Origin of the sequence: Citrobacter sp. ANG330 (assembly GCF_047467925.1) — a bacterium.
Lineage (GTDB): Bacteria > Pseudomonadota > Gammaproteobacteria > Enterobacterales > Enterobacteriaceae > Citrobacter_A > Citrobacter_A amalonaticus_G.
Map to the genome: position 1 here is coordinate 1028667 of NZ_JASJUI010000001.1, position 115343 is coordinate 1144009.

Genomic DNA, 115343 nt, shown 5'->3' on the forward strand with positions numbered 1-115343 from the left:
CGGTGCCAGTAATCCACTAAAAAAGAAAAGAATGCCAAACCCGGCGACCAGAATAACCAGCAAGGCAATCGCCTCGGGGTCGCTAAAGCGACGGCGATACCATTGCATCAACATTTCGAGCATAAAACCTTCCCTGAACCTCAATAGCGGGATTGCGATCCCGAATTGTATCGAAATGTCACAAAAAAGACTTCGCTTTTTATTGCTGATTCAGGAAACTGAAAAGTCATTTGTGCAGGGTATTCATCGACCATTTTCGCCGTTACACTGCCAGTATCGGCTGAACGGAACGATACAGCCCGGCATCGGTCAAATGACTATCTCAAAGAAAACAGGACAGAGGTTATGTTCAGGCAGTTTAAGAAGAACCTGGTTGCTACCCTCATTGCCGCGCTGACCCTGAGTCAGGTGGCTCCCGCGTTCGCAGACTCCGCGGACAGCTTGCCGGATATGGGAACCTCGGCGGCAAGTACGCTCTCCATCGGGCAAGAGATGCAGATGGGCGATTATTATGTACGTCAGTTGCGCGGCAGCGCGCCGCTGATTAACGATCCGCTGCTGGTTCAGTACATAAATGGGTTGGGTATGCGTCTGGTTTCTCACGCCGATTCGGTCAAGACGCCCTTTCATTTCTTTTTGATTAATAACGATGAAATTAACGCCTTTGCCTTTTTTGGCGGTAACGTCGTGCTGCACTCTGCCCTGTTTCGCTATTCTGACAACGAAAGCCAGCTTGCCTCAGTCATGGCGCATGAAATCTCACACGTCACCCAACGTCACCTGGCGCGCGCAATGGAAGATCAGAAACGCAGCGCACCGCTGACCTGGGTCGGCGCATTAGGGTCTATTTTGTTAGCGATGGCCAGCCCACAAGCCGGGATGGCCGCACTTACCGGGACGCTGGCGGGTACCCGTCAGGGGATGATCAGCTTTACCCAGCAGAACGAACAGGAAGCTGACCGTATCGGTATTCAGGTCTTACAACGTTCAGGATTCGATCCGCAGGCGATGCCGACCTTCCTGGAAAAACTGCTCGACCAGGCGCGTTACTCCTCGCGTCCACCGGAAATTTTGCTGACCCACCCCCTGCCGGAAAGCCGTCTTTCAGACACCCGCAACCGCGCAAACCAGATGCGTCCGGTGGTGGTGCAATCCTCTGAAGATTTCTATCTGGCGAAAGCGCGAACGCTGGGGATGTATAACTCCGGGCGCAATCAGTTGACCAGCGACATGCTGGACGAGTGGGCAAAAGGTAATGTCCGACAGCAGCGCGCAGCGCAGTATGGTCGTGCGTTACAGGCGATGGAAGCCAGTAAATACGACGAGGCTCGCAAAGCGCTGCAACCGCTGCTGTCCGCAGAGCCCAATAACGCCTGGTATCTGGATCTGGCCACCGATATCGACCTCGGACAAAAGAAAACCACTGACGCGATTGCCCGACTGAAAAAGGCACGTGATTTGCGGGTCAACCCGGTCCTGCAACTCAACCTTGCAAACGCCCTGCTCCAGGGAGGACAGCCACAAGAAGCGGCGACCATCCTTAACCGTTATACCTTTAATAACAAAGACGACGCCAACGGCTGGGATCTGCTGGCGCAGGCGGAAGCCGCGCTGAATAATCGGGATCAGGAGCTGGCCGCACGTGCGGAAGGGTATGCGCTGGCAGGCCGCCTCGATCAAGCCATCTCGTTACTGAGCAGCGCCAGTTCGCAGGTCAAACTGGGTAGCCAACAGCAGGCGCGTTACGATGCGCGCATCGACCAGTTGCGCCAGTTGCAGGAACGCTTTAAGCCGTACACGAAAATGTAAAAAGGATTCACCATGACAAAGGCCGTAAAAATCTACCATAACCCGCGCTGCTCCAAGAGCCGCGAAACGCTGAACCTGCTGCAATCCCACGGTGTGGAGCCAGAAGTGGTGCTTTACCTGGAAACGCCCGCAGATGCCGCCACGCTGCGTCAGCTGTTGAAGATGCTGGGCATGGAAAGCGCCCGGGAACTGATGCGCCGAAAAGAAGATCTCTACGTGTCGCTCAACCTGGCTGACAGCAGTCTGAGTGAAGATCAACTGATTCAGGCGATGGTGGAAAACCCGAAACTGATGGAACGTCCGATTGTGGTGGCGAACGGTCAGGCGCGCATTGGCCGTCCACCGGAACAGGTGCTGGACATCATCGGCTAATCACCCCGCCGCAGGGTTTCAAGAAATGCCTGCGGCGTCATCTCTCCCAGCTTCTTCTGCGCTTTTCCCGTGTTGTAACTTTCGCCGATCTCGCTGAGCAGACGGCTGGCGGAATCGCCCTTCATCCGGGGAATTATCAATACCAGCGGAACCGCCACCTGAAGCGCACTGTGCAGGTGACGGTTTTGTTTGTGCGAAATACCGCGTGCCTTCAACATTTGATCCACACCGACAAGGAGAGCGTCAGAAAAGTAAGTCTCAACAGATTGGATATCAGCAGGACAGGCCGCAAGTAACGCTTCCAGCCACTGGCTGACCAGTTGTGCTGAGATCCCGGCGTACAAACGGGCAAAACACCAGCCGCTCAACGGCTCTCGCGCCCAGAGCAAGTGATGCTCGCCGCCATCATCCATATGCAATGAAAGCGGCAGATGGTGCGCTTCCAGCAAATAAGGGACATGCCCGGCCTTCAACGCCTTTTTCCCCTGTAACGGTGCCCCGTGACGCTGTGCTATTACCGGTTTGAGATAGCGATTCAGCGTGGCGCGTGATACGCGAATACCCAACCCTTCATTCACCAACGACAGAAGTTCATCTAAGGGCGCACCGGTCACATCACGCAGTCCGTTGACTAACGCAATCTGCTCTTGTCTCATCGCTTTGTGTATCACTTTTGGCGTCGTTTGCCGGTCTGAGATCTGATCACGATGACGCCAGCGCCTGACGGTGGTGACGGAAATCCCTAACTCCGCGGCCAGCTCCCGGTCGCTTTTGTCAGACTGCTGTAAATAACGGCGAATGCGCGGTGTGGTGGTGGCATTGGCATGCAATTTAATTTCCATCGCCAGATTCCTTTTCCGAAAGAATAACTAATCATATGAGATTTATATTCATTCTGCGAACACATTGTGACCCGATTCACCTTTCGGCGACTGTGCTTCACTGATAATCCACTGGCATAACACAACTCCCCTCATCCGATCTTGTACGGAGTTCACAATGAACAATGTTCTGGGATTTCTTGAAGCAAAACTGATGCCCCTGGCCGCCAGGACGGCACAGCAACGTCATCTTGGCGCTATCCGTGGCGCCTATGTTTCTTTCATGCCATTTATTATCGTCGGCTCCATTCTGCTGGTGATCTCATCCTTTCCCAATCAGACCTACCAGCAGTTCATGTCTGGTGCCTTCGGCGAAAGCTGGAGCAGCATTATTGAGATTCCGTTTAACGCCGTGTTCTCAACGATGTCGCTATTTATCAGCTTCCTTGTCGCTTATCGTCTGGCGGAGCATTACGGCGAAGACCGAATCTCCTGCGGCATTCTGGCGCTGGTGAGTTTTTTAATCCTCACGCCATTTATTAAAGTCGCGGAAGACGGTGGCATCACGGTGATGCCCGTCGAGTGGATCGGCAGTAAAGGGCTGTTCGTGGCGATGATGGGATCGCTGCTGTGGACGGAGCTGTTCTGCTGGCTGAAACGCAAAAATCTGGTGATCAAAATGCCGGATGGCGTCCCTCCCGCCGTTCAGGAATCGTTTGCCGCGCTGATCCCCGCCCTGCTGGTCATGATCCTCGTGCTGATGATTCGTATCCTGTTTGAAAATACCCATTATCAGACTATCCACCGCTTTATCTATGAAGTGGTCGCCACGCCGGTTCGCCACTATGGCACCTCTTATTTTGGCGCGCTGATGACGGTCTTCAGCATCACGATTTTATGGTCCGTGGGCATTAACTCCGGGTCGATGATCAATGGCATTATCCGGCCGCTGTGGATGGAAAATCAGACTGATAACATCGCCGCTATTCAGGCAGGTGTCACCCCGCCGCATATCATTACGGAACAATTCTTTGACATGATCTGGATGGGCGGCGCAGGCGCAACCCTGTCGCTGGTCATTGCGATGCTGATTTTCGCACGCAGTAAAAACATGCGAGAAGTGGCGCGGCTTGGCGCCGGGGCATCCATTTTCAATATCAACGAGCCGATCCTCTTCGGCCTCCCTGTCATCATGAACCCCATCATGTTGATCCCGTTCAATCTGGTCCCGCTGGTGCTGGTGACCGTACAGTACGTCGCAATGAAAATAGGCGCGGTTGCCGTGACAACCGGGGTATTCATTCCGTGGACGCTGCCGCCAGTCATCAGTGGTTTTATCGTCACCGCACACCTTAGCGGCAGCGTTATGCAAATCATTAACTTACTGATTGGTGCAATGCTCTATCTGCCCTTTATGCGCATCGTCGATAAACAGTATCGCGCTGCAGAGCTCGCCTCACTGGCGCAAAACGAGAACACACCCATAAAACAGGAGTAAGACATGTGGGGAATTATTGCCACCTGGCGAATGGCGCTTGAAGGTGTGACCGAGTCCGCGTCCACGCTGGCGGCAGGGCAATCAGCGGCTGGAGCCGTCGTAGATGCCGTTGCCGCTGTTGAAGACTTTCCTTTGTACAAGTCCGTCGGCTACGGGGGCCTGCCAACGGAGAATGGCGAAGTGGAACTGGATGCCGCGTTCATGGATGGCGACACGCTGGCGTTCGGCGCGGTGGGTAATCTCGTGGATATCGCCAATCCGGTACGTGTGGCGCAGGCCCTGAGCCGCCAGCGTTATAACAGTCTGCTGGTCGGCCAGGGCGCTCGCGAGTGGGCGCTAAGCCAGGGATTTGCTGAAAAAAACATGCTTACCGATCGCGCCCTGCAACACTATCGCAAGCGCTGCCGGGAGACGTTGGATAAAGGGTTAAGTCCTTACGACGGGCACGACACGGTCGGCATCATCGGCCTCGATACGCAGGGTTCGATGAGCGTGGCGACCTCCACTAGCGGTCTGTTTATGAAGAAACGCGGTCGTCTGGGGGATTCCCCGATTATTGGTTCCGGCTTTTACTGCGACAGTAAAATCGGCGCAGCCACCGCCACCGGGGTGGGTGAAGATTTGATGAAAGGCTGCACCAGCTACGAAATCGTTCGCCGCATGGCGCAGGGTATGACGCCGCAACAAGCTGCCGACGCAGTGGTGTTTGAGCTTGAAGATACGTTGATGTCCCGTTTTGGTCGGGTGGGCGATCTGTCCGTCGTCTGCATGAATAACCGGGGAGAATTCGGCGCGGCGACAAATATCAAAACGTTCACGTTTACCGTTGCTACGGCTCGCCATCCACTCACTGTCTATCTCGCTGAACGCCAACATGAGAAGACCCATTATCAGCCGGTCGATGAGGCATGGATGCAGGCCTACGCTGCACGCATTCGTGCGCCAATAGAGGAAGCATAATGATTACCTGTCAGCTGATTCATTCCCTTTCAGGTGCGCATCCTGATGCACACCTGATTGCCCCTACCACCAGCCCTCAGTTGCCGGACACCGCGCTGATACAGGAAATGCGCGCAACGGACACGGTGGCGGATACCCGCTTTGGCTGCGCCCCGTTTAAACGTATCACTCTCCTTCCGTCCGCGTTGTGGCAGGACAGCCTGACCGACAGTCTGGTGAATACGCTGCGTCCGCTGTTCGCCACGCCGGTCAGTTCTCATGTCGTTATTGATGTCAGTGAAATTCACCCGACGGTGCTGCTTCAGGTGCTGCGTTTTCTGTTCAATCAGGCGCACCGCCTTGATGACCTGCAACTGAAAACCACGGATAGTGTAACGGTGCGTCTTTCGCACATCGACGTGCTGTGTTTACCGGAACAGCAGGAAACACTGGAGGGGGTTATTCGCCAGCAGCGGGCTATCGCCAACGGCATGATTGCCGCCCGCCGTCTTGCCGATATCCCGTCCGATCGCTGTACGCCACAGTTTATCGCCGAACAAGCACATGCGCTGTGTGCGCCCTTCTCCGCGCTGCGCTGCGAAGTGCTCAATGAACAGCAGATTGTTGAACAGGGCCTTGGTTTGTTGCACGCGGTCGGTAAAGGAGCGACATGCCCGCCGCGACTGGTCGCTATTCATTATGATGGCGTGCCCGAAGGACCTGTCCGCTGTTATGTCGGTAAAGGAATCACCTTCGATACGGGCGGACTCTGGCTGAAAGAAGGCGCAGGTATGTACACCATGAAATACGACATGTGCGGCGCGGCTAACGTATTGGGCCTGCTGCTTACCGCGGCCGAGTTAGCATTACCGGTACGCATTATGGGGGTGCTGGCGCTGGCGGAAAACGCCATCGGGCCAAACGCGATGCAACCGGGCAACGTGGCGCATGCCTGCAATGGCCTGACGGTTGAGATCAACAATACTGACGCAGAAGGGAGACTGGTATTGGCTGACGCCATTGCCTGGGCCAGTCAGCGTCATCCGCAGGCGCATTACCTCATTGATCTGGCAACCCTGACCGGCGCGGTGGTGAAGGCACTAGGATATGAACTGAGCGGGCTGATGACCCAGGATAACGCGCTGCGTGCGGCGTTAACCGTTGCCGGTGAACAGAGCGGTGATGAAGTCTGGTCGCTGCCGCTGGACGCACGACTGAAAAAACAGACTGAAAGCGCGATTGCCGATCTCTGCAATACCCCGACGAACAATGCCGCGATCAGCGCTTCGGCGGCCTGGCTGTTGCATCATTTCTGTCCGCCGACGATCCCCTGGGCGCATCTGGATATCAGCGGTACGGCGTTATGGCGCGAAGCAGGAAGAAGCGTGGCGTCGGGCAGACCGATCCCATTGCTGGTGCAGCATCTGCTTAACGATCTGGCAGTTGAGGAGTCACCCGCTAAGTAAATGCGTTTGTTTGGATAATCAGGCCGGATAAGGCGAAATCGCCATCCGGCATCCGCACCGTTCTGTCTGATGACGCTACGCTTATCAGACCTACTGCGATACATAACCTTGTATTTTGGCTAGAGCTTCAGAATCTCTTTCACGAACGGAATGGTTAATTTGCGCTGCGCGGAGATGGAGGCGTGATCGAGTTGATCGAGCGTCATAAACAGCGTGCGCATTTCCCGGTCGAGCCGTTTCAGCAGGAAGCGTCCTACGTCTTCCGGCAGCTCAAATCCACGCAGGCGCGCACGCAGTTGCAGGGCCTGCAGCTTATCTTCATCTGATAACGGCTGCAGCTTGTAGATTTGTCCCCAGTCAAGCCGAGAAGCCAGATCGGGCAGCCCCAGCTTTAACTGGCGCGGAGGACGATCGCCGGTGATCAGTAACCGCGTTTTTCCGGACTCCAGAATGCGATTGTAGAGATCAAAAATCGCCATCTCCCACTCTTCATCACCCGCGACACATTCGATATTGTCGATACAGACTAACGACAGGTGTTCCATCCCGTCGAGCACTTCCGGGACGAACCAGGTGCGCTTATCCAGCGGCACATAGCCCACGGCATCGCCACGCTGCGACAATTCAGCACAGGCGGCATGCAGCAAATGGCTGCGGCCCGCGCCTTCACGCGACCAGAGATAAATGTATCCGCTATGCTCCTGGCGCAGCACGTTTTGCAGTGCGGCCAGTAAAGAGGCGTTATCTCCCGGCCAGAAACTTGCAAAGGTTTCGTCGTCAGGCAGATAGAGTGGCAAAGAGAGCTGTGCCGGTGTGTTCAGAGAGACCTCAACCCAGATTTCATTAAAATCGTGATGAGTTTACCACAGAATTCCGTCGCGTTAGAACCGGGCAGCATCACTGCCCGGATCCCATTTTACTGCTTCGGTGTATCCGCATCTTCCGCATCCAGCACCACTTCTTCCGGACGCAGGACAGAAATCAGCTTGAAGATCAGGCTCAGCGCGATCCCAACGATCGTCGCCAGCGCCATTCCTTTCAGCTCCGCCGCGCCAATGTGCACTTTCGCACCGCTGACGCCGATGATCAGAATGACAGAGGTCAGGATCAGGTTCTGCGCTTTGTTGTAATCCACTTTCGATTCAATCAGCACGCGAATACCGGATGCCCCGATCACCCCGTACAGCAGCAATGACACCCCACCCATCACCGGCAGCGGAATGATCTGGATCGCCGCCGCCAGTTTACCAACGCAGGACAGCAGAATCGCGAAAATCGCCGCGCCGCCAATTACCCAGGTACTGTAAACACGGGTAATGGCCATGACGCCGATGTTCTCACCGTAGGTGGTGTTCGGCGTGGAACCAAAGAAGCCGGAAATCACCGTCGACAAGCCGTTGGCAAACATCGAGCGATGCAGGCCCGGGTCGCGAACCAGATCTTTTTTGACGATGTTCGCCGTCACCACCAGGTGACCGACGTGTTCGGCGATCACCACCAGCGCGGCAGGCAGGATGGTCAGAATGGCGAACCACTCAAAACGCGGGGTATAGAAAGTCGGCAGCGCAAACCAGTGTGCTTCGGCAATCGGTGTGGTATCGACCACGCCCATCGCAAACGACAGCGCATAACCCGCCAGTACCCCAATCAGGATCGGGATAATCGCAAGGAAGCCGCGGAACAGCACCGAGCCAAACACGGTCACCGCCAGCGTCACCATCGAGATAATGATGGTCTTCGAATCCGCAGATTGCCCTTCCGCAGGCAGCAGTCCGGCCATACCGGCGGCAACCCCTGCCAGTTCCAGACCGATAACGGCAACGATTGCGCCCATTGCCGCCGGAGGGAACATCACGTCCAGCCAGCCTGTACCGGCTTTCTTGACAATGAAAGAAACCAGGCAGAACAGCACGCCGCACATGATAAAGCCGCCCAGCGCTACTTCGTATCCCAGCGGCAGCAGCAGCAGAACCGGGGAGATAAACGCGAAGCTTGAACCTAAATAGGCAGGGATTTTTCCTTTACAGATAAAGAGATACAGCAAGGTCCCGATCCCGTTGAACAACAAAACGGTAGCCGGGTTGATATGAAACAGCACTGGCACCAGCACGGTTGCGCCAAACATGGCGAACAGATGCTGCAAACTAAGCGGGATTGTCTGTAAAAGCGGCGGTCTTTCACTCACCCCGATAGCACGGCGCGTCATAGTGTTTTCCTCTGAGTGTGTTTGTTATGAGTCGTTGAGTTGTTTTATTCAAAAAAAAGCCGACTCTTAAGTCGGCTATTGATTAGCGATTCACTTACTTAGTACCAAAAATCTTATCGCCGGCATCGCCCAGCCCCGGAATAATGTATCCGTGCTCGTTCAGGCCCTGGTCGATCGACGCGGTGTAGAGTTCCACATCCGGATGCGCTTTTTCCAGCGCGGCGATGCCTTCTGGCGCCGCCACCAGCACCAGCACTTTGATGCTGCTGCAGCCCGCTTTTTTCAGCAGATCGATGGTGGCGATAACGGAGCCCCCGGTCGCCAGCATCGGGTCGACGATAAGCGCCATGCGCTCGTCAATATTGGATACCAGCTTCTGGAAATAGGGGACCGGCTCCAGCGTCTCTTCGTTACGGTACATACCGACCACGCTGATACGTGCGCTGGGGACGTTTTCCAGCACGCCTTCCATCATGCCCAGACCGGCACGCAGGATAGGTACGACGGTAATTTTTTTGCCTTTGATTTGATCCACTTCGACCGGACCATTCCAGCCTTCAATGGTTACTTTTTCGGTTTCCAGGCCTGCAGTCGCTTCGTAGGTCAGCAGACTGCCTACTTCCGAGGCGAGTTCACGAAAGCGTTTGGTGCTGATATCGTTCTCACGCATCAGACCCAGCTTGTGTTTGACGAGTGGGTGTTTGACTTCCACGATCTTCATACTCTTCTCCTTTCCTCAGACGAGTGGCAACCACAAAAAAAATCGCCGGATTATACCGCTTTTCCTCTCTGGCGCAATATAACGTATGCATGACCTGGATCAAGCAAAGTGGTATACGTTTGGGTGATGAGTATAAAACACGCCCCGCATTCTGTGCGGGGCGTCGTACCAAGTGGCTGAAATCAGAGGGATTCACCGTTGCTTTTTATCACCTGCTGATACCAGGCGAATGATTTCTTACGGCTGCGAGCCAGTGTCCCACTGCCATCATTATTTTTATCAACGTAGATAAACCCGTAACGCTTTTTCATCTCTCCCGTTCCCGCAGAGACCAGATCGATACATCCCCACGGGGTATACCCCATCAGATCCACGCCATCCTCTTCCACTGCTTTTTTCATTTCGCGCAGATGGGCGGCCATATACTCAATACGATAGCTGTCGTCTACGGTGCCATCCGGTTGCTGAATATCAATCGCACCAAACCCATTCTCAACAATAAACAACGGCAACTGGTAGTGATCCCAGAACCAGTTCAGCGAATAGCGCAACCCTACCGGATCAATCTGCCACCCCCAGTCCGATTTCTGTACGTAGGGATTGGAGACCAGACTTTTGCTCTCGTCGTAATCGAGCTGCGGGTTATCGTCCGTCGCTTTGGTGACAAACGACATGTAGTAGCTGAAACCAATGTAATCGACGCAACCTTCGGAGAGGGCAACACGGTCTTCTTCCGTGATATCGAGGTCAAACTCGCGGCGCGCAAAATAATTGAGAATATGCTGCGGATATTTCCCCCGCACATGCACGTCGGTAAACCAGTAGCGACGGTGCATCGCATTCATCGCCATCATCATATCGTTTGGCGCACAGGTCAGTGGGTAGATGGGACACATAGCGATCATGCAGCCGATCTGCAATGCCGGGTTAATCTCTCGTGCCGCCTTTACCGCCAGCGCACTGGCAACCAGTTCATAATGCGCCGCCTGGTACATCACCGGTTCACGATCTTCACCTGGCTGATACTTCAGGCCGGAGTTTGTGAACGGCGCGAAATCCTCATGGTAATTGGCCTGGTTGTTGATCTCATTGAAGGTCATCCAGTACTTCACTTTGCCCTGATAGCGAGTAAAAACGACTTTTGCAAAGCGGACAAAAAAGTCGATCAGCTTGCGGTTGCGCCAGCCGCCATATTCTGTCACCAGGTGGTAGGGCATTTCGAAGTGCGACAGCGTAATAACAGGTTCAATTCCATACTTCAGGCATTCATCAAACAGATCGTCGTAAAATTGCAGCCCCGCCTCGTTTGGCTGCGTTTCATCCCCGAGTGGGAAAATGCGCGTCCAGGCAATGGACGTCCGGAAGCATTTAAAGCCCATTTCCGCAAAAAGCTTAATGTCCTCTTTGTAGCGGTGATAGAAATCGATCGCCTCGTGGTTAGGGTAGTTTTTGCCGGGCAGCACGCCATCGGTAATTTCTCGCGCCACGCCGTGAGCGCCCGCTGTCATCACGTCGGCAACGCTGATCCCTTTTCCGCCTTCCTGCCAGCCGCCCTCCAGCTGATGAGCGGCGACCGCCCCGCCCCACATGAAATTCGCGTTAAATCCAGACATAGTTTCCCTCGTTGATTTGTTATGACAAAACAGAAACCGGTTTCAGTATGATACTGAGCAATCCCGGCAATGCTTTCAAGGGTGAAACTGAATCCGGTTTCATTTTCGTGGTTCAGGTCATAAAAACGCCGCTCCGCGAAGAAAACGCAGGAAATTTCAACAGATAAAAACGGATGCATCGCAAACTCGCAAACGTTTGCTTTCCCTGTTAGAATTGCGCCGAATTTTACTTTTACCGTAAGAAAACGTGGGGAACCAGGCAGTGACCGATAAAACCTCTCTTAGCTACAAAGATGCCGGTGTTGATATTGACGCGGGTAATGCTCTGGTGGATCGAATCAAAGGCGTAGTGAAGAAAACTCGCCGCCCGGAAGTGATGGGTGGTCTGGGTGGCTTCGGTGCGCTGTGCGCATTGCCGCAAAAATATCGTGAACCCGTGCTGGTTTCCGGTACTGATGGCGTCGGGACAAAACTGCGTCTGGCGATGGATCTGAAACGTCACGATACCATCGGCATTGATCTCGTGGCGATGTGCGTTAACGACCTGGTGGTTCAGGGCGCTGAGCCGCTGTTTTTCCTCGACTATTACGCGACGGGCAAACTGGATGTGGATACCGCAGCCAGCGTCATTCAGGGTATCGCCGAAGGCTGCCTGCAATCCGGTTGCGCGTTGGTCGGCGGGGAAACCGCTGAAATGCCGGGGATGTACCACGGTGAAGATTATGACGTCGCCGGTTTCTGCGTCGGCGTGGTCGAAAAATCAGAAATTATCGACGGTTCCAAAGTCGCCGATGGCGATGTGCTGATTGCACTGGGTTCCAGCGGTCCGCACTCCAACGGCTACTCACTGGTACGTAAAATTGTCGAAGTCAGCGGTTGTGATCCGCAAACAACGGATCTGGAAGGCAAATCGCTGGCCGATCACCTGCTGGCGCCGACCCGTATCTACGTGAAATCGATTCTGGAACTGATCGAGAAGGTTGATGTGCACGCTATCGCGCACCTGACCGGCGGCGGCTTCTGGGAAAACATTCCGCGCGTGCTGCCGGACAACACGCAGGCGGTGATCGATGAATCCTCCTGGCAGTGGCCAGCCGTTTTCAATTGGCTGCAGAGCGCTGGTAACGTCAGCCAGCATGAAATGTATCGTACCTTTAACTGCGGCGTCGGCATGGTCATTGCCCTGCCGGCGGCAGAAGTAGACAACGCCCTTGCCCTGTTGAAGGCAAAAGGTGAAGAAGCCTGGAAGCTCGGCGTCATCAAGGCTTCCGATTCCGCGCAACGCGTGGTTATTGAATAATGAATATTGTGGTGCTTATTTCCGGTAACGGAAGCAATTTGCAGGCGATTATTGATGCCTGCAAAGAGAAGAAAATCAACGGCACCCTGCGGGCAGTATTCAGCAACAAGGCCGACGCGTTCGGCCTTGAGCGAGCCAGAAAAGCGGCAATCCCGGCCCATACGCTGACGGCGGACCAGTTTTCCAGCCGTGAAGCATTTGACCGCGAGCTGATCCTTGAGATCGACGCTTATGCGCCTGACGTAGTGGTGCTGGCTGGTTTTATGCGCATTCTGAGCCCGGCGTTCGTCGCGCACTACAACGGCCGGCTGCTGAATATTCACCCTTCCCTGTTGCCCAAATATCCCGGTTTGCACACCCACCGCCAGGCGCTGGAAAATGGCGATGAGGAACACGGCACCTCGGTCCACTTTGTCACCGACGAACTCGACGGTGGGCCGGTCATTTTACAGGCCAAAGTGCCGGTCTTTGACGGCGACGATGAAGATGAGATCACCGCGCGCGTTCAGGCGCAGGAGCACGCTATTTATCCACTGGTCGTCAGTTGGTTTGTCGACGGTCGGTTGAAAATGCGCGATAACGCAGCCTGGCTGGACGGTGTTCAACTGCCGCCGCAGGGTTATGCTGCCGACGAATAAAACCATGCCGGATAGTGGACATCATCCCTTATCCGGCCTGCTGTTCTCTTCTGACCTCCAGTCCCCCTTCCTCTTTGCGATCAGACGGTTTATTGTCATACTTTTCTGGCACAGTTGGACATCTGAGCGCAATGCTCGCCATAATAATCAGGCAGTGTCCCGTGAATAAAACGGAGTATATGTATTAATGGGTCAGGAAAAGCTTTATATCGAGAAAGAGCTGAGCTGGTTAGCGTTCAACGAACGTGTGCTCCAGGAAGCGGCTGATAAATCAAACCCGCTGATTGAGCGGATGCGTTTCTTAGGCATCTATTCCAATAACCTGGATGAATTCTACAAAGTTCGCTTCGCAGAGCTCAAACGTCGCATCATCATCAGCGAAGAACAGGGTTCAAATTCACATTCTCGCCACCTGTTAGGCAAAATCCAGTCCCGCGTGCTGAAAGCGGACCAGGAATTCGATGGTCTGTATAACGAACTGCTGCTGGAGATGGCGCGAAATCAGATCTTCCTGATTAACGAGCGTCAGCTGTCGGTCAACCAGCAAAGCTGGCTGCGCCACTACTTCAAACAATATCTGCGCCAGCACATTACCCCGATTTTAATTAACCGCGAAACGGATCTGGTACAGTTCCTGAAGGATGATTACACCTATCTGGCGGTTGAAATTATTCGCGGCGACACCATTCGCTATGCGCTGCTGGAAATCCCCTCTGACAAGGTTCCTCGCTTTGTGAATCTGCCGCCAGAAGCGCCGCGTCGTCGCAAGCCAATGATCCTGCTGGATAACATTCTGCGCTATTGCCTGGACGACATCTTTAAGGGTTTCTTTGATTACGACACGCTGAACGCCTATTCGATGAAGATGACCCGTGACGCCGAGTACGATCTGGTGCACGAGATGGAATCCAGCCTGATGGAGCTGATGTCCTCCAGCCTGAAACAGCGACTGACCGCCGAACCGGTGCGCTTTGTCTATCAGCGCGACATGCCTAATGCGCTGGTCGAAGTGCTGCGCGAGAAGCTGACCATCTCGCGTTATGACTCTATTGTCCCCGGCGGGCGTTATCACAACTTCAAAGATTTCATTAACTTCCCCAATGTTGGCAAAGCCAATCTGGTGAATAAACCGCTTCCGCGCCTGCGCCATATCTGGTTCGATAAAGAGAAGTTCCGTAACGGATTCGATGCCATTCGCGAGCGCGATGTGCTTCTCTACTACCCATACCACACTTTTGAGCACGTCCTGGAACTGCTGCGTCAGGCGTCGTTTGACCCCAGCGTGCTGGCAATCAAAATCAACATTTACCGCGTCGCAAAAGACTCTCGCATTATCGACGCCATGATCCACGCCGCCCATAACAGTAAAAAAGTGACCGTGGTGGTGGAATTACAGGCGCGTTTTGACGAAGAGGCGAATATCCACTGGGCGAAACGCCTGACGGAAGCTGGCGTGCATGTGATCTTCTCCGCACCGGGCTTAAAAATTCACGCCAAACTGTTCCTGATTTCGCGTAAAGAAGGCGACGAAGTGGTGCGTTACGCGCATATCGGCACCGGTAACTTCAACGAAAAAACCGCCCGCCTGTATACTGACTATTCGCTGTTGACCGCCGACGCGCGGATCACCAACGAAGTCCGCCGGGTGTTCAATTTTATCGAAAACCCGTATCGCCCGGTGACCTTTGACTATCTGTTGGTATCCCCGCAAAACTCGCGTCGTCTGCTGTATGAAATGATCGATCGTGAAATCGCTAACGCCCAGCAGGGGCAGCCCTCCGGCATCACATTGAAGCTGAATAATCTGGTAGATAAAGGTCTGGTCGACCGTCTGTACGCCGCCTCAAGTTCCGGCGTGCCGGTTAACCTGCTGATACGCGGCATGTGCTCACTGATACCGAATCTCGAAGGAATCAGCGATAATATCCGCGTCATCAGTATCGTGGATCGCTATCTTGAGCACGACCGGGTCTATATTTTTGAAAATGGCGGCGATAAGCAGGTCTACCTCTCTTCTGCGGACTGGATGACGCGCAATATCGATTATCGCATTGAGGTGGCAACGCCACTCCTCGATCCGCGCCTGAAACAACGCGTACTGGATATTATTGACATCCTGTTCAGCGACACGGTAAAAGCCCGCTACATCGATAAAGAACTGAGTAATCGCTACGTGCCGCGTGGAAACCGCCGCAAGGTGCAGTCACAACTGGCGATTTACGACTATATCAAATCACTCGAGCAACCTGACTAACGCTATGCCAATACATGATAAGTCCCCACGACCGCAGGAGTTTGCGGCGGTCGATCTCGGTTCAAACAGTTTTCATATGGTGATTGCCCGTGTGGTGGATGGCGCCATGCAGATTATCGGCCGCCTGAAACAGCGCGTACATCTGGCGGACGGTCTCGGCGAAGACAATATGCTGAGTGAAGAAGCGATGGAGCGCGGATTAAGCTGCCTGTCGCTGTTCGCTGAACGTCTTCAGGGGTTCGCCCCCTCCAGCGTATGTATTGTGGGTACGCATACGCTTCGCCAGGCGCAAAACGCCACCGATTTTCTCAAACGCGCGGAGAAGGTGATCCCCTATCCGATCGAGATCATTTCCGGTAATGAAGAAGCGCGCCTGATTTTTATGGGCGTTGAGCATACCCAGCCAGAAAAAGGCCGCAAGCTGGTGATCGACATTGGCGGCGGTTCGACGGAACTGGTCATTGGCGAAAACTTCGAACCGAAGCTGGTTGAAAGCCGCCGTATGGGTTGCGTCAGCTTTGCGCAGATCTATTTCCCCGGCGGCGTCATCAGCAAAGAAAATTTCCAGCGCGCCAGAATGGCGGCTGCGCAGAAGCTTGAGACCCTGACCTGGCAATTCCGCATTCAGGGCTGGAACGTCGCGTTGGGGGCCTCTGGCACCATCAAAGCGGCGCACGAAGTGCTCTTAGAAATGGGCGAAAAAGACGGTTTCATTACACCTGAGCGCCTGGAGCGACTGGTTGCCGAACTGCTGCAACACCGCAGTTTCGAGTCGTTAAGCCTGCCGGGGTTGTCTGAAGAGCGAAAAGCCGTTTTTGTTCCTGGTCTGGCGATTTTATGCGGTGTCTTTGATGCACTGGCGATCCGCGAGCTTCGTCTTTCCGATGGCGCGCTGCGCGAAGGCGTGCTGTACGAAATGGAAGGCCGCTTCCGCCATCAGGATGTCCGCAGCCGCACCGCCAGTAGTCTGGCGAATCAGTACAATATCGACAGCGAACAGGCGCGACGCGTGCTGGAAACCACCATGCAGATGTATGAGCAATGGCAGTCGCAGCAGCCTAAACTGGCGCATCCGCAGTTAGAAGCGCTGCTGAAATGGGCAGCGATGCTGCACGAGGTTGGACTGAACATCAACCACAGCGGTCTGCATCGTCACTCGGCGTATATTTTGCAAAACAGCGACCTGCCAGGCTTTAATCAGGAGCAGCAAACCATGATGGCGACGCTGGTTCGCTATCATCGTAAGGCAGTGAAGCTGGACGATCTCCCGCGCTTTACGCTGTTTAAGAAGAAGCAGTTCCTGCCCCTCATTCAGCTGTTGCGTCTTGGCGTGCTGCTGAATAACCAGCGCCAGGCGACGACCACGCCGCCTACGCTGACGCTCATCACCGACGAGAACCACTGGACCCTGCGTTTCCCGCATGACTGGTTCAGCCAGAACGCGCTGGTTTTGCTCGATCTGGAAAAAGAGCAGCAGTACTGGGAAGCCGTGACCGGTTGGCGTCTGAAAATTGAAGAAGAATGTTCACCGGAAGTTGCTGCGTGAAACACACTCAGGTGCCAGTGACTGGCACCTGCGCTTTCAGCGCCTCACTTAACGGCTTCGGCAAACCGATTAAATATCCCTGCATATAGTCAATTCCCAGCGAGATTGCCGCACGGCGAATCTCCTCGCTTTCGACGAATTCAGCCACTACCTGCATCTTCTTCATACGTGCCAGATGGCAAATTGAGGCCACTATCTGATAGTCAAGGCTATTCGAAACGATATTGCGAATAAAACTGCCGTCAATCTTCAGAATATCGGCGTTCACGTTTTTCAGCCTTGCATAGCTGGCGTACCCCGTGCCAAAGTCATCAATGGCGATTTGGCAGCCTAACTGTTGCAGGTTCTGCAGTGTTATTTCCGCCTGCCCGGCATTCATCAGCGCCTGGCTTTCTGTCACTTCAAAAATCAATTGCCAGGCTTCTATCTGATATTTGCTTAGCAGTTTGCTGACGTCCTGCGCAAACTTAGCCCGGCAGACAGAAGAGGCCGACAGATTAAGTGCAAAGCGACGGGCAGGCATCAGCTCACGATTCTCAGCCATAAAACGTAATGTGTGTTCGATAACCCAAAGATCGATTCGGGAGGAGAGACCAAACTCGTGCGCGACGGGCAGGAAGGATTCAGGATTGATCATGCCACCGTCATCATCCAACAATCGCAGTAAAATCTCATGGTAAACATCACCGCGAAGCCCTTCAATTGGCTGCGCCATAAGACAAAATCGGTCATGCTCCAGCGCATGCTGTAGACGGTTCATCATCGCGACTTTGTCTCTCAGGTTACGTTGCATATTCACGGCACCACGACGCTCCAGATTCTCCGGCGTGTTGGTCATGATGGACAACTCAGCAATCGTGCTCAACTCCCCCAGCAATAAGTAGATGTGGTTGACTGGAGAACGCACATAACAATAACTCATCCCCACCTGCGGGATGAACGTCATGCCATCCCAGACAAACCGGAACGTCTTGATATGCTCATCAAGCTCTTCAATGCGTTGCTGATGCGACTCCGTATTTAAGCGCAGTAGCAGGTCAGGCCCGGACATTTGATAAACATGTTCATCAGGCCCCAGTTTTTCAGCAATCCAGTGTGAGAGTTGCTGTTTGTACTGAATACGCAGCATGATTCCGTAATTTTTGACGAGAAACTCGAGTTCGGGAACGCGCAGAAAGCACAGTGCTGACCAGGGCGTACTTCTCAGCGCACGGTTGAGTGCGCGAAGATTGGGAAGATGCACCACCGGGTCAAGCAACGCAAGACGACGGGCGCGCCCGCTCACAATCCGCTGTCGCGTTGCCAGCACCGCCATGTAATTCACAATAAAAGAAAAAACCAGAAAACTGGAAGACGTAATCGCCAGCTGCACATCGTAGCCCGAATAATAAGGCGTATAGCTTCTGTAATTATGAATCGCAATAATTAAAACCGGAGCCCACAGCAGTGAAATGAATCGATAACCGTAACGCATTGCCCCCCATAACATCACCGGGAGTAATAACGACATCGTATAGTTTGTGCTGAATATTGAGCTATTTTCATTTAATGGCATACAAAGCAAAGACATTAATGCGGACAATACCAGCAGCCAAATAATGACCTCCTTTCGCGAGGCCTTGGTATCAAACTGTAACGTTAATTGTGAATAATAACCGCGCAAATGCAGTGGGTTACGAATAACGCGAATAATAAAGTAGAAGAGCGGTACACCAATCAGATTCCCCACCAGAATGCCCTGGTAGTTGATTAATGCATTGATGTTAAACGGTGTTCCCCCCATTAAGCTCAGCTTACTTTCATACATTCCCACAAAGGCCGCAAACTGGAACAACACCAGAAAGAGCGTCGCAGGACAAAAAACCTGCCAGAAAATTCGCGGGAAGACCAGTTGCGCGTCCCCATGCGAGATGTTATTACGCCGGGGCGTAAAGACACGATAACCGGCCCAACTGAGCACGATAGCAATCAGAAAATGGGCAATAACAGGCAACGTTTCCACCAGACCTACCTGGGGATATTTGCGAATAAAAACCGCCAGAACAATACCAGGCAATGCCGCCCAACCGAAAAACAACATCAGGCTCATCATGAGCGATAGCGGTAAATAGAACAGGATGACGTCCCCTGTGGCCACATGCGCATAGGTATTCGTATGGCTCACAAGCGGTAAAAACAGGGAAGGCAAAATCAGAGGCAGTCCCCACCACTTATCTCTGATTGCAATATAAGTTTTATTCAGTCGCATAGACGCTCAGCGGAACCCCTGGATCCTGAAGGGGTTGTATCAGACAGGCATCCCACCTGACGTCAAAATTAAGATGAAAAATTCACCATACATGTCGCACCGATTTTAGTTGTCAACGAGAAGGGAATTTTGACGTATATCAAATAATTCCATCCCCATTAATCAATTATTACTTTTATTTCACTGCGTTATCATTTTCACATTGTTAATGCAAATAATGTAATTAATTTCCATAACATCAAAATATGAATCCACTGACGCATTTTTACAAAATCAATAATTGACCCGTCCGGCGCAGTGTGCCTTAATGTACTTATCGCCCTTCCGGGCATCCCTTAAGGAACCTTTTGTGAGTCAGGCAACCAGTATGCGAAAACGACATCGATTTAACAGTCGCATGACCCGTATCGTACTGCTTATCAGCTTTATCCTCTTTTTTGGACGCTTCGTCTACTCTTCTATCGGTGCCTGGCATCATCATCAGGACAAAAAAGACGCGCAACAGTCCACCCTCTCTGTCGAAACGCCTGCTCAACGCTGACTCAAGGTTTCATGCTGAAAACAGAATGCCAGATGAGTATGTAACTCTTTCCTGTGGATGCCGGCAACGCCCCGGTATCCAGTCATTAATGAAACTAATTTATTCTCGATTATATGCCAGACAGATAAAACAACCTTGATATATACTTTAAATACATATAATCAAAAAAAGACACTTATTTGCCACTACAATAATTGACTCATACAGATATCACATGAAATTCAAAAAATTATAAATATTAAGTAGGTTTACTTTTCCCACAGCGAGATTTAACATCTATTCCGCCCACATAAAATCTGATTAACAAGGAATAGTAATGAAATTTAAAAAAAGTATTCTGCCGCTGATGGTTTTGTCTTCTCTTATTCTTGCAGGATGTCAGTCTAATGCTGATGAACATGCCGCTGATGTTTATCAAACGGATCAATTAAACGCTAAACAAGAGACAAAAACCGTTAATATAATTTCGATATTACCCGCCAAAGTGGCCGTCGATAACACTCAAAATAAACAGGCTGCTCAAGCGTTTGGCGCTGTAATTGGGGCCGTTGCAGGTGGGATTGCGGGTCATAATGTTGGCTCTGGCAGTACACTCAACACTACCGCAGGTGCAGTCGGTGGCGGTGCAGCCGGCGCTGCTGCAGGTTCTTTGGTGAAGGATAAAACATTAGTAGAAGGGGTCTCTTTAACTTATAAGGAAGGAACCAAAGTTTATACATCGACTCAGGTTGGAAAATCTTGTCAGTTTACTACGGGTCTGGCTGTCGTTATTTCCACCAGCTATAACGAAACGCGAATTCAACCCAACGCAAAGTGCCCTGAGAAAAGTTAATAATAAAGAGGCTGAATGAAAAAGATAATTCTATTTATTTTTCTGTCGGTCCTTAGCAGTACCACTTATTCCTCCTCTTTACAAGATCAGCTCTCTGCCGTAGCGCAAGCTGAGCAACAAGGTATTAATGAGGAGAAAAAACAGCATGATGAGTGGGTTGCGGAGCGCGATAAGGAAATCCAGCAAGAAAAGCAACGTCGTGCCAATGCCGCCGCAGCGGCTAACAGAAAATCTGCGGCGGCAGCTGCCGAGCGAAGGGCACGACAAGAAAAAATTGATGCAGAAGCCGTAAAAGATAAGAAAAGAGACCAAAGCTATGAAGATGAACTTCGCAGTTTAGAAATTCAAAAACAGAAACTGGCGTTGGCCAAAGAAGAAGCCCGAGTAAAAAGAGAAAACGAATATATCGATCAGGAACTTAAGCAAAAGGCTGCGCAAACAGATGTGGTTCAATCTGAAGCTGATGCGAATCGTAATGTTTCCGAAGGTGGACGCGATCTGTTGAAAAGTGAAGGTAAAGCCCGGGAAAATGAGACGGATGGCTGGTTTAAATAACGCTTACTCACTCTCAGTCTAAACAGAAATCCGTAATCCCGTCGATTACGGATTTCTTTTACTACGACTTCTCCCGATCCCAACGCTCTCAGGACATTTTTTCTCTGCGACTCATGGATCTGTTAGCGCTAAGAACTATCCTCCCTGGACGTGGATACATCACGGACACTGGCATCACCGTGAGGACAGAAACTGTCTACCGGAGCGTGGTCACTCCACTGGCTGGTGACGCCGGCTGTGAATTCACCCTTTCCGGTCATTGAGCATTTCCGCGCTGTTTTGCAGCCAACCGCGAGCTAAGTGTCCAATGCTTCTGCGCAAGTTGCGCGCCCGTTTTCTATGAATAAGAATCTGCGCCCGCAAAAGGGCCTTTAAGGGTGAGGGAGGAAACTGCGCCATGACGGTTAACAGAACATTTTGTCTTCTGTACTGATAATTCTCTCAGATACCATCCAGAATGAAATCCAGAGCACCTTTTACAGTCTGGCGATACACACTGCCATCACAAAACTCAGCGCCGAGGGCTTTTAACGGGATGCTCGCCAGTTCATGCGTCATTAAGGCGTACTGCTTACCATCAATCAGTTCCAGTACGGGATTTAATCGCGCCGGACGTACCTCAGGATTTGGATAACGCTCTACAGGTAACAGTGGAATCACAATGCGCATATTCAATGCGCCAATGATATCGCTCGTCACATCTATGAGTAGCGGGTACAACGTGCTTCTTCCGGGGTTGCGATAAATGGTGAATTGCATGATTCAGAACGTCCTGTAGTCATCACTGAAGTACCCATGCTCATCATGGAAACGGTTAAGCGCTTCCAGTCCTTCCCGATTTTCTTCTTTCCAGCGAGTGGCTGCGTGCTTTTTCAGTTCGGAATCAAGGGCTGCGGCCAGAGTCTGGCTCATATTCACCCCAGCAGCACGTGCGGCGGCGATCAAATCGCGTTCCAGTGTGACGGTGACACTCTGAGTAGTACGTTGTTTCATGTCAGGACCTCTCTTTGCTTTCCTGTACGTTCAGCTTACACGTATTTTTAAGCATGGTCATATACTAAAAAATACTGTTAACGGTTCATAAAGGCCCACATCACCACATAACGAACATTTTTGTTTTTTATCAATGCATTATGAATAAAACACTGCTTGACCAAGGCATCCACAGTGCTATTTTTACGGCAACTGCCGCAGTCCTGGGAGTGCACCCGAAACAGCCATGACCTTAGAAGACTGTGCCTGGCTGCTATGTCAGGTTGGTCAAGCCATTAACCCCGCAAGCCGGACACTACGGCGGGAGCGTCTCTGACACAGTCCGGTCGTTGTTGCTGCCATAACCTGTGCCAGCAAGAGGCAGGTTGGTACCGCGTATTTAGACGGGGCGTATCTCTGCGCCAGTAAACAGGTTGCCTGAAACGGCGGCGCGTCACTTTGGAGACGAAGCAAAACAAAGTGACGCCGACGCACATCGCTGAGCCAGCCGCCGTCTCATCAGGCTTATTGTTGTATTTACCCTCTGACGCCATCATTTCTGCGTCAAAAAGATAACAAGGAGGAATGAACAGTACCGGAGGCGGATCACGACGATCCGGAGGCATCCCTGCTGAGGCAGGCGGCCTGCACACCGTGCAGCACCGTGCCCCACCATACCTCAACTCTCGCCTTCCGGCGCACCGGTATTGTTCAGCATGGCGCAACTTTTGCTCCCCCATGCATTCCCCACGCGCCGGAAAATATAGCTACCGCCTCAGGCGGAGGTGTCTGCATGTCGCGACTGGCACAGGATATGAAAAAACTGGCGCAGAATATTCAGGTAACCCGTACCAGCCAGCTCAACGCCAGACACATCGCGGGATACATTCATGAACGACTGGCGCAGGGTATTTCTCTGCGAACGCTACAGAATGAGATGGCGATGGTGCGTTCCATTCTGGCTGAAGCCGGACGCATGCAGCTTACTCAGTCCGAATTAATCAGCAACCAGTCGCTCGGTATCAGTGGTGCCAGCCGTGACGGGACGCACCGGGCCATTCCGGATGCGTTTTACCAGCAGGTAGTGGATCGGGTCCGGCAAACCGACGCAGGCCTCGCGGTCAGCCTGCAACTGGCGCGGGTGATGGGCCTGCGTGGACAGGAAGCGGTACAGTGCTGCCAGTCGCTGAAAACCTGGGATCAAACAGCTAGAAAAAGGGGCTGAACGTCTGTCGGTGATCTTTGGCACCAAAAGCGGACGACCGCGCATGACGCGACCCGGTATTACGAGGAACAGGGACTGAGCCGTATTTTGGCTACCTCAGCTTAAATTTAGGCGTTGATGAAACAGAACGCGCAAACATTTCCACATGCACGATGTCTGTTTCAACAGTAGTTCTCGGAGACAGAATTAACTAATAAACCGACAACTGGCGAATTGTTTCTCGTCTTCCATTGATGCTGTAATCGTAGCGAAACGAGACTGTGCCTGACATCTGCACTGCAACATACAAACCATCCCGGTCAGTAACTTTATAAAGTTTGTCCTTTGGCTTGAGGTTTTTCAGTTTGATATCAGTCAGCATAAAATCACCATTTTGGCATCATTTTTACAACGATATCAGACAGAGAGAAGAATACACCTCTAAGGCGATACCGTGAGAAATACCGCTAAAAGGTGTGAACTGGAGTGAGGAAGCATGAATGCACATAAATAAAAACCCCCTGTAAAAACAGAGGGTTAAATTCACTTTTACCTGTTCATGAAAACTCAGAAAGGGTTATCGGCTTATTCCCACTCGATAGTCGCTGGCGGTTTACCGCTGATGTCATAGACGACGCGGGAAATGCCATTCACTTCGTTGATGATACGGTTGGACACGCGGCCTAAGAAATCATATGGCAGGTGCGCCCAGTGTGCGGTCATAAAGTCGATGGTTTCGACTGCACGCAGAGACACTACCCAGTCGTATTTACGGCCATCGCCCATCACGCCAACAGAGCGAACCGGCAGGAACACAGTGAACGCCTGACTCACTTTGTTGTACAGGTCGGCTTTGTGCAGTTCTTCAATGAAGATAGCGTCCGCACGACGCAGCAGGTCGCAGTACTCTTTCTTCACTTCACCCAGCACACGTACGCCCAGACCTGGGCCCGGGAACGGATGACGATAGAGCATGTCGTACGGCAATCCCAGTTCCAGACCAATTTTACGTACTTCATCTTTGAACAGCTCTTTTAGCGGCTCAACCAGACCCATCTTCATCTCTTTAGGCAGACCACCTACGTTATGGTGAGATTTGATGACGTGCGCTTTGCCGGTCGCAGAGGCGGCAGATTCAATCACGTCAGGATAGATGGTGCCCTGCGCCAGCCATTTCACATCTTCCAGCTTCAGCGCTTCTTCGTCGAAGACTTCAACAAAGACGCGGCCAATAATCTTACGTTTCGCTTCCGGATCGTTCTCGCCTTTCAGCGCGGTCAGGAAACGTTCTTCAGCCGGAACGTGAACAATGTTCAGACCAAAATGATCACCGAACATATCCATTACCTGCCCGGCTTCATTCAGGCGCAGCAGGCCGTTATCAACGAAGACACAGGTCAGATTTTTGCCGATCGCACGGTGCAACAGCATCGCGGTAACAGAAGAATCTACGCCACCGGAAAGGCCGAGGATCACTTTGTCATCGCCAACCTGCTGACGGATACGCTCAACGGCGTCGTCGATGATTTTTGCCGGCGTCCACAGCGCTTCACACTGGCAGATATCGCGGACAAAACGCTCCAGCATGCGCATCCCCTGACGGGTATGAGTCACTTCCGGGTGGAACTGAACGCCGTAGAAGCGTTTTTCTTCGTTCGCCATAATGGCAAACGGGCAGCTTTCGGTGCTGGCAACGGTGACGAAGTCGGACGGGATTGCCGTCACTTTATCGCCGTGGCTCATCCACACATCCAGCAGCGGTTTGCCGTCAGCGGTCAGGGAGTCTTCGATACCACGAACCAGCGCGCTGTCGGTCACGACTTCAACCTGCGCGTAGCCGAATTCACGCTCTGTCGATCCTTCAACATGGCCGCCCAACTGCATCGCCATCGTTTGCATGCCGTAGCACACGCCGAACACCGGAACGCCGGCTTCGAAAACGTATTGCGGTGCACGCGGACTGTTTTCTTCCGTGGTACTTTCCGGGCCGCCGGAAAGAATGATACCGCTAGGATTAAACTCGCGAATCTGTGCTTCAGTTACATCCCATGCCCACAGTTCACAGTAAACCCCCAGTTCACGTACGCGACGTGCAACCAGCTGTGTGTACTGCGATCCGAAATCAAGGATAAGAATGCGATGCTTGTGAATATTGTCTGTCATTGACGCTAATTCCGAGGCAAGTGAAACCAAAAAAGCGCCCGGCAGGAGCCGGGCGCGGAAACTGATCAGGAGCCCATACGGTAGTTCGGGGACTCTTTGGTGATGGTCACGTCGTGAACGTGGCTTTCCTGAATACCCGCACCACTGATACGTACGAATTCCGCTTTAGTACGCAATTCGTCGATAGTACCACAGCCGGTCAGCCCCATACAGGAGCGCAGGCCGCCCATCTGCTGGTGGATAATCTCTTTCAGGCGACCTTTATAAGCAACGCGGCCTTCGATACCTTCCGGCACCAGTTTGTCGGCTGCGTTATCGCTCTGGAAGTAACGGTCAGAAGAGCCTTTGGACATCGCGCCCAGAGAGCCCATGCCACGATAAGATTTGTAAGAACGGCCTTGGTAGAGTTCGATTTCACCCGGGGATTCTTCGGTCCCCGCCAGCATAGACCCCACCATCACCGCGCTTGCGCCCGCTGCAATGGCTTTGGCGATATCGCCAGAGAAACGGATACCGCCGTCAGCAATAACCGGAATACCCATCCCTTCCAGCGCTTCAACCGCGTCAGACACCGCAGTGATCTGCGGAACGCCCACGCCGGTCACGATACGGGTCGTACAAATGGAGCCAGGACCGATACCCACTTTCACTGCGCTCACGCCCGCTTCCGCCAGAGCACGCGCACCCGCGCCGGTCGCCACGTTACCGCCAATAATTTGCAGATCCGGGTATTTTGCGCGGGTTTCACGAATGCGCTGTAAAACGCCTTCTGAATGGCCGTGAGAGGAGTCGATCAGCAGCACGTCAACACCCGCCGCAACCAGCGCATCAACACGCTCTTCATTGCCAGCGCCTGCACCTACTGCCGCGCCAACACGCAGACGGCCATGTTCATCTTTACAGGAGTTCGGCTTACGTTCGGCTTTCTGGAAATCTTTCACGGTGATCATGCCGAGCAGGTGGAAATTGTTATCCACGACCAGCGCTTTCTCAACGCGTTTTTCGTGCATTTTCGCCAGCACGACATCACGGGCTTCGCCTTCACGCACAGTAACCAGACGCTCTTTCGGCGTCATGTATACGCTGACCGGTTGGCTCAGATCGGTGACGAAACGGACGTCACGACCGGTAATGATCCCCACCAGTTCATTGTCTTCGGTCACGACCGGGTAGCCCGCAAAACCATTGCGTTCAGTCAGCTCTTTCACTTCACGCAGGGTTGTCGTCGGCAGAACGGTCTGCGGGTCGGTGACCACGCCAGATTCATGTTTTTTCACGCGGCGAACTTCTTCCGCCTGACGCTCAATCGACATGTTTTTATGGATAAAACCGATGCCGCCTTCCTGTGCCAGTGCAATCGCGAGGCGCGCTTCAGTCACGGTGTCCATTGCTGCGGAGAGCATAGGAATGTTCAGACGAATGGTTTTCGTCAACTGCGTGCTGAGGTCGGCAGTATTCGGCAGAACGGTGGAGTGAGCGGGAACGAGGAGGACGTCGTCAAACGTCAAAGCTTCTTTAGCAATACGTAGCATGGGCAATATCTCTAACCTGGGGGTGGATAAATATTGCCGTGGCATTATACAGAGCGTAATCGGTTGCATCCACACTTTTTTGCATAAAATGCTTGCGCTCCTGCTCAGGCGGGTTACTATCGATTGAATAACCTGCTGATTTAAAATTTGATCCCGCTCACATGTTATCCTCTCAGTCCTCTGCAATTTTTACCGTTAGCCGCCTGAATCAGACGGTTCGTCTGCTGTTGGAACAGGAGATGGGACAGGTCTGGATAAGCGGTGAGATTTCCAACTTTTCGCAGCCATCATCCGGGCACTGGTATTTCACGCTGAAAGATGACACGGCGCAGGTTCGCTGTGCGATGTTTCGTAACAGTAACCGTCGGGTCACCTTTCGCCCACAGCATGGACAGCAGGTGCTGGTTCGCGCCAATATCACCTTATATGAGCCGCGCGGCGACTATCAGATTATCGTCGAAAGCATGCAGCCTGCCGGCGAAGGGCTTCTCCAGCAAAAGTATGAACAATTAAAAGCTAAACTGCAGGCTGAAGGGCTTTTTGATCAGCAGCACAAGCAACCGCTCCCCTCTCCCGCGCACTGTGTGGGGGTGATCACCTCGAAAACCGGGGCCGCGCTACACGATATTCTCCATGTACTGAAACGCCGCGACCCTTCTTTGCCGGTTATTATCTATCCGACCGCCGTCCAGGGCGACGACGCGCCGGGACAGATTGTTCGCGCAATCGAACTGGCGAATGCGCGCCAGGAGTGTGACGTCCTGATTGTCGGGCGTGGCGGCGGCTCGCTGGAAGATTTATGGAGTTTTAACGACGAGCGCGTCGCACGGGCCATTTTTGCCAGTGCAATTCCAGTGGTGAGCGCCGTCGGCCATGAAACCGACGTGACTATCGCCGATTTTATCGCCGACCTGCGTGCGCCAACGCCTTCTGCCGCGGCTGAAATGGTCAGCCGCAATCAGCAGGAGCTGTTACGGCAGATCCTGTCCGCTCAGCAGCGTCTTGGCATGGCGATGGACTATTTTCTGGCAAACCGCAGCCGCCGGTTCACCCAGATTTTTCATCGTCTGCAACAGCAACATCCGCAACTGCGTCTCGCTCGTCAGCAAACGGCGCTGGAAAGATTACATCAGCGGATGAACAGCGCGATAGATAGCCAGCTTAAGCGCACCAGTTTGCGGCAGTCTCGCCTGATCCAGCGCCTGAACCAGCAAAGCCCTCAGCCGCGTATCCATCGGGCACAAACCCGCATTCAGCAACTGGAATATCGTCTGGCGGAAAATGTGCGTTCACGCCTGAGTGCGACCCGTGAGCGCTTCGGGAACGCGGTTACCCATCTGGAAGCGGTCAGCCCGCTCTCCACTCTGGCGCGCGGTTACAGCGTCTCCACCGCCAGTGATGGCAAAGTATTGAAAAAAGTGAAACAGGTGAAAGCGGGGGATGTGATGACCACCCGTCTGGAAGACGGCTGGGTGGAAAGTGAAGTCAAAGGCATAACGCCGGTGAAAAAACGTACGCGTAAAAAAGCCTGACATCAGGCTAACGTTCGCCTTCAGGTGAAATGAACAGCAGTGCCCCCGACAGCCCAGAAAAAACAACCAGCGCCCCTGCCGCGCCAATCGCGCCATAGAGCTGACCAAATGCCACTGAACCAACCATTTGCCCAACGGCCAGCATCAGGAAAGCCAGACTGACGCCCGCCGCCGGAGAAGGCTCCGCCAGCGCGGCGCCCCGCACCAACAGCACACCGGATAAAATGACATATCCCGCTCCGCTTAACGCCGCGACCGGAAACAGCCACCAGGCGAAACCGTGACTTAGCGCCAGGGCAGCGAGCGAAGCCGCCATAAAAACCAGCGAGCAACAGTAAACCCCTCGCATGCCGATACGCTTTGCCGCATTTCCGGTAAATATGGCGGCAATTCCTGCGCCACCGCTGACCAGCCACAGCATATGGGTGATCGCACTGTCCAGCCCGGTATGGCGCTGCAGCAATTCGGGACCAAAACTCCACCATGCCGCACTGGCGACACCGCTAACAAAGGCTATCACCAGCAGGCGAAACATCCCCGATTTCATAAGGACAACGCGCCAGCGCGTCGGATCCCGGGATTGTTCCGCACGTTCCCCAGGCAATGTACGCAGTGCTGCAAACAGGCAGAGTAGCGCCATGATCGCAAAGACGATGCATGCCAGGCGCCAGTTGCCCGGCATAACCCGTAACACCAGAACCGACAGGATGATCCCCCCACTCGTTCCGGCGTTGATAATGGTATTTACCTGGGTTTGCCGTTCCGCAGAGATTCGCTGACTCACCGCTGCGGCAAGAGACGGTGAGGCCAGCCCGGAGCTAAGCCCAGCGATAAAAAGACCTGTCGCCAGAATCAGGGGGGAATGCGCCAACGCCAGGATGACTAATCCACTTGCTGCGGTGATCCCAGCCAGCACGGCCGGAAGCCGTGGACCAAAGCGCTCCGTCAGAAAGGAGGCCAAAAAAACGGATAAGCAGTAGGCAACATAGCTACAGGCCGCAATGATCCCGGCAACTTCTGGCGTGAAGGGAATCGCCTGACGGATATCAGGCAGCATGATTCCCCATGAAAATCGCGCCATTCCATAAGTCACAGCAATCAGTGAGAAACCCGTTATCCCCAGCGCGACATGTTTATTCATTGTTCCCCTCACGTTATGCGTCGTTAAAACGTAAACCCTGATAGTCAGTTGCGCCACTTTCAGCCGCGCTGATTTATCCGACTTTCCTGCAGGTTTGCTTCTATGATTTACACTTAACATGCTTATTTTTTCGGCATTGCCAGACTCAGGAGAACCTTATGCCCCATGCTTACAGTGTGATCCCGCCTTATATCCTGCGACGCATTATTGAAAGCGGTTCGGCGATGCAGCAACAGTGCGCACGCCAGACGCTGACTCACGTACAAACCCTGATGGCGCACATGCCCGGAAAACCCGCGGCGCCGCATGTGAATCAACCCGGTCAACTTGAACGTGATATCTACGATGCTAAAAACAGGCAGGAATTACCTGGCACGCAGGTGCGCTATGAAGGCCATCCCTCAAACGGGGATGTTGCAGTGGACGAAGCCTATGATTACCTCGGTGTCACGCATGACTTTTTCTGGAAAAACTGGCGCCGTGACTCGCTGGATAACAAAGGCTTAATTCTCACCGGGACCGTGCATTACGGGCATGAATACCAGAATGCGTTCTGGAACGGTCAGCAGATGGTCTTTGGCGACGGCGATGGTGAGATATTTAATCGATTTACGATTGCCATTGATGTCGTTGCTCATGAACTGGCACACGGGATTACCGAATCAGAAGCAGGGTTGATTTACTTTGAACAGGCCGGTGCGCTCAACGAATCGGTTTCCGATGTATTTGGCGCGTTGGTTAAACAGTATCATCTTAAACAAACCGCCGATCGGGCTGACTGGCTTATCGGGGAAGGATTGCTGGCAGACGGCATTAATGGAAAGGGATTGCGCTCCATGTCAGCGCCGGGCACAGCCTATGATGACCCGTTGCTCGGTAAAGACCCACAACCTGCGCATATGCGGGACTTCATTAAGACACGCGAAGACAATGGCGGTGTTCATCTTAACTCTGGCATCCCGAACCGGGCGTTTTATCTGGCAGCCACCGCGCTCGGCGGTTACGCATGGGAAAAAGCGGGTTATGCCTGGTATGATACGGTCTGCGATCGACAACTGGCGCAGGATGCAGACTTCATTGATTTTGCCCGCTTAACCGTTTATCACGGCGAAAAGCGCAGCGGCGCGGAAACCGCGAAGGCGATAGAAGCGGCCTGGAAAGCCACAGGAGTAATGTGAATGGAGATCCCAGAGTTAACCGATGATGCCGTGGTGGAACTGGCCCGTGAAGGTGGCGTCGCGTTTATGCCCAAACTGGCCCGACAGCGCAAAATTGCGCTGTCGGGCCTATCGACTGTTCAGCGTCAGCGCGTGGCCGACATTCTCCGGCAGAGCCTGACCGTCGGTAAGCCTCCGGGACTGTCGGGATCTCCGGGTCGCGGCGACCAGCGCTACTTTCGCATACAGATCATCTGGACACAGCATAATCAGGCGGGCTTTACCGACATTATCGTACTGGTACCGGAAAACGATGCGCCAGCCTCACTGGTCGATCTTTGGCAAAAGGGCGAAGCCTGTATCTGCGATTAATCCTGCGACAGCACAAACTCAACGCGTTTTTTCGAAATCAGCCCGTGACCGTTTTGACAAAAATAATCTACTGCGCCACAGGCTTTTAAGACCTGGAGCGGCTGATGGCAGTCCGGGCAACACGCTTCTACGCTAAAGTCTGTCTGACAGGTTTCACAATGTGCGTTATCGCCATGACGATCGAGCGGATGCTGACAAACGGGACAAATGAGTTCCATACTTCCTCCTCATATTCCTGTTGATGACGCCCTCCCCGCCGGGAGAGGGCGTGATGGATTATTTGCTTTTTTTGATGTGCTTAATCAGACGCTTACGCTTACGCATCTGGGTCGGAGTCAGTGTATTGCGTTTGTTGGCATACGGGTTCTCGCCCTCTTTAAACTGAATGCGGATCGGCGTCCCCATCACTTCCAGCGATTTACGGAAGTAGTTCATCAGATAGCGTTTGTAAGAGTCCGGCAGGTCTTTGACCTGATTACCGTGGATCACCACAATCGGCGGGTTATACCCCCCGGCGTGCGCGTATTTCAGCTTCACGCGACGGCCACGAACCAGCGGCGGCTGGTGATCTTCCACCGCCATCGTCATAATGCGGGTCAGCATCGCCGTACTGACGCGACGGGTGGAGCTGTCATAGGCTTCACGAACGGATTCAAACAAATTGCCGACACCGCTGCCATGCAGCGCAGAGATAAAGTGCACGCGTGCGAAGTCGATAAAGCCCAGACGATAGTCCAGCGTCTCTTTTACCTGCTCTTTCACTTCCTGCGTCAGACCGTCCCACTTGTTCACGACAATCACAAGTGAGCGCCCACTATTGAGGATAAAGCCCAGCAGTGACAGGTCCTGATCGGAGATACCTTCACGGGCATCAATCACCAGCATCACCACGTTGGCATCTTCAATCGCCTGCAGCGTTTTGATAACCGAGAACTTTTCTACCGCATCGATAATTTTTCCGCGTTTACGCACTCCGGCGGTATCGATGAGCACATATTCGCGCTCATCGCGTTCCATCGGGATATAAATACTGTCACGCGTGGTGCCCGGCATGTCATAAACGACCACGCGGTCTTCACCCAATATACGGTTAGTCAGTGTGGACTTACCGACGTTCGGACGACCGACAATCGCCAGCTTTATCGGAAGATCCTGCGGGTTGAAGTCATCTTCCGGCTCTTCTTCACCGTTTTCATCGGCTTCGAACTGTGCCCAGTATTCGGCGTCTTCGTCCACTTCTTCCTGCGGTGCGGCATCGTCCATCCACGGCAGCAGAACGTGTTCCAACAGGCTGAGTACGCCACGGCCATGCGACGCGGCGATCGGGTGAATTTCACCGAGACCCAACGAGTAGAAATCAACGATAGCCTGATCCGGATCGAGTCCGTCCGTTTTGTTGGCGACCAGGAACGTCGGTTTTTCACGGGAACGCAAATGCTGGGCGATTGCTTCGTCGGCTGGCATCAGGCCAGCGCGCGCATCCACCATAAACAGCACCACATCCGCTTCTTCAATCGCCAGCAGCGATTGTTCCGCCATCCGGGTTTCTACGCCATCTTCGGTGCCATCAATCCCGCCGGTATCAATACAGATAAACTCGCGGCCTTCAATCTCCGCACGACCGTACTTACGGTCACGAGTCAGACCCGGGAAATCCGCAACCAGCGCATCTCGGGTGCGAGTTAGACGGTTAAATAACGTGGATTTTCCGACGTTAGGGCGCCCGACAAGCGCGACCACAGGTACCATGTTTAAAGCCTCATTTTAAAAATCATCAGACAACAGACGCCATTTTTTGCGCCGTTGTTAAAAACAGGAAAACGGCCCCTGTACCAGGAGCCGTTTTTTGAAGCATACGACCAGGACGATTAGCGTGTAATGGAGTACACGGTACCGTCTTTGGCCTGGATCAGCAGTTTGCCGTCGGCTGCGACCGGTTCAGTCAGGAAGCCGGAGCTGTCTACTTTTTGCTGCGCCACAAAACGACCGTCTTCGACATTAAGCCAGTGCAGATAGCCTTCGCTATCACCTACCACCAGATTGCCGTTATACAGCGCCGGCGAAGTCAGCAGACGGTGAAGCAGATCGCTTTGCGTCCACAGCGTGACGCCGCCATCGGTGGTCAATGCCAGTACACGGTCATTCTGATCCACCAGGTAAATACGGTTGCCATCGACGATAAAGTCATTCACCGAGCCCAGCTCACGTTTCCACATGATCTGACCGCTGCGCAGATCCAGCGCGGTCAGGTTACCATTATAAGCCAGGGCGTAAACGACGCCATTGACGATGACCGGCGTGGTATCCACATCGCTCAGACGGTCGATCTCGGTGGAGCCGGTCGCCTGAGAAATACGCTGCTGCCAGATCATCTGTCCCTGCTGCATCAGCACAGCGCTCACACGGCCGTTATCGCCGCCGACAATGGCCGCGCCAAAGGCGGTTGCCGGCGCAGATTCGCCACGCAGGGAGAGAGACGGCATATCCAGGTTGACGGTCCACTTAACGGCGCCATCCGCTTCATTCAATGCCTGCAGTTGACCATTGCTGGTGTGAATCAGCACCAGCCCATCGCTAACCACCGGACGGGAAAGCGCTTCACCGGCCACTTTGGTCTGCCATGCAACCGTACCGTCCGCCGCGTTCAGCGCATAAACCTGCGCTTTTTCGCTGCCAATATAGACGTGACCGCCGGCAACCGTTACGCCGCCAGACAACTGCGCCGATGAGCGTGAGAACCAGCCATCTTTCTCACCCAGATTTATCGCCCAGACCTCTTTACCGTCATCAGCGTTCAACGCTTTCACCACGCCAGCACGATCGGCCGCGTAGACCACGTTATCAGCATAGGCCGGATGGAGGTTGGAATAGAAATCACCGATACCATTGCCTACAGACGTACTCCACGCCGTAGACGGGGTAAACTGGTTTTCAACCACCGGTAATGGGGACATTTTTACAACGTCTTCTTCGCCACTAAACAGTGAACAGCCGCTCAACAGGGTAACGGAAAGCAGCCCTGGCAGAAGTAATTTACGCAATTGCATCGGGTCCCTCTCAGATGGACAAATTATTGATTTTCATCTGCATCATTTCGCTCAGCGCCGGGGAGGCGTTACTTTTCACGCCCGCTTCCCACGCACTACGCGCACCTTGTTTATCACCTTTACTCAGCAATGCTTCGCCGCGCAGATCGGCAACAATCGCTGCCCATCCTTCACCCTTCACGCCATCCAGGGTTTTCAGCGCCGTATCGGCCTGCTTGAGTTGCACCTGAACACGTGCCAGACGTAGCGTGATCACCGCTTTAAGGTTTTCATCACTCGTGGCGGCCAGCCCCTGCTGAAGCTGGGCCGCGGCTTTCTCAAGTTGATTCTGATCGACAAACTGCTGCGCCAGTTCCATAGAAGCCAACGCGCCGTAGGTGTTCTTATTGTCGGCGGCAAATTTCTCTGCGGCTGACAGGTTTTCCGCTTTACCCGCGCTGAGCGAGCTCACCACGGTTTGATATGACAAAGAAGCAGAGCGTGCGGACTCAGTCTGATGATTGTTCCAGTAGCGCCAGCCTACCAGCGCACCAACACCTAAAATAACCCCAACAGCCAAGGCTTTGCCATTCTCGGCAAAGAAGCGTTTGATTGCCTCAACCTGGTCGTTTTCGTTCTCGTAAATTTCCACGCAGTCCTTCTCCTTAAGCCATTAACGTGCGCAAATGCGTTGCAACGTTATCCTGTGCAACTTCAGTTTGCTCACCGGAGCGCAAATCCTTCACTACAACAGTACCGGCAGCCACTTCAGACTCGCCAAGTACCAGTGCAACGCGGGCGCCCCATTTGTCAGCTCGGGCAAACTGTTTTTTAAAGTTGCCGCCGCCGTGGTTTGTCATTAGCTTCACGCCCGGGATTTCATCACGCACGCGCTCAGCCAGTGTCATTGCCGCAGACTGCGTATCCGTGCCTGAAGCGACCAGGTATATATCGACAACAGAATCGGCTTTAAATTCCGGATTAACTGCCTGAACCAGTAAAACAAGTCGCTCCAGGCCCATGGCAAAGCCCACCCCCGGGGTCGCGCGACCGCCGAGTTGCTCAACCAGTCCGTCATAACGACCGCCCGCACAGACGGTGCCCTGTGAGCCCAGGCTGCTGGTGACCCATTCAAACACCGTACGGTTGTAGTAGTCGAGACCACGAACCAGACGCTGGTTGACAGTGTAGGCGATACCCGCGGCTTCCAGCAGTTTGCACAGGCCTACAAAGTGTTCGCGGGAATCGTCATCCAGATAGTCGCCAAGCTGAGGTGCATCGTTGAGCAGCGCCTGTACGTCCGGATTTTTTGAATCCAGCACGCGTAACGGGTTGGAGTACATGCGACGTTTGCAGTCTTCGTCCAGTTTCTCAACGTGCTGCTCCAGGAATGCCACCAGCGCATCGCGATAATTCGCACGCGCTTCCAGCGATCCGATGGAGTTCAGCTCAAGATTAACATGTTCAGCGATGCCCAGCGCACGCCACCAGCGCGCGGTGAGCATAATCAGTTCGGCATCAATATCCGGCCCTTGCAGACCAAAGGCTTCGACACCCAACTGATGGAACTGACGATAGCGCCCTTTCTGCGGCCGCTCGTGGCGGAACATCGGCCCGATGTACCACAGACGCTGTTCCTGATTGTACAGAAGACCATGCTCGATGCCGGCGCGTACACAGCCCGCCGTCCCTTCCGGACGCAGCGTCAGGCTATCGCCATTGCGGTCCTCAAAGGTGTACATCTCTTTTTCAACCACGTCGGTCACTTCGCCGATCGCGCGTTTGAATAACGGGGTCTGCTCTACAATCGGCAAGCGGATTTCACTGTAACCGTAGCTGCCGAGCACGTTTTTGAGTGTGCCTTCAATGCGCTGCCAGATGGCGGTTTCGCCAGGCAGATAATCGTTCATGCCGCGAATGGCTTGAATGTTTTTTGCCACGTTTATTCTCTTTCTGAATATAAAAATGAACCCTCAGCGCTTCCCCGAGCGATACGGGAGCCATGCGGGTTCAATCATACACGGGAAGCACGCCGCTTCCCATCACGTTGTTATTTTTCAACCTGCTGCACGTTGATACGCTGCGCTTCGTCGAGCATCGTCGCTTTGGCGCGTATGCGGGCTTCAAGCTGGTCAATCATATCGCTGTTATCCAGACGATCTTTACGTACGCCATCTTCATAGAGACCGCTTTTCTTGTTACCGCCAGTCACGCCCAGCGTGGACACCAGTGCTTCACCCGGACCGTTAACCACGCAGCCGATAATGGATACATCCATCGGCGTGATGATGTCTTCCAGACGTTGTTCCAGCGCGTTAACCGTGCCGATCACGTCAAACTCCTGACGTGAACAGGTCGGACAGGCGATAAAATTGATCCCACGAGCGCGAATACGCAGAGACTTCAGGATATCGAAGCCGACTTTGATCTCTTCTACCGGGTCAGCCGCCAGCGAAACGCGCAGCGTATCGCCAATCCCTTCAGACAGGAGCAGGCCGAGACCAATGGCTGATTTCACCGCACCGCTGCGTGCGCCACCGGCTTCGGTGATCCCTAAATGCAACGGTTGATCGATTTGCTTTGCCAACAGGCGATAGGATTCGACGGCGAGGAACACGTCAGACGCTTTTACGCTGACCTTAAACTGATCAAAGTTCAGACGATCGAGATGATCCACATGGCGCATGGCCGATTCCAGCAAGGCCTGCGGCGTGGGTTCGCCGTACTTTTCCTGCAGATCTTTTTCCAGCGAACCAGCGTTCACGCCGATACGAATGGGGATGTTTTTGTCGCGGGCGCAATCCACCACCATGCGGATACGCTCTTCATTACCGATATTGCCTGGGTTAATTCGCAGGCAGTCAACGCCGTACTCCGCCACTTTGAGCGCAATACGGTAGTCGAAGTGAATGTCGGCAACCAGCGGAACAGAAACCTGTTGCTTAATCAGTTTAAAGGCTTCTGCGGCATCCATCGTGGGTACGGAGACACGAACAATGTCAGCGCCAACGCGTTCCAGCGCTTTGATCTGATTTACCGTCGCTTCCACATCCGTGGTGCGCGTGTTGGTCATCGACTGGACGGCGATGGGAGCCCCATCGCCAATCGGCACATTCCCAACGTAAATACGCGTTGATTTTCTACGTTGAATTGGAGCCTGGTTATGCATGAAAAATCTCCCGCGTTACCCGTCTGTTACTGCGCCGGTGATTGTTCGGCATTGAGGGTCAGACGCGCAACCTGGTTAGTTCTGATAAAACGGCTCAGATCGACAGGTTTTCCTTGATACTGGATCTGCACCGCAGCCGGCGCACCAATTTTAAGCTTGTATGGCGCCTGACCGGTCAGGTTTAAATTGCCATCTTTACGCTGCATACCGCTGAACAGCTTTTTACCTGTCGCATCGCTTACTTCCAGCCAGCAATCAGCGGTAAAGTTCATCACCAGCGCGTTTGGATCGGTAGACGCTTGCACGCCCGCTTGATCGGTCGGTAATGGTGCTGCGCCATCCGGCGTTGCCGGTGCTGTTGGCGTTTCTGTTGCGGTATCTACGTTGGCCTGAGAAGGCGCGACCACGGCATTCTGTTGCGGATCAACCGCGGGGGCAGTCGTCGGCGCAGGCGTTTGCGCCGTCTCCGCAGGACCGGTTGCCACTGGCGTGTTGTCCTGGCTTGCTGTCGCGCTGGTATCCAGCGGCACGCTTTGCGTGTTTTCGCTGTTGGCATTCAGCTCAGCAGAGGATTGATCGGCCATCGTGGAGATCTCTTCCTGCTGCGCTTTATGGTTTTGCCACCACCAGGCGCCCGTCAGGCCGACTACAACAAACAGCACCAGCCAGGTAAAGGTCATCAACCAGCCATCGCGCTTTTTACGGCGTTTGCCTAACGAGAAACTCTGCATCGGCGCAACTTTCGCCGCACGAACCGGTGCCTGCTTCTCCAGAGCCGGCAGCAGCTCTTCTTCAGGAATATGGACCAGACGCGCATAAGAGCGAATGTACCCGCGCAGGAACGTTGAAGCTAAATCGGCCGGTGCCTTATCATCTTCAATGTCGCGTACGGTGGATACTTTCAGGCAAAGTCGCTCAGCGACAGCCTGCTGGCTGAGTCCGAGTTGTTCACGGGCATTGCGTAGACGAACGCCGGTGGATTGTGCTTCATGTTGGTCGTGAGTGGCTTCAGTATTCATTCGCTACAGCTGCTGGTGAAAATTAGGGTTCAGGCGCCGGCGAGTCACAATGCCCACCCACACCGCGAAATTCTGGTCAGTCAACCTGAGTCAAACAGTATAAACCTCTCTGCCGACTCTTAACAAAAACAGCTTAAGCCTGAGGGCTAAACTATTGTCGCGCCGTACATACTGCCTTAAAGTCGACAAAAACGCACCGTTATTATTGACCGGACAAGTACGACCCTGACCCTCATGCAAATTACGTTGCGCCACAGCACAGAAAACAGGCTGTAGCGCATTGCACATCAGACGGTTTTAACGTCGATAGCCTCACCCTGCATACGCTTACGCAGTGTACGTTTGGTCCGGTCGATCACATCTCCCGCCAGTTGTCCGCAGGCGGCGTCGATATCATCACCCCGCGTTTTACGCACAATGGTGGTAAAGCCATAATTCATCAATACTTTAGAAAAACGATCAATACGGCTATTGGAGCTTCGTCCATACGGCGCGCCCGGGAACGGGTTCCATGGGATCAGGTTGATCTTGCACGGCGTATCCTTCAGCAGTTCTGCCAGTTGATGGGCATGCTCTGTGCCGTCGTTAACGTGATCCAGCATGACGTATTCAATGGTGACTCGTCCCTGGTTGGCATTGGATTTCTCCAGATAGCGGCGAACCGCGCTCAGGAAGGTTTCGATATTGTACTTTTTGTTGATCGGTACAATTTCGTCACGAATTTCGTCATTCGGCGCATGCAGCGAGATAGCCAGCGCGACATCGATCATATCGCCTAATTTATCAAGAGCTGGCACCACGCCGGAGGTCGACAGCGTAACGCGACGCTTGGACAAACCAAAGCCGAAATCATCAAGCATGATTTCCATGGCAGGCACGACGTTTGTCAGGTTAAGCAGCGGTTCACCCATGCCCATCATCACCACGTTGGTGATCGGACGCTGGCCCGTGATTTTCGCCGCGCCGACAATTTTTGCCGCACGCCAGACCTGACCAATAATTTCAGACACGCGCAGGTTACGGTTAAAACCCTGCTGCGCGGTTGAACAGAATTTACACTCCAGCGCACAACCCACCTGCGAAGAGACACACAGCGTGGCGCGGTCATCTTCCGGGATATACACCGTTTCAACACGCTGATCGCCCACGGCTATCGCCCATTTGATGGTGCCATCGGAAGAGCGCTGTTCTTCAACCACTTCTGGTGCGCGGATTTCCGCCACCTCTTTGAGCTTGTTGCGCAGCACTTTGTTGATGTCCGTCATGTCATCAAAGTTGTCGCTGCAATAGTGGTACATCCATTTCATCACCTGATCGGCACGAAACGGCTTCTCGCCCATCTCTTTAAAGAATTCGCGCATCTGCTGACGGTTCAGATCCAACAGGTTGATTTTTCCATTTTTATTGGGAACCACAGGGGTGACTATTTCGGAGGTGTTAACTAATTCAGACATAATTTTTTCCGGCCTCGTTGTTACACGTTATGGCCCATGGGAGGTTGAAAAGAAACGCCCCGGTAAGCAATGGCTCATCCGGGGCGTTGCATTGTACAAAGTCTGGCGCAAGGATGCCACGTTTGCACGCGGCATTTAGCGAAAAATTATTCCCCGAGGAATTAACGTGTGCGAGCGCACACCTCGCCTTCCGCGAAGAAATAGGCGATTTCACGCTGGGCGGATTCGACAGAATCAGAACCGTGAGTACCGTTTTCAGTGAAGCTATCGGCGTAGTCAGCACGCAGGGTACCTGCCAGCGCGTTAGCCGGGTTGGTTGCACCCAGCAGATCGCGGTGACGCTGTACCGCGTTTTCGCCTTCCAGCACGGACACCACGATAGGACCAGAGGTCATGAACTCGACCAGACCGTCAAAGAACGGCTTGCCGTCATGCTCAGCATAGAAGCCGCGCGCCTGTTCAACGGTCAGGTGCAGCATTTTGGTACCGACGATTTTGAACCCTGCAGCTTCAAAGCGCGTAAAGATATTACCAATAACGTTTTTTGCCACCGCGTTTGGCTTGATGATGGAAAAAGTACGTTCAATAGCCATGATTACCTCTGAAAGATGTTCTGTTGTGTTTTACCTGGCGCGGATTATAAAGAGCATCCCGGCTATTGCATATGGATAGAGGTAACATTTTTTTAAAATAAGATGAGTATTAGCAACAAAGAATGTCAATCTGGTCTACAGCAGGGAAAACCTCACCGTCGCAACTTGCCCACTTTCATCCATCGCCAGTAGCTGATAGTCACCTTTTTCGCGCAGACGTAACGTGACACCACGCCCACGTTCATTCAGCGGTTCGCCATTAAGGAACCACCAGCGCTCTCCTGCTCCGCCGCTGCTCTGAATCGTTACGCTCGCCTCAGCAGCACCCGGTAAACGCTTGACGATTGCGCCATCACGCACGCCTGTCAGCAACAGCGGCAGCGCAGGATCCTGCCCATGTGGCGGGCATTCCGTTGAGGCTAACGGCAAGCGCGCACTGCGCCGCTCTGAGGCGGGTAACCACGGTTCCAGCGGCAATGGCCAGACAATCAGCCTCTGCTCCTGCGCCTGCGGGCAATCGGCGGCAACGCGTCGACCTGCCTTGTCCAGCCAGATCGGAAAACGAATGCCGCTCATTCCCTCCTGCCCCGGCAACAAGAGCGTAGGCGGCTGAGCATCTTCCAGCAGCCAGGTAGCAAGACGACGTCGGCAGTTGCTGTCACCCGGAGGAAGAGATTGTCCGCCAGGCCAGCACACGACGCCGCGAGTGACCGACTGCGGTCGCGGATCTTCCGGCAGAGTGGCTCCACGGGCTAAAAGCAGGTTGTTCACCTGATTAAGTAGCGGGATAGCGCTGGCATAACCAAATTGCCCGGCAACAGGCGTGCCGTCCGGTCTTCCCGTCCAGATACCGATGATATAGCGGGCATTGAGGCCTATGGCCCACGCATCACGATAGCCATAGCTGGTGCCGGTTTTTCGCGCCAGCGGTACTATCCGGGGAAGCGCATTGTCCGGCAGCGGCTGCGCTTCATCAGCTAAAATCCGTCGGATGATCCACGCCGCGCCCGGCGACATCAGCGTGCGTTCAGCAAGCGGATCGCCCGGTTGCAAACGCAATTTACCCGATTTGCCATGACGGGCAAAAGCGCTGTAACCGGCGACCATATCTTCAAGGCGCGCGCCCGCGCCCCCCAGAATAAGCGACAGATTGGGCGCCGCACCCGTTGGCAGATATAACGGCAGCCCGACATTGCGTAATTGCGCGGCAAAGCGCTTCGGACCGTAAGCTTCCAGCACCTGCACCGCAGGCAAATTGAGCGAGCGCACCAGCGCTTCGCTCATACTGACTGGACCATGGAAGCCGCTGTCAAAATTACCCGGACGATAATCCCCACTACGGCGCGGCACATCCTGTAACAGAGATGCCGGGTGGATCAATCCATCATCCAGCGCCAGTCCATAAACAAAAGGTTTGAGCACGGAGCCTGGGGATCGGATCGCCTTAACCATATCCACATGGCCGAAACGCGTATCATCATTCAGATCGACCGAACCGACCCAGCCGCGCACGCTCATATCAGTATGATCGACAACGATCATCGCCAGCGAACTGCGCGCAGGCAGCCTTCCCTTCCAGTTTTGCGCCAGCTCTTCCAGCTGTCGTTGCAACCCGGCATCCAGAGTCGTGACAATTTTGTCGCCTTGATTTTTACCCAACATCATCCGCGAGAACAGCGGTGCCAGTTGCGGCATCTGGCGAGGTGTCAGCCACACAGGCTCTTCACGTGATTCCTCAACCTGGCGTCGCGACCATACCCCTTGCGCCGCCATCCGCTCCAGCACTTTGTTGCGCGCCGCTTCTGCCCGATCCGGCCAGCGATCGGGGCGCAGTCGACTCGGTGCCTGCGGCAATACCGCCAGTAGCGCAGCTTCAGAGTAGCTGAGCTGCGACGGAGGCTTTCCGAGATACGCCCAACTGGCCGCGCCAATTCCCTGTAATGTGCCGCCAAACGGTGCGCGGTTGAGGTACAGCGTCAGGATGTCGCGTTTTGAGAGATGCCATTCAAGCTGCACGGCGCGCCAGAGCTGGCGAAACTTACCACCAAACGTGCGGGGATGTGGATCGAGTAATCGCGCCACCTGCATGGTCAGCGTGCTGCCGCCGGAAATCACCCGTCCGGAGGAGAGATCCTGCCAGGCGGCACGCAGTATGGAGAGAGGGTTTACCCCCGGATGTTTCCAGAACCAGCGATCTTCGTAGTGAATGAGCGCCTCAAGATAACGCGGAGAGACCTCTTCAGGCGTGACCGGATAGCGCCAGATGCCGTCCGCGTCTGCGAATCGCCACAGCGGCGTCCCGTCATGAGCCACGACCACTCGCGCCGGATTAACCTCACGCAAAGGGAGCGGCCAGAGTTTATCTGCCGCCCACACGGCGCAAACGAGTAAAACAGACGCGGCGACCAGCCAAAGCCAGCCGCCGCGTTTACCGGTAAATCGCCTCATTTACGGCTTAACAATCAGTATTTCCTCAGAGGCGCCGGTCGCACGCCATTGCGGAACATACATCGATTCCACCATCGGCGCAGGCACCTGATAGGTTCCCGGCGTCACCACTCGCGCCAGATACACCAGCGTCACCGGCTGACCCTGATTCACCGCCACCGCGGCGACAAAGCGATCGTCACGGAACTCGACATGCTGAATATCCGCCTGCTGCATTTGATTGAGCAAGTTTTGAACTTCGCTGCCGCTGTCCTGCAAACTGGCGCTCCCGTTGGCCAGATTCTGGTTTTCCAGTTCCAGCCCGGCAGGCAGCAGATCCACCACCAGCGCATCCGGTACGTCCTGACTGGCTTTCACTTCCAGCCAGACCAGCACCAGTTCACCGCTGCGCAGAGAATCCAGCGATTTAGTTTGCCCATCGGTGCCCAGAATATGACGCTCAATTTGCAGCACATTACTGGTGGGTGCCGGAGCCGTTTGTGGGTAGCCGTTCACGTCCAGACGCAGCCACATCGGCAAAGAACCGTTATTCGTCACCTGCAGCGCCGCGAGTTGATCGGCGTCCAGATTGCGGGTTTGCGCTTTATCCCCCGTCAGTGGTTGCTCCGCAAGTGAGGTCTGTGCCTGCCAGGTACCCGGTAAATCCTGCAGCGAACGGGCTGCCAGGAACAGCGCGTTATTCTCCTGTGTTGACAGCCAGCGCTGACCAAATGCCTGTTCAGAAAGCGTGTTCAGCAGCGTGTTCTGGACGTCCGGCTTCAGGTTATTCTCTTCCAGCAGCGCCAGCATCAGGGCGTTATCGCGAAGCGGACTGCCGTAATCGGCCAACCACTGACGTTCGTCGTGACGCGGTGTGGACAGTGCCAGCGTCACGGCGTCGTCAGCCCGTTTCGCATCCCCCATCGTGTTCAACGCGATGCCGAGTTGTAGCAACGGTAAACCGGATGCTGCCTGGCTGCGACGCTCCCAGATCTCGCGAAGTGCGCCAAGCGGAGCTTTCTGCTGACGAGCCAGGACCATTGCCGCGTAGGCCTGCACGGCAAATTTGCTCGCCTGCGAATCACTGGAATAGCGAATCGACATCATCCCCGGATCCTGCAGATAACGCAGCAGACGCGCGTTACCCTGGTTGATCCCCTCCGCCGGAACGCTATAGCCCTGCTCGCCCGCGCGAACCAGGAAATCCATCGCATAGGCGGTCAGCCAGTACTCTTCCGGGCCATTTTTATCCCACAGCGCGAAACCACCGTTATCACGCTGCATTTGTAACAGGCGCGATATCCCGGTGTCGATTGCCGCACGACGCTTCTCGTCAGTATCCCCCGTAATACCCAGCGCATTTAGCTGCGCAGCATTGGTGTAGAGCGACGGGAACAGGCCGCTGGTGGTTTGTTCCAGACAACCGTAGGGATACGCCTTCAGCTCACGGATATAACGCGCCAGATTTAACGGCGGTTTACCGCTGAACAGCAGTTGGCCCTGCACCGTCACCGGAGAGAAATTCGCCAACCCTTCCGCGGAAGGTGTCCAGCTTTCACCGGGTTGCAGCATCACGCCGTTATTGACCGTTTGCGCCGGGAATGCCGGGCGTACGCCAATCTTCCACTGCTTGTGCTGCGGCCCGATATTTTCTCCTGGCACGTTCAGTCCACTTAACGTCGCCTGTAGCTCGCCATCGCCAAATCCTTCTTTCGCACGAACAGGAACAAACAAGGTCGTGCGTACGCCCGGCGCCAGATTAACCTGCGCAGGCTGGTCGCTGACCAGTTCAATCAAACCGCTGGCGGTCAGCGTCACGTTCAGCGATTGCAGTTGATCGGTCAGGTTGGTGACGTCCAGTACCAGTCGCGAGGTATCATCACCGGCCATAAAGCGCGGCATATTCAACTCGGCAATGACCGGGGCGGCGACGATGGTCTTGCTTTCATTGCTGCCAAAATCATCCGCCGTCCACGCCTGCGCCATCACACGGAGTTCACCGTTGAAATCGCCAATCGGCAGCGTCACGCTGCCTTCGCCCTGCTCATTGAGCATGACCGGTTGCGCCTGTTGCGCTACGATAGTCACATGATTAACCGGCGGTTTACCGCCGCGCTTCAGCTCGTCGCCATCACCACCAAAGCGCAGTGCGGCCAGACGCCCCTGCCCTTCGATCACCTGACCATAAATGTCATAAATATCCGCGCCGTAGCGCTTTTGTCCGAAGAACGCCTGCCACGGATCCGGCGTAACGTAATCGGTAATGTTCAACACGCCGCTGTCCACAGCCGATACCAGGACATTGACCTGTTTTGGCGTCTCGCCATTTTTACTGCTGGCCTTAATCTTCACAGTCAACGGCTGATTCGGACGCATTTTGGCTGGGCTTTCCAGCACCAGATCCAGACGTCGATTTTCGTCCCCCAGCGGTAGATGCAGCAGCCCCACCGCGCGTTTCGGCGTGGCAGAACGGGATTTATCTCCCGGACGCACAACCAGCGCGCTCAGATACAAATCATGACGATTCCAGGATTTATCAACCGGAATGGAGAGATCCAGCCCCTGCGCCGGAACATCAATTTCCTGCCACCATAGTGGACCTTCACTGGATTCCACCATTGCATAGCCTTTTCCCGCCGCCGGTGCCGCAATATGCAGCTTCATCGTATCGCCCGGACGATAGGCCGGCTTGTCCAGCTTCAGCGTGACGCGATCCGGCCGCGCCGCGCCGCTACCATCACTGTTATCCTGCCAGCTATAACCGGCCCAAAAACGGACGCTGCTGATCGCATCGTTTGGCGCTTTGACTTCCAGTCGGTAGGCACCCCACTCGACCGGGAATGTCACTTTGCCGGTTTCATCCGCTTTCAGATCCAGCGTCTGCTCACCTTCCACCAGATCTTTTTGATCAAAGCGTGACTGCCAGCCTTCACTTTCCAGCCAGTCCCAGTAATAGTCGCGACGCTCACGAATCAAATGCACCTGTAACCCGGAGACCGCTTTCTTCTCTCCCTGGGCATCGACGTAGACAATGTCAAAAGCGGCGTTGCTGCCTTCATCGACAATCGGCTGATTCACCGTGGTGTCGGTGCGGTAGTCATACACCGCTTTCACCGCAAATTGCGGACGAATACCCGGTAAGGTGTCTGCTGGCCAGACCGCCTGCTCAGCGCGACGCGTGACGGGACGCCCACCGGATTCCAGCAGGCTGGCCTGCAAAATTACTTTCAACGGTGAGTGAGTTTCACGCCATGCGCTGTTGGTGCTGATTTCGCCACGCCCGGTTTCGTTCAGCGTCAATTGGACTTCGTCAAGACTGCGCGACAGGTTCTCCTCAGCAATATTACCAAACTGGAAGCCTGGCAGTGACGGCACGGCATCACGCAGCGGGCGCAGGTACAGCTGTCCCTGTAACGCATTGCCATTCGCCGGGGCGCCGTATAGGTAGTAGCCCACCGCCGAGAACGTCACCTTGTCAGAGGGAGATAATGGCGTCTTTTGCCCAGTGAGATTAAGCGCCATTCGCTCCGGCATGAAATCTTCAACGTGGAAATCCCACATCCGGGTCTGGTTATCGCCTGTGTTGGCGCGAATGTGCCACATTCCGGTCGGTGCGCCGCTGTCCAGTGGATACGTGAAACGATACAACCCGTTATCCGGCTGGCTGACCACAGTACGGATCACCTGGCCGTCCGGCTTTACCACCTCAAGCTTCACCGGTTGATCGGGTAACGTCTTACCGTCGCTGTCGCGCAGCAGACCGTTGAGGATCACCGTTTCGCCGGGACGATAGAGATCGCGCGGGCCAAACATAAAGAACTGTTTGCTAAAGCCGGGATCCCCGGCGATATCAAATTCGGCCAAATCCAGCGCCGGGAGTTTCAGATCCAGCAGCGTGGTTTGCCCCTCTTTACGTGCCAACAACAGTGCGGCGCTCTGGTGATTTTCAAGCTGTACATGGCCTTTCGCATCGCTGGTCGCTTTCGCCAGGGTCTGGCCTTTTTCATCCAGTAAAGCGACCTCTATCCCCTGCTGCGCGGCACCATTCTCCAGGCTTTGAGTGAATACATCGAGCCGGTTCTGGTAGCGGTGCGCGGCTACGCCGATGTCGCTGAGCGTGAACAACGTTGCGGCGTTACTGTACTCGTACTGCCCGGCTTTGGTCATCACCGCAACATAAACACCGGCCTGCTGCAGCGGCTTAATCTCGCTCAGCGGCAGAAGGAGTTTTTCGCGGGTGTTACGCGCAGGATTGAGATCAAAGCGGCCGGTATAGACCAGATCCGCCATTTTCAGGAGATTGTCGGACTCCCAGTTGGACATCGAATTCCGGTACTCCCACCCGCTGACAAAGGCCGCGAGCGATTCCGGCTTCACGCGGAAAAAGTTAACGTCTACATTGTTCACGTTAAGCGCCATGACGGGCAAACCTTCCACGACTTTCCCTGGCAGCAGCGAACCGCGACTGGCAAAACCCACGCTGGGTTGAATATCCCGCGTGGTTAGGCTTTTCTCATAATTGATTTTGAAGGTCGCTTTGTTCAGCGCCCTGAGATCGCGCTCAATGGTCACCAGCAGGTCACGATTCGGTTCCAGGTGGCGTAAGCGCAGCTCTTTCAGATTCGACGACAGTTCCCATGCGCCATCGACTTTGCCGCTTTTTTTATCCACCACGTGGACGATGCGGGCAAAATCCTGTTCAGGATCTAACGGGATGGAAAAGGTCAACACCAGCGTGGATGCGCCGTCCAGTTGCACCTCTGAGGCATCCAGCAGCGTCAGCGCTTTGCCCTCGCTCTGCTGAGCCAGCTTCTGCAGCTTCGCGGTATCTTTGACCGTTTTCTTTTCCGCCGCAGGCTGCGCGGCGGGAGGGGCGTTATTCGCCGCTATGGGGGCTTTATCGTTATTATCGCACCCTGCAAGCGCCAGCATGAACATGCAAGCGACTACGCGTATGTGTTTCATTTGTCATCCCTGGCCAACGTGGCCCGTTAGTTAGCAACGTGAACTGTTATTATGCGTGAGATTTCGCTTTGTGTAAGTCTCTATCCCTCCCTTCTTGTCTGAATTTAATTAAGAAGTGTGGGATCACTGGACAAATCAGCCTCTTTTACTTGTCCCCTGTCGGCAAAGGCCTGACAATTTAGCGGACACCTGATAAACATGGAGATCCCCATGACTACCGCCTTTTTTGTCGCCGCCGACTGGCTTGCCGAGCATATTGACGATCCGCAGATTCAAATTATCGACGCCCGCATGGCGCCGCCAGGGCAGGAAGACCGCGACGTTGCGCAAGAGTATCGCTCGGGGCATATCCCGGGTGCGGTGTTTTTCGATATCGAAGCGCTCTCCGACCATACGTCACCTCTGCCGCATATGATGCCACGCCCGGAAAGCTTCGCCGTGGCGATGCGTGAACTGGGAGTTCATCAGGATAAACATCTGATTGTGTATGATGAGGGAAATCTGTTCTCCGCCCCGCGCGCGTGGTGGATGCTGCGTACCTTTGGCGTGGAGAACGTGTCCATTCTGGGTGGTGGCCTGGCGGGCTGGCAACGTGATGAGTTGCCGCTGCAGGAAGGTGACGTTGAACTGCCGGAAGGCGAGTTTGATCCAGCGTTTAACCCTGACGCCGTCGTGCGCGTCACCGATGTGCTGCTCGCCAGCCATGAAAAAAGCGCACAGATTGTCGATGCCCGCCCGGCAGCACGTTTTAATGCTGAAGTCGACGAGCCGCGTCCTGGTCTCAGACGAGGTCATGTACCCGGTGCCTTAAACGTGCCGTGGACAGAACTGGTTCAGGAAGGGGAACTGAAAACAACTGACGAGCTGGATGCCATCTTCTTTCGTCATGGCGTCAGTTTTGATCGTCCGATTATCGCCAGCTGTGGTTCTGGCGTGACGGCAGCCGTCGTTGTGCTGGCGCTTGCGACACTGGACGTGCCAGACGTCGCACTGTATGACGGTGCGTGGAGCGAATGGGGAGCGCGTGCCGATTTACCGGTAGAACCGGATGACGCTAAATAAATTCTGATTTCTTAGTCTCTTTTGACCACAAAAAAACCGCTCAAACGTTTTGAGCGGTTTTTTTGTGCTGGTCCGGTTCGCGGCCTTTCCAGCTGGCTGTGTTGCCATAGCAACGCAGGCACGCCGTAGTGGGGTAATACTCTCTTTTAAGGAAGATAATGTCAAGTTAGTTAGCCAGGAAACTATTAGGAAGTTAATGTATCATTCTTCCCCGCCCTTTTCGCCGCCTCGCAAGCGGGCACTGGCTTTCGAAAAGGATGTCCCATGGCCGTTAGCGCAGGCACGCCGTAGTGCTTGCTGTCACGGCATTATCGCCAGTGGTGCTGTCGTGAAGCGGTCTTTGCATGGACCGCACAATGAAGATACGGTACGTCTGTATCGTGCTTCTTGTTTCTGGTGTGTTGTGCCTTCACGCAGACCAGAGCTACCCCAGTAATTCTGTTTTCGTAAAGACCAACGACCAGGGCAGGTAAGGGAGGATGCCGCCCTTCGGGGCGGCTTTCCTTCACTTAAATAATTCGGTTCTGTTTGAAATCACGCAGGAACCCGCCCCAGCGACGCTCGTAGAAGGGGGCAATATGTTCGGTGATAAAATGGCTTATCCCCTGCTCGCCTTTTTTCACCTGGCAGATATCGATTGGCTCATCGCCAGGTAAGGTGTCCGTCGCCACGCTACCCGCCGCATGAATAATCTCCTCAATATCGCCATCCGCTTCAATGCCAATCAGCAGATTGGCCTCAGCATCAGCGCTCTCTTTGATGGAACAGAGAAAAGCGCGTTTCACCGGCTTGATGGTCTTAAACAGCGTAGTGAGCGAGTCGATCATCTGCGCTGGCGGTTCGGCCACTTCGGAGAGGATCAGAGATTCGCCGCCTTCCAGCACTTCCTGCGTACTCAGCGGATTCCCTTCTTCCTCCATCAGCAGGCTGATTTCGCGTGGCATGAACTCTTTTCCGGTCGGCAGTTTAGCGTTGAGGAACAGGGTTTCGCCGAGCGTCATCTCAAACAGCGTCCGTACCGGCATCACCACAAACGCCTGCTCATCTTCGACGGCCTGCTGCAACGCTTCCAGCGAGGTGAAAAAAGGAATGACCGTGGTGCCATCTTCTTTTTCCCAGTGCTGAAGATCGAGCGCACTGTCTTCAACCACTGCCTCGCCTTCTGCCGCAGTGCCTGGCACCCAGACGGTGGATTGCAGCAGGGTACGGAAAAATGCCGGGCGGTGCGCAGGCTCTGTCGCCGCCTGCTCCAGCAGGATTTCTAATTCGTTTTTCGTTTCAGACATAGAGATCACAACTTATCTATGGATCGCAGGCCTGATAAGACGCAGTGCGTCGCCATCAGGCAAAATGCCGGGGAGCGCTTCGCTTACCCGGCCTACAAAAATACCTTTCAGGCAGTCAGCAGATTTGCAATAGTGCGCACACCCAGACCGGTCGCTCCGGCAGACCACTGCTCAACCGGCGCTTTGCGGTAGGTCGCCGAGCAGTCGATATGCAGCCAGCCCTGCTGGTAGTTTTCCACAAAGTGCGACAAGAACCCTGCAGCCGTGCTCGCCCCTGCCGGATACGCCGCGCTGCCGGTATTGTTCAACTCGGCAAAATTAGACGGCAACTGGTTGCGATGGAATTCCGCCAGCGGCAGACGCCAGAACGCCTCGTTCTCTTCGGCTGCGCTTGCCAGCAGACGGTTCGCCAGTTGATCATCGAAGCTGAACAGCGCGTGGTAATCGTTACCCAACGCGGTTTTCGCGGCTCCGGTCAGGGTTGCTGCATCGATAATCAGCTCTGGTTTCTGGGCGCTGGCGTCGATCAAACCGTCCGCCAGCACCAGACGCCCTTCCGCGTCGGTATTCATCACTTCGACGTTTTTACCGTTACGATAATGAATGATATCGCCCAGCTTGAACGCGTTGCCGCTGATCAGGTTATCCGCACAGCACAGGTATAGCTTCACGCGTTTATTCAGCCCGCGCGTGATCGCAAACGCCAGCGCGCCGGTTACCGTTGCCGCGCCGCCCATGTCGGATTTCATCGAATCCATAAAGGCGCTCTGCTTGATGCTGTAGCCGCCGGAATCAAAGGTGATCCCTTTCCCAACCAGGCAAGCAAAAACCGGAGCTTCTTTATCTCCTGTCGGGTTGTAGTCGAGCGCCAGCAAAACCGGCGAGCGTTCAGAACCACGGCCAACAGTATGCAGCCCCATGTAGTTCTGTTCGCGAAGATCTTCGCCTTTAGTAATCCGGTAAGAGACATGATCGCAGGCGACGCTGCACAGCAGGTCAACCGCACGCTGCGCCAGCTGTTCCGGCCCCAGCTCTTCCGCTGGCGCGTTAATGGTGTCGCGTACCCAGTCGATGATGGTCAGACGATTATCCAGCTCCTGGCGCTGCGCATCGTCCAGCGCTGGCCATTCTACTTTACGGCTGCCTTTCGGCGCTTTGTAGCCCTGCCAGAATGACCAGCAGCGGTCTGCATTCCAGCCCTCACCTGCCAATTGCACATGCCTGATGCCCAGGCCGTCGATTTTACGTGCGGCGCGCTGGATCAAACCGAGGTCGCCTTTACCGTTAAGATGCAGGGCAATGCCCTCGCTATTCATACTGTAGGTGGCTTTTTCACCCCAGCGCGCATCGGCGGGCTGTGTAGAGAGGGTGATTTTCATGGCTTCTGTCATTGTTTTTATCCTTCTTAGCAAACGGGCCGCCCTCTGGCAGCCCGTTATGTGACCTACTCTGCTTCATCTAACCAGACCAGCAGAATTGCCTCCAGAATTTTTTCATTGGACGCATCAGGATTGTCGTCAAAATCCTCGAGATCGCAAATCCACTGATGAAGGTCGGTAAAACGAACCGTCTTAGGATCACGATCGGGGAACGCGTCGTACAGCGCTTCGCCGATTTCACGGCTATCGGTCCACTTGAGTCCCATACTACCCTCTGTTAATGCTCACGCGCATGGTTGATTGTGTAACGTGGGATTTCGACCACTAAATCTTCCCCGGTCACGCGAGCCTGGCAGCTCAAACGGCTCTCCGGCTCCAGACCCCAGGCTTTATCCAGCATGTCGTCTTCTTCTTCCGTGCTTTCCGGCAGGGAGTCAAAACCTTCACGCACGATGCAGTGGCAGGTGGTGCAGGCGCAGGATTTTTCGCAGGCGTGCTCAATCTCAATACCGTTGCGCAGTGCAACGTCAAGAATGGTTTCACCGGTCTCCGCTTCCAGAACTGCGCCATCCGGACAGAGGTCCTGATGAGGCAAAATAACAATCTTTGGCATATTAAACCTCGTCCACGGAATGGCCTTTCAGCGCGCTACGGACCGACTGATCCATGCGGCGAGCAGCAAATTCCTGGGTTTGTTTGTCTACATTTTTAATGGCTTGTTCGATAGCGTCAACATCATCGCCCAGCGCCACCTCGCTCAGGTGCGCGGCGGCATCGTCGATCAATTGACGTTCTGCGGCGCTTAGCAGCGCGGCATCCGCGGCCAGCGCACCGGTTAAACTTTCCAGTACGCGCGCCGCTTCGACTTTCTGCTCTGCCAGCATACGGGCTTTTACGTCCTGCTCGGCAAAGCTCATCGAATCCTGAATCATTGAGGCAATTTCGCTGTCGGTAAGCCCGTAGGACGGTTTAACCTGAATAGATGCCTCAACGCCGGTGGATTTCTCCATCGCGGTGACGCTCAACAGACCGTCTGCATCCACCTGGAAGGTCACGCGAATGTGCGCGCCGCCTGCCGGCAACGCCGGAATACCGCGCAGTGCAAAACGCGCCAGCGAGCGGCAGTCCTGCACCAGTTCACGTTCGCCCTGCATGACGTGAATCGACATCGCGGTCTGGCCGTCTTTGAAGGTGGTAAAGTCCTGCGCACGCGCCACCGGAATCGTGGTGTTACGCGGGATCACCTTCTCCACCAGGCCGCCCATCGTTTCCAGTCCCAGCGACAGCGGGATCACGTCGAGCAGCAGCATTTCGCTGTCCGGTTTATTGCCGACCAGGATATCCGCCTGGATCGCCGCGCCAATCGCCACCACTTTATCCGGGTCGATTGACGTCAGCGGCGGGCGACCGAAAAATTCGCCCACGCGTTCACGCACCAGCGGTACGCGTGTGGAACCGCCGACCATCACCACTTCCAGCACCTCTTGCGCCTCAACGCCGGCATCTTTCAGTGCGCGACGACAGGCCAGCAGTGTACGCTTCACCAGTGCGAAAATGAGTTCATTAAACTGTTCGCGGGTAATCTCACCCTGCCAGCCCGCCACGTTAACCGTCACGGACCCGGCATCACTGAGCGCGATTTTCGCCGCGATGGCGGCATCCAGCAGTTCACGCTGCACGCGGTTATCGCTACGATCGGCAATCCCCGCCTGTTCGCGAATGTAATCCGCCAGCAGATGATCGAAGTCGTCGCCGCCGAGCGCGGAGTCACCACCGGTCGCCAGCACTTCGAACACACCGCGGCTCAGGCGCAGAATCGAAATATCAAACGTCCCGCCGCCGAGGTCATACACCGCGATGACGCCCTCTTTGCCAGAATCGAGACCGTAGGCAATCGCCGCAGCGGTCGGTTCATTGAGCAGGCGCAATACATGCAGACCCGCCAGACGCGCAGCGTCTTTGGTCCCCTGGCGCTGTGCATCGTCAAAGTACGCCGGTACGGTAATCACAACGCCATCGAGATCGCCAGAAAGCGACTCGGAAGCCCGCGCCGCCAGCGCTTTCAGAATATCGGCTGAAACACGGACCGGGTTCAGCAATCCCGCCGCCGTTTCAATCATCGGCAAGCCGTTTTCACTTGCCTGGAAACGGTACGGCAGATGAGGATAACGCGCCTGAATGTCCGCCAGCGAACGCCCCATCATGCGTTTGACTGAGCTAATCGTGTTCGCGGTATCCAGCGCGGCATTGGTTCGCGCATCGTAACCGACCGAGTGGCCCTGCGCCTGATAGTGAACGACGGACGGCAGCAGATGACGACCATCATGATCGGCCAGCGTTTCCGCCTGACCGCTACGCACGGTCGCGACCAGAGAGTTGGTGGTCCCGAGATCGATACCCGCCGCCAGACGACGCTGGTGGGGCGCAGCGCTCAGACCAGGCTCACTAATTTGTAATAAGGCCATAATTGCTTCCGAATATTAAAAATCGAGCAGTTTTTCTTCGAGTTGTTCTGCACTGCTGCGCAGTTTATCGAGAAAACGCAGTTTACGCACGGTATCGGCCGCCACGTCCCACGTCTCGTTATCCAGCTGTTCCACCATCGACTGATGGCGGCTATCAAACATCGTTTTCACGCGCTGAATAAAACGTTCCAGCCGCGCCTCGTCTTTCGCCTGTTCAATCTCATCGAGCTCTTCGCGCAGTTCCAGTTGTTCCATCAGGAAGGCGGTATCGCGCACCGTGTGCTGCTCGTTGCTGAGATCAAAGCCATGGAGTGAAAGCAGGTATTCTGCGCGAGTCAAAGGGTTGCGCAGCGTTTGCCAGGCCTGATTGATGGTGGCGGATCGCGAGACGGCGGCAAGCTGCTCCGCCTGCGTACCACTGGCGAATTTATCAGGATGATACTGGCGTTGCAGACCCTGAAAACGCAGGCTCAGCGCCTGAGTATCGAGTTGATAGCGGATTGGTAAGCCAAAGAGGGTGAAGTAGTCCATAACATTCTCAGGGATAGCCTGTTAGAACAAACCCCACGCGTAGCAAAGCCACGGTGGGGTTTTCGGGTGATGCGCGTTATACGTGGAAGCTTTCGCCGCAACCACACTCGTCTTTCACGTTCGGGTTGGTAAACTTAAACCCTTCGTTCAGACCTTCTTTCACGAAGTCTAACTGCGTACCGTCCAGAAATTGCAGGCTTTTACCGTCGACCACCACCTTCACGCCTTTGTCTTCAAACACGGTGTCTTCTGCCGCCGGTTCATCAACAAATTCCAGTACATACGCCATACCTGAGCAGCCCGAGGTTCTTACGCCCAGACGCAGGCCAAACCCTTTACCGCGGTTCGCCAGGAAGGTATTTACTCGCGCTGCTGCACTGTCGCTAAGTGTAATCGACATAATAAAACCTCAACTCTTCTTATTTTGCTTCACGTTTGCTTTTGTAGTCCGCAATGGCGGCTTTGATCGCGTCTTCTGCCAGAATAGAGCAGTGAATTTTCACTGGCGGCAGCTCAAGCTCATCGGCGATATCGGTGTTTTTGATCGCCTGTGCTTCGTCCAACGATTTCCCTTTTACCCATTCGGTAACCAGGGAACTGGAGGCGATGGCGGAACCGCAACCGTAAGTCTTGAAACGCGCGTCTTCAATGATACCTTCATTGTTGACCTTGATCTGCAACTTCATCACGTCGCCACAGGCTGGTGCACCCACCATACCGCTGCCCACGTTCTCGTCGCTGTTGTCAAAAGAGCCCACGTTACGTGGATTCTCGTAATGATCGATTACTTTTTCGCTGTAAGCCATGATGAATTCTCCTTATCGGTACCGATTAATGATGTGACCATTCGATGCTGTTCAGATCCACGCCCTGCTTGTGCATTTCCCACAGCGGAGAAAGGTCACGCAGACGGCCGATAGATTTACGAACCAGTTCGATGGTGTAATCAATCTCTTCTTCGGTAGTAAAACGACCTAAAGAGAAACGAATAGAGCTATGCGCCAGCTCGTCGGTCATTCCCAGCGCGCGCAGCACGTAGGAAGGCTCAAGGCTTGCAGACGTACAGGCAGAACCAGAAGAAACAGCCAGGTCTTTCAGCGCCATAATCAGCGACTCGCCTTCCACGTAGTTAAAGCTGACGTTGAGGATGTTTGGCGCGCCCTGCTCAAGATCACCGTTCAGATAGACTTCTTCCATATCTTTCACGCCGTACCACAGACGGTTGCGCAGACCGCGCAGACGCGCCATCTCGGTTTCCATCTCTTCTTTCGCGATGCGATAGGCTTCACCCATACCGACGATCTGGTGGACAGGCAGCGTACCGGAACGCATGCCGCGTTCGTGTCCGCCGCCGTGCATCTGTGCTTCGATGCGAATACGCGGTTTACGACGAACGTACAGTGCGCCGATCCCTTTCGGGCCATAGATTTTGTGACCGGAGAAGGACATCAGGTCAACTTTCAACTGGCTCAGATCGATAGGCAGTTTGCCCACGCTCTGAGTGGCGTCAACGTGATAGATGATGCCGCGTGCACGGCACATTTCGCCGATAGTCGCGATATCCTGCACCACGCCGATTTCGTTATTCACGTGCATGATGGAAACCAGAATGGTGTCATCACGCATCGCCGCTTCCAGTTCTTTCAGATCGATAATCCCGTTGCTCTGCGGCGCCAGGTAGGTCACTTCAAACCCTTCGCGCTCCAGTTGACGGCAGGTATCCAGTACCGCTTTGTGCTCGGTTTTACTGGTGATAATGTGCTTGCCTTTTTTCTGATAAAAGTTGGCTGCACCTTTGATCGCCAGGTTGTCGGACTCAGTCGCACCGGAAGTAAAGACGATCTCACGCGGATCGGCACCGACCAGATCGGCAATCTGATTACGGGCGATATCTACCGCCTCTTCAGCCTGCCAGCCGAAACGGTGTGAACGGGAGGCCGGGTTACCAAAGGTTCCGTCCAGCGTCAGGAACTGCATCATTTTCTCGGCAACACGCGGGTCCACCGGCGTGGTTGCGGAGTAGTCGAGATAAATCGGTAATTTCATTGCTCTATAAACTCCGTACATCGCTTCAATGCAAGGAGTCAGGCAACCGGCTGGATGTACGACCGTGTTAACGGAGCGCAAACGCTCCGGCCTGACTCGAAAATCTTATTATCGTTAACCTGACTGTTTCGCGTTTCAGCAAGGCGGCAAACATGCGAATCCCCGAGAGCTTACAAAAGTAAGTGTTCGGGGTGAGCATGTGCAGCCAACGCAGATGCAACCCGAAACAGGACGGTTAAATCAAGCGCGTAACTTAACGTCAATTGCGTCCTGTGCACGATTTGTGCGTGGAGCGTCGTGGCTGTGCTGGCGACCAGACACATCCAGGACTTCCTGGTTATTTACCAGTTCGCCTAATGTAATGTTGTTGAGGAAACCGGTCAGACGATCGCTCAGATCGCGCCACAGCGCGTGGGTCAGGCATTTATCGCCGCCCTGACAACCGCCTTTGCCCTGACAACGGGTCGCATCAACCGACTCGTCAACAGCACTAATGACTTCACCAACGGCAATACTGCCGGCATCTTTGCCCAGCAGATAACCACCGCCCGGTCCACGTACGCTGGAAACCAGACCATTTTTACGCAAACGGGAGAACAGCTGTTCCAGATAAGAAAGGGAAATTCCCTGACGTTCAGAAATATCAGCCAACGGTACCGGGCCCGCTTCGGAGTTGAGCGCAACGTCCAACATTGCGGTCACGGCATAACGCCCTTTAGATGTCAGTCTCATGTCTTACTTAACCTCAAACTCGCCCCTGCCCGGGGTTTTTTATTGTAAAATGGGGGTATTGCATAGCAGGGCCAAGTCTGACATTCCCGACTAAATCAGTCAACTATTTACTTGACTGTTTTAGTCAGGTATTTAACCTTCAGTGCCGTTTTCATTTGCCGGATGGCGCTTCGCTTATCCGGCCTACGAATCGTGCGGTCTGTAGGCCGGATAAGCGAAGCGCCATCCGGCATTAGCACCGTTACTTGCTTTTATTCTGCTGCTCAATAGAAGCCAGCATGCCGCGCAGAATATTCAGTTCCTGGCTCTCCGGACGCGCGCGCGTAAACAGACGACGCAGTTTGTTCATCACCTGCCCCGGATGGTTTTCACGGATAAAACCCGTCGACAGTAATGTCTGCTCAAGGTGACCATAAAACCGCTCCAGATCGTCTACCAGCGGGTACGGTGCTTCTTCATGCACGACCGCATCAGGATTTTCCTGCGTCGCCAGCCAGGCCATGCGCACTTCATACGCGATAACCTGTACCGCCATCGCCAGGTTCAGCGAGCTGTACTCCGGGTTTGCCGCAATCGCGACGTGGTAATGGCATTTCTGCAACTCGTCATTGGTCAGCCCAACGCGTTCACGGCCAAACACCAGCGCCACGGGGGTATTTGCCGCTTCCGCCACGCTTTTTAAACCGCATTCGCGCGGATCAAGCATCGGCCACGGCAGCGTACGCGAACGAGCGCTGGTCCCGACCACCAGGCTGCATCCGGCCAGCGCTTCATCGAGAGTATCGACGATCTGCGCGTTGCCGATCACATCGCTGGCCCCTGCCGCCAGGGCGATGGCCTGGGAGTCAGGTTTGACTAACGGGTTAACGAGCCACAGGTTAGTTAACCCCATTGTCTTCATAGCGCGGGCCACAGAGCCCATATTGCCAGTGTGGGATGTTTCCACCAGCACGATTCGAATATTTTGCAGCATTGTCTTTCTTCAGCTAAAGATTATTCGGGCATATTATCATAAACCGAAGACATATTCCGATCTCGCTGCTATACTCTGCGCCGTTTTCCCGTTCTTTAACATCCAGTGAGAGAGACCGATGCATCCGATGCTGACCATCGCCGTGCGCGCAGCGCGCAAGGCGGGTAATGTAATTGCCAAACACTACGAAACGCCTGACTCAGTAGAAACCAGCCAGAAAGGCAGCAATGATTTCGTGACCAACGTCGATAAAGCCGCTGAAGCGATTATTATCGAAACGATCCGCAAATCTTACCCACAGCACACCATCATCACCGAAGAAAGCGGTGAACATGAAGGTACCGATCAGGATGTTCAATGGGTTATCGATCCACTGGATGGCACCACCAACTTCGTAAAACGTCTGCCGCACTTCGCGGTTTCCATCGCCGTACGTATTAAAGGCCGCACTGAAGTCGCTGTGGTTTACGATCCGATGCGTAACGAACTGTTCACCGCGACCCGCGGTCAGGGCGCACAGCTGAATGGCTACCGTCTGCGCGGCAGCAATGCACGCGACCTGGACGGCACGATTATCGCGACCGGCTTCCCGTTCAAAGCCAAACAGCACGCCACCTCTTACATGAATATCCTCGGCAAAATGTTTACCGAGTGCGCTGACTTCCGCCGCACCGGCTCTGCTGCGCTGGATCTGGCCTATGTTGCCGCTGCGCGCGTTGACGGTTATTTCGAAATTGGTCTGCGTCCGTGGGATTTCGCTGCTGGCGAACTGATCGCCCGTGAAGCAGGTGCTCTGGTTTGCGACTTTACCGGTGGTCACAACTACATGACGACCGGCAACATCGTGGCAGGTAATCCGCGCGTGGTTAAAGCGATGCTGGCGAATATGCGTGACGAACTGAGCGATGCGCTGAAGCGCTAATCGTTTACTGCCGGATGGCAGCTAACGCCTTATCCGGCCTACAGAGGGAAATGAGCTGTAGGCCGGATAAGCGAAGCGCCATCAGGCATTCTCACCCAGGGCACGTTTAAAACGGCCGTAATCCCCTTCCCACTGGCACCGCGCTCATCCACATCACCACTGCTGCCACCACTAATATCGCGCCCCCGGCCAACGCCAGCGTCGACCATCCTATCTGTCGCCACAATGCAGGCGCCGTGTGTCCCCCCAGTTTGACCGCCAGCGTGCGGAAACTGTGCACCAGCAACGCCAGCGAGGTGATGGTTAATGAGGTACCCACCGCCATCGCCAGCGCCGAGGCGATTCCCCAGTAAAATACGCCAATGACTTTGCTGAACAGCAATACCATGATCGCCCCGGAACAGGGTCGCATCCCCATCGACAGTATGATCATCAACCGCGCGCGCCAGTCATCGTCGCGGTTAAGCTGGTCCGGATCTGGCAAGTGCTGATGCCCACAACCACAACTTTCATGATGGACATGGTGTGGCGTAAAAGCCGTGAATGTGGGCTTACGCAGTAGCGCACGCAGTCTCTTCAGCGCCCGCCAACACAACAAAATGCCCAGAATGCCCACCAGCGCATAGCTGCCTTTCTCCAGCCAGAAACCGCTCAGATGCAGTTGCCTTGCGGGGAGTTGCAAAATGCTAAGGACGACCACAACCAGCCCAATCGCCACCAGCCCTTGTAGCAACGAAGAGGCCAGCGTCAGGCTAATGCTCGACTTCAACTTTGAAGGATGAGTCGCAAGCCAGGTGGTGATGACCACTTTTCCATGTCCCGGCCCCAGCGCATGCAGCACGCCATATAAAAAGCTCAATAGCAATAACGTTCCGCCAGCCTGAGCCGGGTTCGCCGCAACCGCCTTCAGCAGCGCGCTCAGTTGCTGATTCACCTCCCGCTGCCAGACGATGCTTTTGATCATCACCTGCGGCCAGGTCTGCCACAGCCAGACACCCACGATCGCCGCGATCAGCAGAAACAGCGCCAGCGGCCACAGCGACAGCCAGCGCCGTGCGCGAATGCGGTTTTGTAATATCACTGACATGTCACCTCAACCGTCTGTGCAAATTGTTTACCCAGTTCCATATCCTCCGGCGGTGCGTCTTCTTTATCCAGCGACTGGGCAAAGCTAAGCGATTCTTCGCTCGGCGCCGGTGTATTCACGGCAATGCCACATTGCTCACGCAACGCCGGTGACAGCATGGCATCGCGATCTTCTTCGTAGCTCATGTCGACATAATAGGAGGGATCAAAGGTTGAAAACATGTAGCGCTGTCCATGGAGGGGCTGTGGCTGTGCCAGGGGAAGAACAAACGTCAGAACAGCCTGATGCGCTTCTCGTTCCATCCCGTATTCCGTGGGACGATTTTTAAATTTGACGCGCTGCCCGTTGTGCCACATTTCGGTGAAGTAGTGCTGGCCCAGCACATTCGCCATCACTTCTGCCGCCAGCTTCTTCCAGATGTCAGAACCCGGCTTAGCGTCACCCGCGTCGTAGAGTAGATCGGCAGAGGTCAGTTCATCCATTGTCCAGCGCATCTTTAGCGCTACGATAGCACCGTTATCGCTGATCACTTCCGTCTTCAGGCGGATAAAGCTGTGCGGATGAGCGCTCACCGTAAAGGTGAAAAAGGCGAATAACCAGGGCAAAACGCCGCGTGTCATAGATGGTATCAACTCCTCACGAAAACAGAACGCCCACGGGAACCGGATCGCCGTGGCGGGATTGTCGGAGAGAATACCATTGAAACGATGAATGTTGAGCACGGATTGATGGGCTCGATTCAGTTCTCATTTTTGCGATTTTTTCTGCCGCCCTCAGGCGACAGAGGGGAAATCCGTATGGGACAAATCGTTAAAATGATAATTTTTTGTTAAAAACAATGATGCTTTCATAATGTTATTTAACAAATATATCCTCTCACTTTGTATAAATACCATCTAAATTAACTATAATTTAACCATTAAATTCCTATATATTAACAATTATGGGCATTTATCACATTTATTAAACTTGCGATTCATTACCTCTTCCCTTCGTTGATAACCTCCTGTTCGTGACTTGCCCTGGTCCCTACAAAAGGTACAACTATGAAATTCAAACTCGCCTTACTCAGTGCAACCCTGGTTTCTGCAAGCATGTTGTCCGGTACGTCCTTTGCGGCAGAAAAATATGAAATTGCTGTGGTTGCCAAAGTCACCGGTATTCCGTGGTTTAACCGTATGGAAACCGGTGTCAATGAAGCAGCAAAAAAACTGGATGTAAACGCTTATCAGACCGGTCCTTCCACGCCCGATCCGGCTCAGCAGGTGAAGGTGATTGAAGATCTCATTGCCAAAAACGTCAACGCGATCATTGTGGTACCTAATGACGCGAAGGTACTTGAACCCGTGCTGAAAAAAGCGCGCGATAAGGGCATTGTCGTACTGACCCATGAATCGCCGGATCAGCAAATCGGTCAGTGGGATATTGAAACGATCGACAGTGAGAAGTACGCGCAGGCTAACGTCGACGAACTGGCGAAAGACATGGGCGGCAAAGGCGGCTACGCAATCTATGTTGGCTCGCTGACCGTGCCGTTACACAACGCCTGGGCCGACTACGCCATCAAGTATCAGAAAGAAAAATACCCGGATATGTTTGAAGTCACTACTCGCCTGCCGGTGGCCGAGAGCATTGATAAATCGTACTCCACCACGCTGGATCTGATGAAAACCTATCCGCAGATGAAGGGCATCATTGGCTTTGGGTCGCTGGGTCCGATTGGTGCGGGTCAGGCGGTACAGAAAAAACGGGCGAAAGATAAAATTGCCGTCGTCGGTATCGCTATGCCTGCACAGGCTGCGCCGTATCTGATGCGTGGCGATATCAAAAAAGCGTTGCTGTGGGATCCCAAAGATGCCGGTTACGCGCTGGTGACGGTAGCCAACCAGTTGCTGCAAGGCAAAGAGGTGACGCAAGACTTGTCCATTGAAGGATTAGGGAAAGCCGATGTCGACATGGAGAAGAAAGTGATCCGCTTTAATAAGATCCTCGAAGTCACCAAAGATAACGCACAATCGCTCGGTTTCTGAGGCGCTTAGCCAACACCAGGGAAACCCAACGCCGGCCGTCTGGTCGGCGCTATCAACAGACTTAACACTCAGCGCCCGTCAGGGCGCTCGCAGGGGTATTGTCCATGACAGACACCACCGCATTTATCACTCTTGAGAATATCAGCAAGCAATTCCCGGGCGTGCTGGCGCTGGATAATGTGAATCTGACGCTGAAAAAAGGCGAAGTTCACTGTCTGGCAGGACAGAACGGCTGCGGCAAAAGCACCATCATTAAGGTGATTTCCGGGGTTTACCAACCGGAAAAAGGGGCGCAGATCCTGCTGGATGGCAAACTGTTTCACCAGTTGTCGCCACAGCTTTCCTCGCATTATGGCATTCAGGTGATCTATCAGGATCTCTCCCTGTTTCCTAATTTCAGCGTGGCGGAGAATATTGCCGTCAACCGCTATCTGCCCGGCGGTGATATCTGGGTACGACGCGGCGCGATGAAGCAACAGGCGCTGGCGGCGATGAAGCGGATTGGCGTCACTATCGACCCCGATAAAAAAGTGGAAAAACTCTCTATAGCCGACCGCCAGCTGGTCGCCATCTGTCGCGCCATTGCCGCCGACGCGCGGTTGGTGATTATGGATGAACCCACCGCCTCACTCACCCGCCAGGAGGTTAACGGCCTGCTGCGCGTGGTCAACGAACTGAAAGCCGCCGGGATCTGTGTGGTATTCGTCAGCCACCGTCTTGACGAGGTAATGGAAGTGGCGGACCGCATCAGCGTAATGCGCGACGGCAAACTGGTGGGGACCTATCCTGCCAGCGAACTCGACAGCCATGAGCTGGCATACCTGATGACCGGACAACGCTTCCACTACAGTCCCCTGCCGGAAAAACCGCCGGTCGATCAGGAACCGATGCTGGAACTGCGCAACCTGAGCCGCAAGGGCAAATATCAGGAAATTAACCTGTCACTGCGCAGCGGCGAGATCGTGTCGATCGTCGGCCTGCTTGGCGCGGGACGCACCGAACTGTGCCTGAGCCTGTTTGGCATGACGCATCCGGACAGCGGTGAAATTCGCATTAATGGAAAACCGGTTCAGTTACGCAATAACCATGACGCCATCAAACACGGCATCGGTTATGTCTCAGAAGATCGCCTGACTCAGGGGCTGATCATGGAACAGTCGATCTACGACAACACCATTGTCACGGTCTTTGACAAGCTGCATACCCGCAGCGGTCTGCTCGATCACAGCAAAGCGAAAACGCTGGTTGCCGATCTGATCCGTGAACTGAACATTAAGGTTTCCGATCCGCAGTTGCCGGTCAAAACGCTCTCTGGCGGCAACGCCCAGCGTATCGCCATCGCCAAATGGGTGGCGACAAATCCGCGCATCCTGATCCTGGACTCCCCCACTGTCGGCGTGGATATCGCCAACAAAGAGGGGATTTATCAGATTGCCCGCAATCTTGCGGAACAGGGAATGGCAGTACTGATGATTTGCGATGAGATCCCGGAAGCCTATTACAACAGCCATCGTGTGCTGGTCATGCGGCGCGGGAAGCTGGTCGCCGAATTTAATCCGCATCGCTGTCGCGAAGAGGACATTGCAGAGGTGGTCGAGGTGATCCATGAATAACTTTCGTCTCTCCCGCTTAGTCGGGCACCATGAATTCTGGCTGGGGCTGCTGGTGATTGCGCTTGCCGTCGGGCTGAGCGCCAGCACCGATGAGTTTCTGTCACTCGGCAACCTGACGGACGTCGCCACCAGTTACGCTATTCTCGGTATTCTCGCCTGTGGCCTGTTTGTGGTGCTGATCTCTGGCGGTATCGATATTTCGTTCCCGGCGATGACCGCCATTGCGCAATATGCGATGGCCAGTTGGGTGATCGCCAACGGCGGAAACTTTCTGCTGGCACTGGCGCTGGCCTGTGCCGTCGGGTTACTGCTCGGGTTGATTAACGGCTTCCTGGTCTACTGGCTGCGCGTACCCGCCATCATCATTACCATCGCCACGCTGAACGTCTATTACGGCCTGTTGGTTTACGCCACCAAAGGCACCTGGCTGTATGGCTTCCCCGACTGGTTTATGAACGGCATCAACTGGTTTTCGTTCACTGCGGCGGACGGCTACGACTACGGCCTCACGCTTCCGCTGCTGTGTCTGGCAGCAGTGGTTATTTTCACCGCCATTCTGATGAATTCCACCCGTCTTGGCCGCCAGATTTACGCGATGGGCGGCAACCGCGACGCGGCGTCCCGCCTTGGTCTTAATCTGCTGAAGCTGCATTTCTATGTCTACGGCTACATGGGCATTCTGGCCGGTGTAGCGGCCGTGGTGCAGGCGCAGATCACTCAGTCCGTGGCGCCGAACTCGCTGCTTGGATTTGAGCTGACGGTGCTGGCGGCGGTTGTGCTCGGCGGCACCAGCATGAGCGGAGGTCGGGGCACATTAACCGGTACGCTGCTGGGGGTGATTCTGCTGGCCTTTTTGCAAAACGGCCTGACGCTGCTCAGCGTCTCTTCGTACTGGCATACCGTGTTCAGCGGCGTCATTATCCTGGTCAGCATCAGCGCCACGGCGTGGAACGAAAAACGCAAACTGGCAAGGGAGCTTTGAGATGAAAGCCTTCGCAAAAGTATTACCCGGTGATGCGATCATCCGCCTGCAGTGCGTGATTATTATCGTCGTCGCCGTCGTCTTCTCCGCGCTGTTGGGCACTCGCTTTTTCAGCGTCGCGAACTTCCAGTCCATCGGCTCACAGCTACCGATCCTCGGCATGCTGGCGCTGGGAATGGGGATGACCATGCTGACCGGCGGCATCAACCTGTCGATTATCGCTGGCGCTAACGCCTGTTCACTGGTGATGGCGGCGGTCATTGTCAGCCATCCGGACAATCCGCTGTTTCTCGCGCTGGCGCTGCTGGCGGGCGCAGCGGTCGCCGTAGCGATTGGGACCCTGAACGGGGCGCTGATTGCCTGGGTTGGCGTATCGCCGATCCTCGCCACGCTGGGTACCATGACGCTTATCTCCGGGCTGAATATTTTGCTCTCCAACGGCACGGTGATCTCCGGCTTCCCGGCGGCGATTCAGTACCTCGGCAACGCCACCCTCGCAGGTATTCCCGTGGCTCTGCTGCTGTTCATCGTGGTTGCGGTGCTGTTGTGGGTGTTGCTGGAACACACCACGCTGGGCCGCAGTCTTTATCTGATGGGCTCGAACGAACAGGCAACCCGCTACAGCGGCGTGAATACCGTTCGGGTACAGATTTCCGTCTATGTCATTTCCGCTCTGCTCGGCTGGGTGGCCGCAATCTTAATGATGGCGAAATTCAACTCGGCGAAGGCCGGATACGGTGAGTCTTATCTGTTGGTCACTATTCTCGCTTCGGTGCTGGGTGGCATCAATCCGGACGGCGGATTCGGCCGCATCATCGGGCTGGTGCTGGCGCTGATTGTGCTGCAAATGCTGGAAAGCGGCTTTAACTTGCTGGGGATCAGTAGTTATTTGACGATGGCGCTTTGGGGCGCGGTACTCATCCTCTTTATCGCATTACAGAATCGTAGAGCCTGATTTCAGGAGAAAAATTATGGCGAGTTATTTTATTGGTGTGGATGTAGGAACCGGCAGCGCCCGTGCAGGGGTGTTTGATCTCAACGGCAGAATGGTCGGGCAGGCCACTCGCGCCATCGAGATTTATCGCCCGCAGGCCGACTTCGTTGAGCAGTCGTCCGATAACATCTGGCAGGCCGTTTGCAACGCGGTTCGCGATGCCATTAATCAGTCCGATATCAACCCAATCCAGGTGAAGGGGCTGGGATTTGACGCCACCTGCTCGCTGGTGGTGCTTGATAAAGAAGGTAAACCGCTGACCATCAGCCCTTCCGGGCGCAGCGAACAGAACATTATCGTGTGGATGGATCACCGCGCGATCACTCAGGCCGATCGTATTAACGCTCTGCACCATCGGGTGCTGGACTACGTGGGCGGGATCATCTCCCCGGAAATGCAGACGCCAAAACTGCTGTGGTTGAAACAGCATATGCCTAACACCTGGGCCAACGCGGGTTACTATTTTGATCTGCCTGACTTTCTGACCTGGCGCGCCACCGGCGATGACACGCGTTCGCTCTGCTCCACGGTGTGTAAATGGACCTATATGGGCCATGAAGATAAGTGGGATGCCAGCTATTTCCGCGAGATTGGGCTGGAAGATCTGCTGGAACACGATGCCGCGAAAATTGGCCGTTATGTGAAAACAATGGGTGAACCGCTCGGTCACGGTCTGACTCAGCGCGCCGCCAGTGAAATGGGGCTGATTCCGGGCACAGCCGTCAGCGTGTCGATTATCGACGCGCACGCCGGTACGCTCGGCACCCTGGGCGCCTGCGGCGTCTCTGGCGAAGTCGCCGATTTTGATCGTCGCGTTGCGCTGATTGGCGGTACCTCAACCGGTCACATGGCAATCTCAAAAGAGCCGCGCTTTATCGGCGGCGTCTGGGGTCCTTACTATTCCGCCGTGTTGCCGGAATACTGGCTCAATGAAGGTGGACAGTCCGCGACGGGCGCGCTCATCGACCACATGATTCAGTCGCACCCGTGTTATGACACGCTGCTGACGCAGGCGAAAGCACAAGGGCAGACCATTTATGAAGTGCTGAATGCGCTCCTGCGCAAAATGGCGGGTGAGCCGGAGAATATCGCCTTCCTGACCCGCGATATCCATATTCTGCCCTACTTCCACGGCAACCGTTCGCCGCGTGCCAACCCGACGCTGACTGGCGCAATCAGCGGCCTGAAACTTTCCCGCACGCCGGAAGACATGGCGCTGCACTATCTGGCCACTATCCAGGCCATTGCGCTGGGGACGCGCCACATCATTGAGACCATGAACCAGAGTGGTTACAGCATCGATACCATTATGGCCAGCGGCGGCGGCACGAAGAACCCGATTTTTGTGCAGGAGCATGCCAACGCCACCGGCTGTGCGATGTTACTGCCCGAAGAGAGTGAAGCGATGCTGCTTGGCGGCGCGATGATGGGCACCCTCGCGGCTGGCGTTTTCGAAACGTTCCCGGAAGCGATGTCGGCCATGAGCCGCATTGGTAAAACGGTCACCCCGCAGACCAATCTCATTAAGCAGTATTACGATCGCAAATATCAGGTGTTCCACGAGATGTATCAGGATCACATGAAATACCGCCAGTTGATGCAGGGGGACGCATGAACAGCGCATGGCAACAGGCTAGCGAAACCTGGACACTCTACAGCGAGGCCCTTGCCGGTTTGGGTCAGCATTTGAGCGAACCGCTCTGGGAAGCGTTAATGACGGAACTGCGCGAATGTCGCGGGAAAATCGTGGTCACCGGCGTCGGCACCTCTGGTATTGCGGCGCGTAAAATCGCCCACATGCTCTCCTGCGTTGAGCGCCCGGCGATTTACCTTAACGCCACCGATGCCGCCCACGGCGATCTCGGTTTTTTACGCGCTGACGATCGAATGATTTTACTCTCGCGCGGCGGTAATTCTGATGAGCTCACACGCTTGTTGCCGGGCCTTGCGGCACGCAACGTGCCGATTATCAGCGTCACGGAAAACCCGGATTCCGCCATTGCGAAGGCCGCCCGGCTGGTCATTTCGACCGGCGTACAGCGCGAGGCAGATCCGCTAAACATGCTGGCAACCACCTCAATTATGCTGGTGATTGCGATCTTTGATGCCGCCTGCGCCTGCCTGATGAGCGAGAGCGGCTATTCCAGAGAAACACTGCTGGCGGTGCATCCGGGTGGGGATGTCGGGTTAACCCTGCGACAAGGCCGTTAATCCATTAGTAACTTTTCAGCCTCGCCCTCTTCGGCGAGGCTTTTTTATATGCAATCTGAAGATAAAAAACGCGAAAAATCCGATTAACGCGTTGCGTTAAACTTTATGAAACAGCCTCACCCGTGAAAAATTCTGTGACCTCTCCCTGCAATCCTGACGCAAAACATTTCATCCGTAATGGCTATGGAAAAACTTTAGCTATTCTTATCTGACATACATACGGGAGATCCGACAGATGATGCCAACGCTTGCTCCGCCATCTGTACTTTCCGCTCCCCAGCGCCGTTGCCAGGTTTTGCTGACGCTTTTCCAGCCGGGGCAAATTGCCACCGCGGAAATGTTCAGTGCGCTAAATGGTGTCGATGATGCTGTTGCCCGTGAGGATATTGTTGAAACGGGTCTGGAGATCCAGCGTTATCATCGACTCAGTATTAGCACTGGTCCGAATGGGTGCTACCGGATCGAAGGTACTGCGCTTAACCAACGCCTCTGCCTCTTGCACTGGCTCAGACGCGGACTGCGTTTGTGTCCGGCGTACATAACGCAACACTTTGCCCCTGCCCTTAAAACTGAACTCAAACAACGGGGGATCCTGCGCACGCTGTATGATGATACCAATCTGCATGCGCTGATTAACCTCTGCGCACGTCGCCTGCAAAAGCCGTTTGAGTGCCGGGACATCCAGTTCCTGCACCTCTATCTGCAATATTGTCTGTTGCAGCACCACGCGGGGATCTCCCCGGAATTTAATCCTGTCCAGCAGCGCTGGGCGCAGTCCTGTGCCGAATATGCGCTAGCGCAGGAGATAGGCCGTCACTGGCAGCGCCGTGTCCGCCAGGATGCACCATTAACGGAATCGCTGTTTATGGCGTTACTGTTTTCGATGGTTCGCATACCGGACCCGATTCGCGATAACCATCAACAGAACCGGCGGTTACGTCTGTCGATAGCGCGACTGATCCTGCGTTTTCGCGAAATGGGCGCAGTGCGTTTTAATGACGAGCAGGGGCTAAACGATCAGCTCTATATCCATCTGTCCCAGGCGCTGAACCGCTGCCTGTTTTCGATTGGCATCGATAACACCCTGCCGGATGAATTCGCTCGACTCTATCCGCGCCTGATGCGTACCACCCGCGATGCGTTACGCGGGTTTGAAGAAGAGTATGACGTTGAGTTTTCCGAAGAAGAGACGGGACTGGTGGCGGTCATCTTTGGCGCGTGGCTGATGCAGGAAAACGATCTGCATGAGAAACAGGTCGTCTTACTCACCGGTGACGATCCAAAACTGGAGCAGGAGATTGAGCAGCAACTACGTGAACTGACGCTGCTGCCACTGAACATCAGGCCATTGCCCATGCGGACCTTTCAGCAGGAGGGCTCGCCGCGCGGCGTGGCGTTGATTGTCACGCCTTACGCCACGCTGCTGCCGCTCTTTTCACCACCGTTGATTCACGCGGATCAGGCGCTGACGCCGCATCAGCAGCAGCAGATCCGCAAAATGCTGGAATCAGGCTGAAGCGGCCACTTTTGGCCGCAGCACCATCGCCGGTAGCGCCACCAGCGCCATCACCCAGAAGACGCCGTTACCCAAATGTTGATACAGGAAACCGGCAAACACGGTCATGATGGCAATGCTGCCGCCCATCGCCACCGCAGAATAGACCGCCTGCAGACGGATCACTTCGCTGCCCTGTCGCGCCGCGATATAGCGCATCGCCGCCAGGTGGCACACAGTAAACGTGCCGCAATGGAGGATCTGCACCACAATCAGCCACGGCAGCGCCGTCGTCCAGCCCATCAGCCCCCAGCGAATCACCCCGCAGACGGCCGAGAGCAACAACAGATCGCGAGCGCTGAAACGACGGAACAGTTTGTTGCTCAGCGCAAAAATAACCACTTCCGCCACCACGCCAAGCGACCAGAGATAACCGACCGCCGACGCGGAATACCCCGCGCCCTGCCAGTAAATGGCGCTAAAACCGTAATAGGCGGCATGCGCCCCCTGCAACAGACAGACACAAGCCAGAAAGCGCCAGCTCTGTGTCACCAGCGTACGCCAGGCGGGCCAGCCGGCGCTCTCCTGATGACGGCTTTCTCCCTGTGGCAGCACGCTGGGGCGAATGAGCATTCCCAGCAGCATTGAGGCGACGCCAAGCGTCAGCAGCGCCAGAATCGCCCGGTAATCAAACAGGCTGACCAGTTTACCGGTCAACGCAGAACCAATCACAAACGCGACCGATCCCCACAGACGCACCCGTCCGTAGTCCATGGTAATCTGCTTTTGCCAGGTATTCGCCAGCGCGTCCGTGAGCGGCACCAGCGGAGAGAAGAAGAGGTTAAATCCGACCATCACCACCATCAGCCAGGCGACATGCGTTCCGGCCCAGAAGGCCAGCGCAAAGATCAGCGTCAGTAGCGCCAGAATGCGTAACGCGGAGATCAGCCGTGACGGATCGCTGACCCGTGGGGCAATGATCAAACTGCCAAGAAAACGAGCGACCAGACCAGCGCCTAATAAGAGACCGATCGTTTCCGGCGTCAGGCCAAGCCCTTTAAGCCAGACGCTCCAGAAGGGAAGAAAAATCCCGTAGCTAAAAAAGTAGGTGAAGTAACCGAGCGCCAGCCAGCGCGTGGAGTGCAAAGACATGATCCCCTCCCGTGTGGAGGCGATAGTCTGGCGATAAACGCAGGCTGGCGCAAGTGAACATTAACAGTGACATAACATGCTTTTGCCGTTACTCCACGCGGATTTGCATCGCGAAATGGCACTGCTCATCCGGGCCTAACATCTGCAATCCCGGCTGCCCCGGCATGTGGTGGGCATTCACCGGATGCGTCTGCGGTTCCAGACAAAGAAATGACTGGCCCAGCATTCTGAAAAGCATAAGCCAGGAAGTTTGCGCAGAAATCGTGACACGCATCACATCACGCTGGATAACTGCCTGTCCGCCCCAGCCGGAATACCCCACATTCAGCCAACGGTCCGCACCGTATTGCGCGGAGGTGAAATCCGCATCCTCCGGAAGTTCACTCTGCCAGGCCAGCGGCAAGTGATGTTCGCCTTCCGGCCAGTAACCGCTGGCCGAAAACTGTACGGTGCTGCGCGCATCAAAGACAAAAAACGGATGGAAACCGCAGCCGTACAGCATGGGACGTTTGCCCAGATGAGCGATCGTCAGCGACGCCCTGAGTACCGACGCCTCCAGCACATACTGGAGTTCCGCCAGATAGTCATATCCGCACGCAAGTTGACTGCGCAGACGCAGCGAACAGCTATCATCGGTCACCGCCGTCACCTCCCAGCGCTTAAGCCAGCCGTCACCGTGCAGAAAAAACCGCGCGTCAGCGTCATGCAGCGGCAGCTGCACCTCGGTTCCGCGCTGGTTGAAGCCGTTACCGGCCACGCGATTGGCAACCGGTAGCATCGGAAACAATCCGCAATCACCGGCGGTTCGCCCCTCCCCTGCGCGTAATACCGGCTGTTGATGCTGTAACGAAAACAGCGACAACAGCGCGCCGCCCTGAGGGTCCACGCGCATCCGCAGATGCGCGTTATGCAACGTCAGCGGCGTGGTCATCAGCGCACGCTTTTTGGTTGTGCCGATGGACTGGCTTTCAAATGTCTGGCCGCCAGTTGTTCCTCCAGCGCTTCCAGCGTTACGCCTTTGGTTTCCGGCACATGACGCAGCACGTAGAGATAACCCATCGCACAAATCACGCCGTAGAGCAGGAAACTCCCGGCGGCACCCAGTCCGGCATTGAGCAGCGGGAAGGTATAGGTCAGCAGGAAGCAGGCAATCCACAGCGCCAGCGTACCCAGCGACATCGCCAGGCCGCGCACGCGGTTTGGGAAGATCTCAGACAGCAGCACCCAGGTGACCGGTGCCAGCGTCAGGGCATAAATCGCAATGGCCGCCAGCACCAGAACCAGCACCGGCCAGCCCATAATCCCCATTCCGTAGGCGCCGGCAATCAACACATAAATCACCGTCAGGCCGGATGCGCCAAACAGCATCAGCTTGCGGCGACCAATTTTGTCCACCAGCGGCAGCGCGGCAAGGGTAAAGACCAGGTTGATAATACCGGTGGCAACGATAGATTTCAGCGTACCGTTGATGTCGAAACCCGCAGAGGCGAAAATCTCCTGCGCATAGTTAAAGATCACGTTGATCCCGCACCACTGCTGGAAGACAGCCAGCACCATGCCGATGATAACGATCGGTTTGATCTGCGGTTGCAGCAGCGTTGACCATGCGACTTTGTGATTATCTTTACGCAGCGTGTGCTCGATCTCTTTCAGCGTCTGCCCGGCGTACTCCGCAGAGCCAATGCGTTGCAGCATGGCACGCGCACGCTCCGGTTTACCCGCCTTCACCAGCCAACGCGGGGATTCCGGGACGAAAAACATCAGCACCAGAAACGCCAGCGCGGGAACTAACTCTGCGCCAAACATCCAGCGCCAGCCCATCTGCCCGTTCCAGCTTTCGACGATTGCCTGTTGAGTCGCACCCGTGGCAACCGGTTCGGCGATCATCAGGTTGATCAGTTGCGCCGCCAGCACGCCAATGACAATAGTCAACTGGTTCACCGCCACAAAACGTCCGCGTTTTTCCGCCGGACTGACTTCGGCGATGTACAGCGGGCTGAGCGCTGACGCCAGGCCAATCCCGACGCCGCCAACGATGCGGTAAATCACAAACATATCGAAGTTACTGGCCACGGCGGTTCCCCATGCCGAGGCGCTGAACAGAATGGCAGAAAGGATCAGTGGCATTTTCCGGCCAAATTTATCGGCGCACCAGCCCGAAATCAACGCGCCAAAAATACAGCCCACCAGCGCTGAGCTCATCGCCCAGCCGGACTGTGCCGGATCGGTTATCGAAAAGTACGCTTCATAAAAAGGCTTTGCCCCGCCAATCACCACCCAGTCGTAGCCAAACAGCAAACCACCACAGGCCGCGACCAGACAGATGGTCCAGACGTAGCCGATTTTTAAATGTGTCTGCGCGTTATTCATTATGATTCCTCTTTCAGGGAAACGCAGGGAACAGTAGGTTTCCGGTGGCGTCACCGCCACCGGCTCAGGGTTTAGTGCAATAACTCCAGTCTGATGACATGGCGCAGGAACAGAGCTTTGTCATGCGCCGGATTCTGTTGCAGAAGTGCGTCAAGCGCCTGTTGGCAGGCAGGCAAATTCCCCAGCCCGAGCTCGCCTAACGCGGTGATAAACAGGCCGTGCTGCTGATGCTTCGCCTCTGCTGGCGTATCAAGCACCACCAGATCCGGTAATGAGACGGCAAAGAAATCCACTTCCGGCACGTGGTCGCGCTGTAACTCGGCCCATTGCAGGAAGCTTTTGAAGAGTTGCTCTGCATCGTCGCGTTCACCCAGTGTTTTCAGCGCCATACCCTGCCAGAAGAGATAGTCCACGGGCTGATCGTTGTAATAACGACTGGCATCCAGCGAACTTCCGCCGCGGGTGGCGTTCGCAAAATAACGCTGCGCAGCGTCATGCTGCCCCTGGCGCTGCGCGCAATACCCCAACAGATACCAGATATCGTTATCGGTTTGCCCCGGTAAACGCCCTTCCCCCAGATTATGCGGATAGCTCAGCGCCTGCTGTAACAGCAGCGTCGCGCGGTCGAACTCCGCCTTGCCGATAGCGACCAGGGCCCGGTGTAATTGATTAAGCAAATATTGCCCGGTCGCTTTCCCTTCCCCGCCTTCCCAGGGATGGAACACGCGCTCGCCAAGGATCTTCGCTGCGTCATCGTAGCGGCCCAGACCATTCCACAGGCTGAGCAACTCCACGGTTAAATCGTCACGCTGGAACACCACGGCTTTATGCGATTCAAGCTGTCGCAAACGCTGCTCAATGGGGGTTGCCAGGAGTTTATTAAGGTAATCCCGTTCAAACAGGAAACGGGCATTGTCAGGCTCCAGCGCCACAGCCTGCGACAAAAACTGTTGTGCCTGAACGCCATCGTGCTGTTTGTTCCACGCATAAATCCCCAGCAGACGGTGCACGGGCGCAAATTCGGGCTCCTGTTGCAGGGTAAATTGCCAGCAGGAAAGCGCCTCTTCGTAGCGGCGTTTGCTGTACCAGAAGCAGCCCAACAGGTAGCGGGCGTAAGCGCTGTGCTCCAGCGTTTGCAGCATCTGCACTTCATCGAGAGTGTTCGGGAAACGCACCCGGTTAGTCAGGCAAGCACGTGCCTGGTCGATGAACGGCTGCGGATTGTCGCTCAGCGACGCCCGCCACAGTAACGGCAGCGTTTCCTGACTGTCCAGCAGTTCCAGCAGTTCGCGCGCCGCGGCTTTTTGGCCGAAAGAGCGTAGCCATCCTGCCAATTCGCAGGCGTTAATACCGCGGCGACCGGTAATGGCGATAAGCGCCGTTTTCGACGGTTCATCCCGACGTATCGCCCAGCGGGCATAGTGCAGCACGTAGCTGAGTGGATAGTCCGCAAGCTGCTGTTCAATGTACTTCAGCGCCTCTGATGTGCGCCCCTGCGCTGCCAGCGCCAGAGCTTTCAGTCCCATTGCCAGGTTATTGCTACCGTTAAAGCGCAGGCTCTGCGTCACCTTCTCCAGTGCATCCGTAACGTCGCCGCGCGCCATTGCTATTCTCGCCAGCGACCAGAAGGCCGCGTCGCGACAGTTTCCGCTCCAGCTCGCCTTGTAGTAATGATCCCAGGCCTGCCCGCAATCGCCCTGACGCTCCAGCGCAGCAGCCAACAACATACTGGCTTCGCCATCTCGCGGGTTTTTGTTCAGGTGATGCGCCCGCTGTAAGGCTGCTCTCGCGTAGCGTTCGGCCTGCGTCCAGTCAGCCTGGTTCAGCGCCAGCGTCCCCAGCGCGACGTTGTTGCGGTAATCCAGCGGATCGATCTCCAGTGCCCGGCGATAGTAATCCCCGGCGTAACGACTGGCATGGTTGTACTGCTCCAGATGCTGACCGATAAAGTAGAGCTCATCGGTACTGGAGAGCGCCGCCGGCTGCGCGGGAGCCGAGGCTGCCGAGGGCAGCGGCAGATCGTCAGCAATATGTTCTTCGTATTGCAGCAACGTCTGACCGTCGTGACGGGTGACCGTCATGGTGATCCGCGAATAGCCCGAATCGACAAGCGTCGTCAGCCAGCTTTCCCCCGGTGCCAGCGTCAGCGTGGTTTCAAAAAAAGGCGCACCGTCCGCGCTGAGTGTCACCTGCACGTCATGCAATGGCGCAACCGCATAAACACCAACGGACAGTTGGCTTTCATCACGCACCAGCCGCATCGCCAGGTCGGTACTGGCGTTTTGCACCATCCCTAATTCGCTGTAGGGCAGGAAGTTCTGGACGAATACCTTCTCCTCGTAAGGAGCAAGCCAGGTGAAATCCGGCTGGTTGTCGGTAAACACCCCGGTCATTAATTCGATGTACGGGCCATTCTCATCGGTCAGGTTACGATCCCAGGCTACGCCAAAATCCCCGTAGCCCCAGCTCCACTGCTTTTTCCCCGGTGAGATGTGATGATCGGCAACATGTAATAACCCACCACGTTCACCGTGATGCCAGGCGCCGACAAAATCGTAGTCCGATTTTTCCGCCATGTATGAGGTCGGCACCGGCACATTCTTATAGCGGGAGATATCCACTCCCGCCGAGTAATCGACTTTGTAATAGGTGCCCGTGGCGATCGGAAAAGCGGAAACATCGCGCTTGCCGTGATCGAATACGGCAGTGACATCAGGTGGGAACACGCTCTGGTGATCGTCACCGCCCTTCACCGCCGGGTTCGCCCACCATAAAAAGTGGCGCGGCGTGGCGTTACCGTTGAAGACTTTACCGGTGATTTCGATCAGCGCGCGATCCGGATAGAGTGTGAATCCGGTCATCACCTGCAAGCCACGCATCGGTTCCACTTCGCCCATCCAGACGGTTTGTTCACCGTAGTCCCCTGCCCGCTGCGTAAAATCTACGGGCATAAAAGTAGTGGGACGGTGATGCTGCGGCCAGTTAAATTCGATCCCCCCGGAGATCCACGGCCCCAGCAGGCCAACCAGTGCAGGTTTCACCACTTCGTTGTAATAGACAAAATCGCGCTGTTGCACTTTGTCATACGCACGATGAATACGCCCGCCCAGTTCCGGCAACAGCATGACGCGGATAAAGTCGTTTTCCATCCACACCGCCTGGTAATCGCGCTTCTCACGCTTGCCGGTCAGGGTGTCAATTACGCCATAAGGGTAAACCGCGCCTGAAGACCCCTGATAAACCCGTTTTTCCAGGAACATTGGATTGGGATCTTCCTCTCCCACCGTCCATGTCGGTAGTGAGACGGTTTCCTGCCAGACCTTTACTGAACCGTACATGTAACCTCCACTCAATAAACAAAAGTAAAAATTCATCCTGAAAGCATTGTGCGGCAGTTAACTGGCGGTAAAATGCGCAATGCTCACGCAATATAGTTAAGGGAGTTAAGTGTATGCCGCGTTCAGGGTTCAATAACGCCCGGGTCAGACAGACGAATAAACAGATCTTCCTGTCACATTTGTGGCGCGAAAAGCAGCTCAGTAAATCGCAACTGGCGCAGCTCACCGGCCTGTCGATTCCGGCGGTGAGTAACATCCTTGAAGAGTTGCTGGATGAAGGACGGATTTGCCATTCCCGTGAAACGCTGAGCCAGCGCGGGCTCAGCAGCGGGAGTTTTCATCTGCCGGAACAGGGCGCGTGGACGCTGTGCATGAACGTCACCCCCACCAGCCTGACCAGTCAACTTGCCGATGCCCGTCTGGTGGCCGTGGGTGACTGGCAGCATGAGGTGATCAACGCCGCGACGCCTGAAGCCCTGCTCACGGCGATAGCCAGCCACTGGCGGCGCTGGCGTCAGCGCTACCCCGACACCACGATCAATCTGGCGCTGGGCGTTCACGGTCAGGTGGACCCGATCACGGGTGCATCGAAAACGATGCCGCAGGCGCCGTGGAAAACGCCGGTAGAAATAAAATATCTGCTGGAAGAGCGGCTCGGCATCCAGGTCCGTCTGGACAATGACTGCGTGATGCTGGCACTGGCGGAAAAATGGCAGAACCCAGCAGCCAACGCAGATTTCTGTGTCATTAATGTCGATTACGGTATTGGCTCATCGTTCGTCATTCACGACAACATCTGGCGTGGCAGCCTGTACGGCAGCGGCCAGATTGGACATACCATCATCAATCCTGACGGTATTGCCTGCGACTGCGGTCGTTACGGTTGTCTGGAAACCGTCGCCTCCCTGAGCGCCCTGAAAAAACAGGCCAGAGTCTGGATGAAGGCGCAGCCAGTGCCGGGAAGGGATCCGGAAACGCTGACCACGGATATGCTGATCGATGCCTGGCGCAAGGGAGATGTGCGCATTCAGGCATGGGTGGAACATGCCGCCAGCGCTATTGGCTTAAGCCTGTATAACTTTCTCAACATCCTGAATATCAATCAAATCTGGCTGTACGGACGCAGTTGCGCCTTCGGTGAACCCTGGCTCAATACGCTACGGCAACAGACGGGATTTAATCCTTTCGATCACGGTGATAATCCGCGAGCGAAAGCGACGCAGATTGGCCTTGGCACCCTGACCCGCGCTCAGCAGCTTATGGGGATTGGTTATCTGTACGTCGAGTCGCAACTGAACGACATTTAGCCAATGGCGAGGCGGGCCGTTGTGTATTAATTTTAAAGTACGTTACTCATGTTAATGAGCCTGCTATGAACACGTTACGCTATTTTGATTTCGGTGAATCACGCCATCTGTTTTTATTGCTTGCCCGTATTGCGCTGGCGATTCTGTTTATTATTTTTGGCTTTCCGAAGCTGACGGGATTTGATGGGACCGTGCAATACATGACTTCTCTCGGTACACCTGCGCCAATGCTGGCAGCCATTATTGCTGTCGTGATGGAGGTTCCGGCAGCGATCCTGATTGTTCTGGGGTTTTTCACGCGCCCGCTGGCCATTGTTTTCGTCTTCTATACGTTGGGCACGGCGGTGATTGGTCATCACTTCTGGAATATGACCGGGGATGCGGTGGGGCCGAATATGATTAACTTCTATAAGAATGTCAGCATTGCGGGAGGATTCCTGCTGCTGGCGCTGACGGGGCCGGGCGCCATTTCCCTTGACCGGCGCTAAAAAAAGAAAAAAGGCCGCGTCGCGCGGCCTTTTGTTTTCTGCAATACCGGTTATGCGTAAACCGGGAAGCGTGCGCAGATATCCAGAACTTTACCTTTGATGCGCTCGATGACCGCTTCATCATTGATGTTGTCCAGCACATCACACATCCAGCCTGCCAGCTCTTTCGCTTCCGCTTCTTTAAAGCCGCGACGGGTGATAGCCGGAGAACCGATACGGATACCGGAGGTCACAAACGGGCTCTTCGGATCGTTCGGCACGCTGTTTTTGTTTACGGTAATGTTGGCGCGGCCCAGGGCAGCGTCAGCTTCTTTACCGGTCAGGTTTTTATCGACCAGATCCAGCAGGAACAGGTGGTTTTCCGTACCGCCAGACACCACTTTGTAGCCACGGTTCAGGAACACTTCCACCATCGCTTTGGCGTTTTTCGCAACCTGCTGCTGGTAGACTTTGAACTCTGGCTCCATCGCTTCTTTCAGCGCAACGGCTTTACCGGCGATCACGTGCATCAGCGGGCCGCCCTGCGCGCTTGGGAAGACAGCAGAGTTCAGTTTTTTGTACAGCTCTTCGTCACCACCTTTCGCCAGGATCAGGCCGCCGCGCGGACCCGCCAGGGTTTTGTGGGTGGTGGTGGTGACCACATGAGCATGTGGAACCGGGTTCGGATAAACGCCAGCGGCAATCAGGCCCGCAACGTGTGCCATATCGACGAACAGGTAAGCGCCGATGCTGTCGGCGATTTCACGCATTTTGGCCCAGTCAACGATACCGGAGTAAGCAGAGAAGCCGCCGATGATCATCTTCGGTTTGTGCGTTTGAGCCAGCTGCGCCATCTCTTCATAGTCAATTTTACCGGACTCATCAATACCGTAAGGTACGATGTTGTACAGTTTGCCAGAGAAGTTAACCGGAGAGCCGTGAGTCAGGTGGCCGCCTTGCGCCAGGTTCATACCCAGAACGGTATCGCCCGGCTGCAGCAGCGCAGTGTAGACAGCGAAGTTAGCCTGAGAACCAGAGTGCGGCTGTACGTTAGCGTAGTCGGCGCCAAACAGTTCTTTCGCGCGGTCAATTGCCAGTTGCTCTACGATATCCACATATTCGCAACCGCCGTAGTAGCGCTTGCCCGGATAACCTTCAGCGTATTTGTTCGTCAGCTGAGAGCCCTGAGCCTGCATGACGCGTGGGCTAGTGTAGTTTTCGGAGGCGATCAGTTCGATGTGCTCTTCCTGACGTACTTTTTCTTGCTCCATAGCCTGCCACAGTTCGGCATCATAATCGGCAATGTTCATTTCACGCTTTAACATCCGCATCTCCTGACTCAGCTAACGATAGAATTTTTGGCCTTAAAAGGCGGTCCTGTTGGACAACGGGCAACAGTATAACTGAATCATTCTGTGATAACAGGTCTTGACAAAGGATTTTACGCAAACGATTACCTTCATACTGCGCAAGGCTTTGGTGAATGAAGACCTTACAAATTTCAACGGATTTCTTTTCAGGTTTGTGATGCAGATTTTTCACGTTGTTACGTTTAAAACGTAAAGTTACAAAGAACCATTTACAGTGCAGGGGTATTTTTTATAAGATGCATTTGATATACATCATTAAAGATTCATAAAAAGGAAGACTGTATGCTTGACGCCCAAACCATCGCCACTGTAAAAGCCACCATTCCCCTGCTGGTAGAAACCGGTCCTAAACTGACGGCCCATTTTTACGATCGCATGTTTGCTCATAACCCTGAACTCAAAGAAATTTTTAACATGAGCAACCAGCGTAATGGCGATCAGCGTGAAGCCCTGTTTAATGCTATTGCCGCCTATGCCAGTAATCTCGAGAATCTGCCTGCCCTGCTGCCTGCCGTCGAAAAAATCGCGCAGAAACACACCAGCTTCCAGATCCAACCAGAGCAGTACAACATTGTCGGGACGCACCTGCTGGCAACGCTGGACGAAATGTTCAGCCCGGGTCAGGAAGTGCTGGACGCATGGGGTAAAGCTTATGGCGTACTGGCTAACGTGTTCATCAACCGTGAAGCGCAAATCTACAGCGAAAACGCCCGTAAAACCGGCGGCTGGGAAGGCACGCGTCCGTTCCGTATCGTGGCGAAAACACCACGCAGCGCGTTGATCACCAGCTTCGAATTTGAACCGGTTGACGGCGGGCAGGTAGCCGAGTACCAGCCAGGACAATACCTGGGCGTCTGGCTGAAGCCGGAAGGTTTTCCACATCAGGAGATTCGACAGTATTCCCTGACCCGCAAACCGGATGGCAAAGGTTATCGCATTGCCGTTAAGCGTGAAGAAGGCGGTCAGGTGTCAAACTGGCTGCATAACCATGCGAACATCGGCGATGTGGTGCATTTAGCCGCGCCAGCGGGCGATTTCTTTATGGCGGTTACTCCAGATACGCCGGTTTCCCTGATCTCTGCTGGCGTCGGTCAAACGCCGATGCTGGCAATGCTGGATACGCTGGCGAAAGCGAGCCACACCGCGCAGGTCAACTGGTTCCACGCGGCGGAAAACGGTGATGTGCATGCGTTTGCTGATGAGGTGAGCGAACTGGGCAAAACGCTGCCGAACTTTACTGCGCACACCTGGTATCGTGCCCCTGGCGAAGCTGATCGCGCCAACGGCGCCTTTGACAGTGAAGGTCTGATGGATCTGAGCGCGATGAAAGCCGCCATTGACACCTCGTCAATGCAGTTTTATCTGTGCGGTCCGGTGGGCTTTATGCAGTTTGCTGCGAAGCAGCTTGTTGAGCTGGGCGTGAAAAACGAAAACATCCATTACGAATGCTTCGGCCCGCATAAGGTCTTGTAATGACGTCATGCCTGATGGCGCTGCGCTTATCAGGCCTACGGGATGCTGTAGGCCGGATAAAGCGTTCACGCCGCCATCCGGCAAGCGCACGGCGCGGCTTAAATTGCCGCGTCGTCTTCTTCGCCGGTACGAATACGTACCACACGCGCCACATCAAAGACGAAAATCTTACCATCGCCAATTTTGCCCGTCTGCGCCGTGCGGATAATGGTATCCACACAGGTCTCGACGATGTCGTCCGGCACGACGATTTCAATTTTCACTTTCGGCAGAAAATCCACCATATATTCCGCGCCACGATACAACTCGGTATGCCCTTTCTGGCGGCCAAAGCCTTTTACTTCAGTGACTGTCATCCCGGTGATACCGACTTCGGCCAGCGCTTCACGCACATCATCGAGTTTGAAAGGTTTAATAATCGCATCAATCTTTTTCATGCTAGTCCTTGAAAAGGTCGCCTGTCTTTTAATCGAATAAACGTAACATATTACGCTGAGTTATTCTTTGAAATCGTTTGCATCCAGCTCATGGCGGGAAAGCAGCTTATAAAATTCTGTCCGGTTACGGCCCGCCATTCTTGCCGCATGGGTCACATTGCCCCGGGTGATTTGCAGCAGCTTACGCAGATAGTTCAGCTCGAACTGATTACGCGCTTCGACAAAGGTCGGCAGCGCGGTATTTTCCCCTTCCAGCGCCTGCTCCACCAGCGCATCGCTGATCACCGGCGAGGAGGTCAGCGCCACGCACTGCTCGATCACGTTCACCAGTTGTCGCACGTTACCGGGCCAACTGGCAGTCATCAGCCGCTTCATTGCATCCGTTGAAAACGCCCGCACAAACGGTTTGTGACGCTCCGCCGACTGACGCAACAGGTGGTTCGCCAGCAGCGGAATATCTTCAGCGCGCTCCGCCAGAGCGGGGATCTTCAGACTCACCACGTTGAGACGGTAGTATAAATCTTCACGAAATTCGCCGCGCGCCATCGCTTTCGGCAGGTCACGGTGGGTCGCCGAGATGATACGCACATTAATATCGATGTCGCGGTTGCTGCCAAGCGGTCTGACTTTACGCTCCTGCAACACGCGCAGCAGTTTCACCTGCAACGGCGCAGGCATGTCACCAATCTCATCAAGGAACAGCGTTCCCCCTTCTGCTGCCTGAAACAACCCTTCCCGGTTGCTAACCGCGCCGGTAAACGCGCCGCGGGCATGACCGAACAGCTCCGACTCCAGCAGTTGTTCCGGTAGCGCCCCACAGTTGATGGCGATAAACGGTTTGCTGCTGCGCGGGCTGGCATTGTGGATTGCCTGAGCGAAGATCTCTTTCCCGGTCCCGCTCTGACCATTGATCAACACGCTGACGTCAGACTGCGCCACCATTCTCGCCTGCTCCAGCAGACGCAGCATCAGCGGGCTGCGAGTGACAATTGATTCGCGCCAGCTATCGTCCGTCGCAGGCGCGGACTGTTCCAGGGCTTCGTCGATGGCCTGATAGAGCGCATCTTTATCCACGGGCTTAGTCAGGAAGCTGAACACCCCTTTTTGCGTTGCCGCGACCGCATCCGGAATCGAGCCGTGGGCGGTCAGAATGATGACGGGCATTCCCGGCTGAACCTTCTGGATCTCACTGAACAGCTGCATACCGTCCATTTCATCCATGCGCAAATCGCTAATCACCAGATCCACTTTTTCACGATTCAGAAGTCGCAGCCCTTCTGCCCCGCTCTCTGCGGTCACCACGCTATAGCCTTCACTGGTCAGACGCATGCCCAGCAGTTTTAACAGGCCAGGATCATCATCCACGAGCAGTAAATGCGCCGGTTTACGACTCATTATGGGGTCACCTCATCTTGTGATGATTCCGGAGCTTGTCCTTCAGACTTGTCGCCGCCATGCGCCGCATCCGGATTGTAATTTCCCGCCGGTTTACGGGTGGAAAGCTGACGCTCAATATCGGTCAGGTTCTCCAGCTTGCGCGTCGTAAGATCGAGCTGCGCCTGAAGATGCTGATGCTGCTGGCGCAGCGTATCCAGATCGCCATCGGTCGTTTGCTGGAGTTTGCTGTAACGCTGGCGTTCTTCGGCGAGCTGGAGCTGTAACGACTGTCCGTCGCGCCAGATCTGATAAAGCGGACGTACCTGCGCCGGGATCTGTGGACTTAGCGCATCCAGCCGCGAGACGTTTTCGCGACGCTCCAGCGGCGTAATTTTGGCGTTCGCCAGCAAGATGCCGCGCTTAAAGGCGTTTTGCCAGTTATCGTCACGCAGCAGGCGAGCCTCGCGGCGCGACTGCACGGGCAGCAGGCGATCTGCGCAGTCAATGGCGCGCAGCCAGTAGAGGGGATTCGTCTCTGTCGATTGCCCCTCAAGGGACCAGATATCGGTGCACTCAACCGACAGATAGTCCGCCAGTGGATACGTCGGCAACGCATCCTGCGGCGCATCCCCCGTGATGTGTTTTACCGCATACGGCGTACAGCCCATCAGCGCAAGGCAGGGCAATCCCGCCAGCATGAACTGGCGGGAGAATAGACGTTGGAAAATGTGAGAAAAAACGTGTGGCATATTCACCAGGCTTAGCATTATTTAGTCGTTTTTCGTTGCAGATAATGGCAGTTCTATGCGGAAGCAAACCTCTTGCGCCTGTTCGTCGACAAGATACAGCTCCCCCTGCATACGGCGGATACAATCTCTGGCGATGCTCAGTCCGAGTCCGCTCCCTTTCACTGCCCCTTTCCGTTGATGACTTCCCTGGAAAAAAGGTTCGAAAATCATGGTTCTTTCCGCTTCAGGAATAGGAGATCCGGTATTGATAACATCAATGAACACCCTTTCCCCTTGTAAGCGGCTGTGAATACGGATGTTACCGGATTCAGCCCCATAGTGCACCGCATTGGAATAAAGATTGTCCAGTACGCTCATCAGTAACATCGGCTCGGCCAGACAGCGATCCGCCGCCAGCTCAATGTCGGTATGCATCATTTTAGCGCGGGCCGGCAGACTATGAGCGGAAACCACCATATCGACCAGCGGTTCAAGCTCCACGCTTTCCATTTCAATGGCGCTGTCAGCCAGTTTGCGGTTGTAATCAAGCAGTTGTTCAATCAATTTTTGCAGGTTGCGGCTGCTGTCATCAAGAATATCAACGACCTCTTTTTGTTCCGGCGTCAGCGGCCCCACCACCTGGTCGGCAAGCAATTCGGTGCCTTCACGCATGCTGGCAAGCGGGGTTTTCAGCTCATGAGAGAGATGGCGCAAAAACTGATGGCGCTGGGATTCCAGCCAGGAAAGACGCTCGCTTAGCCAGATGATCCGTTGCCCAACGGAACGCAGTTCTCGCGGTCCGGCAAAACTGACGGTATTGCCAAGCGATCGCCCTTCCCCCAGGCGATTGATCATCCGCTCAATCCCTTTCACCGGCCCGATAATCATTCGTGTGAACAGCAGCACCATCGCCAGGCTCACCAGAAACAGCACCAGCGCCTGCCAACCGAAGAACTGCCCGCGCTCGGCGATCTCTTGCTGCAACTGCTGCCCGCGTGAGAACACCACGGTACGGGTCGCCTGCACCATTTCGGTATTGGCGTTGGCAAAGGCTTCCAGTCGCACGGCGGCGGCGGTATCGGGTCCGCTGTTACGGCATTGCAATTGCGCCAGGTCGTTCAGATCCTGACGCAGCGCCTGATACAGTTTATCGTCCGGCAGCACGCCCGCATGCGCATCCAGCATTTCACTGTAGCGCTTGCGCTGGCTTTGATAGACCTTCGCCAGCGTCGGATCGTCAAGCACGCAATACTGACGGTAGCTGCGTTCCATCTCCAGCGCGGCATTGGTCATCGCTTCGCTGCGTCGCGCGTCGATAAGCGTAGTACGGTTGGTCAGCGCCGCCTGGGCGCTGAGCGTGTTCAGGCTTTGCCACGCCTGCCAGGCGAGGACCAGCAGCGGTAGCAGGATCAGCAGGAATGCCAGCGTCACCAGCTGGCGTAATGACCGGGGAAAAACAGACCAGCGCTTCAATGCGTTACTCTCGCAAGAGATGAATAGGACGATGCTAACTGAGGGAAACGCCAGATACAACAAAGCCGGGATTAACCCGGCTTTGTTATGGAATAAGGCGGTGCCTAACTCGACGTTTCGCCCGATGGTTGATAAAGCAGCGCTATTATCAGATGTTGGACGGCAGGCACCTTGTTGTGCGTCATTCGAAGTTTATGTAGCACGTCCCGAAGGGGCTGACATAAGAAGGTGAATGAGCCACTGATTACTATTATGCAGTAACTGTGCCAATATTGAGAATATTTTATTAACACAATGTATTTATTGAGTTTTAATCAACATTCAAAGTATTAACGCTGTGAACAATTTTCCACCAGACTGTCGCCAATAAGCAACACCCTAAGCGCAATGTATTTAGCTTTTTAAAAATCAATAAGTTAAATGTCTCTTTTTGGAGACACCTCTCAAGCCAGTCTGTCGCGAATTCCCGACAGACGCTATTACCGGCAGTGATTATAGAGATACGCCAGGCACACGATATGACGGCTCAGCACCTTCGCCCCTGACCCTGACCGGGCCGATGACCATGGATGCGCCTGCAGCCAGTGAAGAAAAGCGTCGCAAGCGTGCAGCGAGACCGGAGCAATATTTCCGGCCTGCTTTTGTCCGGTCAATGAGCAGACGAACTTGACTGCCCCACCGCCACTCCAGCGCTGCCAGACGTTGTTCCACCATCCAATGTTCCAGCGACCTGTAGCCTTGTAAACAGCGTCTGTAGTTGCCTGCTGGCTGAAATCCTCCAGCACAAACCACAAATTCGTCGCTCCACGCTGCACTTCCGCTGACCAGGCCGTAATCGCTGCCCCCCGCAGCACGCACTCGTGCGCCAGATAGTGATCGGTGATAGCCGGAAACCACCGTTTTAAACGCTGGAAATGACCGTGGATCGCAATAACCGGGCGAAGGATACACCCGCGATCGTTGCGCTTCAGCCGCGCACTGCCATAGAGAATTTCATCAAACTGACTGCGTTGCATAAACTGCATTTCCTGCTGGCGGAGCCGCTCCACTGAACACTCATGCGCCATTTGCGGCGCGGTGCTCGCCGAACCTTTATAAAGTAAAGAGTCGCCAACCGCTTCATCACTGTAATTAGTCGAGGCCAGGAGAAGACGACCGGAACAGGCATCAGCACTGATCACCACATACAACTGCTGTTCTGCCGCCTGCCCCTGGAATGGCATAGCCAGAACCGTCGTCGCAACGCGTTTTACCTCACTGGGGGCGTGATGGGGTTGACGCTCACACCAGTCAACCGCTTTTGCCAGCAGCCGATATTGCGTGGTTTCAGCCGCGTAATCACCCTGCTGAAGTCGCAAAAGAAACGGCTCGACGGTACGGGCAAAACGGGCCTTTGTCTGTTGGGGAGTGAAAACCGCCCGACAATGACGGCACTGGAATCGTCCATTGCCTGCCTGCGTTCGCCCATAGCGAATCACGTCGGAGGCAGAACAATGCGGACATTCCGCTCCACTTGCGCCCGGTTTATTTTTCGTTAACCGCGCAAACCAGTGGTTAAATTCACGCTCATTAAATAAAGGCGGCAGGCTGCCACATTTCTGGCATTCCAGCGCCGCATATCCCAGACGATAAACGGGATAAAGATAGTCAGCCGCTTCCGCAACGCCGAGATTGGGGCACGACCAACTTTTACAAACATTGAGATGTATTTTATCCGGGTTTTCCATTTCACTCGACCAACTGATTTCGTCAGTCGAATGACTCTGGCGGTTATTAAGATTAACTGTCGTGAGAAGCCTCACAAAATCCACGCAAGCAGAAACGACAATAGCACTCTCATTTTTGCTTTAAGGATAAATAATGAAAAAAAAACTGATTGCCACATTACTCGTCGCAGGATATGCGGGATATGCCTGCGCGCAGGATGTTACCGTCATCTATACCAATGATCTCCACGCCCACGTTGAACCGTATAAGCTGCCGTATATCGCTGAAGGTAAACGGGAGGTGGGCGGTTTTGCTAATATCTCCACCCTGGTTAAACAGGAAAAAGCGAAAAATAAGGCGACGTTTTATTTTGATGCTGGTGATTATTTTACCGGTCCATATATAAGCAGCCTGACTAAAGGAAAAGCAATTATCGATATTATGAATACGATGTCGGTGGATGCGGCCTCTGTCGGGAATCATGAATTTGACCATGGCTGGGATAATACGCTATTGCAATTCAGCCAGGCGACGTTCCCTATTTTATTGGGTAACATCTTTTTTAAGAACAGCACGCTGCCCTTCTGGAATAAACCGTACACCATTGTGGAAAAAGACGGCGTTAAAATCGGTGTCATCGGTTTGCACGGTGTGTTTGCCTTCGACGATACGGTGTCGTCAGCCATGCGCCAGGGAATTGAAGCGCGTGATGAAGTCCACTATCTGCAGCGTTATCTGGACGAGCTTCGCGGCAAAGTGGATATCACCGTCGCATTAATGCACGAAGGCACACCGGCGCGCCAGTCCAGCATCGGCAATACCGACGTCAGACGCGCGCTGGATAAGGATATTCAGACCGCAAAACAGGTCAAAGGACTCGATCTTCTCATTACCGGCCATGCGCATGTTGGCACGCCAGAACCAATTAAAGTGGGTAATACCCTCATCCTCTCGACCGACAGTGGCGGCATTGACATCGGTAAACTGGTGTTGGATGTCAACACAAAAACCCATCGTCACACGGTTAAAAGCTTTGAACTGAAAACAATTTATGCGGATGAGTGGAAACCCGATCCGGTTACGCAGCAGGTGATTGATGGCTGGAACAAAAAGCTCGCTGAAACCGTGAGCCAAAAAGTGGGTGAAACGCCGATTGCGCTGACCCGGGCCTATGGCGAGTCCTCATCGCTGGGTAACCTGTTTACCGATGCTATGCTGTTCGCCGCACCTGATGCGCAACTTGCGCTGACTAACTCTGGGGGACTGCGTGCCGATCTGAACCCCGGAACCCTCACGCTTGGCGATATTATTAGCGCCTTCCCGTTCCCTAATGAACTGACCGTGATGGATTTAACGGGTAAGTCATTGCGCAATCTGATGGAACACGGGGCGTCTTTGAGCAACGGCGTATTACAGATGTCGAAAGGCGCTGAAATGCGCTACGACCCGCGTAAACCGGTCGGTCAGCGCGTGACGACATTGACACTTAACGGCAAAAACATTGTCGATACGCAGACCTATCGCGTGGCGACCAACAGTTTCCTCGCGCCGGGCGGTGATGGGTTTATGGCGTTTACCGAGGGTAAAAATAAACAGGTCCGCGGCGGATATAACCTCTCCGATGCGGTGATTGATTATCTGAAAAAAGGCAACGTCATCAATCCTCAGCAAGTCAATGAAATGCGCGTACAGGAAATGAAGAACTAACGCCATGCGTTCAATAATAAAAAACCCGGTGTTTTTTCACCGGGTTTTTCTGTTTCAGAAGGCTTAGCCCAACTGCTTACGCGCGTTACGGAAGATACGCATCCACGGACCGTCCTCGCCCCAGTTTTCCGGGTGCCATGAGTTGCTGACGGTACGGTACACACGTTCCGGGTGCGGCATCATGATGGTTACGCGACCATTTTCGGTCGTGACTGCGGTAATCCCGTTGGGTGAACCGTTCGGGTTAGCCGGGTAGGTTTCCGTCACGTTGCCAAAGTTATCGACAAAGCGCAGTGCGACCAGTCCTTTGCTTTCCAGCGCCGCCAGATGGGCTGCGTCGCGAACTTCAACGCGCCCTTCCCCGTGCGAGACGGCAATAGGCATCATTGAGCCGACCATGCCCTGCAACAACAGAGACGGGCTCTGGGTCACTTCGACCAGGCTGAAGCGGGCTTCAAAGCGATCGGAATGGTTACGCACAAAGCGCGGCCACAGGTCACTGCCCGGGATCAGTTCACGCAGATTCGACATCATCTGGCAGCCGTTGCACACGCCCAGCGCCAGCGTTTGCGGACGATGGAAGAAGGTTTCGAACTCATCGCGCACGCGGTTGTTGAACAGGATTGATTTCGCCCATCCCTCTCCCGCGCCCAGTACGTCGCCGTATGAGAAGCCGCCGCAGGCCACCAGCGCCTGGAAGTTACCCAGGCCCGTGCGGCCGCCGAGCAGATCGCTCATGTGCACGTCAATCGCGTCAAAGCCTGCACGCTGGAACGCTGCGGCCATTTCTACGTGGGAGTTCACCCCTTGCTCACGCAGTACCGCCACTTTCGGACGCGCACCGGTCGCAATATACGGTGCGGCGATATCTTCATTAATATCAAAGGTCAGTTTCGCGCTAAGGCCCGGATCGGCATCGTTGGTTTTCGCATCATGCTCCTGATCGGCACACTCCGGGTTATCACGCAGGCGCTGCATCTGCCAGGTGGTTTCGGCCCACCAGATGCGAAGCGTCGTGCGGCTTTCACTGAAGACGGTCTGACCGTTGGCTTCGATAACAAAACGATCGCCCGTGACGGCCTGACCCAGATAATGTACGCAATCGCCCAGACCGTGTTGCGCCAGCAGTGCTTCCACCGCCTCGCGATCCGCTGCGCGAACCTGAATCACCGCCCCAAGTTCTTCGTTAAACAGCGCCGCCAGACGATCGTCGCCCAGTGCGGCGATGTCCGCCTGAATACCGCAGTGACCGGTGAAGGCCATTTCCGCCAGCGTCACCAGCAGGCCGCCATCGGAACGGTCGTGATAAGCAAGCAGTTTACGTTGCGCCACCAGCGCCTGCATCGCGTCGTAGAAGCCTTTCAGTTGCGCGACGTCACGCACATCTGCCGGTGTATCGCCAAGCTGACGGTACACCTGCGCCAGCGCCGTCGCACCCAGCGCGTTATGTCCACAGCCCAGGTCGATCAGCAGCAGCGCGTTATCTTCAGTAGAAAGCTGCGGCGTAATGGTATGACGCACATCTTCCACGCGGGCAAAAGCGGAAATCACCAGCGACAGCGGCGAGGTCATTTCGCGCTGTTCATTGCCTTCCTGCCAGCGGGTTTTCATCGACATTGAGTCTTTACCCACCGGAATGGTCAGCCCCAGCGCCGGACAGAGTTCTTCACCGACCGCTTTCACCGCTTCGTATAAACCGGCATCTTCGCCCGGGTGACCGGCTGCGGCCATCCAGTTGGCGGAAAGCTTAATGCGTTTGATATCGCCAATCTGCGTGGCGGCGATGTTAGTCAGCGCTTCCCCGACCGCCAGACGGGCAGAAGCGGAGAAGTCGAGCAGCGCCACGGGGGCACGTTCACCGATTGACATCGCTTCACCATAGTAGCTGTCAAGGCTGGCAGTGGTCACCGCGCAGTTCGCCACCGGCACCTGCCACGGGCCAACCATCTGATCGCGGGACACCATCCCGGTGACGGTACGGTCGCCAATGGTCACCAGGAAGGTTTTTTCCGCCACCGCCGGCAAATGCAGAACGCGTTTAACGGCATCCGCAATGGTGATGTCCGCACGGTTTAGCGCATCGCCTTTCGCCTTCAGCGTCTGAACGTCACGAGTCATCTTCGGCGTCTTGCCGAGCAGTACGTCAAGCGGCAGGTCAATAGGCTGATTGTCGAAATGACGGTCGTGTAGCGACAGATGCTGTTCTTCGGTTGCTTCGCCAATCACCGCATACGGCGCGCGCTCGCGCTTACACAGCTCGTCAAACAGCGGCAGTTGGTCCGCCGCCACGGCCAGCACATAACGTTCCTGAGACTCGTTACACCAGATCTCCAGCGGGCTCATACCCGGCTCATCGCTGAGGATGTCACGCAGTTCGAATTTACCACCGCGTCCGCCGTCGCTGACCAGTTCAGGCATCGCGTTTGACAGACCGCCCGCGCCAACGTCGTGAATAAACAGGATTGGGTTCGCTTCCCCCAACTGCCAGCAGCGGTCGATCACTTCCTGACAGCGGCGTTCCATCTCCGGGTTATCACGCTGTACGGAAGCGAAGTCGAGATCCGCATCAGACTGACCGGAGGCCATAGACGAGGCCGCGCCGCCGCCCAGACCGATGTTCATTGCCGGGCCGCCGAGAACAATCAGCTTCGCCCCGACGACGATCTCGCCTTTCTGCACGTGATCGGCCCGGATATTCCCGATCCCGCCCGCCAGCATAATCGGCTTGTGGTAGCCGCGAAGCTCTTCACCATTGTGACTGTTCACTTTTTCTTCGTAAGTACGGAAATAGCCGTTCAGCGCCGGGCGACCAAATTCGTTGTTAAACGCCGCACCGCCCAGCGGGCCTTCAGTCATGATATCCAGCGCGGTCACAATACGCTCCGGCTTGCCGAAGTCTTCTTCCCACGGCTGCTCAAAGCCCGGAATACGCAGGTTAGAGACGGAGAAGCCCACCAGACCCGCTTTTGGCTTCGCGCCGCGTCCGGTTGCCCCTTCATCACGGATTTCACCGCCGGAACCGGTCGCCGCGCCCGGCCACGGCGAGATCGCCGTCGGGTGGTTATGGGTTTCCACCTTCATCAGGATGTGCGCTGGCTCCTGGTGGAAATCGTAGCGCCCGCTTGCGTGGTCAGCATAGTAACGGCCGACTTCGGACCCTTCCATGACCGCCGCGTTATCCTTATAAGCAGAAAGGACGTGGTCCGGGGTGGCTTCAAAGGTGTTTTTGATCATTTTGAACAGCGACTTCGGCTGTTGCTTACCGTCAATCACCCAGTCGGCGTTGAAAATCTTGTGGCGGCAATGCTCAGAGTTCGCCTGCGCAAACATGTAGAGCTCGATGTCATTCGGGTTGCGCCCCAGACGGGTAAACGCATCCTGCAGGTAATCAATTTCGTCGTCCGCCAGCGCCAGACCGAGACGCAGGTTAGCGTCCATCAGCGCCTGACGGCCTTCACCCAGCAGGTCAACGCTTGCAACCGGCGCTGGCTGATGGTGAGCAAACAGTTTTTCCGCGTCGGTTAAAGAAGAGAACACCGTCTCCATCATGCGATCATGCAGTTCGGCAGCAACCTGCTGCCACTGTTCAGCGGTCAGCGTGGCGGCTTCAACATAGTAAGCGACGCCACGTTCCAGGCGATCAATCTGTTGCAGACCGCAGTTATGGGCGATATCTGTCGCTTTGGAAGACCAGGGGGAGATGGTGCCGGGGCGCGGCGTCACCAACAGCAGTTTCCCTTCCGGGGTATGACTGCTCAGGCTGGGGCCGTATTTCAGCAGACGGGCAAGCTGCGCGTGCTCATCCTCGTTCAACGGAGCGTTCAGGTCAGCGAAATGGACGTACTCGGCGTAAATATTGCTTACCTGGAGGTTGGCAGCCTGAAAACGTGCCAGCAGTTTGTTAATACGGAATGCGGACAGTGCAGGCGAACCACGCAGAATTTCCATCATAAGTCTCTCGTCTTCTAAGCTAAGCTTTCGGTGTGCCCAAGTGGGGAAACGGGCGTCATTATAAAGAATCTATGCCGCCGACGAAACCGTTTGCGTCGAAATAAAATCCGCCGTCGTTCTTGTCATACGATGCTGCCAATGGCTGTAATTAGTTGCCAACTGGCGCAAGTTTAAGCAAAATGCCGCTCATTGATGAATATTCCTGGTCTATCTATTCCTTTTCCCATCCTGAGGCAACGCACGGTTCAGAGAATTAACTAATTGAAAAAATTAAAGATTAATTATCTGTTCATCGGCATACTGACGCTGCTGCTGGCGGCGGCCCTCTGGCCCTCAATCCCCTGGTTCGGTAAAGCCGATAATCGTATCGCCGCGATCCAGTCGCGGGGAGAGTTGCGTGTGAGCACCATTGAGTCGCCGCTCACCTGGGCAAAACTCGACGGCAAGCCGTACGGGCTCGATTATGAGCTGGCACAGCAGTTCGCCAGCTATCTGGGCGTAAAGCTAAAAGTGACCGTACGCCAGAATATCAGTCAGTTGTTTGACGACCTGGATAATGGCAACGCCGATCTGCTGGCTGCCGGGCTGGTCTACAACAGCGAGCGGGTAAAAAACTATCAGCCGGGGCCGACCTACTATTCTGTCTCCCAGCAACTGGTCTACAAAGTGGGTCAGTACCGCCCCCGTACATTGGGTAGCGTGACGGAAAGCCAGCTTACCATCACGCCCGGGCATGTGGTGGCAAACGATCTGCAAACCCTGAAAGAGACAAAATACCCCGATCTGAGCTGGCGCATTGACGAGAAGAAAGGCTCTACTGAACTGCTTGACGCCGTGATTGCCGGTCAACTGGATTACACTATCGCCGATTCTGTCGCCATTAGCCTTTATCAACGCGTTCATCCGGAACTGGCGGTGGCGCTGGACGTTACAGACGAGCAGCCGGTCACCTGGTTCAGTGTGCTGGATGACGACAACACGCTGTCCGCCGCCCTGCTCGATTTCTTCAACGGCATGAATGAGGACGGTTCGCTGGCGCGTCTTGAAGAAAAGTATCTGGGACACGGCGATGATTTTGACTATGTCGATACCCGCACCTTTCTGCGCGCGGTTGACGCCATGCTCCCCGATTTAAAACCGCTGTTTGAAAAGCACGCCCAGGAAATTGACTGGCAGTTGCTTGCCGCGATCGCCTGGCAGGAATCACACTGGGATCCGCAGGCCACTTCACCGACCGGCGTGCGCGGCATGATGATGCTCACCAAAAACACGGCACAGAGTCTGGGTCTGACCGACAGGACCGATCCTGAGCAGAGCCTCAGCGGTGGGGCGCGCTATTTACAGGATATGATGAGTAAAGTGCCAGACACGGTGCCAGAGAACGAGCGCATCTGGTTTGCGCTGGCGGCCTATAACATGGGTTATGCGCATATGCTTGATGCGCGGGCGCTGACGGCCAAAACGAAGGGAAACCCGGACAGTTGGGCGGACGTCAAACAGCGCCTGCCGTTGCTCAGTCAAAAACAGTATTACAGCAAGCTGACCTACGGCTATGCGCGCGGACATGAAGCCTACGCCTACGTTGAGAACATCCGTAAATATCAGATAAGTCTGCAGGGCTATTTGCAGGAGAAAGAAAAGCAACTGGCTGAAGAGATGAAACTGGCGCAAGAGTATCCGGTCGTCTCGCCAACGGAATTTGGCAAACAGCGACGACCGCTCTCCGCCTTCCTGTCGCAATCGTCGTCTGGCTATCTGACGCACTCTCCATCACTGCTGCGTTTACCGCAGAAGAAAGAAGAGAAACAGTAAGCTGAGGCCGCAATGATTACTGGCTTGCGGCTTTCTTCAACGCTTTGATCTCCTGGCGGCGCATGCGAAAGAAATCGCTGAGCAGCGTTGCACACTCTTCACGCAGGATCCCCTCAGTGACCTCAACGCGATGATTCATTCCCGGATGATGCAGAACATCCATCAGCGAGCCAGCGGCGCCGGTTTTTGCATCGCGCGCGCCGAACACCACGCGGCTGATACGGCTGTGCACCATCGCGCCAGCGCACATGACGCATGGCTCAAGGGTCACGTACAGCGTGGCATCAATCAGCCGATAGTTTTGCAGGACGAGGCCGCCCTGACGCAGCGCCATGATCTCCGCGTGCGCGGTCGGATCGTGATGGCCAATCGGGCGGTTCCAGCCTTCGCCGATCACGCGATTGTTGTGTACTAATACAGCGCCGACCGGAACTTCACGCTCATCCCAGGCGCGCTTCGCCAGCGTTAATGCATGGCGCATCCAGTATTCGTGGCTAAATTCAATATCTGACAAAGGGAGAACTCCGGTAATCATCGCGGGCGCATTATACAGGGTCGCTATACCCTTCGTCTTTCAACTATTCCAGTTGCTGAAGTTCTCCGCGAGGTGTGACGCGCCAACGGTGCTGGCAAAAATAGAGCAGCGGGTTGTCCTGATTGCTGTCGCTGTAGCCGCTGTAAAGGCGCAGCGGCGTACCGATTTTACGCTCCAGTTGTGCCACTTTTTCATGACCCAGGCAACGTAGAGTCAGCACCCAACCGCCGTAACCCCGTTCCATCTGGCTGGCGATCAAATTCACCCGCGGCAGCCAGGGCGTATCAAAATAGACCTGTTGCACCAGCGACTGCGGCGAACCGGTAATGAGCCAGATATCCGCATCAGAACTTAATAAATAGGTGGTCAACCGCTCCTGTACCTGTGGAAACGCCGTGACGTTCTGCCGGAACCAACGGACGAAATCAGCCTGCTTTGCCTGCAGGCTGGCCTCGCTATGACCAAAGGTACAGCCCCACAGCAGCAGACTCATCGGCCAGCGCGCGGCGCGTCCTTTGATCAGTAACGCGCCAACAATCACCGGCAATAAAGGCAGCACGAGCAGCGCATTCAGCGGCTGGCGACGCAACAGATAGCGCAGGAAACTGCCGAACATATCCTGCTGATGTAACGTACCGTCCAGATCAAAAAATACGACACGGCGTGCGTGATTGGTCAAACCTTACTCCTCTGGATCGTTGAACCCTAACAGCCAGGTAAAGAAGAACCCGGCAATAACCGCTACTACATAGCCTAACAGATAGAACATCACTTTTCCGGCAACAATCGTTAGCGCCAGCGGTAATCCAGAAATACCGAACGTAATGACCGTAGCAACTTTCCAGTAGCTAATCAGCGCCCCACCTACCGCGCCGCCCAGACAGGCGCCAATAAACGGCTTGCCCAGCGGCAACGTAACGCCAAAAATCAGCGGTTCGCCGATCCCGAGCAATCCCACCGGCAATGCACCTTTAATCACTTTTTTCAGCCGCGCGTTACGGGTTTTCATCAGCACCGCAATCGCTGCGCCCACCTGCCCGACGCCCGCCATCGCCAGAATGGGAAAGAGCGCGTTGTAACCGTGTGCCTGTACCAGTTCGACATGAATCGGCACCAGCCCCTGATGCAGCCCCGTCAGCACCAGCGGCAGGAAGGTTCCCGCCAGGACCGCGCCGACCAGAAAGCCGCCGCGATCGATAGCCCAGGACGCGCCGTGAGCAATAGACTCCGAAATCCAGCCCCCCAGTGGTTGCAGCGCCACAATCGCAATCGTACCGGTAATGATGGTCGTCAGTAGAGGATTGAGGATAAGCTCCAGCGAACCGGGTAACACTTCGCGGAATTTACGCTCGATCCAGCACATCAGCGCCACCACCAGCAGCACGGCAATCACCCCGCCACGGCCTGGCTGGAGCGCTTCGCCAAACAGAGTAATTTGCGCCAGTTGCGGACTCGACAGGATACCGGCCATTACGCCGCCCATCGCCAGCGATCCGCCGAAGACTTTAGCAGTGTTGACCCCCACCAGAATGTTCATGATGGCAAAGACCGCACTGCCGAAGATCCCCATCAACCCCAGCATATTGGGGTAATGGGTCGCAAAATCGCCCACAATATCCGGACGCTTGAGGATGTTGATAATACCGGTGATCAAACCGGAGGCAATAAACGCCGGGATCAGGGGAATGAAAACGTTCGCCAGCTTGCGCAGCGCATCACTCATCGGGGCTTTGTACTTTGCTTTCGCCTGCGATTTTGTGCGTTCAATATCATCGCCTGCCGGTGATTCTCCCTCCTGAGCCAGTTGCAAACGCATGGCATCAACGACCTTTGCCGCCTTGCCAGGCCCGACAATCAGTTGATGCTGTGCGCCCTGCTTCACGTAACCGCTGACGCCGGGGAGCTGTTTCAGACGCGGAATATCCAGCAGCGTATCGTCTTTTACTTCCACCCTGACGCGTGTCATGCAATTTTCCAGACGCAGAATATTGTGCTCTCCACCTATCCCCAGCAGTATCTCGCTGGCAAGGGCCGCCGTCTTATCCATCGCTACCTCTCGGTTAGTCTGCTAATGCCGCCCGTAAAAATCCATTATGCGCAGCCAGCTTTGCACGCGCCGCTTTTGCACTGAGCCCCGTCAGCGCCATTAAAATTGCCGGTTTCACATCAAAGTCGGTCTGCTTCAGCAGGGTTTCCGCCTCCGTGCGCGCAATGCCTGTGGCTTCAACCACCATTCGGCACGCGCGGTCCATCAGTTTTACATTAGTGGCTTTCATATCCACCATCAGGTTCTGATAGACCTTGCCAAACTTCACCATCGCTCCGGTGGAGATCATATTAAGCACCAGCTTTTGCGCGGTGCCGGATTTCAGGCGCGTGGAGCCGGTCAAGGCTTCCGGCCCGACAACCGGTGAAATCGCAATCTCCGCTTCCTGTGCAATGGGCGAATCCGGATTACAGGAAATCGCGACCGTAGTACAGCCCGTTCGGCGGGCATATTTCAGCCCACCTATCACATACGGCGTACGCCCTGAAGCCGCCAGCCCAACCACCAGATCCTGCGGTTTGAGATTCAGCGCTATCAGATCGTCTTCACCAAGCCGGGCGTTATCTTCTGCTCCTTCAACCGCTTTCAGCAACGCGCCCGGACCGCCGGCAATCAGCCCTACCACCAGCCCGTGGGGAACGCCAAACGTCGGCGGGCATTCAGACGCGTCCAGTACGCCAAGTCGTCCGCTGGTCCCGGCCCCCATGTAGATAATTCGTCCACCTAATTTTAACGCTTCAGCCGCCGCATCGACGGCCCTCGCAACTTCGGGTAATGTTGCTTTTACTGCTTCCGCTACCAGCGTATCCTGTTGATTAAAACGGTGAACCAGCTCCAGCGTCGACAGCGCATCGAGGTCCATCGTCAGTGGATTACGGGTTTCTGACACTAATGCGCCAAGATTCATGTTTGCTCCTCAGGAATTTTTAATTCATATTAGACAGCAATAATGGAATATAATATTCGTACAGGCGAGTGAAATTTCATTTTGTCGCCGCCATCACGTTTTCGTCAGGAGAGACCATGAACTGTTTGATTCGCATCCGCCAGCGCTACCCGGGGTTTGCGCAGAGCGATAAAAAACTCGCGGACTATCTTCTGATACAACCCGATGCAGCCCGGCACCTTAGCTCTCAGCAACTGGCCGCCGAAGCAGGCGTCAGCCAGTCAAGCGTGGTGAAGTTCGCGCAAAAACTCGGCTATAAAGGATTCCCGGCGTTGAAACTGGCGATCAGCGAAGCCCTGGTCAGCAATCCGAATCCGCATTCAGTGCCGGTGCATAACCAGATCCGTGGCGACGATCCCCTGCGTCTGGTCGGCGAGAAACTGATCAAAGAAAATGTGGCGGCGATGCATGCCACGCTGGATGTTAACGCTGAAGAGAAGCTGAGCGAAAGCGTGACGATGCTGCGTAACGCCCGTCGGATCGTGTTAACCGGGATTGGCGCCTCCGGCCTGGTGGCGCAAAATTTTGCCTGGAAGCTGATGAAGATTGGCCTGAATGCAGTGGTTGAACGCGATATGCATGCGCTGCTGGCCACGGTCCAGGCGCTGACGCCGGACGATCTGCTGCTGGCTATCTCTTATAGCGGCGAACGTCGGGAGCTGAATCTGGCAGCAGAAGAAATGCTGCGCGTTGGCGGACAGATCCTGGCGATCACCGGATTCACCCCCAATGGGCTACAGCAGCGTGCCAGCCACTGTCTGTACACCATAGCGGAAGAGCAGGCTACTCGCAGTGCGGCGATCTCCTCAACCCATGCGCAAATGATGCTCACCGATCTGCTTTTTATGGCGCTGGTCCAGCAGGATCTGGAGCATGCCCCAGAGCGTATTCGCCACAGCGAAGCGCTGGTAAAAAAACTGGTCTGAGCAAAGAATGCGCGTATAATGCCCGCCCGGTTTGTGTTGTTTTGAGAGTTTCCTGATGGCCCTGTTAATCACCAAAAAGTGCATCAATTGCGATATGTGCGAACCCGAATGCCCGAATGAGGCCATTTCGATGGGTGACAGCATCTATGAGATTAACAGCGACAAATGCACCGAGTGCGTCGGTCATTACGACACGCCCACCTGCCAGAAGGTGTGCCCGATCCCCAATACAATCCTGAAAGATCCGGCACATGTCGAAACAGAAGAACAGCTGTGGGACAAATTTGTCCAGATGCACCACGCCGATAAAATCTAACTTTCGATAATCACCGTGGCGCAGGCATAATGACGTTCATCGGCCAGGGTCACGTGCATATGTGCCACACCCAGCTTCTCCGCCAGCGCTAACGCCTCCCCCCATAACCGCAAGCGCGGTTTCCCGAGATCGTCGTTAAACACTTCAAACTGATTAAACGCCAGCCCGTTACGAATACCCGTACCAAACGCTTTCGCGGCAGCCTCTTTGACAGCAAAGCGTTTCGCCAGGAAACGTACCGGCTGCTGATGCGTTTCCCAGATGGCCCACTCGTTATCGCTGAGCACCCGTCTGGCAAGTCGGTCACCAGAACGAGAGATCACCGCTTCGATGCGGGCGATCTCCACGATATCGGTGCCTAAGCCGAGAATAGCCATTAGCCGCGCGCTTCCAGCATCAGACGCTTCATTTCCGCAACGGCGTCTTTCAACCCGCTCATCACCGCGCGCCCAATAATTGCATGGCCGATGTTCAATTCGTGCATTTCCGGTAGTGCGGCGATAGCTTTAACGTTGTGGTAGGTCAGACCGTGCCCGGCGTTGACCTTCAGACCGAGACTGGTCGCAAAGGTCGCCGCTTTGGCGATACGTGCCAGCTCCTGCGCCTGTTCCGCATCGGTTTTCGCATCGGCATAGCAGCCGGTATGAATTTCAATATACGGCGCGCCGACGTCAGCCGCCGCCTTGATTTGCGCGTCATCGGCGTCAATGAACAGCGACACGAGGATCCCTGCGTCTGCCAGGCGTTTACAGGCATCACGCATTTTGTCGCGCTGCCCTGCCACATCCAGACCGCCTTCAGTGGTCACTTCCTGACGCTTTTCCGGCACCAGGCAGCAGAAATGTGGTTGGGTTTCCACGGCAATTGCCAGCATCTCTTCCGTCACCGCCATTTCCAGATTCATCCGCGTATCCAGCGTCTGGCGCAGAATACGGACATCACGGTCGGTGATGTGGCGACGATCTTCACGTAAATGAACGGTGATGCCGTCGGCGCCAGCCTGCTCGGCGATAAACGCCGCCTGGACCGGATCCGGATACGCGGTGCCGCGTGCATTACGCAGTGTGGCAATGTGGTCAATGTTGACGCCTAACAGTAATTCAGCCATGACAATCCTCGTGATTTTATGTTCGCTTCGGCATGAACTGCCGAAATAATTCGCGGCTCTTTAAGGGCTTACCACCAAGATACGGCTTCAGCGCTATGCGGGTAAAGCGTTTCGCCGCACGAAGCGTATCGATATCCGGAAATTCGCGTTCTGCCAGCGCACGCAGATGGCGACCGGTAAAGGTGTTGTTGTCGATGACGACGCTGGCGATAAAGCCTTTTTCTTCGCGGTAGCGGTAGGTCATGGTGTCTTCCACCGGCTCTCCGCTACCTGCACAGTGCAGGAAATCAACCCCGTAACCGAGATGAGCGAGAAGCGCCAGTTCAAAACGGCGCAGCACAGGCTCCGGCGTTCCCGTAGCCCCCGCCAGTGCCTGAATGCAGTGCAGGTAATCGAAGAAGAGTTCAGAAAAACGAGTTTCGTGCTCCAGCACGCGGGCGAGCAGTTCATTGACGTACAAACCGCTGTATAACGTGATACCGCTCAGAGGGAGCGCCAGTGAAACGGCTTCCGCGCTACGCAGCGTTTTGACGTCGCCACGTCCGCCAAAGCGCACTAACAGAGGAGTAAAAGGCTGGAGCGCGCCCTTCAGATTCGAACGTTTAGAACGTGCGCCTTTGGCAACAAGGCGCACACGACCCGACTCTTCCGTAAAGACGTCCAGCATCAGGCTGGTTTCGCTCCAGGGACGACTATGCAGGACAAATGCGCGCTGCCAGCCTTCCATCATACTCGTCGCCTGTTCAGAGCACGGGTTTAGAGATCGTCGCCGTAACCGAGACTGCGCAGCGCGCGTTCGTCATCGGCCCAGCCGGATTTCACCTTCACCCACAGCTCAAGGTGAACCGGGGCTTCAAACATTTCCTGCATGTCTTTTCGCGCTTCAATACCGATGGTCTTAATTTTGGCCCCTTTGTTGCCAATAACCATTTTCTTCTGCCCTTCGCGCTCAACGAGGATCAGCCCGTTGATATCGTAGCCGCCGCGCTCGTTTGTCACGAAGCGTTCGATTTCTACGGTCACCGAGTACGGTAGTTCAGCGCCCAGGAAACGCATCAACTTTTCACGGATGATTTCGGAAGCCATAAAGCGCTGTGAACGGTCTGTAATGTAATCTTCCGGGAAGTGATGCACGGCTTCCGGCAGATGCTTACGCACGATACCCGCGATGGTATCAACATTCATTCCGGTTTCCGCTGAGAGCGGCACGATGTCGAGGAAGTTCATCTGGCTTGCCAGGAACTGCAGGTGCGGCAGCAGATCGGCTTTTTCCTGCACGTTGTCCACTTTGTTGACGGCCAGAATCACCGGTGCTTTACCTTCGCGCAGCTTGTTAAGCACCATTTCGTCGTCCGGCGTCCAGCGGGTGCCTTCCACCACAAAGATCACCAGTTCAACATCGCCAATGGAGCTGCTGGCCGCTTTGTTCATCAGGCGGTTAATCGCGCGCTTTTCTTCCATGTGCAGACCCGGAGTATCGACGTAAATCGCCTGATAAGCCCCTTCGGTATGGATCCCGAGAATACGGTGACGTGTGGTCTGCGCTTTACGGGAGGTGATCGAAACCTTCTGCCCGAGCAGGTTGTTCAACAGCGTTGATTTGCCAACGTTCGGGCGACCGACGATAGCAATAAATCCGCAATAGGTTTTATCAATGCTCATTCCAGCTCCAGTTTTTTTAACGCCTGTTCGGCGGCAGCCTGTTCCGCCTTGCGACGGCTCGAACCTGTGCCTACCACCGGTTCACTCAGGCCGCTAACCTGGCAGTGGATAGTAAATTCCTGATCGTGCGCTTCACCACGCACCTGCACCACCAGATAAGACGGCAGCGGCAGATGACGACCCTGCAGATATTCCTGCAAACGCGTTTTCGGATCTTTTTGCTTATCGCCCGGACTGATTTCATCCAGACGCGTCTGATACCAGTTGAGGATCAGCTTTTCAACGGTCTGAATATCGCTGTCGAGGAAAACCCCACCAATCAGCGCTTCGACGGTATCAGCCAGGATGGATTCACGACGGAATCCGCCGCTTTTCAGTTCGCCCGGACCTAAGCGAAGACATTCGCCCAGATCGAACTCACGGGCTAATTCCGCAAGCGTATTTCCGCGCACCAGCGTCGCGCGCATACGGCTCATATCCCCCTCATCCACCCGGGGGAAACGATGATATAGCGCATTTGCAATCACAAAACTTAAAATTGAGTCGCCAAGAAACTCTAAACGCTCGTTATGTTTGCTGCTGGCACTGCGGTGAGTTAATGCCTGCTGCAACAACTCATGGTGAGTAAAAGTGTAGCCCAGCTTCCGTTGAAGCCGATTAATTACGATGGGGTTCATGCGATACCAATAAATAAATGCGTCAACAATTCAGCACACGAAACAGACCTGATATATGTAGCATTCTTCCGGCCGCGTTAAGCAGCTTATGTACGCTCATATAGGGGGACCAACGCTGTTTCGTGTGCCGTGGCGACCTGGAGGCGCCAACCTGAAACTTCGGGGGAATATTCTATACACAACGACGAGGGATGTCGTTAGCCTGGGCAGATTTATCGAAGAAATAATTCACGTTGCCGTCATTAAGACGACAACGTGAACGATTCGCGGCGATTAGTGAATGCCACCAATGCGGCTTAAACGTACGCCAGTCGGCCATTCGCCTTCTTGTTTGTCGAAACTCATCCAGATGGCAGTGGCTTTACCCACCAGATTCGCTTCCGGGACAAAACCCCAATAACGGCTGTCTGCACTGTTATCGCGGTTGTCGCCCATCATGAAGTACTGGCCAGGCGGCACAATCCAGGTCGCCAGTGGCTGTCCTGGCTGCTGGTAATACATCCCCACCTGATCCTGAGCAATCGGTACGGTCAGAAGACGGTGCGTTACGTCGCCCAGCGTTTCTTTACGCTCGGACAGACGAATACCGTTCTCTTTCGTTTCGCTCAACGGGATCTCGAAGAAACCACTGGTGGCCTCACCACCATTACGACGTGCAAAAGTCTGCACAAAATCGCTCGGCTGAACGTCGCTGTAGGTGACCGGTAACGCGTTTTCACAGGCCTGACCCGAACGACAGCCTGGTTGAATGGTCACTTCTTTCGCTACCGGGTCATAGGTCACTTTATCACCCGGTAAACCGACTGCCCGCTTGATGTAGTCCAGGCGTGGGTCTTCCGGGTATTTAAAGACCACGATATCGCCACGTTTGGGATGACCCGTTTCGATCAGGGTTTTCTGATAAATCGGATCTTTAATACCGTAGGCAAATTTCTCCACCAGGATAAAGTCACCGATCAGCAGCGTCGGCATCATCGAACCCGACGGGATCTGGAAAGGTTCATAGATAAACGAACGCACAACCAGCACGATAGCCAGCACCGGGAAAACCGAAGCGCCGGTTTCCAGCCAGCCAGGCTTCGGCGAGACTTTTTTCAGCGTTGCTTTATCCAGAGCATCGCCAGCAGCAGCCTGCGCTGCCGCCTGACGCTCCCGGCGTTTTGGCGCGAAGATAAATTTATCCACGCACCATAAAATGCCCGTGACCAATGTGGCAATCACCAGAATCAGGGCAAACATATTCGCCATGCCAACTCCTTAAGGATTATTTGCTGTCTTTGCCGACATGCAGAATGGCGAGGAACGCTTCCTGAGGCAGCTCAACGTTACCGATCTGCTTCATACGTTTCTTACCTTCTTTCTGCTTCTGCAGCAGCTTTTTCTTACGGCTGATATCACCGCCATAGCATTTTGCCAGAACGTTTTTACGCAACTGTTTCACGGTCGAACGCGCAATGATATGCGTCCCGATCGCCGCCTGGATCGCGATATCGAACTGCTGACGTGGGATCAGATCTTTCATCTTCTCCACCAGCTCACGACCCCGGCTCTGCGAGTTATCACGGTGAGTGATCAGCGCCAGCGCATCGACACGTTCGTTGTTGATCAAGACATCAACACGCACCATGTCGGAGGCCTGGAAGCGTTTAAAGTTGTAATCCAGCGACGCATAGCCACGCGAGGTGGATTTCAGGCGGTCGAAGAAGTCGAGTACTACTTCAGCCATCGGGATTTCATACGTTAGCGCCACCTGGTTACCGTGGTAAACCATGTTGGTCTGCACGCCGCGCTTCTCAACACACAGGGTAATCACGTTACCGAGGTATGCCTGAGGCAACAGCATGTGACATTCTGCGATCGGCTCGCGCAGCTCATAGATATTATTCAGCGGTGGCAGTTTGGACGGACTGTCAACGTAAATAATTTCTTTCGCCGTCGTTTCAACTTCATACACTACCGTAGGCGCTGTGGTGATCAGGTCGAGATCGTATTCACGCTCCAGACGTTCCTGAATGATCTCCATATGCAGCAAACCAAGGAAGCCACAGCGGAAGCCGAAGCCCAGCGCGGTAGAACTTTCCGGCTCATAGAACAGAGAGGCGTCGTTGAGGCTCAGTTTGCCGAGCGCGTCGCGGAAGTTCTCGTAATCATCAGAACTCACCGGGAACAGACCGGCATAAACCTGTGGTTTCACCTTTTTGAAGCCTGGCAGCGCTTTTTCTGCCGGGTTACGCGCCTGGGTCAGGGTATCGCCAACCGGAGCACCGAGGATGTCTTTAATGGCGCACACCAGCCAGCCTACCTCGCCACATTTCAGCTCAGTACGGTCAACCTGTTTAGGCGTGAAGATCCCCAGACGGTCAGCGTTATAGGTCTGACCGGTGCTCATCACTTTAATTTTGTCGCCTTTACGCAGAGTGCCATTTTTAATACGCACCAGCGAGACAACGCCGAGATAGTTATCGAACCAGGAGTCGATGATCAGCGCCTGCAATGGGCCATCTGGATCACCTTCCGGTGGTGGAATATCACGTACGAGACGTTCCAGAACGTCGGTCACGCCCACGCCGGTTTTCGCCGAGCAGCGCACGGCATCGGTCGCATCAATACCGACGATATCTTCAATCTCTTCGGCAACACGCTCGGGATCGGCGGCTGGCAGGTCAATTTTGTTGAGGACCGGCACCACTTCGAGATCCATTTCCATCGCGGTGTAGCAGTTTGCCAGGGTTTGCGCTTCTACGCCCTGCCCGGCATCCACTACCAGCAACGCGCCTTCGCAGGCGGCAAGCGAACGGGAAACTTCATAGGAGAAGTCAACGTGGCCTGGGGTGTCGATGAAGTTAAGCTGGTATGTTTCACCATCAGCGGCTTTGAAATCGAGCGTGACGCTCTGCGCTTTGATAGTAATACCGCGCTCACGCTCAAGATCCATCGAATCGAGAACCTGCGCTTCCATTTCACGGTCAGACAGGCCACCGCAGATCTGGATAATACGGTCAGACAGCGTCGATTTACCGTGGTCGATGTGAGCAATGATCGAAAAGTTACGTATGTTCTTCATATAGTGTAATTATTGTGCCTTACGCCTGGTTGGACAGGCTTTGAGAAGTCGCTGTTCTGAGCTTAACGTCTGTTTAACTGAAACGCCGCATTCTACACTACAACGCTGAGGCGAGGAAATGTTCATAGAGTCAGGATTGCGGGAACTGGAAACCGTTTCGCAAAGTCAGTGAATGTTTTGCCGGATGGCGGCATTTACGCCTTATCCGGCCTACGCAGAAATCTCCCGTAGGCCTGATAAGCGTAGCGCCATCAGGCAAAAATGATCAGGACGTTTTGCCCGTAGAGGTATCCACGCGCACCAGACCTGGTGCCAGGGCGACATTTAAAATCACTGGCTGCCAGGCTTCGCGTTCAGCCAACTTGCGGGAATAGCCTCGTGCAATCAGGAAACCACCGACGCCGCCCAGTATCGCGCCGCTTAACGCCGCGAGATCTGAGCCAAACAGCACCTGAAACAGAGAAGCGATGAGGAATAACCCCACCAGCGGCGACAGATAAACCAGCATAGCGGAACTCAACAGACTGCCTTCGGCAATCCCCAGTTCCACTTTCTGCCCTGGCTCTAATGGCACATCGCTCGCCACCACAATGGTATGTGTGGTCTGCGGCCCCAGTTTGTTGAGCACGCGAGTGCCGCATCCGGAACGTGAAGCACAGCTACTGCAGGACGCTTTGACATCACAGCTTACCAGCGCCTCGCCGTTTTGCCATGAGACGACCGTCGCCCACTCTTTAATCATTGCACGGCTCCAAACTTAATGGTGTCGGCAATACGCTTCGCAGTCTGCGGCGGTAATTCACCCACGACGGTGATTTCCGCGTTGTCGCGAACGCTGGTGCTGACCGTTCTGCGCCCGGTGCGCAGTATTTGATCGGTGCTGGCCTGAGTCGCGCGGTTTACGTTAACCGAGAAGCTAAACAGACCGTCAGAATAGAGACGCGATTCAATCGGCATGTTGTCCATCGTCGGCAACGGTCTGCGCCCGCTGGACACTTCGCTAAACCCTTTCGGAAGCCAGGTCGGATTCCAGCTGAATTTGGCTTTTTCACCCGCCGGAACAGAGAGCAGCGGCGGCAGACTGGCTTTCGCCAGCGTTTGCATGCTGCTACCGACATCCTGATTTACGTTAAAGGCGATCACCCGGAATTGCTCTAACGTTTCACCATCACGATCGAGGAGATCGACCCGCATCGGCAATTTGGTTTCGGTATCCATCCAGACAATATAGCTATAGCGGGTCCCGTCGCGCGCGACCACGCGAATCACCTCGCACAGGCGATCGGCAATACGGGTTCGGCCTACCGAGATGAAATCATAGTAAGGCGCGAGACGTTTGAAATCGGTGTAGATAAGCGATGGCAGGGAATCAACGATATAGTCACCGTTCAGGGTGAACGGTTCGAGCCCTGGCTCGAAATAGCTGATTTCGTTACCGCGCTGTACGACTTCACGACGCGGCCCATCCAGTTGCAACAGCTGCGCAAGCGGACGATTCTCCAGGCGTGCATGGCGATAACGCAGAGACTCAACGCCTTGTTTCGTGATGCTGACGAATGACAGCTCGTAATTGAGTGACTGACTGGCCACGTTCATCTGCTGCAACAACGCCCCGGACGCAGTGTTGGCCGAGGCGTTGACAGAGAAGAACAGGCTACCCGTCACAAGTGACATGGCAAACCAAAGTTGCTTCATTACTGCGATTGCGTTCCTAGAGTTTGAATTCCTGGCACCTGAACAGCAGCCTGCTGTGTCTGTGCCTGCTCAAACTGAAGCTGTTCGGAGTGCAGTCGGCGTTGCAGTTCGTAATCCTGCAACATGGCATTGATTCGACGACGCTGCTCCTGTACCTGCTGCTGTTGCCCGCCGTTTGCCGTGGCATCAGAAGGTACTCCCAAGCTAACCGGACTGGCTTTACCCATCATCGGCAACGTATTGAATACCGGTGTTTCAGGCTGCTGGGACGTTTCAGATTGTCCATTATAGTGCTGGACACCAACGATAACTGCAAGCGATACGCACGCGGCAACGCCCATTTGGGTAAGTTGTGCGGCCCATGGACGCATTTTTTTCCAGAACGGCATTTTTTGCCATTGCTGCGGTGCAGGCTGAGCCTCTGGAATGAATGGCACCGTATTGCGTACCGGCTCATCTTCAATGGCGGCCATAACGCGAGCGGAAATATCGAAATGAAGAACCTCAGGTGTATCACCCCGCATTGAATCACGGATCAGGTGATAGCCTTCCCAGGTTTTTTGCATCTGAGGATCGTGAGCCAGTTCATTAAGCAACTCACTATCCAGCGTCTCACCATCCATTAAAGCGGAAAGTTTTTCTTTCTGCATGCCTAATACCTTTTCCAGTATCCCGCTATCGTCAACGCCTGATAAGCGGTTGAACTTTATTATCAATAGCTTCCCTCGCTCGGAAGATACGGGAACGCACCGTACCCACCGGACAATCCATGATAGCGGCTATCTCTTCATAGCTCAGGCCATCCAGCTCCCGCAAGGTTATTGCCATGCGTAAATCTTCCGGGAGGGACTCAATAGTTCGGAAAACTATCTGTCTCAGTTCTTCTGACAACATTAAGTTCTCAGGGTTCGAAATTTCTTTCAGCGCACCACCACTTTCGAAGTTTTCTGCTTCAATCGCATCTACATCGCTTGATGGCGGACGGCGCCCCTGAGCCACCAGGTAATTCTTCGCTGTATTGACCGCAATACGATACAACCAGGTATAAAAAGCGCTATCTCCCCGGAACGAGTCCAGCGCACGATAGGCTTTAATAAATGACTCTTGCACCACATCGGGAACATCGCCCGACGGTACATAACGGGAAACCAGACTCGCCACTTTATGCTGGTAGCGCACCACCAGTAAATTGAAGGCTTTCTGATCTCCCTTCTGGACCCGTTCAACCAGGACCTGGTCCGTTAACTGCTCGCTCATCCGAGGTAAAGTCTCCCCAAACCAAATTTCCACGCGTTCGCGAAACGCCACTCCATTAGCTGCACTGTGAGCAAGCAACAGATTAGAGTGTCTCGTTTTTGTAAAGTTCCGTTACGCATCTGTTTTTTGTTTGTCATGTTGTAGACGTTCATTATCTCTCATTATAAGTCTACCGAGTCCGAACAATGCACAATCTTTAAAAATGCCCATAAACCGGTTGCAGAGTAACCCAACGGTCACTTTATTTCATCCTCTAATCTGATGCTTACGGCCCGCTACGCAAAATTTCCCATCCGGTAGACATTCTTGTAAACAGCACCTCCTTGTTTAGTCATTACAACACCATTGAAAATAAAACGTGCTGAATCGCCGGTTGTGGTGCTATGCTGACCAAACAATGTTTAGTAAATTAAACAGAAATCATGAAAACCACGCCTGAACTTTCTTGTGATGTGTTAATTATCGGTAGCGGCGCTGCCGGACTCTCTCTGGCGCTGCGCCTGGCTGAAAAGCACCAGGTTATTGTGCTGAGTAAAGGCCCCGTCAGCGAAGGCTCTACCTTCTACGCTCAAGGCGGGATAGCCGCTGTTTTCGATGAAACTGACAGTATCGATTCACATGTGGAAGATACGCTCATTGCTGGCGCCGGCATTTGCGATCGTCATGCGGTGGAGTTTGTTGCCAGCAACGCCCGCACTTGCGTTCAATGGCTTATCGATCAGGGGGTATTATTTGATACCCACGTCCAGCCTAACGGCGAAGAGAGTTACCATCTGACGCGAGAAGGCGGCCATAGTCATCGTCGCATTTTGCATGCGGCCGACGCCACCGGCAAAGAGGTGGAAACCACGCTGGTCAGCAAGGCGCAAAACCATCCGAACATTCAGGTGCTGGAACGCAGTAATGCGGTCGATTTAATCATCTCCGATAAAATTGGCCTGCCCGGTACACGACGCGTCGTTGGGGCATGGGTCTGGAACCGAAATAAAGAGGCGGTGGAAACCTGCCATGCAAAGTCTGTTGTGCTGGCCACCGGCGGCGCCTCCAAGGTGTATCAATATACGACGAATCCGGACATTTCCTCCGGCGACGGTATTGCGATGGCCTGGCGTGCGGGATGCAGGGTCGCGAACCTCGAATTTAATCAGTTCCACCCTACTGCGCTGTATCATCCTCAGGCACGTAATTTCCTGCTCACCGAAGCGCTGCGCGGAGAAGGCGCCCATCTCAAACGCCCGGACGGCACGCGGTTTATGCCAGACTTTGACGCGCGAGGGGAACTGGCACCGCGTGATATCGTCGCCCGTGCTATTGATCATGAGATGAAACGTCTTGGCGCGGATTGTATGTTCCTCGATATCAGCCATAAGCCAGAAGCCTTTGTGCGTCAGCATTTCCCGATGATTTACGAAAAGCTGCTGGGGCTGGGTATCGACCTGACCAAAGAACCGGTGCCCATCGTACCGGCAGCACATTACACCTGCGGCGGTGTGATGGTTGACGACTTTGGTCGTACCGATGTTGACGGCCTGTATGCAATTGGGGAAGTGAGCTACACCGGCCTGCACGGCGCGAACCGGATGGCCTCAAACTCGCTGCTGGAATGCCTGGTGTATGGCTGGTCCGCGGCAGAAGATATCGACAGACGAATGCCTTACGCCCGTGGCGTCAGCACTCTGCCCGCCTGGGATGAAAGCCGCGTTGATAACCCCGACGAACTGGTTGTCATTCAGCACAACTGGCATGAACTGCGACTGTTTATGTGGGACTACGTGGGAATTGTTCGCACTACCAAACGTCTGGAGCGCGCTTTGCGCCGCATCACTATGTTGCAACAGGAGATCGACGAGTATTATGCCCATTTCCGCGTCTCGAATAATTTGCTGGAGTTACGCAACCTGGTACAGGTCGCCGAGCTAATTGTTCGCTGTGCGATGATGCGCAAAGAGAGCCGCGGTCTGCACTACACGCTCGATTATCCGGCCCTGCTGGAGGAATCGGGCCCATCGGTGCTCTCGCCGTTAACTGCTCACATGAACAGATAAAATGCCTGGGTCAGCGCCGTATAACCTTCGGAATAGCGCTGATCCGGGCCACGAATCACCAGCCTGTCGCTAAAGCATTCCCCCTTCTTTGGGGAGAATGCCAGCAACACCCGATGCGGCAATCGCGCCTGCGTTTCGGCAACGTCGGTACGTAGCCTTAAATGCCAGCCCATATTGACCGCCTGCTGCGTAAAGGTATTGCCGACATTTTCCGGCAAGACGACGCACAAGAACCCCTCTTCCGTAATCAGCCCTGTCGCCGTCGCTAACAGCGTGGAATGATCCAGCATGGTGGTATAGCGCGCCTGTTCCCGCTGCGGTGTCGCGCACACGACACCCTGCTCGTAATAAGGGGGGTTGCTGATAATGAGGTCATACTTGATGGTCTGGCGTTCCGCCCAGGACTGGACATCTTCTGCCTGTACGCTCACCCGATCCGCCCACGGCGAGTCAGCGACGTTTTCTTGCGCCTGAACCGCGGCATCGCTATCCAGTTCAACGGCGTCGACGATGACGCTCTCATCGGTCCGCTGTGCGAGCATCAGCGCCAACAGGCCGCTGCCGGTGCCGATATCGAGGATCCGCTTTACGCCTGCCACCGGTGCCCATGCCCCTAACAGAATCCCATCTGTTCCGACTTTCATCGCACAACGATCGTGCGCGACAAAAAACTGTTTAAACGTAAATCCATTACGACGAAGGACAGATGTAGACTGAGGCATGAATTAAAAACCTTGCAGGAAAAACGGTAACAGCACCAGGTGAAAACAATACCTGAGAAGCGATATCCATACAAACAGATGAAGATTACAGCCGTAACGTCTATAATCAGCGCCCCACACAGAGGTAGAACATGACTGTAACGACTTTTTCCGAACTTGAACTCGATGAAAGCCTGCTGGATGCCCTCCAGGAAAAAGGTTTCACTCGCCCGACCGCCATTCAGGCTGCCGCCATTCCGCCTGCGCTCGAAGGCCGTGACGTTCTCGGTTCTGCGCCGACAGGCACCGGTAAAACGGCGGCGTACTTGCTGCCGGTGTTGCAGCACCTGCTCGACTTTCCGCGTAAAAAATCTGGTCCGCCGCGTATTTTGATCCTGACCCCGACACGCGAACTGGCGATGCAGGTTGCCGATCATGCCCGTGAACTGGCCAAAAACACCCACCTGGATATCGCGACGATCACCGGTGGCGTAGCGTACATGAACCACGCCGAAGTGTTCAGCGAAAACCAGGATATCGTGGTCGCCACCACGGGGCGTCTGCTGCAGTATATTAAAGAAGAGAATTTTGACTGCCACGCCGTGGAAACGCTGATCCTCGACGAAGCAGATCGGATGCTGGATATGGGCTTCGCCCAGGACATCGAGCACATCGCCGGGGAAACACGCTGGCGCAAACAGACGATGCTGTTCTCCGCCACGCTGGAAGGCGATGCGATTAAAGATTTTGCCGAACGTCTGCTGGATGAGCCGGTTGAAGTCTCCGCGACGCCATCCACCCGCGAGCGTAAGAAGATCCACCAGTGGTATTACCGTGCGGATAACGTCGAACACAAATTCGAACTGCTGAAGCATCTGCTGAAACAAGATGACGCCACCCGCACTATCGTGTTTGTGCGTAAGCGCGAACGCGTGCACGAGCTGGCCGAGAAGCTTCGCCTTGCCGGGATCAACAACTGTTATCTCGAAGGTGAGATGGCGCAGATCAAGCGTACCGAAGGCATTAAGCGTCTTACCGATGGTCGCGTTAACGTGCTGGTTGCAACCGACGTTGCTGCACGCGGGATTGATATTCCTGACGTCAGCCACGTGATTAACTTCGATATGCCGCGTAGCGGAGACACCTATCTGCACCGCATTGGCCGTACGGGCCGCGCCGGTCGTAAGGGCACCGCAATCTCGCTGGTTGAAGCACACGATCACCTGCTGCTGCTGAAAATTGGCCGTTACATCGAGGAACCACTGAAATCACGGGTCATTGATGAGTTGCGTCCAACCTCGCGCGCGCCGAGTGAAAAAATGACGGGTAAACCGTCGAAGAAAACGCTCGCGAAGCGTGAAGAGAAGAAAAAAGAAAAGAATAAAGATAAACCGCGCGTGAAGAAACGCCATCGCGATACCAAAAACATTGGTAAACGTCGCAAGCCGAGTGGTGTCGCCGTGGAACAGAAGTCAGGCGAAGAATAATCCTTTCGCTTTCCCACTAAAAAGCCGGCATCGCTGCCGGCTTTTTATTTTCTGCATTCAGAAGTACATTTTCACTCCAAGAACGCCCTGTATCGGCTCTTCAATATAACGCCCCTTACGATAGTTCGCTTCACTGTAGAGCGTTGTGTTCTCCGCCAGGCGGATTGAGGCGCCAGCCCCATAGCGACCGGAGGTTCCCTTAACGTTGTTATCAAACCGAATGCCATTGATAGCCACCTCATTTGATTTCGCGTTCTCCTGGACAACCGAAGCATGGACATAAGGCTTCACCTTAACGCTTCCCACTGCAAACTGACTGCCGATTCGCGATCCCGCTTCCGTAATAAGCGAACGGGGTTTCCCTGTGTCTGCCTTCATGCCATTGCTTAACGTCACATTTGCGCGATTGGCCTGTACGGCACTGGCGCGTAACCAGGGTTCAACATAGGTTTGCGCGGATAGCTTATGACGATAGCCGGTCTCGAGAACCCCACTGAGCGCATACTGGTGCCAGTCTCCCTTCGTATAGCCACCGTTTGTCATTTTTGTTTTGAGTTCGCTGTTGAGACGGTTCCCTTTAATGACACCATCCACATAAAAGCCCGCCTCATCAAACCATGTCGCATAGGCGCCAAGCCCGTAACTGGTAATGTTGCTTTTTCCCCCACGGGCATGTCTGACATCATTGGCTGAACTGGACATCCATGCGCCGGTGATCAGCTTGCCGCCTTCAGCATGCATCGTGGTATCTGCACCAATCTCCATACCGTTTTGTTCAAGACGGTAAGCGGCGCCATTGTGGGTATGAACCCGACTGTTGCTGCCAATATAATGGCCCCACACGCTATTTTCCGCCAGATTGTCAGGAGACAGCGTTGAGCGCCAGGCTCTGAAGCCATCCAGTTCGGCATTAATCACCCGCGTAACGGCAGAGGCCATGCTCAGGACAGCATCCGTTGACGGTGATGTGAGTTTATCTTCACTCCCTGTATTCCCTCCCGTTCCCGGCAATTCCGTTCCTGGCTCTTGCGGATTGTCGTCTGCAAGCCCCAGATACCAGACGTTACCTTCCAGTTGGTCTTTATTCTGCTGGTTATACAATGAATACATATAGACGCCCGCATCCAGCATGGCAACGCGGTGCTGCGTGGCGTTCACTAACGCAAAATCAAGGTTTCCTTCTTTATCATTCACCAGATTGACGGTCAGATTGTCGTGTTCGGCAATTTCCCGACCTGAATCGTGAACAATAATATTGAATCTCCCGCTGCCACTATCAATAGTGACAAAGTTTCCATTACGTTCAGCCAGCGAGATATTGAACAAAAACGCGCCGGTGCCACTTAGCGAGCCGATAGATAAAGCAGCATAGTCGCCATCACTGTCGCGCAGGAAGGAGATAACTCCGTCTTCGGACGTCAACGTATCAACACGCGCAGGGACAATACTGGTGGTGTCATCCGTTAAGTCCGTAATGGCCAGCGTTCCTCCTTTTAGCATGACGTCCTTCGCCCAGGCTCCCGCCTCCATGATCATCTCCCCCGCCAGGTTAACCACGGTGCTCCCCATCGCCTGTGCGGAGGTATAAAGCTGGAACAGTCCACTGTTAACCACCGTATCGTGCGCAGTTGTGCCACTCATCAGGGTCAAAACGGCAGCATCATTGATTGTGGTGTCCTGCGCACTGGCAGAGCCAGACAACGTCATGGAGCTCGCGCCGTTGAGCGTTGTGCTTTCTGCGCGAGTATTTTCTGTCATCGTTAAAGCTGCGGTATCGAAGAGCGCAGTGTCTGTCAGTAAGGCGTAGCCTTTACTGTCCAGCGTTCCGCTTCCGGTTATTTTCGTGTCGATTGCCGTGGTGTTCATACTCATCAGCATTGTGCCGCCATCCACCGTCGTGCGACGGGTGCTAGCCGTTGAATTCATGTTCAAACGCCCCCCCTGCTCAACCCGCGTGATATCGGCCTCGCCGGAAGCAGATATGTTCATATTTCCCCCCGATTGCACAACGGTATTGTAGGTTGAAGCACTCTCATGAAAACCCAGATAACCGCCATTCGCTACCGTGGTATTCTCAAGATACGAGTTATCTCTGATAAAAATTTTGCTATTTTTATTAACAACTGTATCGTTCCCCGTTGAGGTGTTATTCATCGTTAATAACGAGGTCCCGTTTAATACGGTGTCGCTAATCCGGCTATTATCGTAAGTATAAATATACCCGCCATCCTCAACAATATTATGGCTGGCGGAGGTGTTGTCATAAAGATTCAGCCGTCCATATTGCATCACATGCGTATTGGTTGCTTCGGCAT

General features: G+C 54.6%; 98 protein-coding genes and 4 pseudogenes (2 of these 102 cut by a window edge). 36 read left to right on the forward strand and 66 right to left on the reverse strand.

Translation table 11 applies throughout. The features are described 5' to 3' along the window. A protein-coding gene (locus QNN88_RS05120; RefSeq protein WP_195297184.1) for an AI-2E family transporter crosses the window boundary here: on the reverse strand, positions 1–123 show its start. Its footprint begins 942 nt before the window's first position; only the first 123 of its 1065 coding nucleotides appear in the window; its start codon is at positions 121–123; its stop codon lies beyond the left edge, outside the window. A gap of 222 nt (positions 124–345) precedes the next feature. Between QNN88_RS05120 and bepA the strand changes: the two genes are divergently transcribed. Together bepA and arsC are read left to right on the forward strand one after the other, a co-directional pair. Further along, on the forward strand, positions 346–1809 hold the full coding sequence (gene bepA / locus QNN88_RS05125) for a beta-barrel assembly-enhancing protease (RefSeq protein WP_414239232.1): 1464 nt from the start codon (positions 346–348) through the stop codon (positions 1807–1809). Positions 1810–1821: 12 nt separating this feature from the next. Then, entirely contained in the window at positions 1822–2181 is a 360-nt protein-coding gene (gene arsC / locus QNN88_RS05130) for an arsenate reductase (glutaredoxin) (RefSeq protein WP_414239233.1), read from the forward strand. On the opposite strand, the gene QNN88_RS05135 is transcribed toward arsC, so the two are convergent. After that, positions 2178–3023 (reverse strand): XRE family transcriptional regulator, encoded by an 846-nt coding sequence (locus QNN88_RS05135; RefSeq protein WP_414239234.1) that lies wholly within the window; start codon positions 3021–3023, stop codon positions 2178–2180. The two genes, arsC and QNN88_RS05135, sit on opposite strands and share 4 nt — an antisense overlap. Positions 3024–3180: 157 nt before the next feature. Between QNN88_RS05135 and celB the strand changes: the two genes are divergently transcribed. The 3 genes from celB to QNN88_RS05150 are packed head-to-tail and all read left to right on the forward strand — an operon-like array spanning position 3181 to position 6905. Beyond that, a complete protein-coding gene (celB, locus tag QNN88_RS05140; protein WP_414239235.1) occupies positions 3181–4500 on the forward strand; it encodes a PTS cellobiose transporter subunit IIC in 1320 nt (439 codons plus the stop codon). Between the two features lie 3 nt (positions 4501–4503). Further along, a complete protein-coding gene (locus QNN88_RS05145) occupies positions 4504–5460 on the forward strand; it encodes a N(4)-(beta-N-acetylglucosaminyl)-L-asparaginase (protein ID WP_414239236.1) in 957 nt (318 codons plus the stop codon). After that, a complete protein-coding gene (locus QNN88_RS05150) occupies positions 5460–6905 on the forward strand; it encodes a leucyl aminopeptidase family protein (protein ID WP_414239237.1) in 1446 nt (481 codons plus the stop codon). The genes QNN88_RS05145 and QNN88_RS05150 overlap by 1 nt, the downstream gene beginning before the upstream one ends. Before the next feature lie 119 nt (positions 6906–7024). Here the strand turns inward: QNN88_RS05150 and QNN88_RS05155 are convergent, their stop codons facing one another. From QNN88_RS05155 to QNN88_RS05170, 4 genes are all read right to left on the reverse strand, one after another. After that, positions 7025–7726, reverse strand: coding sequence for a DnaA inactivator Hda (locus tag QNN88_RS05155; RefSeq protein ID WP_061069784.1), 702 nt, complete (start codon positions 7724–7726; stop codon positions 7025–7027). Positions 7727–7821: 95 nt separating this feature from the next. Then, entirely contained in the window at positions 7822–9111 is a 1290-nt protein-coding gene (uraA, locus tag QNN88_RS05160) for a uracil permease (protein WP_414239238.1), read from the reverse strand. A gap of 94 nt (positions 9112–9205) precedes the next feature. Continuing rightward, on the reverse strand, positions 9206–9832 hold the full coding sequence (gene upp, locus QNN88_RS05165) for a uracil phosphoribosyltransferase (protein ID WP_003037929.1): 627 nt from the start codon (positions 9830–9832) through the stop codon (positions 9206–9208). Positions 9833–10014: 182 nt separating this feature from the next. Next, positions 10015–11445, reverse strand: a complete 1431-nt coding sequence (locus tag QNN88_RS05170) for a 6-phospho-beta-glucosidase (RefSeq protein WP_414239239.1) — start codon at positions 11443–11445, stop codon at positions 10015–10017. A 262-nt stretch (positions 11446–11707) separates the two neighbouring features. On the opposite strand from QNN88_RS05170, the gene purM reads away from it, so the two are divergent. The 4 genes from purM to ppx all read left to right on the forward strand — a co-directional run bounded on the left by purM (position 11708) and on the right by ppx (position 17183). Then, positions 11708–12745, forward strand: a complete 1038-nt coding sequence (gene purM, locus QNN88_RS05175) for a phosphoribosylformylglycinamidine cyclo-ligase (protein WP_414239240.1) — start codon at positions 11708–11710, stop codon at positions 12743–12745. Continuing rightward, entirely contained in the window at positions 12742–13383 is a 642-nt protein-coding gene (gene purN / locus QNN88_RS05180) for a phosphoribosylglycinamide formyltransferase (RefSeq protein WP_414239355.1), read from the forward strand. Before purM ends, purN begins: the two co-directional genes overlap by 4 nt. A gap of 187 nt (positions 13384–13570) precedes the next feature. Beyond that, complete coding sequence (gene ppk1 / locus QNN88_RS05185) at positions 13571–15637, forward strand: polyphosphate kinase 1 (protein WP_414239241.1); 2067 nt, start codon at positions 13571–13573, stop codon at positions 15635–15637. A 4-nt stretch (positions 15638–15641) separates the two neighbouring features. Next, complete coding sequence (ppx, locus tag QNN88_RS05190; RefSeq protein ID WP_414239242.1) at positions 15642–17183, forward strand: exopolyphosphatase; 1542 nt, start codon at positions 15642–15644, stop codon at positions 17181–17183. 7 nt (positions 17184–17190) lie between these two features. Here ppx and QNN88_RS05195 read toward each other — a convergent pair whose 3' ends face one another. Further along, on the reverse strand, positions 17191–19431 hold the full coding sequence (locus QNN88_RS05195) for an EAL domain-containing protein (protein WP_414239243.1): 2241 nt from the start codon (positions 19429–19431) through the stop codon (positions 17191–17193). Positions 19432–19780: 349 nt separating this feature from the next. On the opposite strand from QNN88_RS05195, the gene QNN88_RS05200 reads away from it, so the two are divergent. From QNN88_RS05200 to QNN88_RS05210, 3 genes are all read left to right on the forward strand, one after another. Then, positions 19781–19972, forward strand: coding sequence for a YfgG family protein (locus QNN88_RS05200; RefSeq protein WP_414239244.1), 192 nt, complete (start codon positions 19781–19783; stop codon positions 19970–19972). A gap of 316 nt (positions 19973–20288) precedes the next feature. Continuing rightward, a complete protein-coding gene (locus QNN88_RS05205; RefSeq protein WP_414239245.1) occupies positions 20289–20804 on the forward strand; it encodes a glycine zipper 2TM domain-containing protein in 516 nt (171 codons plus the stop codon). A gap of 15 nt (positions 20805–20819) precedes the next feature. Further along, on the forward strand, positions 20820–21359 hold the full coding sequence (locus tag QNN88_RS05210; RefSeq protein ID WP_414239246.1) for a DUF5384 family protein: 540 nt from the start codon (positions 20820–20822) through the stop codon (positions 21357–21359). Positions 21360–21800: 441 nt separating this feature from the next. On the opposite strand, the gene QNN88_RS05215 is transcribed toward QNN88_RS05210, so the two are convergent. Both QNN88_RS05215 and QNN88_RS05220 read right to left on the reverse strand, forming a co-directional pair. Then, positions 21801–22118 carry a CcdB family protein gene (locus QNN88_RS05215; protein WP_414239247.1) on the reverse strand — a complete coding sequence of 106 codons (318 nt, stop codon included), beginning with the start codon at positions 22116–22118 and terminating at the stop codon, positions 21801–21803. A 3-nt stretch (positions 22119–22121) separates the two neighbouring features. Next, complete coding sequence (locus tag QNN88_RS05220; protein WP_414239248.1) at positions 22122–22352, reverse strand: type II toxin-antitoxin system CcdA family antitoxin; 231 nt, start codon at positions 22350–22352, stop codon at positions 22122–22124. Between the two features lie 772 nt (positions 22353–23124). Here QNN88_RS05220 and QNN88_RS05225 point away from each other — a divergent pair. Then, positions 23125–23608 (forward strand): annotated as a pseudogene (locus QNN88_RS05225) (integrase domain-containing protein); the annotation flags it as partial. Positions 23609–23767: 159 nt separating this feature from the next. Here the strand turns inward: QNN88_RS05225 and QNN88_RS05230 are convergent. From QNN88_RS05230 to guaB, 3 genes and pseudogenes are all read right to left on the reverse strand, one after another. Further along, positions 23768–23917: pseudogene (locus QNN88_RS05230) on the reverse strand (Arm DNA-binding domain-containing protein); the annotation flags it as partial. Positions 23918–24120: 203 nt separating this feature from the next. Continuing rightward, on the reverse strand, positions 24121–25698 hold the full coding sequence (gene guaA, locus QNN88_RS05235) for a glutamine-hydrolyzing GMP synthase (protein WP_414239249.1): 1578 nt from the start codon (positions 25696–25698) through the stop codon (positions 24121–24123). Between the two features lie 65 nt (positions 25699–25763). Then, positions 25764–27230, reverse strand: a complete 1467-nt coding sequence (gene guaB / locus QNN88_RS05240) for an IMP dehydrogenase (RefSeq protein WP_345768905.1) — start codon at positions 27228–27230, stop codon at positions 25764–25766. Between the two features lie 161 nt (positions 27231–27391). On the opposite strand from guaB, the gene xseA reads away from it, so the two are divergent. Continuing rightward, the gene (gene xseA, locus QNN88_RS05245) at positions 27392–28762 is read left to right on the forward strand and encodes an exodeoxyribonuclease VII large subunit (RefSeq protein ID WP_414239250.1); all 1371 of its coding nucleotides are present in this window, start codon (positions 27392–27394) and stop codon (positions 28760–28762) included. 7 nt (positions 28763–28769) lie between these two features. Here xseA and QNN88_RS05250 read toward each other — a convergent pair whose 3' ends face one another. Beyond that, positions 28770–29903, reverse strand: coding sequence for an MFS transporter (locus tag QNN88_RS05250; RefSeq protein ID WP_414239251.1), 1134 nt, complete (start codon positions 29901–29903; stop codon positions 28770–28772). A 158-nt stretch (positions 29904–30061) separates the two neighbouring features. Here QNN88_RS05250 and QNN88_RS05255 point away from each other — a divergent pair, with 158 nt between their 5' ends. After that, complete coding sequence (locus tag QNN88_RS05255; RefSeq protein ID WP_414239252.1) at positions 30062–31081, forward strand: M4 family metallopeptidase; 1020 nt, start codon at positions 30062–30064, stop codon at positions 31079–31081. After that, positions 31082–31432, forward strand: coding sequence for a protealysin inhibitor emfourin (locus QNN88_RS05260; protein ID WP_414239253.1), 351 nt, complete (start codon positions 31082–31084; stop codon positions 31430–31432). On the opposite strand, the gene QNN88_RS05265 is transcribed toward QNN88_RS05260, so the two are convergent. From QNN88_RS05265 to QNN88_RS05315, 11 genes are all read right to left on the reverse strand, one after another. Then, positions 31429–31650 (reverse strand): zinc ribbon domain-containing protein, encoded by a 222-nt coding sequence (locus tag QNN88_RS05265; protein ID WP_414239254.1) that lies wholly within the window; start codon positions 31648–31650, stop codon positions 31429–31431. The genes QNN88_RS05260 and QNN88_RS05265 overlap by 4 nt on opposite strands. 58 nt (positions 31651–31708) lie before the next feature. Then, entirely contained in the window at positions 31709–33181 is a 1473-nt protein-coding gene (der, locus tag QNN88_RS05270; RefSeq protein ID WP_414239255.1) for a ribosome biogenesis GTPase Der, read from the reverse strand. A gap of 119 nt (positions 33182–33300) precedes the next feature. Further along, on the reverse strand, positions 33301–34479 hold the full coding sequence (gene bamB / locus QNN88_RS05275; RefSeq protein WP_414239256.1) for an outer membrane protein assembly factor BamB: 1179 nt from the start codon (positions 34477–34479) through the stop codon (positions 33301–33303). A 10-nt stretch (positions 34480–34489) separates the two neighbouring features. After that, entirely contained in the window at positions 34490–35110 is a 621-nt protein-coding gene (locus QNN88_RS05280) for a YfgM family protein (RefSeq protein ID WP_414239257.1), read from the reverse strand. A 13-nt stretch (positions 35111–35123) separates the two neighbouring features. Then, positions 35124–36398 (reverse strand): histidine--tRNA ligase, encoded by a 1275-nt coding sequence (hisS, locus tag QNN88_RS05285; RefSeq protein ID WP_414239258.1) that lies wholly within the window; start codon positions 36396–36398, stop codon positions 35124–35126. Positions 36399–36508: 110 nt separating this feature from the next. After that, entirely contained in the window at positions 36509–37627 is a 1119-nt protein-coding gene (gene ispG / locus QNN88_RS05290; RefSeq protein WP_042999832.1) for a flavodoxin-dependent (E)-4-hydroxy-3-methylbut-2-enyl-diphosphate synthase, read from the reverse strand. A gap of 26 nt (positions 37628–37653) precedes the next feature. Then, a complete protein-coding gene (rodZ, locus tag QNN88_RS05295) occupies positions 37654–38646 on the reverse strand; it encodes a cytoskeleton protein RodZ (RefSeq protein WP_414239259.1) in 993 nt (330 codons plus the stop codon). Positions 38647–38933: 287 nt separating this feature from the next. Beyond that, positions 38934–40100 (reverse strand): bifunctional tRNA (adenosine(37)-C2)-methyltransferase TrmG/ribosomal RNA large subunit methyltransferase RlmN, encoded by a 1167-nt coding sequence (locus tag QNN88_RS05300; RefSeq protein WP_414239260.1) that lies wholly within the window; start codon positions 40098–40100, stop codon positions 38934–38936. A gap of 161 nt (positions 40101–40261) precedes the next feature. Further along, a complete protein-coding gene (gene ndk, locus QNN88_RS05305) occupies positions 40262–40693 on the reverse strand; it encodes a nucleoside-diphosphate kinase (protein ID WP_414239261.1) in 432 nt (143 codons plus the stop codon). A 135-nt stretch (positions 40694–40828) separates the two neighbouring features. Next, entirely contained in the window at positions 40829–43141 is a 2313-nt protein-coding gene (gene pbpC / locus QNN88_RS05310) for a peptidoglycan glycosyltransferase PbpC (RefSeq protein WP_414239262.1), read from the reverse strand. Then, entirely contained in the window at positions 43142–48085 is a 4944-nt protein-coding gene (locus QNN88_RS05315; RefSeq protein ID WP_414239263.1) for an alpha-2-macroglobulin family protein, read from the reverse strand. A 210-nt stretch (positions 48086–48295) separates the two neighbouring features. Here QNN88_RS05315 and sseA point away from each other — a divergent pair, with 210 nt between their 5' ends. After that, on the forward strand, positions 48296–49147 hold the full coding sequence (gene sseA / locus QNN88_RS05320; protein WP_414239264.1) for a 3-mercaptopyruvate sulfurtransferase: 852 nt from the start codon (positions 48296–48298) through the stop codon (positions 49145–49147). Positions 49148–49503: 356 nt separating this feature from the next. After that, entirely contained in the window at positions 49504–49620 is a 117-nt protein-coding gene (gene timP, locus QNN88_RS05325; RefSeq protein WP_414239265.1) for a small toxic inner membrane protein TimP, read from the forward strand. A gap of 36 nt (positions 49621–49656) precedes the next feature. Here the strand turns inward: timP and sseB are convergent, their stop codons facing one another. The 11 genes from sseB to trmJ all read right to left on the reverse strand — a co-directional run bounded on the left by sseB (position 49657) and on the right by trmJ (position 58559). Beyond that, a complete protein-coding gene (sseB, locus tag QNN88_RS05330; protein ID WP_414239266.1) occupies positions 49657–50433 on the reverse strand; it encodes an enhanced serine sensitivity protein SseB in 777 nt (258 codons plus the stop codon). A 107-nt stretch (positions 50434–50540) separates the two neighbouring features. Beyond that, complete coding sequence (gene pepB / locus QNN88_RS05335; protein ID WP_414239267.1) at positions 50541–51824, reverse strand: aminopeptidase PepB; 1284 nt, start codon at positions 51822–51824, stop codon at positions 50541–50543. Between the two features lie 53 nt (positions 51825–51877). Further along, positions 51878–52078, reverse strand: a complete 201-nt coding sequence (gene iscX, locus QNN88_RS05340; protein WP_414239268.1) for a Fe-S cluster assembly protein IscX — start codon at positions 52076–52078, stop codon at positions 51878–51880. An 11-nt stretch (positions 52079–52089) separates the two neighbouring features. Beyond that, positions 52090–52425, reverse strand: coding sequence for an ISC system 2Fe-2S type ferredoxin (gene fdx, locus QNN88_RS05345; protein ID WP_414239269.1), 336 nt, complete (start codon positions 52423–52425; stop codon positions 52090–52092). 1 nt (position 52426) lies between these two features. Next, positions 52427–54277, reverse strand: coding sequence for a Fe-S protein assembly chaperone HscA (gene hscA / locus QNN88_RS05350; RefSeq protein ID WP_414239270.1), 1851 nt, complete (start codon positions 54275–54277; stop codon positions 52427–52429). A 15-nt stretch (positions 54278–54292) separates the two neighbouring features. Then, complete coding sequence (hscB, locus tag QNN88_RS05355; RefSeq protein ID WP_414239271.1) at positions 54293–54808, reverse strand: co-chaperone HscB; 516 nt, start codon at positions 54806–54808, stop codon at positions 54293–54295. A gap of 76 nt (positions 54809–54884) precedes the next feature. Further along, positions 54885–55208: an iron-sulfur cluster assembly protein IscA gene (iscA, locus tag QNN88_RS05360; protein WP_003037681.1), complete on the reverse strand. Its 324-nt coding sequence runs from the start codon at positions 55206–55208 to the stop codon at positions 54885–54887. Between the two features lie 19 nt (positions 55209–55227). Then, positions 55228–55614, reverse strand: coding sequence for a Fe-S cluster assembly scaffold IscU (gene iscU / locus QNN88_RS05365; RefSeq protein ID WP_002913991.1), 387 nt, complete (start codon positions 55612–55614; stop codon positions 55228–55230). A gap of 25 nt (positions 55615–55639) precedes the next feature. Next, positions 55640–56854, reverse strand: coding sequence for a cysteine desulfurase (gene iscS, locus QNN88_RS05370; RefSeq protein ID WP_414239272.1), 1215 nt, complete (start codon positions 56852–56854; stop codon positions 55640–55642). Positions 56855–57094: 240 nt separating this feature from the next. Then, positions 57095–57586 carry a Fe-S cluster assembly transcriptional regulator IscR gene (gene iscR, locus QNN88_RS05375; RefSeq protein ID WP_042317591.1) on the reverse strand — a complete coding sequence of 164 codons (492 nt, stop codon included), beginning with the start codon at positions 57584–57586 and terminating at the stop codon, positions 57095–57097. Between the two features lie 241 nt (positions 57587–57827). Further along, positions 57828–58559: a tRNA (cytosine(32)/uridine(32)-2'-O)-methyltransferase TrmJ gene (gene trmJ, locus QNN88_RS05380; protein ID WP_152402934.1), complete on the reverse strand. Its 732-nt coding sequence runs from the start codon at positions 58557–58559 to the stop codon at positions 57828–57830. A gap of 118 nt (positions 58560–58677) precedes the next feature. Between trmJ and suhB the strand changes: the two genes are divergently transcribed. Next, the gene (gene suhB / locus QNN88_RS05385; RefSeq protein WP_042999816.1) at positions 58678–59481 is read left to right on the forward strand and encodes an inositol-1-monophosphatase; all 804 of its coding nucleotides are present in this window, start codon (positions 58678–58680) and stop codon (positions 59479–59481) included. 106 nt (positions 59482–59587) lie between these two features. Here suhB and QNN88_RS05390 read toward each other — a convergent pair whose 3' ends face one another. Continuing rightward, entirely contained in the window at positions 59588–60568 is a 981-nt protein-coding gene (locus tag QNN88_RS05390) for a nickel/cobalt transporter (RefSeq protein WP_414239273.1), read from the reverse strand. Further along, on the reverse strand, positions 60559–61188 hold the full coding sequence (locus tag QNN88_RS05395; protein ID WP_414239274.1) for a DUF1007 family protein: 630 nt from the start codon (positions 61186–61188) through the stop codon (positions 60559–60561). The genes QNN88_RS05390 and QNN88_RS05395 overlap by 10 nt, the downstream gene beginning before the upstream one ends. Positions 61189–61614: 426 nt before the next feature. Between QNN88_RS05395 and QNN88_RS05400 the strand changes: the two genes are divergently transcribed. The 7 genes from QNN88_RS05400 to csiE all read left to right on the forward strand — a co-directional run bounded on the left by QNN88_RS05400 (position 61615) and on the right by csiE (position 69914). Then, positions 61615–62598: an autoinducer 2 ABC transporter substrate-binding protein gene (locus QNN88_RS05400; protein WP_414239275.1), complete on the forward strand. Its 984-nt coding sequence runs from the start codon at positions 61615–61617 to the stop codon at positions 62596–62598. Positions 62599–62702: 104 nt separating this feature from the next. Further along, a complete protein-coding gene (locus QNN88_RS05405) occupies positions 62703–64211 on the forward strand; it encodes a sugar ABC transporter ATP-binding protein (protein WP_414239276.1) in 1509 nt (502 codons plus the stop codon). Next, positions 64204–65193, forward strand: a complete 990-nt coding sequence (locus QNN88_RS05410; RefSeq protein ID WP_414239277.1) for an ABC transporter permease — start codon at positions 64204–64206, stop codon at positions 65191–65193. Before QNN88_RS05405 ends, QNN88_RS05410 begins: the two co-directional genes overlap by 8 nt. A 1-nt stretch (position 65194) precedes the next feature. Continuing rightward, positions 65195–66148 carry an ABC transporter permease gene (locus QNN88_RS05415; protein ID WP_414239278.1) on the forward strand — a complete coding sequence of 318 codons (954 nt, stop codon included), beginning with the start codon at positions 65195–65197 and terminating at the stop codon, positions 66146–66148. 16 nt (positions 66149–66164) lie between these two features. Beyond that, entirely contained in the window at positions 66165–67802 is a 1638-nt protein-coding gene (locus QNN88_RS05420; RefSeq protein WP_414239279.1) for an FGGY-family carbohydrate kinase, read from the forward strand. After that, positions 67799–68398, forward strand: coding sequence for an SIS domain-containing protein (locus QNN88_RS05425; RefSeq protein ID WP_414239280.1), 600 nt, complete (start codon positions 67799–67801; stop codon positions 68396–68398). The genes QNN88_RS05420 and QNN88_RS05425 overlap by 4 nt, the downstream gene beginning before the upstream one ends. A 235-nt stretch (positions 68399–68633) precedes the next feature. Next, positions 68634–69914, forward strand: a complete 1281-nt coding sequence (gene csiE, locus QNN88_RS05430; RefSeq protein WP_414239281.1) for a stationary phase inducible protein CsiE — start codon at positions 68634–68636, stop codon at positions 69912–69914. On the opposite strand, the gene QNN88_RS05435 is transcribed toward csiE, so the two are convergent. From QNN88_RS05435 to QNN88_RS05450, 4 genes are all read right to left on the reverse strand, one after another. Next, positions 69906–71045 (reverse strand): 3-phenylpropionate MFS transporter, encoded by a 1140-nt coding sequence (locus tag QNN88_RS05435; RefSeq protein WP_414239282.1) that lies wholly within the window; start codon positions 71043–71045, stop codon positions 69906–69908. The two genes, csiE and QNN88_RS05435, sit on opposite strands and share 9 nt — an antisense overlap. An 88-nt stretch (positions 71046–71133) precedes the next feature. Continuing rightward, positions 71134–71976, reverse strand: coding sequence for an aldose 1-epimerase (locus QNN88_RS05440; protein WP_414239283.1), 843 nt, complete (start codon positions 71974–71976; stop codon positions 71134–71136). Beyond that, positions 71976–73415, reverse strand: a complete 1440-nt coding sequence (locus tag QNN88_RS05445; protein ID WP_414239284.1) for a sugar porter family MFS transporter — start codon at positions 73413–73415, stop codon at positions 71976–71978. Before QNN88_RS05445 ends, QNN88_RS05440 begins: the two co-directional genes overlap by 1 nt. Before the next feature lie 71 nt (positions 73416–73486). Then, a complete protein-coding gene (locus QNN88_RS05450) occupies positions 73487–76753 on the reverse strand; it encodes a DUF5107 domain-containing protein (protein ID WP_414239285.1) in 3267 nt (1088 codons plus the stop codon). A 113-nt stretch (positions 76754–76866) separates the two neighbouring features. Between QNN88_RS05450 and QNN88_RS05455 the strand changes: the two genes are divergently transcribed. Next, positions 76867–78060 carry an ROK family transcriptional regulator gene (locus QNN88_RS05455; RefSeq protein ID WP_414239286.1) on the forward strand — a complete coding sequence of 398 codons (1194 nt, stop codon included), beginning with the start codon at positions 76867–76869 and terminating at the stop codon, positions 78058–78060. 65 nt (positions 78061–78125) lie between these two features. Beyond that, positions 78126–78548: a DoxX family protein gene (locus tag QNN88_RS05460; protein ID WP_414239287.1), complete on the forward strand. Its 423-nt coding sequence runs from the start codon at positions 78126–78128 to the stop codon at positions 78546–78548. A gap of 50 nt (positions 78549–78598) precedes the next feature. On the opposite strand, the gene glyA is transcribed toward QNN88_RS05460, so the two are convergent. Further along, positions 78599–79852: a serine hydroxymethyltransferase gene (gene glyA, locus QNN88_RS05465; RefSeq protein ID WP_414239288.1), complete on the reverse strand. Its 1254-nt coding sequence runs from the start codon at positions 79850–79852 to the stop codon at positions 78599–78601. 327 nt (positions 79853–80179) lie between these two features. On the opposite strand from glyA, the gene hmpA reads away from it, so the two are divergent. Together hmpA and QNN88_RS05475 are read left to right on the forward strand one after the other, a co-directional pair. Further along, entirely contained in the window at positions 80180–81370 is a 1191-nt protein-coding gene (gene hmpA, locus QNN88_RS05470; protein WP_414239289.1) for an NO-inducible flavohemoprotein, read from the forward strand. Then, positions 81354–81578 (forward strand): annotated as a pseudogene (locus QNN88_RS05475) (hypothetical protein); the annotation flags it as partial. The gene hmpA and the pseudogene QNN88_RS05475, both read left to right, overlap by 17 nt. Here the strand turns inward: QNN88_RS05475 and glnB are convergent. The 5 genes from glnB to QNN88_RS05500 form a co-directional block, all read right to left on the reverse strand. Next, positions 81469–81807, reverse strand: coding sequence for a nitrogen regulatory protein P-II (gene glnB, locus QNN88_RS05480; RefSeq protein WP_012906673.1), 339 nt, complete (start codon positions 81805–81807; stop codon positions 81469–81471). The pseudogene QNN88_RS05475 and the gene glnB sit on opposite strands and share 110 nt — an antisense overlap. A 60-nt stretch (positions 81808–81867) precedes the next feature. Next, entirely contained in the window at positions 81868–83202 is a 1335-nt protein-coding gene (glrR, locus tag QNN88_RS05485) for a two-component system response regulator GlrR (protein WP_414239290.1), read from the reverse strand. Continuing rightward, positions 83202–83933 (reverse strand): two-component system QseEF-associated lipoprotein QseG, encoded by a 732-nt coding sequence (gene qseG / locus QNN88_RS05490; RefSeq protein ID WP_414239291.1) that lies wholly within the window; start codon positions 83931–83933, stop codon positions 83202–83204. Before qseG ends, glrR begins: the two co-directional genes overlap by 1 nt. Before the next feature lie 21 nt (positions 83934–83954). Continuing rightward, positions 83955–85385 (reverse strand): two component system sensor histidine kinase QseE/GlrK, encoded by a 1431-nt coding sequence (gene qseE, locus QNN88_RS05495; protein WP_414239292.1) that lies wholly within the window; start codon positions 85383–85385, stop codon positions 83955–83957. Between the two features lie 479 nt (positions 85386–85864). Next, positions 85865–87187, reverse strand: coding sequence for a transposase (locus tag QNN88_RS05500; RefSeq protein WP_414239293.1), 1323 nt, complete (start codon positions 87185–87187; stop codon positions 85865–85867). 58 nt (positions 87188–87245) lie between these two features. Between QNN88_RS05500 and QNN88_RS05505 the strand changes: the two genes are divergently transcribed. After that, a complete protein-coding gene (locus QNN88_RS05505) occupies positions 87246–88799 on the forward strand; it encodes a bifunctional metallophosphatase/5'-nucleotidase (protein ID WP_414239294.1) in 1554 nt (517 codons plus the stop codon). Between the two features lie 63 nt (positions 88800–88862). Here the strand turns inward: QNN88_RS05505 and purL are convergent, their stop codons facing one another. Beyond that, positions 88863–92750 (reverse strand): phosphoribosylformylglycinamidine synthase, encoded by a 3888-nt coding sequence (gene purL / locus QNN88_RS05510; RefSeq protein ID WP_414239295.1) that lies wholly within the window; start codon positions 92748–92750, stop codon positions 88863–88865. Positions 92751–93011: 261 nt separating this feature from the next. On the opposite strand from purL, the gene mltF reads away from it, so the two are divergent. After that, positions 93012–94562, forward strand: coding sequence for a membrane-bound lytic murein transglycosylase MltF (mltF, locus tag QNN88_RS05515; protein ID WP_414239296.1), 1551 nt, complete (start codon positions 93012–93014; stop codon positions 94560–94562). 16 nt (positions 94563–94578) lie between these two features. Here the strand turns inward: mltF and tadA are convergent, their stop codons facing one another. From tadA to murQ, 4 genes are read right to left on the reverse strand one after another with little or no spacing between them, the layout of a single operon-like run. Continuing rightward, entirely contained in the window at positions 94579–95097 is a 519-nt protein-coding gene (gene tadA, locus QNN88_RS05520; RefSeq protein ID WP_414239297.1) for a tRNA adenosine(34) deaminase TadA, read from the reverse strand. 43 nt (positions 95098–95140) lie between these two features. Continuing rightward, complete coding sequence (gene yfhb / locus QNN88_RS05525) at positions 95141–95776, reverse strand: phosphatidylglycerophosphatase C (protein ID WP_414239298.1); 636 nt, start codon at positions 95774–95776, stop codon at positions 95141–95143. Positions 95777–95779: 3 nt separating this feature from the next. Beyond that, positions 95780–97144, reverse strand: a complete 1365-nt coding sequence (locus tag QNN88_RS05530; protein WP_414239299.1) for a PTS transporter subunit EIIC — start codon at positions 97142–97144, stop codon at positions 95780–95782. A 13-nt stretch (positions 97145–97157) separates the two neighbouring features. Then, positions 97158–98051 (reverse strand): N-acetylmuramic acid 6-phosphate etherase, encoded by an 894-nt coding sequence (gene murQ / locus QNN88_RS05535; RefSeq protein ID WP_414239300.1) that lies wholly within the window; start codon positions 98049–98051, stop codon positions 97158–97160. Positions 98052–98167: 116 nt separating this feature from the next. Between murQ and QNN88_RS05540 the strand changes: the two genes are divergently transcribed. Both QNN88_RS05540 and QNN88_RS05545 read left to right on the forward strand, forming a co-directional pair. Next, entirely contained in the window at positions 98168–99016 is an 849-nt protein-coding gene (locus QNN88_RS05540) for a MurR/RpiR family transcriptional regulator (protein WP_414239301.1), read from the forward strand. Positions 99017–99071: 55 nt separating this feature from the next. Continuing rightward, a complete protein-coding gene (locus QNN88_RS05545) occupies positions 99072–99332 on the forward strand; it encodes a YfhL family 4Fe-4S dicluster ferredoxin (RefSeq protein WP_042999785.1) in 261 nt (86 codons plus the stop codon). Here QNN88_RS05545 and acpS read toward each other — a convergent pair. The 12 genes and pseudogenes from acpS to rseD form a co-directional block, all read right to left on the reverse strand. Then, on the reverse strand, positions 99329–99709 hold the full coding sequence (gene acpS / locus QNN88_RS05550; protein WP_414239302.1) for a holo-ACP synthase: 381 nt from the start codon (positions 99707–99709) through the stop codon (positions 99329–99331). The two genes, QNN88_RS05545 and acpS, sit on opposite strands and share 4 nt — an antisense overlap. After that, positions 99709–100440 carry a pyridoxine 5'-phosphate synthase gene (pdxJ, locus tag QNN88_RS05555; protein ID WP_414239303.1) on the reverse strand — a complete coding sequence of 244 codons (732 nt, stop codon included), beginning with the start codon at positions 100438–100440 and terminating at the stop codon, positions 99709–99711. The genes acpS and pdxJ overlap by 1 nt, the downstream gene beginning before the upstream one ends. 16 nt (positions 100441–100456) lie before the next feature. After that, positions 100457–101167: a DNA repair protein RecO gene (gene recO, locus QNN88_RS05560; RefSeq protein ID WP_414239356.1), complete on the reverse strand. Its 711-nt coding sequence runs from the start codon at positions 101165–101167 to the stop codon at positions 100457–100459. A gap of 29 nt (positions 101168–101196) precedes the next feature. Next, positions 101197–102102, reverse strand: a complete 906-nt coding sequence (era, locus tag QNN88_RS05565) for a GTPase Era (protein ID WP_414239304.1) — start codon at positions 102100–102102, stop codon at positions 101197–101199. Continuing rightward, positions 102099–102779, reverse strand: a complete 681-nt coding sequence (gene rnc / locus QNN88_RS05570; RefSeq protein ID WP_414239305.1) for a ribonuclease III — start codon at positions 102777–102779, stop codon at positions 102099–102101. The genes era and rnc overlap by 4 nt, the downstream gene beginning before the upstream one ends. Before the next feature lie 273 nt (positions 102780–103052). Beyond that, entirely contained in the window at positions 103053–104027 is a 975-nt protein-coding gene (lepB, locus tag QNN88_RS05575) for a signal peptidase I (RefSeq protein WP_414239306.1), read from the reverse strand. A 16-nt stretch (positions 104028–104043) separates the two neighbouring features. After that, entirely contained in the window at positions 104044–105843 is a 1800-nt protein-coding gene (gene lepA, locus QNN88_RS05580) for a translation elongation factor 4 (RefSeq protein WP_414239307.1), read from the reverse strand. A 265-nt stretch (positions 105844–106108) separates the two neighbouring features. After that, entirely contained in the window at positions 106109–106585 is a 477-nt protein-coding gene (gene rseC / locus QNN88_RS05585; protein ID WP_414239308.1) for a SoxR-reducing system protein RseC, read from the reverse strand. Next, a complete protein-coding gene (gene rseB, locus QNN88_RS05590; protein WP_414239309.1) occupies positions 106582–107538 on the reverse strand; it encodes a sigma-E factor regulatory protein RseB in 957 nt (318 codons plus the stop codon). The genes rseC and rseB overlap by 4 nt, the downstream gene beginning before the upstream one ends. After that, on the reverse strand, positions 107538–108188 hold the full coding sequence (gene rseA / locus QNN88_RS05595; protein WP_414239310.1) for an anti-sigma-E factor RseA: 651 nt from the start codon (positions 108186–108188) through the stop codon (positions 107538–107540). Before rseA ends, rseB begins: the two co-directional genes overlap by 1 nt. A gap of 31 nt (positions 108189–108219) precedes the next feature. After that, positions 108220–108795, reverse strand: a complete 576-nt coding sequence (gene rpoE / locus QNN88_RS05600; RefSeq protein WP_000003307.1) for an RNA polymerase sigma factor RpoE — start codon at positions 108793–108795, stop codon at positions 108220–108222. After that, positions 108792–108957 (reverse strand): annotated as a pseudogene (rseD, locus tag QNN88_RS05605) (rpoE leader peptide RseD). The gene rpoE and the pseudogene rseD overlap by 4 nt, the downstream one beginning before the upstream one ends. 260 nt (positions 108958–109217) lie before the next feature. On the opposite strand from rseD, the gene nadB reads away from it, so the two are divergent. After that, positions 109218–110840 (forward strand): L-aspartate oxidase, encoded by a 1623-nt coding sequence (gene nadB / locus QNN88_RS05610; RefSeq protein WP_414239311.1) that lies wholly within the window; start codon positions 109218–109220, stop codon positions 110838–110840. On the opposite strand, the gene trmN is transcribed toward nadB, so the two are convergent. Continuing rightward, positions 110825–111562, reverse strand: a complete 738-nt coding sequence (gene trmN / locus QNN88_RS05615; RefSeq protein WP_414239312.1) for a tRNA(1)(Val) (adenine(37)-N(6))-methyltransferase TrmN — start codon at positions 111560–111562, stop codon at positions 110825–110827. The genes nadB and trmN overlap by 16 nt on opposite strands. 131 nt (positions 111563–111693) lie before the next feature. Here trmN and srmB point away from each other — a divergent pair, with 131 nt between their 5' ends. Next, on the forward strand, positions 111694–113028 hold the full coding sequence (gene srmB, locus QNN88_RS05620; protein WP_414239313.1) for an ATP-dependent RNA helicase SrmB: 1335 nt from the start codon (positions 111694–111696) through the stop codon (positions 113026–113028). 57 nt (positions 113029–113085) lie between these two features. Here the strand turns inward: srmB and QNN88_RS05625 are convergent, their stop codons facing one another. Further along, positions 113086–115343 carry the 3' portion of an autotransporter outer membrane beta-barrel domain-containing protein gene (locus QNN88_RS05625; RefSeq protein ID WP_414239314.1) on the reverse strand. 370 nt of this gene lie beyond the right edge of the window, so only the last 2258 of its 2628 coding nucleotides appear in the window; its start codon lies beyond the right edge, outside the window; its stop codon occupies positions 113086–113088.

Bases quoted from the DNA above. Each gene is read 5' to 3' on its own strand.
- QNN88_RS05210 (WP_414239246.1), top strand. From the start codon at position 20,820: ATGAAAAAGATAATTCTATTTATTTTTCTGTCGGTCCTTAGCAGTACC.
- guaA (WP_414239249.1), bottom strand. From the start codon at position 25,698: ATGACAGACAATATTCACAAGCATCGCATTCTTATCCTTGATTTCGGA.
- glyA (WP_414239288.1), bottom strand. From the start codon at position 79,852: ATGTTAAAGCGTGAAATGAACATTGCCGATTATGATGCCGAACTGTGG.
- QNN88_RS05135 (WP_414239234.1), bottom strand. From the start codon at position 3,023: ATGGAAATTAAATTGCATGCCAATGCCACCACCACACCGCGCATTCGC.
- tadA (WP_414239297.1), bottom strand. From the start codon at position 95,097: ATGATTACCGGAGTTCTCCCTTTGTCAGATATTGAATTTAGCCACGAA.
- srmB (WP_414239313.1), top strand. From the start codon at position 111,694: ATGACTGTAACGACTTTTTCCGAACTTGAACTCGATGAAAGCCTGCTG.
- QNN88_RS05265 (WP_414239254.1), bottom strand. From the start codon at position 31,650: ATGGAACTCATTTGTCCCGTTTGTCAGCATCCGCTCGATCGTCATGGC.
- celB (WP_414239235.1), top strand. From the start codon at position 3,181: ATGAACAATGTTCTGGGATTTCTTGAAGCAAAACTGATGCCCCTGGCC.
- trmN (WP_414239312.1), bottom strand. From the start codon at position 111,562: ATGCCTCAGTCTACATCTGTCCTTCGTCGTAATGGATTTACGTTTAAA.
- QNN88_RS05460 (WP_414239287.1), top strand. From the start codon at position 78,126: ATGAACACGTTACGCTATTTTGATTTCGGTGAATCACGCCATCTGTTT.
- arsC (WP_414239233.1), top strand. From the start codon at position 1,822: ATGACAAAGGCCGTAAAAATCTACCATAACCCGCGCTGCTCCAAGAGC.
- hscA (WP_414239270.1), bottom strand. From the start codon at position 54,277: ATGGCCTTATTACAAATTAGTGAGCCTGGTCTGAGCGCTGCGCCCCAC.
- purL (WP_414239295.1), bottom strand. From the start codon at position 92,750: ATGATGGAAATTCTGCGTGGTTCGCCTGCACTGTCCGCATTCCGTATT.
- lepA (WP_414239307.1), bottom strand. From the start codon at position 105,843: ATGAAGAACATACGTAACTTTTCGATCATTGCTCACATCGACCACGGT.
- ndk (WP_414239261.1), bottom strand. From the start codon at position 40,693: ATGGCTATTGAACGTACTTTTTCCATCATCAAGCCAAACGCGGTGGCA.
- murQ (WP_414239300.1), bottom strand. From the start codon at position 98,051: ATGAATCTTGGCGCATTAGTGTCAGAAACCCGTAATCCACTGACGATG.
- QNN88_RS05145 (WP_414239236.1), top strand. From the start codon at position 4,504: ATGTGGGGAATTATTGCCACCTGGCGAATGGCGCTTGAAGGTGTGACC.
- QNN88_RS05220 (WP_414239248.1), bottom strand. From the start codon at position 22,352: ATGAAACAACGTACTACTCAGAGTGTCACCGTCACACTGGAACGCGAT.
- QNN88_RS05215 (WP_414239247.1), bottom strand. From the start codon at position 22,118: ATGCAATTCACCATTTATCGCAACCCCGGAAGAAGCACGTTGTACCCG.
- rseA (WP_414239310.1), bottom strand. From the start codon at position 108,188: ATGCAGAAAGAAAAACTTTCCGCTTTAATGGATGGTGAGACGCTGGAT.
- QNN88_RS05255 (WP_414239252.1), top strand. From the start codon at position 30,062: ATGCCCCATGCTTACAGTGTGATCCCGCCTTATATCCTGCGACGCATT.
- QNN88_RS05260 (WP_414239253.1), top strand. From the start codon at position 31,082: ATGGAGATCCCAGAGTTAACCGATGATGCCGTGGTGGAACTGGCCCGT.
- xseA (WP_414239250.1), top strand. From the start codon at position 27,392: ATGTTATCCTCTCAGTCCTCTGCAATTTTTACCGTTAGCCGCCTGAAT.
- rseC (WP_414239308.1), bottom strand. From the start codon at position 106,585: ATGATTAAAGAGTGGGCGACGGTCGTCTCATGGCAAAACGGCGAGGCG.
- glnB (WP_012906673.1), bottom strand. From the start codon at position 81,807: ATGAAAAAGATTGATGCGATTATTAAACCTTTCAAACTCGATGATGTG.
- guaB (WP_345768905.1), bottom strand. From the start codon at position 27,230: ATGCTACGTATTGCTAAAGAAGCTTTGACGTTTGACGACGTCCTCCTC.
- QNN88_RS05400 (WP_414239275.1), top strand. From the start codon at position 61,615: ATGAAATTCAAACTCGCCTTACTCAGTGCAACCCTGGTTTCTGCAAGC.
- rnc (WP_414239305.1), bottom strand. From the start codon at position 102,779: ATGAACCCCATCGTAATTAATCGGCTTCAACGGAAGCTGGGCTACACT.
- QNN88_RS05455 (WP_414239286.1), top strand. From the start codon at position 76,867: ATGCCGCGTTCAGGGTTCAATAACGCCCGGGTCAGACAGACGAATAAA.
- QNN88_RS05445 (WP_414239284.1), bottom strand. From the start codon at position 73,415: ATGAATAACGCGCAGACACATTTAAAAATCGGCTACGTCTGGACCATC.
- iscS (WP_414239272.1), bottom strand. From the start codon at position 56,854: ATGAAATTACCGATTTATCTCGACTACTCCGCAACCACGCCGGTGGAC.
- pepB (WP_414239267.1), bottom strand. From the start codon at position 51,824: ATGACAGAAGCCATGAAAATCACCCTCTCTACACAGCCCGCCGATGCG.
- ppx (WP_414239242.1), top strand. From the start codon at position 15,642: ATGCCAATACATGATAAGTCCCCACGACCGCAGGAGTTTGCGGCGGTC.
- rseB (WP_414239309.1), bottom strand. From the start codon at position 107,538: ATGAAGCAACTTTGGTTTGCCATGTCACTTGTGACGGGTAGCCTGTTC.
- ispG (WP_042999832.1), bottom strand. From the start codon at position 37,627: ATGCATAACCAGGCTCCAATTCAACGTAGAAAATCAACGCGTATTTAC.
- QNN88_RS05415 (WP_414239278.1), top strand. From the start codon at position 65,195: ATGAAAGCCTTCGCAAAAGTATTACCCGGTGATGCGATCATCCGCCTG.
- fdx (WP_414239269.1), bottom strand. From the start codon at position 52,425: ATGCCAAAGATTGTTATTTTGCCTCATCAGGACCTCTGTCCGGATGGC.
- hscB (WP_414239271.1), bottom strand. From the start codon at position 54,808: ATGGACTACTTCACCCTCTTTGGCTTACCAATCCGCTATCAACTCGAT.
- QNN88_RS05390 (WP_414239273.1), bottom strand. From the start codon at position 60,568: ATGTCAGTGATATTACAAAACCGCATTCGCGCACGGCGCTGGCTGTCG.
- era (WP_414239304.1), bottom strand. From the start codon at position 102,102: ATGAGCATTGATAAAACCTATTGCGGATTTATTGCTATCGTCGGTCGC.
- uraA (WP_414239238.1), bottom strand. From the start codon at position 9,111: ATGACGCGCCGTGCTATCGGGGTGAGTGAAAGACCGCCGCTTTTACAG.
- QNN88_RS05170 (WP_414239239.1), bottom strand. From the start codon at position 11,445: ATGTCTGGATTTAACGCGAATTTCATGTGGGGCGGGGCGGTCGCCGCT.
- QNN88_RS05300 (WP_414239260.1), bottom strand. From the start codon at position 40,100: ATGTCTGAATTAGTTAACACCTCCGAAATAGTCACCCCTGTGGTTCCC.
- QNN88_RS05410 (WP_414239277.1), top strand. From the start codon at position 64,204: ATGAATAACTTTCGTCTCTCCCGCTTAGTCGGGCACCATGAATTCTGG.
- glrR (WP_414239290.1), bottom strand. From the start codon at position 83,202: ATGAGTCGTAAACCGGCGCATTTACTGCTCGTGGATGATGATCCTGGC.
- QNN88_RS05395 (WP_414239274.1), bottom strand. From the start codon at position 61,188: ATGACACGCGGCGTTTTGCCCTGGTTATTCGCCTTTTTCACCTTTACG.
- acpS (WP_414239302.1), bottom strand. From the start codon at position 99,709: ATGGCTATTCTCGGCTTAGGCACCGATATCGTGGAGATCGCCCGCATC.
- bamB (WP_414239256.1), bottom strand. From the start codon at position 34,479: ATGCAATTGCGTAAATTACTTCTGCCAGGGCTGCTTTCCGTTACCCTG.
- QNN88_RS05530 (WP_414239299.1), bottom strand. From the start codon at position 97,144: ATGGATAAGACGGCGGCCCTTGCCAGCGAGATACTGCTGGGGATAGGT.
- rpoE (WP_000003307.1), bottom strand. From the start codon at position 108,795: ATGAGCGAGCAGTTAACGGACCAGGTCCTGGTTGAACGGGTCCAGAAG.
- QNN88_RS05505 (WP_414239294.1), top strand. From the start codon at position 87,246: ATGAAAAAAAAACTGATTGCCACATTACTCGTCGCAGGATATGCGGGA.
- QNN88_RS05205 (WP_414239245.1), top strand. From the start codon at position 20,289: ATGAAATTTAAAAAAAGTATTCTGCCGCTGATGGTTTTGTCTTCTCTT.
- csiE (WP_414239281.1), top strand. From the start codon at position 68,634: ATGATGCCAACGCTTGCTCCGCCATCTGTACTTTCCGCTCCCCAGCGC.
- iscU (WP_002913991.1), bottom strand. From the start codon at position 55,614: ATGGCTTACAGCGAAAAAGTAATCGATCATTACGAGAATCCACGTAAC.
- sseB (WP_414239266.1), bottom strand. From the start codon at position 50,433: ATGTCTGAAACGAAAAACGAATTAGAAATCCTGCTGGAGCAGGCGGCG.
- nadB (WP_414239311.1), top strand. From the start codon at position 109,218: ATGAAAACCACGCCTGAACTTTCTTGTGATGTGTTAATTATCGGTAGC.
- der (WP_414239255.1), bottom strand. From the start codon at position 33,181: ATGGTACCTGTGGTCGCGCTTGTCGGGCGCCCTAACGTCGGAAAATCC.
- suhB (WP_042999816.1), top strand. From the start codon at position 58,678: ATGCATCCGATGCTGACCATCGCCGTGCGCGCAGCGCGCAAGGCGGGT.
- iscA (WP_003037681.1), bottom strand. From the start codon at position 55,208: ATGTCGATTACACTTAGCGACAGTGCAGCAGCGCGAGTAAATACCTTC.
- QNN88_RS05540 (WP_414239301.1), top strand. From the start codon at position 98,168: ATGAACTGTTTGATTCGCATCCGCCAGCGCTACCCGGGGTTTGCGCAG.
- QNN88_RS05150 (WP_414239237.1), top strand. From the start codon at position 5,460: ATGATTACCTGTCAGCTGATTCATTCCCTTTCAGGTGCGCATCCTGAT.
- pbpC (WP_414239262.1), bottom strand. From the start codon at position 43,141: ATGAGGCGATTTACCGGTAAACGCGGCGGCTGGCTTTGGCTGGTCGCC.
- QNN88_RS05315 (WP_414239263.1), bottom strand. From the start codon at position 48,085: ATGAAACACATACGCGTAGTCGCTTGCATGTTCATGCTGGCGCTTGCA.
- iscR (WP_042317591.1), bottom strand. From the start codon at position 57,586: ATGAGACTGACATCTAAAGGGCGTTATGCCGTGACCGCAATGTTGGAC.
- pdxJ (WP_414239303.1), bottom strand. From the start codon at position 100,440: ATGGCTGAATTACTGTTAGGCGTCAACATTGACCACATTGCCACACTG.
- QNN88_RS05195 (WP_414239243.1), bottom strand. From the start codon at position 19,431: ATGCGACTGAATAAAACTTATATTGCAATCAGAGATAAGTGGTGGGGA.
- QNN88_RS05545 (WP_042999785.1), top strand. From the start codon at position 99,072: ATGGCCCTGTTAATCACCAAAAAGTGCATCAATTGCGATATGTGCGAA.
- timP (WP_414239265.1), top strand. From the start codon at position 49,504: ATGAAGATACGGTACGTCTGTATCGTGCTTCTTGTTTCTGGTGTGTTG.
- bepA (WP_414239232.1), top strand. From the start codon at position 346: ATGTTCAGGCAGTTTAAGAAGAACCTGGTTGCTACCCTCATTGCCGCG.
- sseA (WP_414239264.1), top strand. From the start codon at position 48,296: ATGACTACCGCCTTTTTTGTCGCCGCCGACTGGCTTGCCGAGCATATT.
- QNN88_RS05405 (WP_414239276.1), top strand. From the start codon at position 62,703: ATGACAGACACCACCGCATTTATCACTCTTGAGAATATCAGCAAGCAA.
- iscX (WP_414239268.1), bottom strand. From the start codon at position 52,078: ATGGGACTCAAGTGGACCGATAGCCGTGAAATCGGCGAAGCGCTGTAC.
- QNN88_RS05250 (WP_414239251.1), bottom strand. From the start codon at position 29,903: ATGAATAAACATGTCGCGCTGGGGATAACGGGTTTCTCACTGATTGCT.
- QNN88_RS05420 (WP_414239279.1), top strand. From the start codon at position 66,165: ATGGCGAGTTATTTTATTGGTGTGGATGTAGGAACCGGCAGCGCCCGT.
- upp (WP_003037929.1), bottom strand. From the start codon at position 9,832: ATGAAGATCGTGGAAGTCAAACACCCACTCGTCAAACACAAGCTGGGT.
- lepB (WP_414239306.1), bottom strand. From the start codon at position 104,027: ATGGCGAATATGTTTGCCCTGATTCTGGTGATTGCCACATTGGTCACG.
- QNN88_RS05435 (WP_414239282.1), bottom strand. From the start codon at position 71,045: ATGTCTTTGCACTCCACGCGCTGGCTGGCGCTCGGTTACTTCACCTAC.
- QNN88_RS05440 (WP_414239283.1), bottom strand. From the start codon at position 71,976: ATGACCACGCCGCTGACGTTGCATAACGCGCATCTGCGGATGCGCGTG.
- hmpA (WP_414239289.1), top strand. From the start codon at position 80,180: ATGCTTGACGCCCAAACCATCGCCACTGTAAAAGCCACCATTCCCCTG.
- qseG (WP_414239291.1), bottom strand. From the start codon at position 83,933: ATGCCACACGTTTTTTCTCACATTTTCCAACGTCTATTCTCCCGCCAG.
- QNN88_RS05425 (WP_414239280.1), top strand. From the start codon at position 67,799: ATGAACAGCGCATGGCAACAGGCTAGCGAAACCTGGACACTCTACAGC.
- QNN88_RS05450 (WP_414239285.1), bottom strand. From the start codon at position 76,753: ATGTACGGTTCAGTAAAGGTCTGGCAGGAAACCGTCTCACTACCGACA.
- recO (WP_414239356.1), bottom strand. From the start codon at position 101,167: ATGGAAGGCTGGCAGCGCGCATTTGTCCTGCATAGTCGTCCCTGGAGC.
- ppk1 (WP_414239241.1), top strand. From the start codon at position 13,571: ATGGGTCAGGAAAAGCTTTATATCGAGAAAGAGCTGAGCTGGTTAGCG.
- trmJ (WP_152402934.1), bottom strand. From the start codon at position 58,559: ATGCTGCAAAATATTCGAATCGTGCTGGTGGAAACATCCCACACTGGC.
- rodZ (WP_414239259.1), bottom strand. From the start codon at position 38,646: ATGAATACTGAAGCCACTCACGACCAACATGAAGCACAATCCACCGGC.